The 115,343-nt window shown below is 46.7% G+C and carries 116 protein-coding genes, 1 other RNA gene, 1 pseudogene and 2 other annotated features (2 of these 120 only partly in view); of the genes and pseudogenes, 13 read left to right on the plus strand and 105 right to left on the minus strand.

Translation table 11 applies throughout. From position 1 onward, the window contains the following. The 4 genes from QMA04_RS08280 to QMA04_RS08295 form a co-directional block, all read right to left on the minus strand. Positions 1–760 carry the 5' portion of a metal ABC transporter permease gene (locus tag QMA04_RS08280; protein ID WP_191715877.1) on the minus strand. Its footprint begins 95 nt before the window's first position, so 760 of the gene's 855 nt are visible here — the first part of the coding sequence; the start codon lies at positions 758–760; its stop codon lies off the left edge, out of view. Then, positions 757–1,524 (minus strand): metal ABC transporter ATP-binding protein, encoded by a 768-nt coding sequence (locus QMA04_RS08285; RefSeq protein WP_191715878.1) that lies wholly within the window; start codon positions 1,522–1,524, stop codon positions 757–759. Before QMA04_RS08285 ends, QMA04_RS08280 begins: the two co-directional genes overlap by 4 nt. Before the next feature lie 235 nt (positions 1,525–1,759). Continuing rightward, a complete protein-coding gene (locus QMA04_RS08290; protein WP_191715879.1) occupies positions 1,760–2,653 on the minus strand; it encodes a deoxyribonuclease IV in 894 nt (297 codons plus the stop codon). A 12-nt stretch (positions 2,654–2,665) separates the two neighbouring features. Further along, on the minus strand, positions 2,666–3,961 hold the full coding sequence (locus tag QMA04_RS08295; RefSeq protein WP_191715880.1) for a DEAD/DEAH box helicase: 1,296 nt from the start codon (positions 3,959–3,961) through the stop codon (positions 2,666–2,668). A 130-nt stretch (positions 3,962–4,091) separates the two neighbouring features. Between QMA04_RS08295 and QMA04_RS08300 the strand changes: the two genes are divergently transcribed. Further along, positions 4,092–5,072 (plus strand): 4-hydroxy-3-methylbut-2-enyl diphosphate reductase, encoded by a 981-nt coding sequence (locus QMA04_RS08300; RefSeq protein WP_191715881.1) that lies wholly within the window; start codon positions 4,092–4,094, stop codon positions 5,070–5,072. Between the two features lie 173 nt (positions 5,073–5,245). Here QMA04_RS08300 and QMA04_RS08305 read toward each other — a convergent pair whose 3' ends face one another. Next, entirely contained in the window at positions 5,246–5,500 is a 255-nt protein-coding gene (locus QMA04_RS08305) for a hypothetical protein (protein WP_290185057.1), read from the minus strand. 265 nt (positions 5,501–5,765) lie between these two features. Between QMA04_RS08305 and QMA04_RS08310 the strand changes: the two genes are divergently transcribed. Next, positions 5,766–6,131 carry a hypothetical protein gene (locus QMA04_RS08310; RefSeq protein ID WP_290185058.1) on the plus strand — a complete coding sequence of 122 codons (366 nt, stop codon included), beginning with the start codon at positions 5,766–5,768 and terminating at the stop codon, positions 6,129–6,131. A gap of 94 nt (positions 6,132–6,225) precedes the next feature. On the opposite strand, the gene QMA04_RS08315 is transcribed toward QMA04_RS08310, so the two are convergent. From QMA04_RS08315 to ccpN, 8 genes are all read right to left on the minus strand, one after another. Further along, complete coding sequence (locus QMA04_RS08315; protein ID WP_290185060.1) at positions 6,226–7,338, minus strand: Nif3-like dinuclear metal center hexameric protein; 1,113 nt, start codon at positions 7,336–7,338, stop codon at positions 6,226–6,228. Further along, a complete protein-coding gene (locus tag QMA04_RS08320) occupies positions 7,325–8,038 on the minus strand; it encodes a tRNA (adenine(22)-N(1))-methyltransferase (protein ID WP_290185062.1) in 714 nt (237 codons plus the stop codon). Before QMA04_RS08320 ends, QMA04_RS08315 begins: the two co-directional genes overlap by 14 nt. 63 nt (positions 8,039–8,101) lie before the next feature. After that, positions 8,102–8,491 carry a cytochrome c550 gene (cccA, locus tag QMA04_RS08325; RefSeq protein WP_290185064.1) on the minus strand — a complete coding sequence of 130 codons (390 nt, stop codon included), beginning with the start codon at positions 8,489–8,491 and terminating at the stop codon, positions 8,102–8,104. A 263-nt stretch (positions 8,492–8,754) separates the two neighbouring features. Beyond that, complete coding sequence (locus QMA04_RS08330) at positions 8,755–9,894, minus strand: acyl-CoA dehydrogenase (RefSeq protein ID WP_290185066.1); 1,140 nt, start codon at positions 9,892–9,894, stop codon at positions 8,755–8,757. A 151-nt stretch (positions 9,895–10,045) separates the two neighbouring features. Then, complete coding sequence (rpoD, locus tag QMA04_RS08335) at positions 10,046–11,200, minus strand: RNA polymerase sigma factor RpoD (RefSeq protein WP_142827801.1); 1,155 nt, start codon at positions 11,198–11,200, stop codon at positions 10,046–10,048. 33 nt (positions 11,201–11,233) lie between these two features. Further along, on the minus strand, positions 11,234–13,033 hold the full coding sequence (gene dnaG, locus QMA04_RS08340; RefSeq protein WP_290185068.1) for a DNA primase: 1,800 nt from the start codon (positions 13,031–13,033) through the stop codon (positions 11,234–11,236). Positions 13,034–13,231: 198 nt separating this feature from the next. After that, positions 13,232–14,038, minus strand: a complete 807-nt coding sequence (locus QMA04_RS08345; protein WP_191715888.1) for a pyruvate, water dikinase regulatory protein — start codon at positions 14,036–14,038, stop codon at positions 13,232–13,234. 10 nt (positions 14,039–14,048) lie between these two features. After that, a complete protein-coding gene (gene ccpN / locus QMA04_RS08350) occupies positions 14,049–14,687 on the minus strand; it encodes a transcriptional regulator CcpN (protein ID WP_191715889.1) in 639 nt (212 codons plus the stop codon). A 322-nt stretch (positions 14,688–15,009) separates the two neighbouring features. Between ccpN and QMA04_RS08355 the strand changes: the two genes are divergently transcribed. After that, positions 15,010–16,386, plus strand: a complete 1,377-nt coding sequence (locus QMA04_RS08355) for a glycine--tRNA ligase (RefSeq protein ID WP_191715890.1) — start codon at positions 15,010–15,012, stop codon at positions 16,384–16,386. 324 nt (positions 16,387–16,710) lie between these two features. Here QMA04_RS08355 and recO read toward each other — a convergent pair whose 3' ends face one another. The 20 genes from recO to lepA form a co-directional block, all read right to left on the minus strand. Beyond that, positions 16,711–17,493: a DNA repair protein RecO gene (gene recO, locus QMA04_RS08360; protein ID WP_191715891.1), complete on the minus strand. Its 783-nt coding sequence runs from the start codon at positions 17,491–17,493 to the stop codon at positions 16,711–16,713. A gap of 12 nt (positions 17,494–17,505) precedes the next feature. Further along, positions 17,506–18,423 (minus strand): GTPase Era, encoded by a 918-nt coding sequence (era, locus tag QMA04_RS08365; protein WP_191715892.1) that lies wholly within the window; start codon positions 18,421–18,423, stop codon positions 17,506–17,508. Beyond that, positions 18,407–18,817 carry a cytidine deaminase gene (locus QMA04_RS08370; protein WP_191715893.1) on the minus strand — a complete coding sequence of 137 codons (411 nt, stop codon included), beginning with the start codon at positions 18,815–18,817 and terminating at the stop codon, positions 18,407–18,409. The genes era and QMA04_RS08370 overlap by 17 nt, the downstream gene beginning before the upstream one ends. Before the next feature lie 19 nt (positions 18,818–18,836). Beyond that, on the minus strand, positions 18,837–19,190 hold the full coding sequence (locus QMA04_RS08375; protein ID WP_290185073.1) for a diacylglycerol kinase family protein: 354 nt from the start codon (positions 19,188–19,190) through the stop codon (positions 18,837–18,839). Between the two features lies 1 nt (position 19,191). Next, positions 19,192–19,659: an rRNA maturation RNase YbeY gene (gene ybeY / locus QMA04_RS08380; protein WP_290185075.1), complete on the minus strand. Its 468-nt coding sequence runs from the start codon at positions 19,657–19,659 to the stop codon at positions 19,192–19,194. Between the two features lie 14 nt (positions 19,660–19,673). Then, a complete protein-coding gene (locus tag QMA04_RS08385; protein WP_290185078.1) occupies positions 19,674–21,797 on the minus strand; it encodes an HD family phosphohydrolase in 2,124 nt (707 codons plus the stop codon). A 185-nt stretch (positions 21,798–21,982) separates the two neighbouring features. Then, positions 21,983–22,942: a PhoH family protein gene (locus tag QMA04_RS08390; RefSeq protein ID WP_191715897.1), complete on the minus strand. Its 960-nt coding sequence runs from the start codon at positions 22,940–22,942 to the stop codon at positions 21,983–21,985. A 243-nt stretch (positions 22,943–23,185) separates the two neighbouring features. Continuing rightward, positions 23,186–23,680: a hypothetical protein gene (locus QMA04_RS08395; protein ID WP_191715898.1), complete on the minus strand. Its 495-nt coding sequence runs from the start codon at positions 23,678–23,680 to the stop codon at positions 23,186–23,188. A 30-nt stretch (positions 23,681–23,710) separates the two neighbouring features. After that, positions 23,711–24,697, minus strand: coding sequence for a flotillin-like protein FloA (floA, locus tag QMA04_RS08400; RefSeq protein WP_191715899.1), 987 nt, complete (start codon positions 24,695–24,697; stop codon positions 23,711–23,713). Between the two features lie 4 nt (positions 24,698–24,701). Continuing rightward, a complete protein-coding gene (locus QMA04_RS08405) occupies positions 24,702–26,027 on the minus strand; it encodes an NfeD family protein (RefSeq protein WP_290185079.1) in 1,326 nt (441 codons plus the stop codon). Between the two features lie 230 nt (positions 26,028–26,257). After that, positions 26,258–26,431, minus strand: coding sequence for a 30S ribosomal protein S21 (gene rpsU, locus QMA04_RS08410; RefSeq protein WP_008431605.1), 174 nt, complete (start codon positions 26,429–26,431; stop codon positions 26,258–26,260). A gap of 95 nt (positions 26,432–26,526) precedes the next feature. Then, positions 26,527–27,195: a deoxyribose-phosphate aldolase gene (gene deoC / locus QMA04_RS08415; RefSeq protein WP_290185084.1), complete on the minus strand. Its 669-nt coding sequence runs from the start codon at positions 27,193–27,195 to the stop codon at positions 26,527–26,529. 122 nt (positions 27,196–27,317) lie between these two features. Further along, positions 27,318–28,055: a 16S rRNA (uracil(1498)-N(3))-methyltransferase gene (locus QMA04_RS08420; RefSeq protein ID WP_290185086.1), complete on the minus strand. Its 738-nt coding sequence runs from the start codon at positions 28,053–28,055 to the stop codon at positions 27,318–27,320. 12 nt (positions 28,056–28,067) lie between these two features. Beyond that, complete coding sequence (gene prmA, locus QMA04_RS08425) at positions 28,068–29,009, minus strand: 50S ribosomal protein L11 methyltransferase (protein ID WP_191715903.1); 942 nt, start codon at positions 29,007–29,009, stop codon at positions 28,068–28,070. A gap of 122 nt (positions 29,010–29,131) precedes the next feature. Further along, entirely contained in the window at positions 29,132–30,253 is a 1,122-nt protein-coding gene (gene dnaJ, locus QMA04_RS08430) for a molecular chaperone DnaJ (protein WP_191715904.1), read from the minus strand. Between the two features lie 113 nt (positions 30,254–30,366). Further along, positions 30,367–32,193, minus strand: a complete 1,827-nt coding sequence (gene dnaK / locus QMA04_RS08435; RefSeq protein ID WP_290185089.1) for a molecular chaperone DnaK — start codon at positions 32,191–32,193, stop codon at positions 30,367–30,369. 22 nt (positions 32,194–32,215) lie between these two features. After that, entirely contained in the window at positions 32,216–32,821 is a 606-nt protein-coding gene (gene grpE / locus QMA04_RS08440; protein WP_225218540.1) for a nucleotide exchange factor GrpE, read from the minus strand. 17 nt (positions 32,822–32,838) lie between these two features. Next, positions 32,839–33,873: a heat-inducible transcriptional repressor HrcA gene (gene hrcA, locus QMA04_RS08445; protein ID WP_191715906.1), complete on the minus strand. Its 1,035-nt coding sequence runs from the start codon at positions 33,871–33,873 to the stop codon at positions 32,839–32,841. Between the two features lie 90 nt (positions 33,874–33,963). After that, positions 33,964–35,103 (minus strand): radical SAM family heme chaperone HemW, encoded by a 1,140-nt coding sequence (hemW, locus tag QMA04_RS08450; RefSeq protein ID WP_290185092.1) that lies wholly within the window; start codon positions 35,101–35,103, stop codon positions 33,964–33,966. Between the two features lie 60 nt (positions 35,104–35,163). After that, complete coding sequence (gene lepA / locus QMA04_RS08455) at positions 35,164–36,993, minus strand: translation elongation factor 4 (protein ID WP_203339811.1); 1,830 nt, start codon at positions 36,991–36,993, stop codon at positions 35,164–35,166. 215 nt (positions 36,994–37,208) lie between these two features. On the opposite strand from lepA, the gene rpsT reads away from it, so the two are divergent. Continuing rightward, positions 37,209–37,457 (plus strand): 30S ribosomal protein S20, encoded by a 249-nt coding sequence (rpsT, locus tag QMA04_RS08460; RefSeq protein WP_191715909.1) that lies wholly within the window; start codon positions 37,209–37,211, stop codon positions 37,455–37,457. A 53-nt stretch (positions 37,458–37,510) separates the two neighbouring features. On the opposite strand, the gene holA is transcribed toward rpsT, so the two are convergent. Beyond that, complete coding sequence (holA, locus tag QMA04_RS08465; protein ID WP_191715910.1) at positions 37,511–38,539, minus strand: DNA polymerase III subunit delta; 1,029 nt, start codon at positions 38,537–38,539, stop codon at positions 37,511–37,513. Between the two features lie 156 nt (positions 38,540–38,695). On the opposite strand from holA, the gene QMA04_RS08470 reads away from it, so the two are divergent. Next, entirely contained in the window at positions 38,696–38,830 is a 135-nt protein-coding gene (locus tag QMA04_RS08470; protein ID WP_008431587.1) for a YqzM family protein, read from the plus strand. Positions 38,831–38,893: 63 nt separating this feature from the next. Here QMA04_RS08470 and QMA04_RS08475 read toward each other — a convergent pair whose 3' ends face one another. From QMA04_RS08475 to QMA04_RS08530, 12 genes are all read right to left on the minus strand, one after another. Then, positions 38,894–41,038, minus strand: coding sequence for a DNA internalization-related competence protein ComEC/Rec2 (locus QMA04_RS08475; protein ID WP_290185094.1), 2,145 nt, complete (start codon positions 41,036–41,038; stop codon positions 38,894–38,896). A 128-nt stretch (positions 41,039–41,166) separates the two neighbouring features. Then, positions 41,167–41,739, minus strand: a complete 573-nt coding sequence (locus QMA04_RS08480) for a ComE operon protein 2 (protein ID WP_203339810.1) — start codon at positions 41,737–41,739, stop codon at positions 41,167–41,169. An 81-nt stretch (positions 41,740–41,820) separates the two neighbouring features. Further along, entirely contained in the window at positions 41,821–42,405 is a 585-nt protein-coding gene (locus tag QMA04_RS08485; RefSeq protein ID WP_290185098.1) for a helix-hairpin-helix domain-containing protein, read from the minus strand. Between the two features lie 177 nt (positions 42,406–42,582). Next, positions 42,583–43,305 carry a class I SAM-dependent DNA methyltransferase gene (locus QMA04_RS08490; protein WP_290185100.1) on the minus strand — a complete coding sequence of 241 codons (723 nt, stop codon included), beginning with the start codon at positions 43,303–43,305 and terminating at the stop codon, positions 42,583–42,585. Then, entirely contained in the window at positions 43,302–43,640 is a 339-nt protein-coding gene (gene rsfS / locus QMA04_RS08495; RefSeq protein ID WP_142827773.1) for a ribosome silencing factor, read from the minus strand. The genes QMA04_RS08490 and rsfS overlap by 4 nt, the downstream gene beginning before the upstream one ends. Beyond that, entirely contained in the window at positions 43,637–44,212 is a 576-nt protein-coding gene (yqeK, locus tag QMA04_RS08500) for a bis(5'-nucleosyl)-tetraphosphatase (symmetrical) YqeK (RefSeq protein ID WP_290185102.1), read from the minus strand. Before yqeK ends, rsfS begins: the two co-directional genes overlap by 4 nt. Beyond that, positions 44,181–44,768: a nicotinate-nucleotide adenylyltransferase gene (locus QMA04_RS08505; RefSeq protein ID WP_290185103.1), complete on the minus strand. Its 588-nt coding sequence runs from the start codon at positions 44,766–44,768 to the stop codon at positions 44,181–44,183. Before QMA04_RS08505 ends, yqeK begins: the two co-directional genes overlap by 32 nt. Further along, positions 44,765–45,064 (minus strand): ribosome assembly RNA-binding protein YhbY, encoded by a 300-nt coding sequence (gene yhbY / locus QMA04_RS08510; protein WP_191715915.1) that lies wholly within the window; start codon positions 45,062–45,064, stop codon positions 44,765–44,767. The genes QMA04_RS08505 and yhbY overlap by 4 nt, the downstream gene beginning before the upstream one ends. Beyond that, positions 45,051–45,878: a shikimate dehydrogenase gene (gene aroE / locus QMA04_RS08515; protein WP_191715916.1), complete on the minus strand. Its 828-nt coding sequence runs from the start codon at positions 45,876–45,878 to the stop codon at positions 45,051–45,053. Before aroE ends, yhbY begins: the two co-directional genes overlap by 14 nt. 11 nt (positions 45,879–45,889) lie before the next feature. Further along, complete coding sequence (gene yqeH / locus QMA04_RS08520; protein ID WP_191715917.1) at positions 45,890–46,993, minus strand: ribosome biogenesis GTPase YqeH; 1,104 nt, start codon at positions 46,991–46,993, stop codon at positions 45,890–45,892. Continuing rightward, positions 46,990–47,511, minus strand: coding sequence for a YqeG family HAD IIIA-type phosphatase (locus QMA04_RS08525; RefSeq protein WP_191715918.1), 522 nt, complete (start codon positions 47,509–47,511; stop codon positions 46,990–46,992). The genes yqeH and QMA04_RS08525 overlap by 4 nt, the downstream gene beginning before the upstream one ends. Positions 47,512–47,549: 38 nt before the next feature. Next, complete coding sequence (locus QMA04_RS08530; protein ID WP_191715919.1) at positions 47,550–48,323, minus strand: phosphatidylserine decarboxylase; 774 nt, start codon at positions 48,321–48,323, stop codon at positions 47,550–47,552. A gap of 95 nt (positions 48,324–48,418) precedes the next feature. Here QMA04_RS08530 and pssA point away from each other — a divergent pair, with 95 nt between their 5' ends. Further along, positions 48,419–48,958: a CDP-diacylglycerol--serine O-phosphatidyltransferase gene (pssA, locus tag QMA04_RS08535; protein ID WP_203339805.1), complete on the plus strand. Its 540-nt coding sequence runs from the start codon at positions 48,419–48,421 to the stop codon at positions 48,956–48,958. Positions 48,959–49,015: 57 nt separating this feature from the next. On the opposite strand, the gene mtnN is transcribed toward pssA, so the two are convergent. The 15 genes and pseudogenes from mtnN to cymR all read right to left on the minus strand — a co-directional run bounded on the left by mtnN (position 49,016) and on the right by cymR (position 63,842). Beyond that, positions 49,016–49,720, minus strand: coding sequence for a 5'-methylthioadenosine/S-adenosylhomocysteine nucleosidase (mtnN, locus tag QMA04_RS08540; protein ID WP_191715921.1), 705 nt, complete (start codon positions 49,718–49,720; stop codon positions 49,016–49,018). Between the two features lie 78 nt (positions 49,721–49,798). Continuing rightward, entirely contained in the window at positions 49,799–50,527 is a 729-nt protein-coding gene (locus tag QMA04_RS08545) for a DUF1510 family protein (RefSeq protein WP_191715922.1), read from the minus strand. Between the two features lie 132 nt (positions 50,528–50,659). Continuing rightward, positions 50,660–51,136, minus strand: a complete 477-nt coding sequence (gene greA, locus QMA04_RS08550) for a transcription elongation factor GreA (RefSeq protein WP_203339803.1) — start codon at positions 51,134–51,136, stop codon at positions 50,660–50,662. 80 nt (positions 51,137–51,216) lie between these two features. After that, a pseudogene (udk, locus tag QMA04_RS08555) lies at positions 51,217–51,861 on the minus strand (uridine kinase); the annotation flags it as partial. A gap of 16 nt (positions 51,862–51,877) precedes the next feature. Then, entirely contained in the window at positions 51,878–52,483 is a 606-nt protein-coding gene (locus tag QMA04_RS08560; protein ID WP_290185109.1) for an O-methyltransferase, read from the minus strand. Positions 52,484–52,574: 91 nt separating this feature from the next. Then, positions 52,575–53,699 carry an endolytic transglycosylase MltG gene (gene mltG, locus QMA04_RS08565; protein ID WP_203339800.1) on the minus strand — a complete coding sequence of 375 codons (1,125 nt, stop codon included), beginning with the start codon at positions 53,697–53,699 and terminating at the stop codon, positions 52,575–52,577. 125 nt (positions 53,700–53,824) lie between these two features. Further along, positions 53,825–54,133, minus strand: a complete 309-nt coding sequence (locus QMA04_RS08570; RefSeq protein WP_191715927.1) for a DUF1292 domain-containing protein — start codon at positions 54,131–54,133, stop codon at positions 53,825–53,827. 13 nt (positions 54,134–54,146) lie between these two features. After that, on the minus strand, positions 54,147–54,563 hold the full coding sequence (gene ruvX, locus QMA04_RS08575; protein WP_191715928.1) for a Holliday junction resolvase RuvX: 417 nt from the start codon (positions 54,561–54,563) through the stop codon (positions 54,147–54,149). Between the two features lie 2 nt (positions 54,564–54,565). Beyond that, positions 54,566–54,832 (minus strand): IreB family regulatory phosphoprotein, encoded by a 267-nt coding sequence (locus QMA04_RS08580; RefSeq protein WP_191715929.1) that lies wholly within the window; start codon positions 54,830–54,832, stop codon positions 54,566–54,568. Positions 54,833–54,921: 89 nt separating this feature from the next. Continuing rightward, positions 54,922–57,546 carry an alanine--tRNA ligase gene (alaS, locus tag QMA04_RS08585; RefSeq protein ID WP_290185113.1) on the minus strand — a complete coding sequence of 875 codons (2,625 nt, stop codon included), beginning with the start codon at positions 57,544–57,546 and terminating at the stop codon, positions 54,922–54,924. Positions 57,547–58,027: 481 nt separating this feature from the next. Continuing rightward, positions 58,028–60,445, minus strand: a complete 2,418-nt coding sequence (recD2, locus tag QMA04_RS08590; protein ID WP_290185115.1) for an SF1B family DNA helicase RecD2 — start codon at positions 60,443–60,445, stop codon at positions 58,028–58,030. 24 nt (positions 60,446–60,469) lie between these two features. Then, positions 60,470–61,129 carry a tetratricopeptide repeat protein gene (locus QMA04_RS08595; RefSeq protein WP_290185117.1) on the minus strand — a complete coding sequence of 220 codons (660 nt, stop codon included), beginning with the start codon at positions 61,127–61,129 and terminating at the stop codon, positions 60,470–60,472. 14 nt (positions 61,130–61,143) lie between these two features. Further along, the gene (mnmA, locus tag QMA04_RS08600) at positions 61,144–62,262 is read right to left on the minus strand and encodes a tRNA 2-thiouridine(34) synthase MnmA (RefSeq protein WP_290185119.1); all 1,119 of its coding nucleotides are present in this window, start codon (positions 62,260–62,262) and stop codon (positions 61,144–61,146) included. Positions 62,263–62,276: 14 nt separating this feature from the next. Next, positions 62,277–63,410, minus strand: a complete 1,134-nt coding sequence (locus QMA04_RS08605) for a cysteine desulfurase family protein (protein WP_290185121.1) — start codon at positions 63,408–63,410, stop codon at positions 62,277–62,279. A gap of 15 nt (positions 63,411–63,425) precedes the next feature. Then, positions 63,426–63,842 (minus strand): cysteine metabolism transcriptional regulator CymR, encoded by a 417-nt coding sequence (gene cymR / locus QMA04_RS08610; RefSeq protein ID WP_191716070.1) that lies wholly within the window; start codon positions 63,840–63,842, stop codon positions 63,426–63,428. A 274-nt stretch (positions 63,843–64,116) separates the two neighbouring features. Here cymR and QMA04_RS08615 point away from each other — a divergent pair, with 274 nt between their 5' ends. Next, positions 64,117–65,406: a replication-associated recombination protein A gene (locus tag QMA04_RS08615; protein ID WP_290185123.1), complete on the plus strand. Its 1,290-nt coding sequence runs from the start codon at positions 64,117–64,119 to the stop codon at positions 65,404–65,406. 107 nt (positions 65,407–65,513) lie between these two features. Here the strand turns inward: QMA04_RS08615 and QMA04_RS08620 are convergent, their stop codons facing one another. The 4 genes from QMA04_RS08620 to hisS form a co-directional block, all read right to left on the minus strand. Continuing rightward, positions 65,514–66,278 carry a tRNA threonylcarbamoyladenosine dehydratase gene (locus QMA04_RS08620; RefSeq protein ID WP_191715936.1) on the minus strand — a complete coding sequence of 255 codons (765 nt, stop codon included), beginning with the start codon at positions 66,276–66,278 and terminating at the stop codon, positions 65,514–65,516. Positions 66,279–66,380: 102 nt separating this feature from the next. Further along, a non-coding RNA gene (ssrS, locus tag QMA04_RS08625) (6S RNA) lies at positions 66,381–66,563 on the minus strand. A gap of 44 nt (positions 66,564–66,607) precedes the next feature. Then, positions 66,608–68,392, minus strand: a complete 1,785-nt coding sequence (gene aspS / locus QMA04_RS08630) for an aspartate--tRNA ligase (RefSeq protein ID WP_290185126.1) — start codon at positions 68,390–68,392, stop codon at positions 66,608–66,610. A gap of 2 nt (positions 68,393–68,394) precedes the next feature. Then, positions 68,395–69,678, minus strand: a complete 1,284-nt coding sequence (hisS, locus tag QMA04_RS08635; protein ID WP_290185128.1) for a histidine--tRNA ligase — start codon at positions 69,676–69,678, stop codon at positions 68,395–68,397. A gap of 52 nt (positions 69,679–69,730) precedes the next feature. Beyond that, positions 69,731–69,970, minus strand: a binding site (T-box leader). Positions 69,971–70,271: 301 nt separating this feature from the next. Here hisS and QMA04_RS08640 point away from each other — a divergent pair. Further along, entirely contained in the window at positions 70,272–71,843 is a 1,572-nt protein-coding gene (locus QMA04_RS08640) for an N-acetylmuramoyl-L-alanine amidase family protein (protein ID WP_290185130.1), read from the plus strand. A gap of 290 nt (positions 71,844–72,133) precedes the next feature. On the opposite strand, the gene dtd is transcribed toward QMA04_RS08640, so the two are convergent. The 14 genes from dtd to ruvA form a co-directional block, all read right to left on the minus strand. Then, the gene (dtd, locus tag QMA04_RS08645) at positions 72,134–72,574 is read right to left on the minus strand and encodes a D-aminoacyl-tRNA deacylase (RefSeq protein ID WP_191715940.1); all 441 of its coding nucleotides are present in this window, start codon (positions 72,572–72,574) and stop codon (positions 72,134–72,136) included. Positions 72,575–72,583: 9 nt separating this feature from the next. Next, entirely contained in the window at positions 72,584–74,776 is a 2,193-nt protein-coding gene (locus QMA04_RS08650; protein ID WP_191715941.1) for a RelA/SpoT family protein, read from the minus strand. A gap of 80 nt (positions 74,777–74,856) precedes the next feature. Beyond that, complete coding sequence (locus QMA04_RS08655; protein ID WP_290185134.1) at positions 74,857–75,381, minus strand: type 1 glutamine amidotransferase domain-containing protein; 525 nt, start codon at positions 75,379–75,381, stop codon at positions 74,857–74,859. Between the two features lie 25 nt (positions 75,382–75,406). Continuing rightward, a complete protein-coding gene (locus tag QMA04_RS08660; protein ID WP_290185136.1) occupies positions 75,407–76,960 on the minus strand; it encodes a glycosyl hydrolase family 28-related protein in 1,554 nt (517 codons plus the stop codon). A gap of 93 nt (positions 76,961–77,053) precedes the next feature. Beyond that, on the minus strand, positions 77,054–77,566 hold the full coding sequence (locus QMA04_RS08665) for an adenine phosphoribosyltransferase (protein WP_290185138.1): 513 nt from the start codon (positions 77,564–77,566) through the stop codon (positions 77,054–77,056). After that, on the minus strand, positions 77,557–79,899 hold the full coding sequence (recJ, locus tag QMA04_RS08670; protein ID WP_290185140.1) for a single-stranded-DNA-specific exonuclease RecJ: 2,343 nt from the start codon (positions 79,897–79,899) through the stop codon (positions 77,557–77,559). Before recJ ends, QMA04_RS08665 begins: the two co-directional genes overlap by 10 nt. An 84-nt stretch (positions 79,900–79,983) precedes the next feature. Next, the gene (locus QMA04_RS08675) at positions 79,984–80,337 is read right to left on the minus strand and encodes a LapA family protein (RefSeq protein WP_203339786.1); all 354 of its coding nucleotides are present in this window, start codon (positions 80,335–80,337) and stop codon (positions 79,984–79,986) included. Between the two features lie 76 nt (positions 80,338–80,413). Next, positions 80,414–82,687 (minus strand): protein translocase subunit SecDF, encoded by a 2,274-nt coding sequence (secDF, locus tag QMA04_RS08680; RefSeq protein ID WP_203339785.1) that lies wholly within the window; start codon positions 82,685–82,687, stop codon positions 80,414–80,416. Between the two features lie 150 nt (positions 82,688–82,837). Next, entirely contained in the window at positions 82,838–83,152 is a 315-nt protein-coding gene (locus QMA04_RS08685) for a post-transcriptional regulator (RefSeq protein WP_191715948.1), read from the minus strand. Between the two features lie 119 nt (positions 83,153–83,271). Beyond that, a complete protein-coding gene (gene yajC, locus QMA04_RS08690; protein WP_191715949.1) occupies positions 83,272–83,547 on the minus strand; it encodes a preprotein translocase subunit YajC in 276 nt (91 codons plus the stop codon). Between the two features lie 42 nt (positions 83,548–83,589). Then, complete coding sequence (gene tgt / locus QMA04_RS08695; RefSeq protein ID WP_191715950.1) at positions 83,590–84,732, minus strand: tRNA guanosine(34) transglycosylase Tgt; 1,143 nt, start codon at positions 84,730–84,732, stop codon at positions 83,590–83,592. Next, entirely contained in the window at positions 84,729–85,781 is a 1,053-nt protein-coding gene (gene queA, locus QMA04_RS08700) for a tRNA preQ1(34) S-adenosylmethionine ribosyltransferase-isomerase QueA (RefSeq protein ID WP_290185259.1), read from the minus strand. The genes tgt and queA overlap by 4 nt, the downstream gene beginning before the upstream one ends. 26 nt (positions 85,782–85,807) lie before the next feature. Then, complete coding sequence (ruvB, locus tag QMA04_RS08705) at positions 85,808–86,806, minus strand: Holliday junction branch migration DNA helicase RuvB (protein WP_191715951.1); 999 nt, start codon at positions 86,804–86,806, stop codon at positions 85,808–85,810. Between the two features lie 18 nt (positions 86,807–86,824). Continuing rightward, complete coding sequence (ruvA, locus tag QMA04_RS08710) at positions 86,825–87,421, minus strand: Holliday junction branch migration protein RuvA (RefSeq protein WP_290185145.1); 597 nt, start codon at positions 87,419–87,421, stop codon at positions 86,825–86,827. Between the two features lie 125 nt (positions 87,422–87,546). Between ruvA and QMA04_RS08715 the strand changes: the two genes are divergently transcribed. After that, positions 87,547–88,080 (plus strand): transcription repressor NadR, encoded by a 534-nt coding sequence (locus QMA04_RS08715; protein ID WP_290185147.1) that lies wholly within the window; start codon positions 87,547–87,549, stop codon positions 88,078–88,080. Positions 88,081–88,394: 314 nt separating this feature from the next. Here the strand turns inward: QMA04_RS08715 and pheA are convergent, their stop codons facing one another. The 15 genes from pheA to QMA04_RS08790 all read right to left on the minus strand — a co-directional run bounded on the left by pheA (position 88,395) and on the right by QMA04_RS08790 (position 99,307). Then, on the minus strand, positions 88,395–89,258 hold the full coding sequence (pheA, locus tag QMA04_RS08720) for a prephenate dehydratase (protein WP_191715954.1): 864 nt from the start codon (positions 89,256–89,258) through the stop codon (positions 88,395–88,397). Positions 89,259–89,273: 15 nt separating this feature from the next. Then, positions 89,274–89,726, minus strand: a complete 453-nt coding sequence (locus tag QMA04_RS08725) for an ACT domain-containing protein (RefSeq protein WP_225218543.1) — start codon at positions 89,724–89,726, stop codon at positions 89,274–89,276. Between the two features lie 16 nt (positions 89,727–89,742). Further along, a complete protein-coding gene (gene obgE / locus QMA04_RS08730; RefSeq protein WP_191715955.1) occupies positions 89,743–91,032 on the minus strand; it encodes a GTPase ObgE in 1,290 nt (429 codons plus the stop codon). A gap of 1 nt (position 91,033) precedes the next feature. Then, positions 91,034–91,549, minus strand: a complete 516-nt coding sequence (locus QMA04_RS08735) for a Spo0B domain-containing protein (RefSeq protein ID WP_191715956.1) — start codon at positions 91,547–91,549, stop codon at positions 91,034–91,036. Between the two features lie 143 nt (positions 91,550–91,692). After that, positions 91,693–91,983: a 50S ribosomal protein L27 gene (gene rpmA / locus QMA04_RS08740; RefSeq protein ID WP_008431505.1), complete on the minus strand. Its 291-nt coding sequence runs from the start codon at positions 91,981–91,983 to the stop codon at positions 91,693–91,695. Between the two features lie 13 nt (positions 91,984–91,996). After that, positions 91,997–92,326, minus strand: coding sequence for a ribosomal-processing cysteine protease Prp (locus QMA04_RS08745; protein ID WP_191715957.1), 330 nt, complete (start codon positions 92,324–92,326; stop codon positions 91,997–91,999). Positions 92,327–92,328: 2 nt separating this feature from the next. After that, positions 92,329–92,637, minus strand: a complete 309-nt coding sequence (gene rplU / locus QMA04_RS08750) for a 50S ribosomal protein L21 (protein ID WP_146557532.1) — start codon at positions 92,635–92,637, stop codon at positions 92,329–92,331. A 14-nt stretch (positions 92,638–92,651) separates the two neighbouring features. Then, positions 92,652–92,733 (minus strand) — a sequence feature (ribosomal protein L21 leader region). 241 nt (positions 92,734–92,974) lie between these two features. Beyond that, positions 92,975–93,913, minus strand: coding sequence for a nuclease-related domain-containing protein (locus QMA04_RS08755; RefSeq protein ID WP_290185156.1), 939 nt, complete (start codon positions 93,911–93,913; stop codon positions 92,975–92,977). Positions 93,914–93,973: 60 nt separating this feature from the next. Then, the gene (gene minD, locus QMA04_RS08760) at positions 93,974–94,774 is read right to left on the minus strand and encodes a septum site-determining protein MinD (protein ID WP_290185158.1); all 801 of its coding nucleotides are present in this window, start codon (positions 94,772–94,774) and stop codon (positions 93,974–93,976) included. A gap of 1 nt (position 94,775) precedes the next feature. Further along, positions 94,776–95,441 (minus strand): septum site-determining protein MinC, encoded by a 666-nt coding sequence (gene minC, locus QMA04_RS08765; RefSeq protein ID WP_191715960.1) that lies wholly within the window; start codon positions 95,439–95,441, stop codon positions 94,776–94,778. Between the two features lie 23 nt (positions 95,442–95,464). After that, positions 95,465–95,995 carry a rod shape-determining protein MreD gene (gene mreD, locus QMA04_RS08770; RefSeq protein WP_191715961.1) on the minus strand — a complete coding sequence of 177 codons (531 nt, stop codon included), beginning with the start codon at positions 95,993–95,995 and terminating at the stop codon, positions 95,465–95,467. Next, positions 95,992–96,876 (minus strand): rod shape-determining protein MreC, encoded by an 885-nt coding sequence (mreC, locus tag QMA04_RS08775; RefSeq protein WP_290185161.1) that lies wholly within the window; start codon positions 96,874–96,876, stop codon positions 95,992–95,994. The genes mreD and mreC overlap by 4 nt, the downstream gene beginning before the upstream one ends. A gap of 13 nt (positions 96,877–96,889) precedes the next feature. After that, positions 96,890–97,918, minus strand: coding sequence for a rod shape-determining protein (locus QMA04_RS08780; RefSeq protein ID WP_290185163.1), 1,029 nt, complete (start codon positions 97,916–97,918; stop codon positions 96,890–96,892). 94 nt (positions 97,919–98,012) lie between these two features. Then, complete coding sequence (gene radC / locus QMA04_RS08785; RefSeq protein WP_290185165.1) at positions 98,013–98,705, minus strand: RadC family protein; 693 nt, start codon at positions 98,703–98,705, stop codon at positions 98,013–98,015. Then, positions 98,699–99,307: a Maf family protein gene (locus QMA04_RS08790; RefSeq protein WP_191715964.1), complete on the minus strand. Its 609-nt coding sequence runs from the start codon at positions 99,305–99,307 to the stop codon at positions 98,699–98,701. Before QMA04_RS08790 ends, radC begins: the two co-directional genes overlap by 7 nt. Before the next feature lie 375 nt (positions 99,308–99,682). On the opposite strand from QMA04_RS08790, the gene QMA04_RS08795 reads away from it, so the two are divergent. Beyond that, positions 99,683–101,209 carry an AbgT family transporter gene (locus tag QMA04_RS08795; RefSeq protein ID WP_290185168.1) on the plus strand — a complete coding sequence of 509 codons (1,527 nt, stop codon included), beginning with the start codon at positions 99,683–99,685 and terminating at the stop codon, positions 101,207–101,209. A gap of 41 nt (positions 101,210–101,250) precedes the next feature. Here the strand turns inward: QMA04_RS08795 and QMA04_RS08800 are convergent, their stop codons facing one another. The 10 genes from QMA04_RS08800 to QMA04_RS08845 all read right to left on the minus strand — a co-directional run bounded on the left by QMA04_RS08800 (position 101,251) and on the right by QMA04_RS08845 (position 111,130). Next, a complete protein-coding gene (locus QMA04_RS08800) occupies positions 101,251–102,006 on the minus strand; it encodes a prepilin peptidase (protein ID WP_290185170.1) in 756 nt (251 codons plus the stop codon). Between the two features lie 347 nt (positions 102,007–102,353). Then, the gene (locus QMA04_RS08805; protein WP_290185172.1) at positions 102,354–103,142 is read right to left on the minus strand and encodes a pilus assembly protein PilO; all 789 of its coding nucleotides are present in this window, start codon (positions 103,140–103,142) and stop codon (positions 102,354–102,356) included. Further along, complete coding sequence (locus tag QMA04_RS08810) at positions 103,139–103,861, minus strand: PilN domain-containing protein (protein ID WP_290185173.1); 723 nt, start codon at positions 103,859–103,861, stop codon at positions 103,139–103,141. Before QMA04_RS08810 ends, QMA04_RS08805 begins: the two co-directional genes overlap by 4 nt. A gap of 2 nt (positions 103,862–103,863) precedes the next feature. Next, positions 103,864–104,790 (minus strand): type IV pilus biogenesis protein PilM, encoded by a 927-nt coding sequence (gene pilM, locus QMA04_RS08815; RefSeq protein WP_290185175.1) that lies wholly within the window; start codon positions 104,788–104,790, stop codon positions 103,864–103,866. A gap of 30 nt (positions 104,791–104,820) precedes the next feature. Further along, positions 104,821–105,261, minus strand: a complete 441-nt coding sequence (locus tag QMA04_RS08820) for a prepilin-type N-terminal cleavage/methylation domain-containing protein (protein WP_290185177.1) — start codon at positions 105,259–105,261, stop codon at positions 104,821–104,823. 123 nt (positions 105,262–105,384) lie between these two features. After that, a complete protein-coding gene (locus tag QMA04_RS08825; RefSeq protein WP_290185179.1) occupies positions 105,385–106,596 on the minus strand; it encodes a type II secretion system F family protein in 1,212 nt (403 codons plus the stop codon). 1 nt (position 106,597) lies between these two features. Beyond that, positions 106,598–107,638, minus strand: coding sequence for a type IV pilus twitching motility protein PilT (locus QMA04_RS08830; RefSeq protein WP_290185181.1), 1,041 nt, complete (start codon positions 107,636–107,638; stop codon positions 106,598–106,600). 4 nt (positions 107,639–107,642) lie between these two features. Beyond that, positions 107,643–109,301, minus strand: a complete 1,659-nt coding sequence (locus QMA04_RS08835) for a GspE/PulE family protein (protein ID WP_290185182.1) — start codon at positions 109,299–109,301, stop codon at positions 107,643–107,645. 22 nt (positions 109,302–109,323) lie between these two features. Continuing rightward, positions 109,324–110,739, minus strand: coding sequence for a VanW family protein (locus QMA04_RS08840; protein ID WP_290185183.1), 1,416 nt, complete (start codon positions 110,737–110,739; stop codon positions 109,324–109,326). Next, on the minus strand, positions 110,732–111,130 hold the full coding sequence (locus QMA04_RS08845; RefSeq protein ID WP_290185185.1) for a hypothetical protein: 399 nt from the start codon (positions 111,128–111,130) through the stop codon (positions 110,732–110,734). The genes QMA04_RS08840 and QMA04_RS08845 overlap by 8 nt, the downstream gene beginning before the upstream one ends. 300 nt (positions 111,131–111,430) lie before the next feature. Here QMA04_RS08845 and QMA04_RS08850 point away from each other — a divergent pair, with 300 nt between their 5' ends. From QMA04_RS08850 to QMA04_RS08860, 3 genes are read left to right on the plus strand one after another with little or no spacing between them, the layout of a single operon-like run. Further along, positions 111,431–111,847 (plus strand): type IV pilus modification PilV family protein, encoded by a 417-nt coding sequence (locus tag QMA04_RS08850; RefSeq protein ID WP_225218544.1) that lies wholly within the window; start codon positions 111,431–111,433, stop codon positions 111,845–111,847. Then, positions 111,840–112,403 carry a PulJ/GspJ family protein gene (locus QMA04_RS08855; protein WP_191715977.1) on the plus strand — a complete coding sequence of 188 codons (564 nt, stop codon included), beginning with the start codon at positions 111,840–111,842 and terminating at the stop codon, positions 112,401–112,403. The genes QMA04_RS08850 and QMA04_RS08855 overlap by 8 nt, the downstream gene beginning before the upstream one ends. Next, entirely contained in the window at positions 112,396–114,192 is a 1,797-nt protein-coding gene (locus QMA04_RS08860) for a hypothetical protein (RefSeq protein ID WP_191715978.1), read from the plus strand. The genes QMA04_RS08855 and QMA04_RS08860 overlap by 8 nt, the downstream gene beginning before the upstream one ends. 61 nt (positions 114,193–114,253) lie before the next feature. On the opposite strand, the gene QMA04_RS08865 is transcribed toward QMA04_RS08860, so the two are convergent. Next, positions 114,254–115,343, minus strand: partial view of a sensor domain-containing diguanylate cyclase gene (locus QMA04_RS08865; protein WP_290185189.1) — the 3' portion only. 614 nt of this gene lie beyond the right edge of the window; 1,090 of the gene's 1,704 nt are visible here — the last part of the coding sequence; its start codon lies beyond the right edge, outside the window — the gene reads right to left on this strand; it ends in the stop codon at positions 114,254–114,256.

Consider the following 115,343-nt stretch of genomic DNA (forward strand, 5'->3'; position numbering starts at 1 on the left):
CCGGCGCCAAGTCGAAATAAAAAGCGGTAACCAATCCCGTGATGACGGAAATTTCGCCAAAAACGATGGACATGATGATGGTCTGTTTAAAGCTTTTGGTGACGCGCATGGCTGTTGCGACTGGAATCGTCATCAATGACGAAACCAGGAGGATGCCGACGATGCGCATCGAACCCGCAATGACCAAAGCCGTGACGATCATGAACATAAAATGAACCCATTTCGCGGGCAGTCCTGAAGCCCGTGCGTATTCGTCATCAAAAGACAAAACAAACAATTCCTTGAAAAAGAAATAGATGAATGCCAGAACAACGACGGCAATCCCTGCCACAATCGACAGGTCTTCCCTGCTGACAGCTGATACCGATCCGAAGAGGTAACCGAACAAGTCGTTTGAGAAGCCCTGTGCCAGAGAAATAAAGATGGCACCAAAGCCGATGCCCGCAGACAAAATAATCGGAATGGCCAGTTCTTCGTAATGTTTATACAAGCTTCTCAAACGCTCAATCAGCACCGAACCGCCGACAGATGCCGCAATTCCGAGAAACAACGGATTCAACATCGCCAGTGAAGCGACACTTTGGCTTAAATACAAGCTGCCTGCAATTCCCGCAAGTGTCACATGGCTTAACGCATCCGCAATCAGCGAAAGCCTGCGGACCACGATAAAGACGCCCAGAAGCGGTGCAATAACGCCGATGATTAGCCCCGCTGCAAAAGCGTTCTGTAAAAATTCGTAAGACAATATAGCATCGATCATGCGTGGCTTCCTCCGATATGATGAATTTTCCGGACAGAATGGCCGTACCACGCTTCGCGCTGTTCATCGCTCATCGTGTGAAGCTGTTCTTTGAATCCGTGGAAATGGATGGTCTGGTTCAAGCAGGCTACATGGGTGATGCGGTCTGTCACCGTATCGACGTCATGTGTCACCAGCACTAAAGTGATGTTCTGGTCCCGGTTAAGAGAAGCCAGCATATCATAGAAAGCCTGGACATTCTGATGGTCCACACCGACAGTCGGCTCATCCAGGATCAGTACTTTCGGCTTGGCAACAAGCGCACGGGCAATGAAGACCCGCTGTTGCTGGCCGCCTGACAGTTCGCTGACGCTTCTGCCCATAAAGTCCTCCATTCCGACCGCCTTCAACGCTTCAGCCACTTGCTGATGAGACGATTTCGGCAATCGATGGAACAATCCGGTCTTTTTGGCCAATCCCCCTGCAACCACTTCTTCTACAGTCGCCGGAAATCCGGAATTGAAGGAATTCGATTTCTGCGAAACATAGCCGATCCATTCACGGTTCTTGAAATTTTTCGCATCCACACCGAACAATTCAATCTTTCCTTTGCTCGGTTTGATCAACCCCAGCATGATTTTTAATAACGTCGATTTTCCGGAACCGTTTGGGCCCAGGATGGCCAGAAAGTCGCCTTCTTCCACTTTCATGGAAATATTATCGAGCGCTTTTGTTTGTTCATATTCAAAACTGATGTCTTTAATGTCAATTAATGGCGCGACCATTGTGTCGCCTCTTTTCTAATTAATAATGATTACGATTTACCTTAAGAAAGTATAGTAGAGTTTATGGCTAATGTAAATAGATTAAGCTTAATTAACTTTATTGTGCCATTTTCTACAGGGGTTGCTTCCGCTTCTTGCCAAATGTCTTTCCTTGCTGGCATTAATGAAAAATAAGAAGCTGAAGACAAACCCTAAAATCGGGGTCATCTTCAGCTTCCGCCTTTTGCCTTCCTGCTTATAGAGGAGATTTCAAATCTTCGATGGAGCCTGGAGAAAAGATGCCTGCTTTGAACATTTCAATTTCAAAGGCATAAGGCGGCTTTTTGTTTTTGGCATCCAGTCCGACATACGGCGTCTCCAAGATTTTCGGCACGTGCATAAGGTCAGGATGATGGACAATGCCGTTTAGAGCATCAAAGCCGATTTCTCCAAAGCCGATGTTCTCGTGGCGGTCTTTGCCCGCTCCGCGAACGTTTTTGCTGTCGTTGATGTGCAGCACTTGAAGGCGGTCGATTCCGACAATGCGGTCGAATTCTTCAAGGACTCCATTGAAATCTTCTTTGATGTTATACCCCGCATCATGTGTATGGCAGGTATCGAAGCACACGGACAGGCGGTCATTATGTGTAACGCCATTGATGATCGCAGCGATTTCTTCAAAACTGCGGCCGCATTCCGTGCCTTTTCCAGCCATGGTTTCCAATGCGATATTGACCGGGTAATCCTGCGTCAAGACTTCATTTAAACCTTCAATGATTTTAGCGATCCCCGCATCCGCCCCGGCTCCGACATGGGCACCTGGATGCAAAACGATTTGTTTTGCGCCAAGAGCCGCTGTCCGTTCAATTTCCTTTTGAAGGAATTCAACACCGTGTGCGAATGTATCAGGTTTTTGGGTATTGCCTAAATTGATGATGTACGGTGCATGGACCACAATGTTCGTTAAATTATGGGCAGCCATATGGGCAAGCCCTGCATCGATATTCAGCTCTTCAATCGGTTTGCGGCGTGTATTTTGCGGCGCACCCGTATAGATCATGAATGTTGTCGCTCCGTAGGAAGCAGCTTCTTCGCTTGCTGCAAGCAGCATCTTTTTGCCGCTCATCGATACGTGAGATCCTAATAGCATGAAACTATCTCCTTACTTTTTACGATTTTTGCGTCGTTCCATTTTTTTGATTTCGTCCATTTTCCACTTCATTTTCTTCTTGTACATCGGTTTTACCGCTTTGGGTTTGTGGACCATCGTTTTCGCTTTCGCGTCCGCTTCGTTCGCCGTTCTGGTACGGGTCGTCCGGCTGTGGCGCTCTTTCAAATCGACGAATTCGCCTTTGACGATGTCTTTTTGCTGGAATGGAATGCCCATTTTTTCAATGCGCACGATTGCGTCGTCGTCTTCCGGCTTGAACAAGGTAATGGCTACGCCTTTCATTCCTGCACGGGCCGTACGGCCGACACGGTGGATGAAGAACTCCAGGTCTTCCGGCAGTTCATAGTTGATGACATGGCTGACGCCTTGGATGTCGATTCCGCGCGCTGCTAGATCTGTCGCTACGATGTATTGGTATTCAAGGTCACGGATCTGGCGCATCATTTTGACGCGTTCACGTGGAGCCAAGTCGCCATGGACACGGCCGACACGGATGCCTTCTCTTGCCAGCTGGTCAGCGACATAATCAGCATTCGTACGGGTATTGACGAAAATGATTGCCAAATACGGATTGATCACTTTCATGACATCCTGCAGGCGATCCATTTTCTTTTTGCTGCGGACTGGCACCAAGTAGAAGTCCAAGCCGTCAGCGGTCGGCAGTTTGTCGCCGATTTTCACGTGTACCGGTGATTCCATGTATTTTTTCAGGAACGGTTTTAACTTTTCAGGAATTGTTGCTGAAAAGACATACATTTCCAAGTCTTCCTGCATTTTGCCGGCTACTTGATCGATTTCTTCAATAAAGCCCATATCAAAAGCCAAATCGGCTTCATCCACAACCAGGATTTTGCCTGTGTGAACCAACAAGGCGTTTTCTTTAACCAGATCCTTTAAACGGCCCGGTGTTCCGATGACGATATGCGGCTGAGTCTTTAATTTGTTGATTGAACGTTGCTTGTCTGTTCCACCGATAAACGATTTCACTTCAATGCCTGATCCGACAACCAATTTCTGCAATTCATTGTAGATCTGCGTTCCAAGTTCACGCGTCGGTGCTGCAATTACCGCCTGCACTTCCTGTTTGCTGACGTCGATACGTTCTACGATCGGGATAATGAAACTATGCGTTTTGCCAGTCCCTGTATGGGATTGTCCAATTGCACTTGAGCCTTTCAATATATGGGGCATCATTTCCTTTTGGATCGGTGTCGGTTCTGTAAAACCGAGTTTTTCTACCGCTTCCAATAGGAAGGGTTTGAATGGATATTCGTTGAATTTTGTCATGGGATTAAATTCCCTCCTTACGCTCTAGCCATTATAGCATAAAATGGTGTCTTTACGCGATGCAACTTTTGTAAAGCTGCGCCGTCTCCGTTATAATGAATGTATGATTTTGAAAGGAGCGCGGTACTTGATGAAGGTTATGAAAATATCGCCAAGAGGATATTGCTACGGAGTGGTGGATGCCATGGTTATCGCTAAGAACGCTGCGATGGATGAAAGTTTGCCACGCCCCATTTATATACTAGGAATGATTGTCCACAACAAACACGTAACGGATGCGTTCGAAGAAGACGGCATCATTACATTGGACGGCAGCAACCGGCTTGAAATTCTGGAGAAAGTTGAAACCGGCACAGTCATTTTCACTGCGCACGGTGTTTCTCCACAAGTCCGTGAGTTAGCCAGACGGAAAGGTTTGGTGTCGATAGATGCTACGTGCCCTGACGTCACCGTGACGCACGATTTGATTCGTGAGAAGACAGCTGATGGTTACCAGATCGTCTATATCGGCAAGAGCGGACACCCGGAACCGGAAGGCGCAATCGGCGTCGCTCCGGATATGGTTCACCTGGTTGAAACCGTCGAAGACGTCAACCGCCTGGAGATCGACTCAGAGAAAATCATCGTCACCAACCAGACGACGATGAGCCAATGGGACGTTGTCGATATGATGGAACGCCTTAAAGAAAAATTCCCGCATTCAGAAGTCCATAAAGAAATCTGTCTGGCTACTCAGGTTCGGCAGGAAGCTGTTGCTCAGCAAGCAGGCGAAGCGGATCTATTGATCGTCATCGGCGACCCGATGAGCAATAACTCAAACCGTTTGGCGCAGGTATCACAGGACATCGCAGGCACTCCAGCCTACCGCATCTCTGACCTGTCTGAACTGAAATTGGAATGGCTTGAAGGTGTGGAAACTGTCGGCATTACAGCTGGAGCTTCTACACCGACACCGATCGTCAAAGAAGTCATGAAGTTCTTGGATCTTTATGACCCGGCAGACCCGAGCACACATGCACTGACACGCTCTGTACCGCTTAATAAGATTCTCCCTAAAATCAAGCACCCAAAACCTTCGGATCGCATTGAGCCGTATCCAGTAGGCGAATAAAACAGGGCTGCCCCAAAAGTCGTTTCCCGACTTTTGGGGCAGCTTTTTCTTTATATTTTATATTCATAAATTCTCCACTTTATAAATTCCTGTAGCTCTTGCGTTTTTTTCGCAGTGCTTAAACATAGGTTTACTTTTGATTGGCGAAATCTTAAATTTATACAGAAGCTCTTCTATCTAATAAGTTGTACTACTTGTTCTTTAGATGGTAAAGCAGAAATAGCCCCTTTTCCGGTAGTAGCGAGGGCTCCGCTCGCTTTTGCAAAAGCAAGGATTTCTTTATAATGCTCATTTACTATAGCTTCTAAATTGTCTTGGCTTGCATCCTTGTCCAGCAATTGGTATAAGAAACCGCCGATCATTCTCCAACTCCATGGAAATAAAAATTTTGTCTTCAGTATATACTTAAACCTTTCTAGGTTATTCATGATATCAAATTTCCTCCCACATAGCTCCCGGCTAGTATACTTTAATAATTTGCGCTATTATATCATAGGTTCTTTCATCTAATTGGCAAATAAGAAAACTAAAGACCTCGTTTATAGATGATGCATGATTTTGCGCGTTTTTTCTAATTAATAATATTAAGCTCGGTTTTTATCAAACAAATTTTTCCTTTTCATTAAAAAAGAGAAGAAACTTCATAGCCGACCATCGCCACAACCACTTCTAATCATTGAAAGGAAGTCTAGTATGACCTATTTTTATTTTATTGCTTCTGATATCGAGTTGACTGGAGAAGCTTATAAAGAATACGAACTATACTTTGAACAATCCAATGAACGAATAAAAGGCTTCGATTTTCCTGTTCAAATTGAAATTGATAATGGCATCCATACAAAAGAAGAAGCAGCGATTCTGTTGGAGTATATTTATAAAAAGGCAGAAAACCAGAAAAGGTGTACGATTCAAATTGCCAAGCTGATTAATTCGAATAGAGTGCCGTTCAAAGTTTTAGAGAAAAAACAATTATTCTTGCATAAGATAAAGTCTGCAGAAGAATTATTATTGCCGGAAGGCCACTTGCTTACGATCAAGAAAGTCCCGGTAGTTTACTAGAGAAAGTTGGAATATGCTGGACATCCCGCTTTTTCTTTCAGGCAGATCAACTTTGATGGCTAAAGCAAAAAGAAGAAGCCGGGGCTTCTTCTTTTTAAATAAACCGGAAAGGTTCTGTATTCGTTTGTGATGGCAGGAATTCACATTGCCACATCGGCTGCTGCTTTGCCATATGCTCCACGACGCCTTGAATCATCACTTTTTCCACATGATGGCCCGGATCGATGATGTTCAGCCCCATTGCCTGTGCATCCTGTGCTACATGGAAATACAGATCCCCTGTGACATAGACATCCGCTCCAGCGCGCTTGGCCTGTTGGATGTATTTATTGCCATCGCCTCCGAGCACGGCCACTTTTTTGATTGTGGCATTCGGATTCCCGACCATGCGCAGAGACGGAACATCCAACTGTTGCTTAGTCCAATCGGCAAATTCCTTTAATGTCATTGGCGTTTCCAACGATCCGACGCGCCCCAATCCCATCGCAATCTCTTTGTTCTCCAACGTAAAGACATCGTATGCGACTTCTTCGTACGGATGTGCCGCAATCATCGCTTTAATGACACGGTCTTTTTCTTGTTTGCGGACAACCACTTCCACTTTTGATTCTGCGGTCACTTCCATTTTCCCCGCTTCTCCGATATACGGATCCGCTTCTGCTGTTGGGCGGAAACGTCCTGTTCCGGACAAGGTGTAGCTGCAGTATTCATAATCGCCAATAGCGCCGGCTCCCGCTTTGCCGAACGCTTCCCGTACAGCCTCTTCATGGCTTTCCGGCACGAAGACTGCAATCTTCACCAATTCCGCTTCAAAAGTGGGCACCAGCACGCTCGTATTTTTTAATCCAAGTGCATCCGCTAATAAATCATTGACGCCTCCTTGTGCAACGTCCAGGTTGGTGTGTGCCGCGTAGACGGCAATATCGGATTTGATGAGTTTTTCCATTAGGCGCCCCTGCGGAAAATCCGTCTGCAGGTTTTTCAATGGACGGAAAATCGGCGGATGATGGGCAATGATCAACCCGGCACCTTTAGCAATCGCTTCGTCTACAACGTCGTCATTGACGTCCAAAGTTACCAGAACCTTTTCGATTTTTTTGTTTAAAGTTCCTACATGCAAACCGATCGGGTCGCCTTCCATCGCTAAATACTTGGGCGACCACTTTTCGAATTCTTCGATGATCTGCTGGCCATTAGGAATTTTCACGCTGCAGCACCTCTTCCACCAATTGTATTTTTTCAACCAATTCCTGTTTTTTCTCTATGATTTCCATAGTTTGGGCTGTTGATTCCATGGAAGCGACAATTTTTTTCCATTGATCGCTTTCACGTGTCCATTTTTCATGGAAAATCGCTGTTTTTTCCTCCAGCAATTTTGGTCCCATCAACAATTGCTGTTGCGTTAATGAAATAGGCGTCTGCTCTTTTTCAAGAACCAAAATTTCATAGATCTTTTCATTTTCTTTTAATATTTCTTCTTCGACAATAGACCAATTATTGGCGACAGCCCAGTCGCGGATGGACTTGGCATGGACGTTCGGCTGCAGAATCAACCGCTCCACTCCAGGCAGCCGGTCTTTGCCCTGTTCCAGGATCGAACAGATCAACGGACCGCCCATGCCTGCTATCGTGACAGCGGTTATGCCATCTTCAGGATGGACGGCATCAAGTCCACTGGCCAGCCGGACTTCAATCTGGCTGTTCAACCCCTCCTGCTGGACTTGTCTTTTGGCCGATTCAAAAGGGCCTCTGACCACTTCTCCCGCCACAGCTTTCCCGGCAATGCCATTCAAGACCAAGTAGCAGGGCAGGTAAGCGTGGTCACTGCCGATGTCAGCCACTACAGCGCCTTTTGGCACATGGTGGGCAACACGGGTCAGACGATGTGATAATTGTTGTGCATTCATTCAGATCCTCCTAATTTGACAGAAAAACCCTTAGCTCCAGAAGAACTAAGGGTTTTTTAGATGCTATTCGAGTGATAATACCCACTCAGCCATTGCTGCTACGTTCGCTTCTGGAACAAGCCCGCCTGGCATAGTGCCTTTACCGTTGATCAAGATATCTTCGATGTCTTCTTGAGCAAGTTCTGTACCAACTAATGATGGACCTACTCCGCCTTCATAGCTTGAACCGTGACAAGAAATACAGTTTGCTTGTGCGTGTGCTTCAGGATCGAAATCTCCAGCTGCTGCTTCTTCGCCGCCTTCAGCTGCTTCTTCACCGCCGCCTTCTTCTTCTGCTGCATGTTCTTCTGCGATTTCGGCTTCGTTGTTAACTCCTTGAATGGACATGAAGAAAATCAAACCAATACCGAACGCCATGATTAAGATATAAGGTACAATTGCATTTTTTTGCATCCGTTACCCCTCCCTCTACTAGTTCTGCTTTATGATATTATTCGTATCATTCATTATTGTACTGTATTATCCGCCAAACGAAAAGTCTTATCAGATAACTTTTCATTCTTTGTGACAAAAACGGTAATTTAATTTTTATTTCACGTGCAGACAGTGAAGTTTACCCAGATACTTTCCTGATAAAACATATTTCGCTGGCTTCTCATTACTAACGCATCGCGAACAATAAAAGCCCCGCGGGAAGCGGGACTTTTAAAAACTATTCAGCAGCCGATCTGGCGTGCAATAACCATGCGCTGAATTTCAGAAGTTCCCTCGCCGATTTCCAATAATTTCGCGTCACGCATATAGCGCTCCACTTCGTACTCTTTCATGTAGCCGTAGCCGCCGTGGATCTGAATCGCTTCATCGGCCACTTCCATGGAAATTTCAGAAGCATAAAGTTTCGCCATCGATGCCTCTTTAGTGAACGGGCGGCCTTGATCTTTCAACCAGGCTGCTTTATAGACCATATTGCGTGCCAGTTCGATCTTCATCGCCATGTCCGCCAACTTGAACTGCGTCACCTGAAACTCGGATAAAGGCTTTCCGAATTGCTTGCGTTCTTTGGAATAGGCTAGGGCTTTGTTAAATGCCGCCTGAGCGATCCCTACAGCCATTGCCGCAATGCCGATACGTCCGCCGTCGAGTGTCACCAGGAATTGTTTAAAGCCATCTCCACGCTTGCCTAACAGGTTTTCTTTAGGTACACGGACATTGTCGAGTACCAATTCTGTTGTGTTGGAGGAATGGAGACCCATCTTCTCGTAATTATCGATGATCGTAAAGCCTTCAGCGTCTGTCGGTACGATGATCGCACTGATTTCTTTCTTGCCGTCGTTCATGCCGGTGATGGCTGTAATCGCCAAATGCTTGGCATGGCTGGCATTCGTAATATAGACTTTTGATCCGTTGATGACCCAGTCATCGCCATCTTCAACAGCACGGGTTTCGGTGCCTCCTGCATCCGAACCGGCATTCGGTTCCGTCAATCCAAAAGCTCCGAACGATTCACCGGTGCAGATGGGTGTCAGGTATTTTTCTTTCTGTTCTTCCGTTCCGAACAAATTTAAAGGTGCACCGCCAAGTGAAATATGGGCAGAATACGTGATCCCAGTAGAAGCACAGGCACGGCTCAATTCTTCTGTTACAATTGCAAAACTGGTGGTATCCGCTCCAGCTCCACTGTATTTTTCGTCAAACGGCAAGCCCATCATCCCCATGTCGGACAGCTGTTTGAAGATTTCGGTCGGAAACGCCTTGGAACGATCACGGTCGATAGCCCCTGGTGCTACCACCTTATCGGCAAATTCCTTGATGGTCTTTTTGATCATCTGTTGTTCTTGTGTCAAATCGAAATCCATTTGTGTACATCCCCTTTGTCATGAATACGCTTACAACTTTCATTATATAGGGAAAATTAAGGCAAACTCAAGCTTTAACAGGAAATTAACCAGACTTCATCATAAAAAAGCCGCTTTCCGGGAAAAACGGAAGCGGCTCGAGCTATTATTCCTATTCAAGAAAATCTTTCAGTCGTTTGCTGCGGGAAGGATGGCGTAATTTGCGAAGAGCTTTTGCTTCGATTTGGCGAATCCGCTCACGCGTCACTCCAAATACCTTGCCCACTTCTTCGAGTGTCCGTGTACGGCCATCGTCTAAGCCGAAGCGAAGACGCAAGACATTTTCTTCACGGTCTGTCAACGTATCCAAAACATCTTCCAACTGCTCTTTCAACAATTCATAAGCAGCATGGTCAGATGGCGATTGTGCATCTGAATCCTCGATGAAGTCCCCCAAATGCGAATCATCTTCTTCACCGATCGGTGTTTCCAGTGAAACCGGTTCTTGTGCAATTTTAAGGATTTCACGCACTTTTTCAGGCAGCAAATCCATTTCCTCACCGATTTCTTCCGGTGAAGGCTCGCGGCCAAGATCCTGAAGCAATTGGCGTTGCACGCGGATCAGTTTATTGATGGTTTCAACCATGTGAACCGGGATACGGATTGTCCGTGCCTGGTCGGCAATGGCGCGCGTGATGGCCTGGCGAATCCACCAAGTGGCATACGTACTGAATTTAAACCCTTTCGAGTAATCGAACTTTTCAACAGCTTTGATCAAGCCCATATTCCCTTCCTGAATCAGATCCAGGAACAGCATACCGCGGCCGACATAACGTTTCGCAATACTGACAACTAAACGCAGGTTGGCTTCAGCCAGACGCTTTTTCGCTTCTTCGTCGCCTTGCTCAATCAATTTCGCCAGACGGACTTCTTCTTCTGCTTTCAGCAAATCCACACGCCCGATTTCTTTCAAGTACATGCGGACCGGGTCATTGATTTTGACGCCAGGCGGAACACTCAAATCATTCAAGTCGAATTTATCTTCGGTCGGCTTCATGAGACGGTCCAAATGCTCTTCGTCATCTGATTTGCGTTCCAATTCGATGCCGTGCCCTTCCAATTGGTCGATAAACTCTTCTACTGCATCGGATTCCATTTCGAAAACCGCTAATTTGTCGGCAATTTGCTCGTAATTGAGTTCTCCGGTTTTTTTACCTGTTTCAATCAGCTGTTTTTTCGCTTCTTCAACAGTTGCTTCCGGACCTTCAGTAGTCAATGGTACATTGCTTGCTTCAACTTCAGTTTGGCGTTCAGATTTCTCAGCCATGTGACTTCCTCCTTTAAAAAAACCGGAATTAACTTACAATGATTTCCGTAAAGCAATCACTTCTTGTGCAAGAAGCAAAGCGCGCTTTATGTCATGCTGTTTTTCCGCTTCTTTTGATTGCTGGATTTTTAGATTGATTTGCTGCTCGACCCGATGTTTTTGCAGATGCTTTAAACAATCGGAAATTTCTTCATCCGCGTGTTCCGGATCGCGTTCGGATAATGCCGTTTCCATAACCAGTTTGCGGAGCTCTGCATCTTGCAGCGTCTCCAGGAATTTATGGAAATCCGCTTTATCCCATTCCTCGTAGAAACCGAGCAATTGAACGTACAGCGCCTGGAATTCTTCACTGACAAATGGTATGCCGTTGTCTTCGAGCGCCAATTTATCCATGACTGCCGGATCTGCCAAGGCATGTGATAAGAGCATCCGTTCCGCCCGGTGCAATGAAGTGACACGTTTCGGTTCTTTTTTGACCGTCTTCACTGCCGGTGTTTCGGGGCGGTTCCGTTCGATGGTCTTGTTCTCCAATTTGCGGTAATGCTGTAGGATCGCTTCTTGTGATAATCCGGTTTCCTCTGATAATTGCTTTATATATAAATCCCGCTCTAAAGGCGAGGATCTACCGGCTAATAATTGCAGCACTTCTTGTATATATTGCAACAGGTCATTTTCGTATTGAAAATTCTTATGCCTGCGGGCGTGCATCATGGCAAAGGCAATAAATGCATGCGGCTTTCCGATAATCTGTTCCTTAAAGGCTTCTGCACCGTTTTCACGAACAAAATCATCGGGGTCCATCTTGCCTGGCAGGACTGCCACTTCCACTTTGAAATTATCTTCGTTGAGTGCGATGGCAGCTCGCTTAGCAGCTTCCCAACCCGCATCATCGCCGTCAAAGCAAATGACGACTTCCTGGGCAAAACGTTTCATCTGCCGGATGTGCTGGGAAGTGAGCGATGTACCCATGGTCGCTAAAGCATTATCAACCCCTGCTTTACCCGCTGCAATGACATCCATAAACCCTTCAAACAAAATGATTTTTCGGTTTTTGCGTATCGCTCCTCTTGCATGATGGACGTTATACAGTACTTGGCTTTTTTGGAATATCGGAGATTCCGGGCTGTTCATGTATTTGGCATCCTGCTTCGTATGCTCAAGAACCCTGCCTGAAAAGGCGATGACTTTGCCGCTTTCATTCATGATTGGAAACATGATCCGGCCGCGAAAACGATCGAAATAGCCACTGGACTGCTCGCGGGCGATCGCTAAACCGCTCGCTTCCAATTCTTCTTCGCTGAAACCCTTCCGCTTGAGTGCAGATGCCATGTAATTCCATTCAGGAAGCGACCAGCCGATTCTGTTCTTCTCGATGATTTCCCGCGTAAAGCCCCTGTCTTCCAAATAATCCAATGCCGCTTGGCCTTCTTCTGTATTGAGAAGGATATGGTGGTACATGTCCGCAGCAAACTCGTGCATCAAAATCAATTGGTGATCGCTTTTTGACTGCACCGGACCGGAATCGGCTGGAGCCTGTATATCGACCTCGATGCCTGCCCTGCTTCCAAGTCTTGACAAGGCATCCTGAAACGTTAGATTTTCAATATCCATGAGAAACGTGATGACGTTACCACCGGCTCCACAACCAAAACAATGAAAGATCTGTTTATCGGCGGTGACAGAAAAAGATGGTGTGCTTTCTCCATGGAAAGGACAAAGGCCGAACCAATTGCGGCCTCTTTTGGTTAGTTGTACGTACTCACCGACGATATCCACAATATCTGTGCTGGAACGGATTTTTTCAATCACTTCTTCAGGAACTCGACTGGACATTATTTTCACCATCTTTGTTTGCTTAACTTATTTAATTCGTGATGCAAAGACAAAATCCTTCATTTTTCGACAAAAAGATAAAGCTGACTATACTATCCATTAGTAAGCTTTAGCCACAATTCTTCATTATAAAACGTTTTTATTAAAAAATCCACACAAAAGAAAGAAAAACCGCCTGTGCAGGTGGTTTTCCTGAAATCATTTTTGAAGTTTACTTAAAATCAGGTTAGCCGTTTCTTCAACCGCCCGATTGGTAACATCAAGAATTTCACAGCCGATGCGATCCACCACATTGTGGAAATGGCCGATTTCTTCATGGATCCGGTCCAGTTTCGCGTAATTGGCGTCATCATTCAAACCCAGTGCAATCAACCGCTCTTTGCGGATGCTATTGAGTTTGTCCGGCGAGATGACCAATCCGAAGCATTTTTTAGGATCTACATGATACAACTCTTCAGGCGGATCGACTTCCGGAACCAACGGCACGTTCGCGACTTTCAAGCGTTTATGTGCCAGGTATTGTGATAATGGCGTCTTGGACGTTCTTGAAATTCCGACAAGGACGATATCGGCCATTAAAATACCGCGAGGATCCCGTCCATCGTCATACTTGACCGCAAATTCAATTGCTTCGACTTTTTTGAAATAATCATCGTCCAATTTTCGGACGAGCCCTGCTTCCTGCAGTGGCGGTGCATCCAGCTCTTTTTCCAATGCATCCAATAAAGGCCCCATCAGATCGACAGCTGTCACCGAAAATTTAGCTGTTTCAGTTTCCATGTAGTTGCGCAGTTCCTGAGAAACCAATGTATAGACGATAAAAGCCTTTTGGGCGACGGCTAGTTTGATGATTTCCTGAAGATGTTCGATGGAATCAATATAAGGAAAACGTTTCAGTACGGCATTTTGATCACTATTAAGGTATTGGCTTATAGCAGCTTTTGCGACCAGCTCCCCTGTCTCTCCGACCGAATCGGAGACGATGAACATGCGGAGTGAATTCATAGTTGGCACCTCACAGATCGTGGTTTTCCGATAACGATAAAAACGCACGAGTAATATTCGTTTTTGTCAATCTGCCGACGACTTTAAAGCCATCCGGCTGTTCTTCAACCACAGGCAAGGCATCAATTTGCTGATTGATTAGTCGATGTGCTGCCTGGATCAAAGATTCGTTTTTCGCGCAATACGTAATGTTCGGCATGCGCGTCATGATGATATGTACAGGAATACTTGTCAGGTTCTGGCTGCCGAGGCTTGCGCGCAGCAAATCTTTTCTCGACAATACGCCCGTCAGGTAGGATTGTTTGTCCACGACAAAAAGCGTACCCACGTCATCAAGAAACATCTGGCTGATGGCGTCGTAAACACTGACGTCTTCACGGACGACAACCGGAATCGATTGAAAATCCTTGACCTTCATGTTGTTCATCGTATCCGTGACATCCTGGCCCGGTTTTTTGCCCGAATAAAAATAGCCAACACGCGGACGGGCATCTAAGAAGCCTGCCATTGTCAGGATGGCTAAATCAGGTCGTAGCGTTGATCTTGTTAAGTTTAAGCGATCCGCTATCTGTTCGCCAGTAATCGGACCATTGCCTTTTACGATTTGCAATATTTCCTCTTGCCGTTTATTGAGTTCGATTGGACTCACCGCCTCAAAATATATATATGTTATACTCAATATCAATTATTATATACTAATTAACGTGATATTGCGAAGAAAACTTCGCCATGGTACAATATGAAAGAATTGAACACAGGCAATGACGGATAAATAAGTACTGTAACAAAAAGCGAGCAGGGAAAGTGAAAGCCTGCAACTACAGGAAAAGGCGATCCAGAGCTACTTTTTATTTTAAGCGGACTGCATTTTGCAGTCAATCGAGGTGGAACCGCGGGTCTTAACGTACTCGTCCTCGGACATGAAGATGTCCGAGGATGGGTGCGATTTTTTATTTTATGGAGGTTATTTTATGTCAATGGAAGAAGTAGTAGCATTAGCGAAACACAGAGGATTTGTATTCCCAGGCTCTGAAATTTATGGAGGCTTGGCGAACACATGGGATTACGGCCCACTTGGTGTTGAATTGAAAAACAACATCAAAAAAGCTTGGTGGAAAAAGTTCGTTCAGGAATCCCCGTATAACGTAGGATTGGACGCAGCCATCCTGATGAACCCGAAAACTTGGGTAGCTTCAGGGCACGTCGGCAACTTCAACGACCCGATGATCGATTGCAAAAGCTGTAAAACCCGCCACCGCGCAGATAAATTGATCGAAGACGCATTGGACGCCAAAGGCATCGAATTGATCGTCGACGGTTTGTCTTTTGACCGCATGGCCGAACTGATCCAGGAACACGAAGTGAAATGCCCGACATGCGGCAAACAAGATTTCACGGAAATCCGCCAGTTCAACCTGATGTTCAAAACGTTCCAAGGCGTTACCGAAGCTTCAACAAACGAAATCTTCCTGCGCCCGGAAACCGCACAAGGGATTTTCGTCAACTACAAGAACGTCCAGCGCTCGATGCGCAAAAAAATGCCTTTCGGGATTGCGCAGATCGGCAAGAGTTTCCGCAACGAAATCACTCCCGGCAACTTTACGTTCCGTACACGCGAGTTTGAACAGATGGAACTTGAATTCTTCTGCAAGCCTGGCGAAGATTTGGAATGGTACGCTTACTGGCGCGATTTCTGCAAAAAATGGCTTTTGGATTTGAACTTGACGGAAGAAAATATGCGTCTGCGCGAGCATGACCAGGACGAGCTTTCCCATTACTCGAATGCCACTGTCGATATCGAATACAAATTCCCATTCGGCTGGGGCGAGCTTTGGGGCATCGCAGACCGTACCGACTTTGACTTGAAGCGCCATATGGAACATTCAGGTGAAGATTTCAATTACATCGATGCCGCAACAAACGAGCGCTTCGTTCCTTATTGCATCGAGCCTTCTCTTGGTGCAGACCGTGTTACACTAGCATTCCTGGTGGACGCTTTCACTGAAGAAGAGCTTGAAAATGACGACAAACGCACTGTATTGCGCTTCCACCCGGCATTGGCTCCTTATAAAGCTGCTGTCCTGCCGTTATCGAAAAAATTGGCAGAAGGCGCAACTGGCGTATTCGCTGATTTGGCTAAGCACTTCATGGTCGATTACGACGAATCGCAATCCATCGGCAAACGCTACCGCCGCCAGGATGAAATCGGTACGCCGTTCTGCATCACTTATGATTTTGACTCTGTCGAAGACGGCCAAGTAACAGTGCGCCACCGCGATTCCATGGAACAAACACGCATGCCGATCGCTGAAGTGCAGGCTTATGTCGAGAAGCATATTCAGTTCTAATCTTTCAACATGATATTCCGCAAAACAACTCCGCTTTCCTACGGGCTTGCGCTGAACTAACTCGGGCTATTGCCCGATTGGATTTCTCTTAGGTCGCTGCGCTGTTCCCGCGGGAGTCTCCGTTGTTTTGCTCCATATCATTAAAAAAAATTGGATTATCCATTAAATCATTAGCTATCGGAATAAAATTTAATCTGATAACCTTCATGACTTTGAATAGAAAGAGCGAAAGGTAATGAAGGGCAAAATATGCTGTTTCGTTCACCTGGAAATTTTTTCTATTTCTTTTCAACTAAAAGCAAAACAAAAAGAGTTGCCGAAAGACTATTCGTCTTTTGGCAACTCTTCTTTTTTCGGTAAAAATTCAGGCGTCCGCTCCAACTGCTCGAGAAACTTCCTGGACTTTAAGCGGATTCCCGCCTTTTCTTCGTAAATGGTGCGAACGATTTGTTTGAGCAGGCTCTTGGATTCTTTTTTTAAGGTCAAGGAGCCTACCCGTTCAATCGGCACAAAATAGAAGGTACGGATCAATTTCACCAAAGCCGGGCTCAAACGGATGATGTAGCGGTCGATGTGGAAGCAGCGATGGCAGAGAAAGCCCAATTCCTGAAATGAAAATGCGAATTCCCCTTCGGTTGCCCCGCAGTTTGCACATTGATGCAGCGTCGGCGTTAAGCCGGCCTGCTGCAGCATCTTCCATTCCACAAACAATGTGATGGCTTCTGGATCATAGCCTTCATCGATGGCGTGAAGCGCCTGATAAAGCATGTCAAAAATGACAGGTTGCGGCTCGTCCTGTTCCGTCAGCCGGTCAATCAGTTCAGTCACATAGCTGGCATATGCCGTCGACATGATGTCTTCCCGTATATGCCGCAGCGATTCCAACGGATCTCCCGCCTGCAGCGTACCCATGCCTCTTCCTTTGTAGATGGAAAATGTGCCATGAGTAAAAACCTGGGTAATTGCAGCCAACCGGCTCGCCGGTTTTTTCGCACCTCTCGCCATGCAGGTGATTTTCCCCGCTTCTTTAGTAAACAAAGTGACGATTTTATTCGTTTCGCCGTAAGGCATCGTACGAATGACAATTCCCTCTACTTGACTTTGCATGGGAACGACTCCTTAGTATTCGTCTTCTCTAAAGCCGAAATCGCGTAAATGCATCGCTTTATTGCGCCAATCCTTTTGCACTTTGACCCATAGTTCCAAATACACTTTCGATCCCAGCAGGTTTTCGATATCCTGGCGGGCGCGTGTTCCGATCTGTTTCAGAAGCGCACCTTTTTTGCCGATGACAATCCCTTTTTGGGAATCGCGCTCAACCATAATCGTCGCCTGAACTCGGATCATGTCTTTATTCTCAGAATCCGGTGCAATCTTCTCGATCACCACAGCAATGGAATGCGGAATTTCTTCGCGCGTCAAATGCAGGGCTTTTTCACGGATCAATTCAGAAATGATAAAGCGTTCAGGATGGTCCGTGATTTGGTCTGCCGGGTAATATTGCGGGCCTTCCGGAAGCCGCTCGCTGATTTTAGCCAATAAGTTCTCCACGTTATTGCCTTCCAGCGCTGAAATTGGAATCGCTTCTGCAAAATCAAATTCATTGCGGTAAGATTCGATGATCTTCGGCAAATTGTCCGGGTGTACCTGGTCGATTTTATTGATGACCAAAAATACAGGCACGTCGATGCCTTTCAGCATATCAAGCACGTAGCGATCTTCTTTTCCGACACGGTCGACAGCGCTTGCTACAAATAACAGCACATCCACTTCACGGAACGTGTTTTTAGCCACTTTCAGCATAAAATCACCCAATTTATGGCGTGGTTCGTTGATTCCGGGCGTATCAATGAAAATCATTTGGCTTTCATTGGTGGTTACGACTCCCTGCACTTTATTGCGTGTTGTTTGGGGCTTGTCACTCATAATGGCAATTTTCTGGCCCACTACACGGTTAAGGAATGTCGATTTGCCTACATTCGGGCGACCGATGATTGAAATGAACCCTGATTTGAAACCGTTATTCTCTTGCTGCATATTTTAAATCCTCCGTTGAGAATGCGCCGGGAAGCAATTCACTGATTGTCGTTTCCTGGACGTCACCTTTTAAATTTGTTAAGTATACCGGCATATCCGGTGGGCAGAACTCAGCTAACACCTGTCTGCACGCTCCACAAGGCGATACAGGGCCCGGAGTGTCGGCGGACACCGCAAGTGCCGTAAATGTTTTGTTGCCTTCAGATACCGCTTTAAACACGGCTGTGCGCTCTGCGCAGTTTGTTAAAGAGTAGCCGGCATTTTCGATATTGCAGCCGGTGTATACTGTTCCGTCAGCTGCCAGCAAAGCGGCCCCGACAGGAAATTTCGAATAAGGCACATACGCCGTTCCACGTGCTTCTATCGCTTGCTTCATCAATTGTTCTTTTTCCATGTTTATCACCTCTGCGAATTTAAAACCATTTGGGTAGAAATATTAGTAATCCAATTATAGCACTTGCCACCGCAAATACCAAAACGGCACCTGCCGCCATGTCCTTGGCCTGCTTGGCAAGCGGATGAAGCTCAGATGTCGCAAGGTCCACTACACGTTCAATAGCTGAGTTGAACATCTCCAAGGCCAGCATGCCCCCGATCAGCACAATGACCACCAGCCATTCTAAAAGAGACAAACCCGTCAATAACCCTGCCGCCACCACAACAACAGCCGCCAGAATATGAAAGCGAATGTTTTGTTCATGCTTTAAGGCCGTTTTAATGCCTTCAGCCGCAAAACGGAATGAGCGGAAAAATCTGCGTGCCTTCATCTTAATCACGTGTTATGCCGAGTGATACCAGGATTTCCTCTTGGCGGGAAAACATTTTCTTTTCATCTTCCTCTGTCATATGGTCGTATCCCAGCAGATGCAGAAAACCATGGATGGCCAGAAAGCCCAGCTCCCGTTCAAATGAATGGCCGTAATCTGCTGCCTGCTCTTTTGTGCGGTCCAGCGAAATGATGATATCGCCTAACATGCGCGGTTCCTGTGAACCGATGATGGCTGTTTCCCCTTCGCCCAACTCCTCCATAGCAAATGAAATGACGTCTGTCGGCTGGTCTTTTCCGCGGTATTCACGGTTGATGTCGCGGATCATTTCATTGGTGACGAACGTCACCGATACTTCGCTGTCCCCCAAACCTTCTTCTTTCGCTGCGTGCTCCAGTATTTTTTGCACAAACTCCAGTTCCTGCTGGTTCAGGCTTTCCGTCTCGTCCATAAAATCGATTGCAATCATAGCAGTTCCTCCTGTCAATTGGTTTCTTTCGGATATTCGATGCGTGAGTGGAAAATGCCGTTCAAGGTTTCACACATCACCGCTTTTACTGTCTTCAGCTCTTTCAAGGATATATCACATTCCTCGAATTGCCCATCTTTCAGTTTATCCTCAACTATCGCATCCACCAATTTTTTTATCTTTTCTGATGTTGGTTCCTTCATCGACCGGACAGCAGCTTCCAGGCTGTCTGCAATGCAAATGATGGCAATTTCCTTGGTTTGCGGCTTCGGCCCCCGGTAGCGGAAAGGCGCTTCTTCAAGATCCGGGTTGTTTTCCTTCGCTTTATAATAGAAAAACTTCAACAAACTTGTGCCATGGTGCTGTGCTGCCACATCCACGATTTCCTGAGGCATTTTATGTTCCTTAAGCATCTGCGCCCCTTGGAAGCCATGTGCGAGAATGATATCACGGCTTTTCTCTGGCGGCAGCCGGTCATGCGGATTTTCAATGTTCACTTGGTTTTCAATGAAGAATTGAGGCTGTTTGGTTTTGCCGATATCGTGGTAATAACAGCCGACTCTGGCAAGCAGGCCGTTCGCTCCGATCGCTTCACAGGAAGCATCCGCCAGATTGGCGACCATCAAGCTGTGATGGTATGTACCAGGGGTTTCCATCAGGATTTTTTTCAATAAGGGATGATTCGGATTGGACAGCTCAATCAAGCGCATAGTCGACAATAGGCCGAAGGCTGACTCGAAGAACGGCAGCAAACCAATCGCCAAAGCACCGGAAAGCAACCCCGAAACAAGGGCAGCTGTAAAATAAAAGCCGATCTCCGACCAACTATACTGCGTTTGGCCGATCAACAGATAAATGGCGACAAACAGCATATTGACCAATGCGACTGCCAAGCTAATCTGCAGCAGACGCCCACGCCCTCCATCTTGTTCAATCAAATAAATGGCTGTCAATCCACCAAACAGGATATAAAGCGCGACATCAATTTGCAGGGAAGCCGAATAGCTGCTCTGGAGCATGATGCCTGCTGCTGCACTGATTAAAATGGTGACATAGACAGCAGCCCTTTCGCCGGCCAGCAGACGGACAATCATTCCCGCCAGCGCGGTAGGGAAGATAAATGCGATGACAAAATCAAAATTGCCGCCGACCGCATACAATAATTTCATAAGGGCCAAAGAGATGCCGATGACTGCAGTCACCACCAGCAATTCAGTGGTTTTCTTCCGTTCACTCTCGGTTTTTGAACGAGACATGACGGCTAATAGAAGGCCCATGGCGACCAGCACGAAAATAAATAGCCCCAAAAGCGGCTTATAATCCAATTGCTCCTCCGTCATTCCAGCAAGCTCCAGCTGCCGGTACACTTCCCGGTCGACAACCTGGCCTTCCTGGACCAACACCTGCCCCTGCAGAATACGAGTGGGCTCGACACTATTGCGGACCTGTTCCACTTGGCTGGCCGTCAACTCTTCATTGACCAGTTCGTTCGGTATTATTCCGAAACGGCCGATGGTAACTGCTGCTTGGACAACGTTATCCGGAAATTGCTCATTGCGCCGGATGTCCTGCTCGATTTCCGTGCGAATCCTTGCCACTTCTTCTGTCCGAACAGGTTCACTCAAATAGGTTTCCATTAATGCTTCCAATTGCTGTTGCACGGTCAACAAGCTATCATCCGGCAACGCCAATAAAGACCGGAGCATATCATCCGTCAAACGCAAGCCATTTTCGCTGGTCTCCATCAGCCGAAGGTCTTCTCTCAACTGCGAGATCATGGCATCCGGAGAACGTTGCTCTTTATCATTTTCAGGCGCAGCTTTTGCGTCCAGGATATAGCCGAACAGCGATTCGATCAACGCCACCTGATTGGCGGCAATTTCATCTATAAACTGATAGCTTGGCGCAACTTCTTCTGCCAAACGCTGTTTTTCCAATTCTGTTTTAATCGGATCTTCCACTGTTTTTTCCGAGCGAATCGTTTCCGATGACAATTGAAAAAGGTTGATGTCGTATGTATTGCCCTGAACCGATTCCACTAAAGCGGCATACAGGATTAGCCCGGTCAATAAAATGGCCACCAACATTATTTTTCGGTAGCCTAATTTATCAAAGATTTTCTGTGCCCGTTGACGCATGCCCCCACCCCGCTTTTCTACTTCCATCATAACAACTTAAGAAATAGATTTCACCGTGTATTTCTAAAAATTTGAAATTATCTCTATCCTTATGACAACAGATTGAACAGAGCTATTCGAGTCTGCGGCTATCACATAAAAAAGCACACAGGATTTTCATCCCGCGCGCCTTTATTCCACATCCGTCAGCTTGGCTGATTTTCATAAGCTTCAATTATTTTGGCCACCAGTGGGTGGCGGACAACATCCCCGCTTTCGAGGTATTGGAAATGGATGTTGCGAACCCCTTTCAAAATTGTTTCTGCCGCAATCAATCCGGATTCCGCTCCACGCGGCAAATCGATTTGAGTTTTGTCTCCGGTAATGATCATTTTCGATCCGAAACCAAGACGCGTCAAAAACATTTTCATTTGTGCTTTAGTGGTATTTTGCGCTTCGTCGAGAATAACAAAAGCTTCGTCCAGTGTCCGCCCTCTCATATACGCCAGAGGAGCGATTTCAATGGTGCCGCGTTCGATAAAGCGATTGGTTTGCTCAAGGCCGAGTACATCATGCAGGGAATCATAGAGCGGACGCAGATATGGATCCACTTTCTCTTTCAAGTCGCCGGGCAGAAAACCAAGGCTTTCTCCCGCTTCTACAGCAGGCCGTGTCAAAATGATCTTTTTCACATGGCCGTTTTTCAGTGCCTGGACAGCCATCACTACAGCTAAATAGGTCTTGCCTGTCCCAGCTGGTCCGATTCCAAATACCAGGTCCTTGCTGCGTACAGCATGGATGTAATGCCGCTGGCCGATGGTCTTCGCCCGTATCGATTTGCCGTTCGCATTGCGGGCCACTTCTTCGTCGTATAACTCCGCGAAGTATTCAATCGTTCCGTTTTTGGCCATCTCGATGGCAGAGACGATATCGCGTTGATCGATATTGATATTTTTGCGAATCACCCGCAATAATTGTTCAATCAATAATTTTCCAGTCTGCTTGCCCTCTTCGGAACCTGATAATTTAATAACGTCACCACGGGTAATAATATGGATGTCGAACGCTTCTTCGATTAAAGTTAAGTGGTTATCTGATATCCCGAGCAGCTGAACCGCTTCATTTGGGTCTTTCACATGTAATTCTAGTAGGTTGTTTTCTGTCATGTGGACGCTCCTTGGAATCGAGTATTTACTGCTATTTTTACTCTATCATTAAAGATAATCCTTTGTAAAATATTTGTATTAGATAATTCGAACTATAAGATTTTGTTTTCTCGGAATGTGTAAATTTCGCTGGATTTTGAATCGATTTTCTGTATAAACCAAAGTTTTATTCCAGCTCTTTTTGTTTACATAATAAAGTTATCAAAAACATAAAAGGTCGGCCAGTAAAAACTGGCCGACCTTTTATCTTTTGGATTTGGGCGGCATCAAAATCTCTGCCATGATGATCCCTCTTCTGACATCCTCATTAGTCAACGGCAGGAAGTCATCTGCGTCTTTTTCTTTCTGTGCAACGGATGGCTGATTTCTCACTGACCGTAAACCGCCGGTAGTGATGCGGTCTTCTATTTCATCTTGCACTTCACGGGACGACACTCGGCGTTGGACTTCCTGGCGCGCTTCCCGGAGAGGCGTTCGATTTACCACTTCTTCCACTTGTTTTTTCACTTGCTGTGTTCGTTCAGGTCGTTGGGTTTGCTGTTTCTGCAGTTCCCCGTAAATCTCTTTGGCATAATCTTCTACTCGCTTAAACGTTTTTTGACCAGAACGCCTGTCGTCAACAGTGGATGATCTTGTCGGGACGGGGCGTTTCGGAACATCGTCAGCCGAGTCTTTTTTGTTCTTATTGAAAAAAGCACTAATCGCCATGATTACAAGCCCAAATATGAGAGCTTCCATACGAAAAACCTCCCTTATGGTTATCGCCGATTATTTATCGTCGGATTTGTCCATACCGGTTTTCGAAATGGACTCTCGCATACCTGTATCTGCTTGAACATTTTTATAGTTGATATAATCCATAACACCGATATTTCCTGAACGAAGCGCTTCGGACATCGCAAGCGGCACTTCCGCTTCCGCTTCGACAACTTTCGATCTCATTTCCACAACTTTCGCTTTCATTTCCTGTTCACTTGCAACAGCCATCGCTCTGCGTTCTTCAGCTTTAGCCTGGGCAATTTTCTTATCTGCTTCAGCTTGTTCAGTCTGCAGTTCCGCGCCGATGTTTTTGCCGATATCAACGTCAGCAATATCAATCGATAGGATTTCAAAGGCCGTACCTGAGTCCAAGCCTTTTGAAAGAACAGTTTGAGAAATCAAGTCCGGGTTTTCAAGAACTTTTTTGTGGCTTGTGCTTGAACCGAGTGTTGATACGATACCTTCACCAACACGGGCAACGATCGTTTCTTCACCCGCACCACCGACTAGACGGTCGATGTTCGCACGAACCGTGATACGCGCTTTCGCTTTCACTTCGATTCCGTCCATCGCAACACCGGCGATAAATGGTGTTTCAATAACTTTCGGGTTAACCGACATTTGAACAGCTTCCAACACGTCACGCCCTGCCAAGTCAATTGCAGCTGCACGTTCAAATGGCAATTCAATGTTTGCGCGATGCGCAGCAATCAATGCGTTAACTACACGGTCAACGTTACCGCCTGCCAAGTAATGGCTTTCCAGTTGGTTGATGCTGACTGTCAAACCTGCTTTTGACGCTTTGATCAACGGATTTACAATCCGTGATGGAATAACACGGCGCAATCTCATCCCGATCAGTGTAAAGATACTGATTTTAACGCCTGCTGCCAATGCTGAAATCCATAATGTAATTGGCACAAATGTGAAGAAAATTGCCAAAACAATGATGATACCTATTATCGCTGCGCCTAAACCAATTGCTTCAATTCCCATTCTCTTATTCCTCCTCTTGTTTTTCAAGTTCGCGAACAACTATGCGCGAACCCTCTACCTTGATTATCTTAACATCTTTCCCATTGTCGATAAACCTGCCCTCCGAAACGGCGTCAATGCGCTCGTCATCCAGCTTGATTGTGCCTGAAGGGCGAAGCGCCGTTACAGTCCGGGCAATTTTGCCGACAAGTTCCGGGCGATTTGTAGTCGATACATATCCACTTTCTGTATCGGTGGCATCCGTCAAGATAATCCGTTTGAACAAATCCAGCCGCTTACCAAAGAATTTCACTACAATCACCATCCCTACTGTTGCTACTATCATTGCAATAAGTACCGCTATGGCGGTGGACTTTAAATCGCCTCCAGCCAATAAAATGCTGCCAAGAATAGCGGCGATCCCCAGGAATCCGGCAACACCGCCCGGAATAATGAACTCGGCCACCAAAAGCCCGAAGCCGATGACCAATAAAATGATGGACTCGTATCCTGCCAAGCCTGCCACCAAGTGACCGTAAAAAAACAGCAACAAGGAAGACAGCCCAATAATCCCAGGAATCCCGACTCCTGGTGTAAACAGTTCAAGCAGCAAACCTAAGCCTGCAATTGACAAAAGGATCGGTACAACGATCGGATTGGTCAGGAAACGAGCTAGACTTTCTGAAAATGTTTCATCGACTGTAACAACCGAAGCATTTTCATAGCCTTTTAGCGCCAGCAACTCGCCAAGAGAAGATACAGTCCCTTGCGAATAGCCAACCTGTTCAGCTTCCTGCGCTCCCAACGTCAGCAGCTCACCTTCTGCAACTCCCAGCTCCGGGAGAGCCATTGAAGCATCAGCCATTGCCAATGCATACTCAGGATCCCGACCGGCTGTCTGAGCTGCATTCTTCATGGAAGCGAGCCATGCGCTGTTCGCCTTATCCGCAGCCGCATTCCCCGCCTGGTCGATCACCTGAGCAGCGCCCATGCGGCCGTTTGGATGCATATAGATTTCATCGTTATGCAAGGCCAGGAAAGCACCAGCCGATAAAGCATCTTGGTTGACGAATGCCATTGTTTCCAGCTGTGTTTTATTGAGTAGCCGAGCAATGCCATCTGCCGCATCCACAAAACCGCCTGGCGTATCGATTTCAAAGATGATGGACTCTGCTCCAGCATCTTCAGCTTCTTCAATGCCCCGTTCGATAAAAGCTTGCAGTCCTCGTTCAACTTCATCTTCGATCGGAATTACATACACTGTCGAAGTGTCCGCCTGGATCGCCGGGAGCATGAGCAGAAAAGATAACAGTAAAAGTCCAAATCCTGTATAGACTTTGACTCTGCTCAATGGGATCTCTCCTTTCGCAAGTTAAATTTACTGTTTGTATATATACGGATGAAACTGGATTCGGTTTCATTTTTTTGAGCTATTCCCATTATAAATGATTGGCTGCCCAATAACGAAAGAATGCGCTTACAAATATGACAATTAGAAAAGCCGCCAACACATTTACTGTGTTGGCGGCTTAGGCTGGTCGTTCATATTTTTTAAAAGTCGATTATACTTCTTAATGTCAATTAAAATTTACGTTTACGCGCAGCTTCTGATTTTAATTTACGTTTCACGCTCGGCTTATCATAGTACTCGCGCTTTCTTACCTCTTGCATTGTTCCAGATTTAGAAACAGTGCGTTTGAAGCGGCGAAGAGCATCTTCAATCGATTCGTTTTTACGAACTGTAGTTTTTGTCATCTCTTTTTCCCTCCCTCCGAACACACGTTGAAGCGAAGAACAACAAGTGTTATATACTCAAAAATTATATCGTATTCTCAAAGAAAGGTCAATAGTTAATAATCGGAATCTGAAGTTAAGCCCTGCATAATTTTTACGCCTGAGCTTGCACCGATGCGCGTTGCTCCTGCTTCGATCATCGCTTGAACATCTTCCAGACTGCGAACGCCGCCTGAAGCTTTAACACCCAGATCAGGACCTACTGTCTCGCGCATCAATTTTACGTCCTCGACAGTCGCTCCACCAGTTGAGAAACCAGTTGAAGTTTTAACAAAGTCAGCTCCTGCTTCTTTAGACAGCTGGGAAGCCGCCGCTTTTTCTTCGTCGGTCAGCAGGCATGTTTCAAGGATCACTTTCACGATTGCTTTTCCTTTTGCCGCATTGACAACCGCTTCGATATCTTTTTTCACATGGTCCGTGTTGCCGCTTTTAAGGGCGCCTACATTCAACACCATGTCAATTTCGCCTGCACCTTTTGAAATAGCGTCAGTTGTTTCGAAAGCTTTTGTTTCCGGAGTCGATGCACCAAGCGGAAAGCCGATAACTGTACATACTTTGACTTCAGTGCCTGCCAATTCAGCTGCAGCAGTTTCAACCCAAGTCGGATTGACACATACAGAAGCGAACTTGAATTCAGCTGCTTCTTTGCAAAGCTGGATAACTTGGCTTTCGGTCGATTCCGGTTTTAGTAATGTGTGGTCGATATATGATGCAATGTTCGTCATAATAGAAAATCTCCATTCTTGTTTAAAGTCAGTTACTCATCAGGCCAGTTCCCCCAACCGGGAAATGCCGCCGATCACTGTTCTGAGCGTTTTGGATGCCTTGTACAGGCATAGCCCCATTCCTATTCAAACTCACAGGAAATAGCGGCCAGTGCGTACAAAGGCGCAGTTTCTGTCCGCAGAATCCGCGGGCCAAGCGAAGTGAAAACCGCCCCGAAGTTTTTCAAAGCAGCCACTTCAGACTCTGAAATCCCGCCTTCCGGGCCAAAGACAATCAGGACTGAATCTTTATCATACAACGCTTTTAAAATTTCAGCAAACCGCGTCCGGTTCCCGTCCCGCGCCTCTTCTTCATAAGCGACGATAATGGTGTCATAGGTTTCAGCTTGGACCATCAATTGCTTGAAACTGTGGACGGGATGGATTTCAGGGATGTGGGTTCTGTGAGATTGTTCAGCTGCCTCCTTAGCGATTTTTTGGAGCCTGCCGATTTTTTTCCCGCTTTTGGAACTGTCCCATTTGACAATCGAACGCTCTGCTGCAAATGGCAGCAGCGCGTACATTCCCAGCTCTGTTGCTTTTTGTGTAATCAAATCAAGCTTATCGCCTTTCGGCAACCCACAAGCAATGGTCACTTTTTTAGGCAATTCAACTTGCGTTTCCAATTTCTCGCCAAGCTCCACTTCCACATCGAAATCCGCCGTGACGATTTTTGAAAGGTGCGCTTCGCCTTCCATTACTGCGATCAAATAATCTCCTGCAGTTTGGCGCATAACTTTGGCGATGTGCTTAGCATCATCGCCGGTTATTGCCACTATTCGATTTTCAGGAATTTTGCCTTCTATAAAATATCGTTGCATCGTGGCACCCCGTTATTCAGGTTTTTTGGAAATGATGGTGACCCAATCTTCCATCATCATGACGTCTTCAATGACAAAGCCAGATGCTTCGAGCGCTTCTTTGACATTGTTCTTTTTCGCTGCAATGATGCCGGATGTGATGTACTGGCCACCTGGTTTCACGACCTTGAACGCATCATCTGTAAAGGACATGATGACTTCCGCCAGAATATTGGCGACGACCACGTCACCCGGTTCCTTGATTTTATCGACCAGGTTGCCTTCTTCTACGGTCACAGTGTTTTGAACTTTATTCAGCTTGACGTTGATTGTTGCTGATTTTACAGCAATGTCATCCAAATCCAGCGCATAGACTTCTTTGGCAGAAAGCAAAGCCGCTCCAATCGCCAGCACTCCTGATCCCGTACCTATATCAATGACTCGGTCTCCCGGCTTAACTGTCTTTTCAAGTGCCTGTAGGCTCATAACAGTAGTTGGATGCGTGCCTGTACCAAAAGCCATTCCAGGATCCAATTCAATGATCAATTCATCGCTTGATACCGGATTATAAGTTTCCCATGTCGGCACAATTGTGAAACGTTTGGAGATTTTGACGGGATGATAATATTTTTTCCATGAAGTCGCCCATTCCTCTTCGTTCACTTCGCTGATGGTCACTTCGTTTTTGCCCAAATTAATATCAAATGCCACCAGGTTATTGATAGCCAACTTAATGGCCTCAACCGTTTCGCCTAAAAAACTATTGACCGGCAAATAAGCTTTCAAGATCACGCCGTCCACCGGAAAATCTTCCGGATCCAACGAATAGATTTCACCAAAACGATCTTCCCGTTCTTTCGTCAAATCTTCCGAATCCTCGATGACTACTCCGCTGGCACCTGCTTCGTGCATGATATTGGAAACTGCTTCAATCGCTTCATTCGTGGTATGGATTGCTAATTCTGACCATTTCAATTCCGTCCAGCTCCTTTTTCGCTTCCACAATCAGCAAGACTCCCGCATTACGCAAGAGTCTACTGGTTGCAGAAACTGGATTAATTACTGACAGCAACTTCCCCATCAGTCCAGGTTCTCACTTATTCGCCTTTGATGGTCCGTTTGATTTTATCAAACAGCGAGCTGCTGTGTTCTTCTGGAATATCCCCGCTGATTTCCGCAAACTCACGCAGCAGCTGTTTTTGCTTCTCGCTGAGTTTTGTTTGTGTTTTGACGCGGACAATGACATGTTGATCTCCGGTTCCATAGCCATGAACGTTTTTGACGCCTTTGCCTTTCAGTCGGAAACGGGCTCCACTTTGTGTACCAGCTGGAATCTTCAACTTCACTTTACCTGAAATTGTCGGAACTTCGATTTCATCCCCCAATGCGGCCTGTGGATAGGTGATGGAAATATCCAGATAGATATCGTCCCCTTCACGCTGGAACTGTTTATGCGGTCTGACGCGGAATACAACATAGAGATCCCCTGCTGGTCCTCCGTTGATTCCCGGTCCACCTTGTCCAGTAACGCGCAATTGCTGGCCATCGTCTACACCGGCTGGAATCGTGACTTTGATTTTCTTGACTTTGCGCACTTTTCCTTCGCCGTGGCATGTCTGGCATTTTTCTTCGATGATTTGGCCAGAGCCTTCACAATGATGGCAGGCACGGCGGTTGACCATACGGCCAAATGGCGTATCCTGCGTCACATTCAGCTGGCCGGAGCCTTCACAGTATGGACATGTCTTCTTCTTGGTACCTGGCTTAGCGCCAGAACCGTCACATGTTCCACATGTTTCGTCTTTCGGCAATTCAACTTCCGATTCCTTGCCGAATACGGCATCCATGAAATCGATGGTCATGGAGTACTGAAGATCATCGCCTTTACGTGGTGCGTTCGGATCGCGGCGTCTTGAACCTCCACCGAAGAAAGTGCTGAAAATATCATCGAAACCGAATCCCTCAGCTCCGCCGAATCCGCCGCCGCCAAAGCCTTGGTTCGGATCCTGATGGCCAAACTGATCATATTGTGCACGTTTTTGCTCATCGCTTAATACTTCATATGCCTCTTTAACTTCCTGGAACTTAGCAGAAGCATCTTTATCTTTATTGATGTCCGGATGAAACTTTTTGGATAAGGTCCGGTATGCTTTTTTAATTTCTTCTTTAGAAGCGGACTTGGATACGCCCAGTACTTCATAATAATCTCGCTTATTCATAAGTCACTCTCCTTCTAGCAATCAATTGTAATTGTACACGGTTTAAATCACTGATGCAAAGACATTGAAAAAGCCAAAGCATGTTGCTTTGCTTTGACTTTTCAAGTTCTTGCTTATTTTTTATCGTCGTTAACTTCTTCAAATTCAGCATCGACTACATCGTCGTTGCCTGGAGCTGCGCCTTCTTCTTGAGCAGCTTGTTGAGCTGCTGCTGCCTGCTCGTACGCTTTCATGGAAAGGCCTTGAAGAATCTCCTGCAATTTATCTTTTTTCTCACGGATGTCTTCGATGTTGTCAGACTCCAATGCCGTTTTTAATTCGTCGCGCGCATCTTCCGCTTGTTTTTTCTCTTCTTCAGAGACAACTTCACCAAGGTCAGTGATTGTTTTGTCAGTTGTGAAGACAGCTTGGTCCGCTTCGTTGCGAAGTTCAACTTCTTCTTTTACTTTAGCATCCGCTTCAGCGTTTTCTTCTGCTTCTTTGATCATGCGTTCGATTTCATCGTCCGTCAAAGAAGTGTTGGATTGAATTGTAATTGTCTGCTCTTTTTGTGTCCCAAGATCTTTCGCTTTAACGCTGACGATACCGTTTTTATCGATATCGAAGCTTACTTCGATTTGCGGCACGCCGCGTGGAGCTGGCGGAATATCTGCCAATTGGAAACGGCCAAGCGTTTTGTTGGCTGCTGCCATCGGGCGCTCCCCTTGCAATACATGAATATCTACAGCCGGCTGGTTGTCAGCAGCAGTTGAGAATGTTTGCGATTTTGAAGTCGGGATTGTCGTGTTGCGTTCAATCAATTTAGTGAATACGCCGCCCATTGTTTCAATACCAAGAGATAATGGCGTTACGTCCAATAGGACAACGTCTTTAACGTCACCAGTCAATACGCCGCCTTGGACTGCTGCACCCATAGCTACAACTTCATCCGGGTTAACGCCTTTATGCGGGTCTTTGCCTGTTTCTTTCTTAACAGCTTCCTGTACGGCTGGAATACGAGTAGATCCACCGACAAGGATAACACGGTCAATTTCAGAAGCAGAAATGCCAGCATCTTTTAACGCCTGGCGAGTCGGCCCCATTGTGCGTTCAACTAATGAAGAAGTCAATTCATCGAACTTCGCACGGCTCAATGTAACTTCCAAGTGAAGAGGTCCAGCTTCTCCTGCTGTGATAAACGGCAGTGAAATTTGAGTTGACGATACGCCAGACAAATCTTTTTTCGCTTTTTCAGCCGCATCTTTCAAACGCTGTGTCGCCATCTTGTCTTTCGACAAGTCAACGCCGTTTTCTTTTTTGAATTCCTGCACCAAATAGTCGATGATCAATTTATCGAAGTCATCGCCACCCAGACGGTTGTCGCCGGCAGTTGATTTTACTTCAAAAACGCCGTCGCCCAGTTCAAGGATCGATACGTCGAACGTACCGCCGCCAAGGTCATAAACAAGGATTGTTTCATCTGTATCTGTTTTGTCCAAACCGTATGCAAGTGCTGCAGCAGTAGGCTCATTGATGATGCGTTCCACTTCTAAGCCTGCGATACGCCCAGCATCTTTTGTTGCCTGGCGTTCTGCATCGTTGAAATAAGCTGGAACTGTGATAACCGCTTTTGTTACTTTTTCGCCTAAGTATTCTTCAGCATAGCCTTTAAGATATTGAAGAATCATTGCAGAAACTTCTTGTGGCGTATATTCTTTGCCTTCAGCTGTTACTTTTTGCTGAGTACCCATCAAACGTTTTACGGATTGGATGGTGTTCGGGTTTGTGATCGATTGGCGTTTTGCCACTTCGCCGACTTGGCGTTCACCATTTTTGAAAGCGACAACAGAAGGTGTTGTACGGTTGCCTTCTGGGTTTGGAATGATTTTTGGCTCGCCGCCTTCTAATACTGCGACTGCTGAGTTTGTTGTACCTAAGTCAATACCGATAATTTTGCTCATTATGAATTCCTCCAATAATTTTTTATTCGTTTACTTTTACCATTGCCGGACGGAGAACCCGTCCTTTTAGGATATAGCCTTTTTGCAATTCCTGCAGGACAGTTCCCGGTTCAGCGGAATCATCTTTTTCCTGCATGACTGCCTGATGGAAGTTCGGGTCGAAAGGTTCGCCAACCGCCTTGATTTCTTCCAAGCCTTCGCGGCTGACAGCTTCAATCAAGGATTTTTGGACCATTTCGACACCCTTCATTACAGAAGCCGATTCTTCGCTGGTGGTTTGAAGCGATAATGCACGCTCGAAATTATCCAAAACTGGCAGGATATCTGACAGCAGGGATTGAGAGCGGAATTTATTGGCTAAATCTTTGTCTATTTGCGTACGCCGTTTGAAATTATCATAATCGGCAAGCAAGCGCAAATATTTGTTCTGTTCTGCTTCCAACTGTTTGCGCAGCTCTTCAGCTTCGTCAACCGTTTCTTCCTCCTGCTCAGCGGAAAGGTCGACTTCCGGAGTTTCTGTATCCGCGAATTCTGTTTCCTCTTCAGCAACAGGCGCTTTCGCTTTTTCTTCCACTTCTTCAGCCATATCTTGTTCTTCAGTTTTTAATGGTTCATTTTTTTTTGACAAGTCTATTCCTCCTTTGTTCACGTTCCTTTAAACATGCGGGTCAACTCTTTCGATAAATCACCGCTTAATAGGTCCAATATGGAAACAATACGTTTGTAATCCATTCGTTTTGGCCCGATTATAGCAATTGACCCTGTTTGTTCTTCACCGATATCGTACGACACCGTAATGACACTGCAATCTTCCATTGCCGACAGCGTATTTTCCGAGCCGATGCGGATGTGGAGGCCTTGGCTTCCCACTGGCAAGATCATCGGAATATGCTTGGCTTCTTCCATAACATCCATCAAATTTCTGATTTTCTGGAGATCGTGAAAATCAGGTTGCTTGAGGATGTTCAATTTCCCACCGTAAAAGACGTTTTCATCTTCATGCGGCAATAAAACCGCTTTTCTGAACGTATGGAATAATTCGCCATAGTGTTCAACATGCTGTTTCAAGATCATCAGCGTTTCCTGTTCCAACCGCAGATGCAGGTTGTTCAGTGAGACGCCAACCAGCCGTTCATTGAGGATATTGGCCATCTTCTCAATATCTGATGGGTTAAGGCCAGGCGGAATGGAAAACACGCGATTCTCCACATGCCCCGAATCGGTTACGATAATCGCAACCGCAGCATTTTCCGTCAACGGCACGATCGACAATTTCTTAACGATATGCATGCGCACATCAGGCCCCAAAAGAATGGATGTGTAATTGGTCAACTCCGAAAGAATCATCGCCGAGCGCTTAATGATTTCTTCAGTCTCTGTCAATTTTTCTTCAAAGATGGAACGCAATTGCACGATATCCTGTTGCGGCAATGGCCTTGGCGTCAGCAGGTGATCGACATAATAGCGGTACCCTTTTTCGGAAGGAATGCGTCCGGAAGACGTATGGGTTTTTTCCAGGAAGCCCATTCTTTCAAGCTCGGCCATCTCGTTGCGGATGGTTGCCGAACTATAGGAAATCCCAGGCTTCTTGGAGAGTTGGTTCGATCCTACCGGCTGAGCTGATTGAATATAATCATCCACTGTCACCTTTAAGATGAGCAGTTGCCGTTCTGTTAACATGATCATCACCTCTGTTAGCACTCTAAGTACCCGAGTGCTAATACTACATTAAAATTAACAAATATAACGACCCTTGTCAACGCAAGACCCCTATGCCAATAAAAATTGTTCAAATACTTCGTTGCCGACAAACCGGCCTTTTCTGGTCAAACGGACAAAGTCTCCGGCGATCTCCAAATTTTTCTTTTCGATTTCCTTTTCCAATATGCTGCCATATACATCCTGTATCGGTTTTTGGAACTTATCCTGGAAATGTAGCAGCGATACACCGTTTGTCTTCCGCAGCCCTAAAAACATTTCCTCTTCCATTTTTTCATGGACCGGCACTTCATGTGTATTGAGGATCGGACGCTGGCCTGAATCCAGCGGTTCCATGTATTTTTTCAACGGTCCGGCATTCGAATAACGGACGCCATCTACATAACCATGCGCGCCTGCTCCAACACCAATGTATTCAACATTGTCCCAATACAGGAGGTTATGCCGGGACTCATGGCCTGGGCGCGCGAAGTTGGAGATTTCATACTGTTTCAGTCCCCGGTCGTCCATTTCATTCATCAACCGTTCGTACATATCCGCTTCCAAATCTTCTGTGACAGTATTCAACTTGCCTTTTGTCATCAAGTTGTAGAAGACAGTCTTCGGTTCAATGATCAGCGAGTAGGCGGAGAAATGCGGCAAGTCGAAAGCGAATGCCTGTGCGAGCGTATCTTCCCATTGCTGCATGCTCTGGCCCGGCAGCCCGTACATCAAATCAAAACTCAAGTTTTTGAAGCCGACTTGGCGCGCTGATTCGACCGCCCGCCCAACATCGGTATTGCTGTGTGTCCGGCCAAGCCGTTTCAGCAGGTCTTCATCAAATGACTGGACGCCCATGCTCAAACGGTTGACGCCTCCGTCAAACAACACCTGCATTTTGTCGCGTGTCAGTTCATCCGGATTGGCTTCTGAAGTCCATTCCAAGTCGTCTGCCATCGGCACATAGCGGTGGATATAGGATAACAGCTTCTCCAGCTGAACAGGTGTCAGCGAAGTTGGCGTGCCGCCTCCCAGAAAAATCGTTTCAAGCGGCTGGTCAAGTGCTCCTTGTTCTTTCCATAAAGCCAGCTCCTTCCCGACAGAATCGATATAGGCATCTACGGGCTGGTCTTTGAAAAAGACTTTATTGAAATCACAGTAAAAGCAGATCTGGTGGCAGAATGGAATATGGATATACAATCCTTTAACCATTTTTATTTCCTCTTTTCTAATAAGAAAAGGAGGCTGAAATTCCCGCCCCCTTTTTTCCATTTATTTTGATTGGTCATCCATTTTCAGGATCGCCATGAATGCTTCTTGTGGAACTTCAACAGATCCAACTTGCTTCATGCGTTTTTTACCTTCTTTTTGCTTGTCCAAAAGTTTACGTTTTCGGGAGATATCCCCGCCGTAACACTTGGCAAGAACGTTTTTGCGCATGGCACTGATGGTCTGGCGTGCAACAATCTTCTGGCCGATGGCGGCTTGGATCGGCACTTCGAACTGCTGGCGCGGGATCAGGCTTCTCAACTTATCAACGATCACTTTGCCGCGTTCATAGGCAAAATCACGATGGACGATAAAGCTTAAGGCATCGACTTGTTCGGAATTCAGTAGAATATCCATCTTCACAAGTTTCGACTCTTTGTAGCCGATCAATTCATAATCGAATGAAGCGTAGCCTTTTGTTCCCGATTTCAGCTGATCAAAGAAATCATAGACGATTTCAGCAAGCGGCAGCTCATAGATGATGCTGACACGTGTGTCGTCGACATAATCCATTGTCATGAAATTGCCTCGCTTGCGCTGGCAGATTTCCATAACTGCGCCGACATAATCATTCGGGACCATGACAGTCGCTTTCACATAAGGTTCTTCAACCATTTGGATTTTCTGCGCGTCCGGCATCATGGCAGGGTTATCGATTTTCAGGATTTCCCCGTCCGTCATGTGTACGTCGTAGATTACACTTGGTGCTGTTGTGATCAAATCAATGTTGAATTCACGCTCGATGCGTTCCTGAATGATTTCCATATGCAACAAGCCGAGGAAACCACAACGGTAACCAAAGCCAAGCGCCTGGGAAGATTCCGGTTCAAACTGCAGAGCGGCATCGTTCAACTCCAATTTCTCCAGCGCATCACGCAAGTCGTTGTATTTGGATGTATCGATCGGATACAATCCGCAATAAACCATCGGATTCAAACGGCGATAACCTGGCAATGCTTCTTTTGCCGGGTTATTGGCCAATGTAATGGTATCTCCGACGGTGGAATCGCCGACATTTTTGATGGCAGCGGTCAAAAATCCGACATCGCCAACTGTCAATTCATTACGAAGCGTTGCATGAGGAGTGAAAACCCCTGCTTCAATCACTTCAAATTCTTTTCCGGAAGCCATCATCTGGATGCGGTCTCCAGGCTTCACAGTTCCTTCCACAATCCGGATATAAGCGACGACGCCACGGTATGGATCGTAAAGGGAGTCAAAGATCAATGCTTTTAACGGCGCATTCGGGTCGCCTGTTGGTGCAGGAACTTTTTCGACAATCTGTTCAAGAATATCCTCGATGCCGATTCCCGCTTTTGCTGAAGCCAATACAGCTTCAGAAGCATCCAATCCGATAACATCTTCGATTTCCTGGCGAACACGCTCCGGATCGGCAGCAGGCAAATCGATTTTATTGATAACTGGCAGGATTTCCAAGTCATTGTCCAATGCCAAGTAAACGTTCGCTAAAGTCTGGGCTTCTATGCCTTGAGCCGCATCGACAACCAGTACAGCGCCTTCACAGGCGGCCAGGCTGCGCGATACTTCGTAAGTGAAGTCGACATGGCCCGGTGTGTCGATCAAATGCATAATATAGATTTCTCCGTCTTTGGCTTTATAATTCAGCTGGACAGCATTTAATTTGATGGTAATGCCGCGTTCCCGTTCAAGATCCATGGAATCCAGTGACTGTGCTTTCATTTCACGGGAAGTCAGCGCTTCCGTCTTTTCTAAAATTCGGTCAGCAAGCGTAGACTTGCCGTGGTCAATATGCGCAATAATTGAGAAGTTGCGGATTTTGCTTTGACGGGATAATCTTTCCTCATTATTCATTCTCTTCACTCCTAAATAAACTACTATGAATTATAGCAGTACAGCACGGATTGAGCAATGAAAGCCCAAGAAATCATTTCAGTGTCAAGTGAAACTTCTTTGCACGTAACTATTGCATTCCTGTCGTTGATTTGATAAAATAACTCTTGTTGTATAGAGACATTAAAGAGTTGGGATGATTTCCCCTCTTACATATTGTCTAGGAGGTGAAAGATATGCCAAACATTAAATCTGCAATCAAACGTGTGCGCACGAACGAAACTAAAAACGCTCAAAACTCACATGTGAAATCAGCAATGCGTTCTTCTATTAAGAAAGCTGAAACAGCTTTGACTAACAAAGACGATAACGCTAGCGATTCTGTAAAAGCTGCGATTAAACAGGTGGAAAAAGCGGCTTCTAAAGGCTTGATCCATAAAAACACTGCAGCTCGTAAAAAATCGAGCTTGATGAAAAAAGCGTAAAACCTTTTAAAAAGCCGGTTCCTCCAGAGGAACCGGCTTTTTTTCTATGCATGTTAACGTTTCATTTGAGACGCGCGCTTCATCAGGAAAAATTCCAGGATGCGCTCACGGTTGCCGCTGACTGTCTTCAGCTGCAGATCGATCGCCGCCAAATCCCCCAATACTTGAAGCAGCCGCTTCTCGGAAATCTGTTGGCGCTTTTCCACCAGCAGCTTGACGCGGTACGGATGGGCTTTCAATTGTTTGGAGATCTGCTGCGCATGATAGCCTTTTTTCTGCAAGTAATAGACTTGGATCATGAAGCGAATCTGCGAAGCCAGCAAAGCCGTCAGCGCCACAGGTTCTTCTTTTTGCCTCAACAAATCATAATAGACACTGAGTGCGCCGCTGACATCGCCGTCCAAATAAGATTGCAGCATTTTGAAGGCATCCTGTTCGAGCGTCCGCGCAGTCATTCTTTCTACAAGGTCTACCGTGATATCGCCTTCCGCTGCACCAAGGTACAACGACATCTTCTCAATTTCCGAAGACAGCAGAGTCAGATTGGTGCCTGCCATTTCCATCAGCCGCTGCGCCGCTTTCAAATCGATGCCTTTTCCAAAACTTTTCGCTTCATGCATCAGCCAGCTTTCCAGATCATTTGTCTGCAAAGATTTCGCTTCCACCAGAACGGTATGCTGTTTCATCAGCTTGGTGACTTTTTTCCGCTCATCCAGCTTTTCATAAGGTGCAACAAAAATCGTCACAGAACTGCCCGGTGGATTTTCAAGCCACGCTTCCAAAGCCTTCAAGTCATGATTGATCTTTTCCTTGCCGCGTTCCGCCGCCTTCAGGAACGAAGCATTGCGAGCGATTATGAGCTTTCGGTCGCTGAAGAAAGGAATGGTATCCGCTTCATCGATGACGTGGTCAACAGGAACTTCATCCAAATCAAAAAATGTCAGTTCCAATTCCCCGCCGTCCGTTAATTTATCTTTTAATAAGTCCAATGTTTTTTCAATGAAATAGCTTTCTGTTCCCACTATGAGATAAACAGGGTCTATTTGCCCGCTGCGTATGGATTTCCACACGGATGTAATCATCGTATCAGCCTCCCTCTCTCTACTATATCGGATTTTTGCCCATTTGGGTATTTGACAGTTATGTGTCAGCGCAGAAATTCGTTTGTTAAAGTCCACTTCAATCTAGATTTTTATTCAGACTTCGCTTATAATTAGAAGGAATTAGGAGGGATTTCAATGAATGAATTTGAACAGAATGTACAGTCCAAACGTAACGATGCAATCGACGCGGGAATGGGCTTTGTCGTATCCTTTGGATTTTTCGCCCTTATCTTTATCATCGCTGGACTTGTACAGTTCGCTGCACGGTAATTAAATCAAAAAAGGTTCCGGAGTTTCATATCCGGAACCTTTTTTTGTTGCTCAATACATCAGTCAACGCATAGTCTCCAACTCCATCTGTCCATCATTATATAACAGCCGGATGGTGCCGTTTTCAGCAGTGTTCAATGTACGGAGTTCCAATTCACTAAAGCGCTCGACCACTTCCAGGCTCGGATGGCCGTAACGGTTATCAGCACCCGTTGAAAATATCGACAGTGCAGGCTTGAGGGCAGCCAGGAAGCCTTCGCTGCTGGATGTTTTGCTGCCATGATGACCGACTTTCAATACTGTCAGCCCGGCAAGATCAGGTGCGTAAGACTCCAGCAGACGCGCTTCGCCTTCCGCTTCCAGGTCTCCCGTAAACAAAATTCGGTAATCGCCCGTTTTCATCAGCAACACCAAGGAATCATTATTGCCTTCGTACTCCTCATCATCCGGCGACAGGTACGCAAAGTGCGTTTGTCCTACGGCCCAATTTGACCCCTTAGCCGGAAATGCCACTTCCGTCTGCGCCGCATCAGGAGCCAGTTCGACCATCAACGCATTCGTCGCTGAGCCTGGCGTCAAATGCAACTGATCAATAGGAAACAGCTTGAAAATCTCCTCTGCTCCTTCTGCGTGATCGGCATCCGGATGCGAAATGATGAACAGATCCAGTGAAGAGATTCCACTCCCCTTTAAATAGGGTGCTACAACCTGCCTGCCAATTTCGTAAGGCCGCTTCTTCTCCTTAAAAGCTTCGGTATCGAATCGCAGCAAGCCACCGCTGTCGATCAAATAGACCGCTTCCCGGTAAGGCAATTCAATTACTGCACTATCCCCTTGGCCAACGTCCAAAAATGTCACTTTCAAACGTGGATCCAAATAAGGCAACGCTGTGAACAGCAGGGCCGGAATAACCAAAATCAGCAATTGGCGCCAACGGAACCCCAATTCTGCCGCGCAATAAAATACATAAACACTGGCAATGAGCAAGCAGACGGCCAGAACTCCCGGCTTTCCAGGATTCCACAATTGATAAGGCAAATCTGCCAGCCACAGCATTAATTGCCCAACCAGCCCACGCAAAGGTTCGTAAAAATAAAACAGGAAATCTGCCGCCGGTCGGCACAGCAGAGTCAGAAACAACAGCAAAAAATTCATCGGCAGAATCAGCAAGGTGAACAGCGGGACAAACAGGCTATTCACCAGGAATGCAGACAGAGACAATTCATAAAAATGAAACAGCAGCAACGGATACAAGGTCACTTGAGATATGAAGGTGATGACAAATCCCGTTTTCAAAGCAGACTGGATTCCCCTCAACAATTTTAGCGAGTATATAATACCGAATGTCGCGCCATAGGACAGTTGGAATCCAATTTTGAAGAGGACATACGGATTCCATAACAGCAAAAGAATCATACTAGTTAACATAACATTTGCAATAGGCAACCGGAATCCAAGCAACTTTCCTGTTAATACAAGAGTTACCATGCTGACAGCCCGCCAAACTGAAGGGGCACCACCAGCCATGACTGCGTAAAGCGGCAGAATGATGAGCAGAATGACTGTAGCCGACTCTTTTCGGACATGCAGGCGGATAAGGATGAAATACAGCATCCCTGATGCGATTCCCACATGCAATCCCGAAATGGCAAACAGATGAGAAATTCCAAGCGTTTGATAAATGCGTTGATCTTCCGGGTCCATGTTTTCCCGCTCCCCGATCAGCAGCGCTTCCGCTTCCACTGACAAGCTTTCGGGAAAATGTTCACGGATATGGCGCTTGAGTGCATCACGCCTCCCCAACAGCCCTGTAAACCACGAATCGTTTTCGCTGATGCCTTCAATCGACTGAACAACCAGTAACTGGGAAGCTCCATTGTGGATCAGGTATTCTTCCATATTGAACGAATAACGATGGGAAGGCGGTGACGGAACCTCAAATACCCCCTTTACCAGAAAGTCCGACCGGTCCACCAGGCCTTCCAGCTGATTTTTTTGCTCTTCCGAAGCTATTCGATAACGGGCATAGACGACCGTCCCATCCGCGATTACCGCAAACCCCCTCAGGCTGTCACCATCGACAGCTGATCCCGCACGGAATGTCAGCTCACCCGAATAGGGAAGCGAGTAATCGAAATGGTCCTGGCTCCGGAAATCCTGCAAAAGGTAAATCGCGCCAGCAACTAAAAAGATACTGAGAATAAGCATTAGGCTTTCTCTTTTACAGCACATCCAACCAAAAAGCAGCGCCATGAACACGAGTTGAACCGGTGTTTCATGCGCTGCATATGTGGCAAGAGCTGTAGCAGTTGCCAGGTACAAAAATAGATTGGCTGTTACACTTCGACTTCTCCGAATAATTGGTTCACCCGTTCATTATAATGGGCCAATTCTTCCTCGCTTCCGCCTTTTTCACGTAATTTTTCCAGCAGCTCCATGTATAGAGCTGACTTTTCGACACTTAAAAAGTCGATTTTACGCTCATCGAATACCACTTGCACCACTTCCACACCAGCCTGTTCCAGTAATTCAATGGCGTATTCGTGATTTTTGTAGTCAGTTGCGTAATACAGACGGGAAATGCCTGACTGAATGATCGACTTGGTACATTGCAGACACGGGAAATGACTGACATACATGTCGGCGCCATTTACGCTGACGCCGTATTTGGCGCATTGCAACAGTGCATTCATTTCTGCATGGATGGTACGGACACAATGCCCATCGACGACATAACAGCCTTTATCGATGCAATGGTCGCCGCCTGAAATCGATCCGTTATAACCGCCGGCCATGATTCTGCGGTCGCGCACAATGGTCGCTCCGACCGACAGACGTGTACAAGTACTTCTAAGTGCCAGTAAATGGCTTTGCGCCATGAAGAATTGATCCCAAGTTATTCGCTTCATCTAATTGCCTCCTGCAAGTGTAGTTAAAATAAGTGTAGCAGAGGCAGTCGTTTCGTCAACCGTCTTTTCAAGCCGGTTCCGTTATTTAGTGGTGATCAACTCTTTTAATTGTTCGAAGGTTTTATCGCCGATGCCTGAGACTTCGGTCAATTCCTCCGGTGTTTTGAAGCTGCCGGCTTCTTCCCGGTAAGCAAGGATCGCAGCGGCTTTGGAAGGGCCGATGCCCGGCAACTCCATCAACTCGGTTTCAGTTGCCTGATTGATGTTGATCAAACTGCTGCTGCCCGCTGAAGCTGTCTGTTCCAATGCGGGCAGGACGATTTCTTCACCGGCCGCCGGTACGTATAAACTGGTTTCATCAGCAACAATCAATGCCAAATTGATGGCGCGGCTGTCGGCTTCAGACGTAAATCCACCAGCTGCGTCTATAGCATCCTGCATACGGGAGCCTGGCGCGAGCTCATAAACGCCGGGATTGGTCACTTGGCCTTTCATATCAATCATTACAGTAGATTCGATTACAGGGTCTTCGTTTTCAGGAGTTTCTGTCTGCTGAGGGGATTCAGCGTTGATCAGTTCTAGAGAAGGAACAGGAGTTTTTTCAGGGTTTCCTTGAGGAAATAAAAAATAAATCAACAGCAGCGCAATGACGGCAGCGGGGATCAACAGCCATGCGGTTTTATTCTGAAGCTGGGAAAGTTTCAGCTGGCATTCCTCGTTTCTTCAGAAGGCAATTAAATAGAAGCTGTTTGAATTATATATTAATTCCATTTCACTTGTCCATCCTTTTCGAAATAGAAAAAAGCCCCCTGCATTGTGCAGGAGGCTGAGTAGAATTTTTGTTTATTTTTTAGCATAAAAGAAAATGCGTTCACTTTCTTCATCTGGAGCCTGATCCGAAAAATCGGCTGTAATCGATTCTATGGAAAATCCGGCTTCTTCCAGCCACTTGATGTAAACATCCACCGGGAAAGTCATCTGTTCATGCGTTTCTTCGAAGCGCTCAAACAAGCCATTCTGGCGGACAAAAAAAGTCATGTCATGAATCACACTATGTTCTGTCTCTCCAGGCTCGGTATGCCAAATATAAGCGATTTCCTCTGCATCATAAACAAACGGACTGTCCATATAAACTTTATCCACTTTGAAAACGGAATGCACATCAAAGAAAAAATGGCCTCCTGAGTTCAAGGCTTCATAAGCTTCCCTGAACGTCTGCCGGACCTGTTCGCCGCTCTGCAGATAATTTAAGGAATCGATTGCAATCGTGACGATATCGAAACCGGCAAGCCCTTCCAAGTTGTCCATGGACAATTGAAGCACCGGAATAGACTGGTTTGCTTCTTGAAACCGTTGATTGGCGACCGTCAGCATGTCTTCAGACAAATCGCTTGCGGTCACTTCATAGCCCATTTCAGCAAAAAGCTGTGACAATGTGCCGGTTCCGCACGCCACGTCCAGCAATTTGCCGGACGGGACGTGGGAAGCGACCCACTCCACATACTTTTCATAAGGAATATCTTCCATCAGTCCATCATAGACTGCGGCAAATTTTCCGTATTTCATATTTCCATTTGCGGAGCTTCTCTCCACAGGCGTTCAAGGTTATAGTACGAGCGTTCGTCTTTATGGAAAACGTGGGCTACCACATCTCCAAGGTCAACAAGGATCCAGCGTGCTGAATCGAATCCTTCAACACTTTTCACTTCGTGGCCTTCTTCGTGTGCTTTGTCCATGATTTCTTTTGCAATCGATTGGACTTGGCGATCGGAGTTCCCTGTACAAATAACGAAGAAATCAGCCAAAAGCGAAATCCCCTCCATATTCAAGACAACGATGTCTTCCGCTTTTTTGTCTTCCGCAGCATTATAAGCTACTTGCAGTAAAGTTTCTTTAGTCATTCTTTCACTTTCCCTTTCTGTTGCACGAAGTAGTTGTAGCACTTCAGTGAATCCGGAAATACCGGTTGATTTTTTGATACTAAAAATTCGATGGAATGTTTAACCGAGGCTTCCATCATAACATCCAATCCCCGATCTTTTAATTGTCGCAATTCTTCAACACCGGAAAACTTTCGGTTGGGCTCGATCAAATCGGCAATATAGACGACTTTTTCCAAGTCAGACATCGCTTCGCGCCCCGTCGTATGGTAACGGATGGCATTCAGGACATCTTCATCCTCCACTCCGAATTCGGTAGTTGCCAAATAAGCGCCAACCGGTGCATGCCAAAGTTCCGCATGGTATTCAAGCAAGAGCGGGTCCATCTCTTCAGAGACAATGATGGATTTCATCCAATCACGATCCGAAAACTTCGCAACGTCGTGAAGAATGGCAGCAATTTCAGCTTTGGATTCAGAAACATTAAATTCCTTTGCCAGTTCAATCGCCGTATCCACTACCCCAAGCACATGCGTAAAACGATTGTCAGGCAGCCGTTCTTTAACATTCTCCAACATTTGGCTTGGCTCCATACAACCCCTCCTCTCGAATAAATGCTTCCACTTTGTCAGGCACCAAAAATGCCAGCGGCCGCCCAACAGCAGCACGTTCTCTCAACATGGTCGATGACAGCAGCAATTCAGGTGAATCGATCATCATGACCGGATAAGGTGTTTCTGTATTATACCCCGGGCGCTTGACTCCGATAAAGCGAACCAACTTCACCAAATCATCGATGCGATACCAGGAAGGCAAACCTTCCACCATATCTCCGCCGATGATGAAGTAAAATTCCGCATCCGGTTCTTTTTCTGTCAGCTTTGTCAATGTATCAAACGAATAGGAAACGCCGCCGCTGTTGATTTCGAATTCCTCCACCCGGAATTGCGGATGGCCGGATATCGCCAGTCGTGTCATTTCCAGCCGCTGCTCAGCACTGGCTCCCGTTACATCTTTATGAGGTGCAATAAAATTCGGCATGAAGCGCACTTCATCCAGTTTCGCTGAATGGTATGCTTCGCTGGCCATAATCAGATGGCCGAGATGAGGTGGATTGAATGTTCCGCCCAATATCCCGACTTTTTTCATCGTTTGACCGGCAGCTCGATTCGTTTGTTGTTGACCGATTGCTTGTAAAGGACCACCGTATGACCAATCAATTGGACCAATTCCGATTTGGTGCCTTTTGCAAGAGCTTTCGCCACTTCATCTTTGCCGTCTTCATTGTTTTGCAGAATGCTGATTTTTACCAATTCGCGTTTTTCTAATGCTTCTTTGATTTGTACAAGCATCGCTTCATTGACGCCGCCTTTTCCTACCTGGAAAATCGGATCAAGATGATGTGCTTCGCTTCTCAAAAAGCTTTTTTGTTTAGTTGTTAACATAAGTGCCTCCTAGTTTTTCTGTGATCAATTGAATCATTTTCTCGGTGTTCGGCTGAACGCCCGTCCATTTCTCAAATGCAATTGCACCTTGATAGACGAACATGCCGACTCCGTTTACTGTCACGCAGTTTTTTTCTTTTGCTTTTTCTAAAAAAGGGGTAACCAAAGGTGTGTAGATGATATCCGCCGCTACTGTCCCAGCCTTGATCCGTTCCAAGGAAATCGGCAACGCTTCCCCTGTCGACAAACCGACTGAAGTGGTTTGGATGACAACAGAGAATTCTGCCAGCCGCTCTTCAGATTCCAAAAGAGTCACAGCGCTGGCACCGATTTCAGCAGCCAATTCCTCGGCTCTCCGGAATGTCCGGTTGGTGATGGTAATATCGGCAAAACCTGCACGTTTTAATGCAAAAGCGATGCCTCTTGCAGCGCCACCGGCACCAATCAGCAACACTTTCGCTGTCTTATCGACCGGATGCACGAGCAATGACCGGACAAAACCATCGCCATCGGTATTTGAACCCACAAATTCTTTGCCATCAAAATGCACGGTATTGACCGTATTCATCTGCATGGCGCTTTCGTCCAGGCTGCCGAGAAACGGCACAATGGACTGCTTATGCGGCAAGGTGATATTGAAACCGCTGATACCCAAGGTTTTCATGGCTTCAAAAGATTTTTCCAAATGTTCCGGTTCCACATGGATCGGAATATAGGCCGCATCGATGCCATGCTCGTCAAACCATGTTTCATGCATAAACGGGGATAGGGAGTGGGCAATCGGATCACCGATTACCGCGTACCATTTCTTCATCCAAAAACCTCCTAGATCAGCGATGGGCGCAACATGACTTCTACACCTTTAGGGGCATGGGCAGCAATGACTGCGTTGCCGTGCTGAATCGTGATCCAGCCAAGCCCGGAAAATACGATATCTGTTTTGGCATCTTTAACACGGAATTCATGGCGCACCAATTCAGGGAATTCGTCTTTATACTCAGCTGAAGGCGGCGCCAGCATATCTCCCAGATGCTGCTCATAGAGGGCATCTGCATTTTCCAATTTCGTACGGTGTATCGGCAGGTCATTGGCAACATGGACCGTAAACGATGAACGCTCCCCCTGAATAAAGTCAAAGCGCGCCAACCCTCCCACAAACAAGGTCTGCTCGGCATTCAGCTGGAACACACGCGGCTTGATTTCTTTTTTCGGCATGATCTGCTTTAGATCTGCTGTCTTTAAATGATGAGCCAATTGGTGATGGTTGATGATTCCCGGAGTATCAAATAATGAACGTTTGTCATCCAAAGGAATTTCAATCATATCCAATGTCGTTCCAGGGAAATGTGACGTTGTGATGACATCCGATTGGCCAGTCGCCTGTTTGATGACACGGTTGATGAACGTCGATTTCCCAACGTTTGTACAGCCGACCACGTAAACGTCTTTGCCTTTGCGGTACTTTTCAATGGCTTCCATCGCTTCCGGAACTCCTGTCCCTTTATGGGCACTGACCGTCAAGACATCGATTGGGTGCAAGCCCAATTTTTTGGCTTCCTGCTTCATCCAATTGACGAGTTTCTGTTGTTTGACCGACTTCGGCAGAAGATCCGCTTTGTTGGCAACTAACAAAATATCATTATTCCCCACAAAACGGTGAAGGCCTGGAAGCCAGCTGCCGTTGAAGTCGAAAATATCGACGATTTTCACGATCAGTCCATCACGTTCGCCCAATCCATTTAAAATACGCAGGAAATCATCGTCCGTCAACGATACCGGCTGAAGTTCATTGTAATTCTTTAAACGGAAACAGCGTTGGCAAATAATTTCTTCTTTTTCCAATGAAGACGGCGGAGCATATCCTACCTCTTCTTTGTTTTCAGTTTGAATCTGTACACCGCATCCGATGCATGTTGGCATTTCACTCAATTTTCTTCCTCCCACATCAATTGTCCTTTTTCTTTCAATCTCTTCATGATTCTGCGCTCGACTCTCCGGTTAAAACGGGTGAAAAACCCATCTGATTGCGCCACCGGCAACACCAGGATCGTATGCATCTTATTTAAGTTGCCTCCGAAAATATCCGTCAGCATCTGATCCCCGATCACCACTACCTGATCGCGTTTTGCTTCCATGATCCGAAGCGCCTTGCGGAAAGCGCGGCCCATCGGTTTGCGTGCCTGGTGAATAAACGGAATACCTAAAGGATCCGCAAAAGATTTAACGCGCAATTCCTTGTTGTTGGAAACGATGACGACTTGAATACCAGCTTCCTTCATTGATTTCAACCATTCAATCAATTTTGGCGTCGCATCCGGACGGTCCCATTCCACCAGCGTATTATCCAAATCCGTAATGATTCCTTTAATATTCTTTTCAATTAATGTTTCCGGCTTAATGTCAAAAACGTCTTTTACATATTGGCTTGGTACAAAATTCTGATACACGGCAACCCACTCCTGTTTTCCTAACTTAATTCTACTGATTATACCATAATTCCTAACGGTTCTCCCACCTTGATCCGATTGCCATTCGACATATCTTCAACAAATTCAATGGAGTTCGCCTCAAAAAACAAAACAACTGTGGAACCAAAACTGAAATACCCCACTTCGTTTCCTTTTTGCCATTCGCCGCCAGTCTCGGTCAATTTGATGGAATTGACGAACATGGCGCCGACTTTGACTACCAGCATATTGCCGAAAGCGGTATCGAGTTCAGTGACCATTCGGTAATTGCCACTGATCGGCGCTTTGCCATATTGTAATCCGGCAGCATTAACCGGGTAGGATTTTTTTCCAAGTACATACTGTCTGTTGACCTTGCCGTCAGCAGGGCTGTGGATCCGGTGGTAATCGGCCGGAGACAAATAAAGCACTGCGTATTTTCCATCCTGATAGCGATCGGCTAAAGCCTTATCCCCTAAAAGGTCAGCTAACGAGTAATGCTGTCCTTTTACAAGAAAATGGACATTTTCATGCAGGTCACCGGCAATTTCAATTTTTCCATCGACAGGAGAAACTACTGGTGCCGGAGCGACTGGGCGGCTCCCCGGCGACAATTTCCGCACGAAGAAATCATGGAGAGTCGAAAAAGAGTCTAACGGTTTTTCAACATCATCCGTTAAAATCTGATAGGCTTTAATATACCCTGGAATAAATCTGCGGCTGTTTTTAGATTGGGCAAATTTGCGGATTAAATTTGAAGTATAAGCTCCATTGGTCAATTCGATGGAGCGCTGGTACAAATATTTTTTCATAGAGATGCCTCCGTTGCTAAAATAGTCTACCATTTTTTTACCTTTCACAGTATAATAGAGTGAACAAGTTTACAAAAAAGAAGGAGTGTTTTCCATTGTTAATTACAGAAAGAATGGATCACACCATAAAAAAGTTGAGGTCACAGACAGCGAACATTATTACAATCGGTAATATGCTGTTTGGTGGTGCCTCTCTTATGGCCACTTTAAATGGATCATATAGCTATAGTGTGCTATTTATATTTATCGCGGCTTTTTTGGACCGCTTTGACGGTATGGTGGCAAGAAAGTTCAATCAGGAATCCGATTTAGGCAAACAGCTCGATTCAATGAGTGACATATTATCCTTTGGTGTTGCACCCGCAATTTTAATGTACCAGCTCGTTTTATCAGATTTCGGTTTTGTCGGAATGGTTTTTACTGTTATCTACATTTCGTGCGGCGCTTTCCGTCTGGCACGCTTCAACATTTCAGATGCGACAGGTTATTTTACCGGTTTGCCGATTACTGCAGCAGGTACAGTCATCACCCTTTCATACTTTGGGGTGCCAGCTTTTTCACCGGTCGTCTTTATGTTCCTGTTCATCCTTTGTTCATTGCTGATGGTCAGCACATTCACCTTGAGAAAAGTTTAAAAAAGCTGAGCGACGTTGAGAAAACGTCCTCAGCTTTTTTGTTGTCTTTCGGGAAGCTTAAATGCGTGCTGCCAATTGGCTGATGACATTAAAGACGATTTCCGTTGAATGTTTAGCTGCCACTGGCAGGAACTCATCGAAAGATACCGATGATTCCTTTCCGGCAATGTCTGATAAAGCACGGATTACCACAAAGGCAACATCGAATTGATAGCAGACCTGTGCAACCGCAGCCGCTTCCATTTCAGCTGCTTTCATCGTCGGGAAATATTCACGCACTTTGGCAACACGTTCAGGATCGTTCATGAACGAATCGCCAGTTGCGATCAATCCGACTGCATAATCATGCTGTCCCATTTCCTTGACTGCTTTAATTGCCAGTTCAATCAATTCTTCGTTCGAAGTGAATGCAGCCGGCAATTGAGGGACTTGTCCCATTTCATAGCCGAAGACTGTAACATCCACATCGTGATGGCGAACTTCATCCGATATGACGACTGCCCCAACTTCGAGTTCTTCATCAAAACCTCCTGCAGAGCCGATATTGATGACGATATCCGGCTGGTATTGCTGAAGGAGAATCGTTGTAGACATTGCAGCATTCACCTTGCCGATGCCGCTTTTCAACAACACGATCTCCTGGCCTGCGTATGTACCTAAAGTGAATTCACATTTAGCGATTTCTTCAGTCTGCGGACTTTCCAGTCGGCTTCTCAATAATTGAACTTCTTCTTCCATCGCACCAATCACACCGATTTTCATTTTTGCATTCCTCATTCCAGCGTCGATTTATATTACCTGTTTCAATTACTCATACTAGCAAAGAAAAAGACGCCTTTATCAATAGGCGCCTTGCAGCGTTTTCAATACATCCATCTTCACCGGTTTCCAGCCTTCGCCATCCACCCATTCCAAATGGACACGGTATTTCTCAGATTCGTCTTTAGACTGTACAGTCGCAATCGATTTCTGAGGGCCTCCGCCATTTTTGATCATCATGACGTACATATTGTTTGAGTCAAGACCAGTTGCATAGGAAACAGCTTTGACTTTTTCATTCCAGTCAACAGAATCCTTCTGGTAAACGGAAACATGGTCTCCTTTTTGCTTGGTGCCAACCGGCTCCCAGCTTGTATTGATCACTGTTTCGTCTACAATCGGATCGCTCGAATCTTCACGTGTGATGGTTCCGCCTTTTGTGACAGATCCCTCTTCTTCTTTTTCTTTTTCTTCTTTAGCTTTCTTGGCTGCTTCTTCTTTAGCTTTTGCTTCTTCAGCTTTCTTGGCTGCTTCTTCTTCAGCTTTTGCTTCAGCGTCTTCATCCTCGTCACCGGCACTTGCGCTTTCACCGTCATCAGAGCCACTCGTTTGTTCTTCGGTACCAGTTGAGATTGCCACTTCTTCAGACTCGTTCGCCTGATCGTCCCCTCCGCTAAATAGCATAGAAACTCCAATAATGAGAATCAATGCAAATACCAGACCGATCATGATGTTCAAAATGGAATTTGACCGATTTTTTTCTTTCTTTTTCTTCAAACGAGAGGGATACGGTTTTTCTTCGTTCGTCATTGGATGTCCCCCTTTCTTGTAAGTTTAACATATAATCTTCATGACAAATTTGACGTTTCAACGATAATTTCGTTTCATATCGAGTAAAGTTAATGAAAAACGGCCATCCTGTATGCAGAATGGCCGCTTCCATCACGTGATAGAAAGAATTTTGATTTCCATTTCTCCGCCAGGCGTCAATACTTTCACATTTTCACCAATTGTGCGGCCGATCATGCTTTTCGCAATAGGAGAATCATTTGAAATGCGGCCTTCTAAAGGATCCGCTTCTGCTGATCCGACGATTGTATAAGATTCTTTATCGCCATCTGGAACTTCTATAAATGTCACAGTCGTCCCCAAACGAACGATATCCTTATTTGATTCGTTTTCATTTATGATAACGGCGTTACGGATCATCGATTCAAGCGTCGAAATACGGCCTTCTACAAAAGCCTGATCTTCTTTCGCAGAATCATACTCTGAGTTCTCGGACAAATCTCCGAAACTGCGGGCTACTTTAATCCGTTCCACTACTTCTTTTCTTTTTACCGTTTTTAAGAAATCCAGTTCGTCTTCCAACTTCTGCTTTCCTGCAGCTGTCATTGGAAATTGTTTTTCGTTAGCCATTCTTTCCACTCCTTCAACTGCTGACCTGGATGCATAGGTGCAACCGTCAGTCTGGTCTCATCATATTATAGTTTAACAATCTATTCAAGAATAGTTTTGATTTTTGTGACCATTAAATCAATCGCCACTTCGTTTTGCCCGCCTTCTGGAATAATTACATCTGCATAACGTTTTGTCGGCTCGATAAATTGGTTGTGCATTGGGCGGACAACCGTCAAATATTGCTCGATGACGGAATCGATGGTACGGCCGCGTTCATTGATATCGCGCAACAAACGGCGAATGATCCGCAAATCGCCATCCGTGTCGACAAACAGCTTGATGTCCATCAAATCGCGCAGGCGTGAATCTTCAAGCACTAAAATGCCTTCCAGTATGATAACATCTTTTGGGTCAATTAGCACCGTTTCTTCTGCACGGGTGTGCAAAGCGTAATTATAGACCGGCTTTTCGATTGGTCTGCGTTCAAGCAAATCATTGATGTGTTCAATCAGCAGATCTGTATCAAATGCCAATGGATGATCATAGTTTGTTTCCAGGCGTTCTTCGAAGGCCAAATGGCTTTGGTCTTTGTAATAATAGTCCTGTTCGATTACCACCACTGAGTTTTCTTTAAATACTTCATAAATGGAGTTCGTGACACTCGTTTTCCCCGAGCCCGAACCCCCTGCGATCCCAATAACGACCGGCCGATTCTTAGACATGTTGTTTAGCTCCTTGCAAACCTCGTTTTTAGTGTGTTCATTTCTTTTTGCAAATCATGATGCCATCGCCCACTGACAATAATTGCGTGTCATAAGCGGGGTGATGAAGCATATGTTCTTTAAATGCTGCAAGATTACGGATCATTGTACGTTTTCTTCTGGGAACTTCGGACAGTGGAATGTCAGAGAGTCCATGCATCGCCATGTTATCGCAATATATGATTCCGCCTGTTGCCAATAAGCTTTCGTACTTGTCGAAAAAGCGTTCATACTGGCCTTTGGCGGCATCGATGAAAATAGCGTCATACTGTGGTTTCAGTTCCGATAAGGCAAGTTCCAATGCATCTGCATGATAAATGCGGATCTGTCCCCCGAAACCTGATTGCGCAATAAATTCAACTGCTTTTTCATAGCGGGAAGCATCCCGTTCAACCGTATCCACTGTACATTCCGGCAGTGCCTCAGCCATTTTAATTGCTGAAAATCCAATGGCTGAACCGATTTCCAAAATCCGTTCGGGTTGTTGTGCTTTCAGTAAATCCACCAGTTCCCGGATTCCCTGATCTTCCATAATCGGCACATGATGTGCCGCTGCATAAGCTTGAACCGCTTTAAGCGTCGTTGATAATTGATTGTTCACCATACTGGAAAGCTCCTTTTCGGCTACGCAAAAATTACTTCAAATCTTACCATAAAAAGAGAAGGAAAGCGAGGACGCTTCCTTCTCGATGGCTTTACTTACCGATATGTTCATCCCGGTTGGCCAAATGTTCTTCATAGGTCTTGGCAAAATGATTCGTACCTGTAGAATCAGCCAAGAAATAGAAATATTCGGTTTCAGCGGGATCCAACACCGCTTCAATCGAAGAACCTCCAGCATTTGCAATCGGTCCAGGCGGCAGCCCTTTATTCTTGTAAGTACTGAATGGATGTTCAAACTCATAATCTGTATTGAAGAGACGATCCTTATGTTCGCCCATCGCATAAATGACCGTTGGATCCGTCTGCAATGGCATGTCATCGTTCAGTCGGTTATAGAATACGCTGGCGATGGTCTGGCGGTCTGATTGAGCCGTTGCCTCTTCTTCCAGTAGGGAAGCGAATGTCAGAAGCCAATGTGGGGTCTCGCCTTGTTCTTCCAACACGCTCTGGTATTGCATGACATTTGCTTGTGTCGTATCGAGCATTTGCTCAATAATCAACGTCAGCGATGGGTCTTCATCGTAGATCGGATAAGTTGCTGGGAACAAATAACCTTCCAACGCGTAGCGGATGTCTTCATTCAAAATCTCATCTGTCAGCAGATCAGGGTATTTGACCATCAGTTCTTCGATATAAGCAGGATCCTGAATTTTCTCCAAGAACTCTTCTGCCGTAAACGACGTTTTCTTCGCGATGACATTTTCAGCGATTTCTTCTACCGTCAAACCTTCCGGAACATTGATGGTGAATAACGGCTCGCGGTAGACTTTTCCGCTTTTCAGGCTTTCCGTAATTTCATCCAATGTCATGGATGGCAACAAGTCGTATGTCCCTGCCTGGAATTCGGATTCATTGTTGAATTTAACGTAATATTTGTAGATGCGGGCATCTTCAATAATGCCGTTTTCTTCAAGCAATGCTGCAATACTGTCCAGACTCGAACCGATTGGAACTTCGACAGTAACCACTTCTTCAGAATCCGGATCAACCGGTTCCAGGCCGTTCGTGATGTAATTGTAGGTTTGAAAGCCTGCGATTCCGATGATGACCAATAGGATCAGCGCGACTATTAAGACGATGCGTCGGACGACTCTCACTTCCTTCTTTTTTTCTTTCATGCGTTCAAACATGATCTCTTTTTTTGACGGTTTCTCCACGGGTTCCCCCCCCAGCTTTTCTCTTCTGCAAAAGTTGATTTAATTGCCTCAACTTCTATCAGTATACAAGAAAAGTGCACAAAAGAAAAAGACGGAATCAGCAAACAATTCCGTCCCTTCCATTTTTATAGTTCTTCGTTTTCTTCTTCTTCGTCAAGGAACGTATTCAACATCTCTTCGATCATGTCCCACTCTTCATCTGTTTCAACCGGGCGAAGTTCTCCGCCGCCAACAGTTTCATCTGATTCAGGGTTTTCCGTGAAGGAAGATGCATGAATTTCAATTTCGCCTTCTTCATCTTCTTCAGCGCCTACCGGGAAATACAAAACATATGATTTTCCGAAGTCTTCTGATTCAAATGTGAACAATACTTCAAATAATTGTTCGTTGCCGTTTTCGTCTACGACTGTAATGTGCTCTTGTCCGTGTTCCATTTGTGTCACCTCATCATTTTTTAAAATCAAGATAGCCTTGCAAAATCATGACTGCTGCCATCTTGTCGATCACTTTTTTGCGATTTTTGCGGCTGACGTCCGCGGAGATCAACATCTTTTCTGCTGCCGACGTCGTAAGCCGTTCATCCCATAGGACCACCGGTATACTATACGCTTCTTTCAGCAAAGCTGCAAATCTTTCGGAAGCTTCAGCGCGCGGCCCGATAGAGTTATTCATGTTTTTCGGGTAGCCGACGACCGCTTCGGTCACTTCATATTGCTTGATCAGCTCGCCAAGGCGGGCCATTCCGAATTCTTCGATCGCTTCATTTATTTTGACGGTTTCGATTCCTTGAGCTGTCCAGCCCATCGGGTCGCTGATTGCGACGCCGACTGTCTTCGATCCGACATCAAGTCCCATTATACGCATGATTATTCCCCGTTATTCTTTTTAATATAGAACTTTACAAGCTCTTCCAGAATTTCATCCCGTTCCAGTTTGCGAATCATATTTCGCGCATCCTGATGGCGAGGAATATAAGCCGGATCACCTGATAATAAATATCCGACAATCTGATTGATCGGGTTATAGCCTTTTTCTTCAAGTGCAGCATGGACTTGAAGCATCACTTGCTTCACATCTTGCTCCATCGACTCATCAGAAGAATCGAATTTCATAGTTCGATCAAATGAACTCACGACAAGCACCTCGCTTTCGGATTTTGAATAGGAATACTTACTCCTGCTGTCTGATTTCCATTATAACCGATAGCGTCGATTTATTAAACCTATTTCACTAAGCTATAGACCGATTCGAGCGCCGCATCCAATTTTCCAGGATCTTTGGCGCCTGCCATTGCCATATCCGGACGTCCGCCGCCTTTGCCGCCGCACAGTTCTGCCACGTGTTTGACGATTTGGCCTGCGTGATATTCCCCACCGGCTATATCTTTCGTAACACCTGCCGCCAGCATGACTTTTTCTCCATCCGTTGCCCCAAGAACGATCACCGCTTTATCGATTTTCGTTTTCAGGTCATCCATCATCTGGCGCAGCTGGTTATTATCCTTCGCTTCAACTTTAACGGACAGGACAGTAATATCGCCTACTTTTTGCGCGCTGTCTAGAATGCCGGCAGATTGGGCATTGGAAATTTTTGAAAGCAGCGATTCGTTTTCACGTTGCAGCGATTTCATTTCCGCTTGGACAGACTGGACTTTTTGGACCATGTCTTTTGGAGATGATTTCAGGAGGCCGGATGCCTGTTCCAAGATATGTTCACTGTCTTTCAAACTTTCGTAAGCGCCTTTTCCTGTAACAGCTTCAATTCTGCGGATGCCGGCGCCGATGCCGCCTTCTGAAACAATTTTGAACAAACCGATTTCCGATGTATTCGTTACATGGACACCGCCGCATAGTTCAAGTGAGTAGCCGCCAATTTCAACGACACGGACAACATCTCCGTATTTCTCGCCGAATAAAGCCATCGCACCCATTTCTTTTGCTTCCTGCAAATTATGGTAGCCGGTCTGGACGGCAATGCCTTCCCAGACTTTTTCATTGACGATTTTTTCGATCGTCTCCAATTCTTCTGTCGTCACCTGGCCGAAATGCGAGAAGTCGAAACGCAGACGGTCTGGTCCTACGTAAGATCCTGCCTGGTTAACGTGCGTGCCTAGAACATCTTTTAGTGCTTGATGCAGAAGATGCGTCGCTGTATGATTCTTTACCGTGTGGCGGCGCTCTGAAGCATCGACTTGTGCGTGGACAGTGGATTTCGTCAATTCACCGGTTTCAACTCGTACAGAATGAAGATTCTGGCCATTCGGCGCTTTTTTGACATCCAGTACAGCTGCTTGAACCAAATCGTTGCTCAATGTCCCGTGGTCTGCAATCTGCCCGCCGCTTTCCGCATAGAATGGCGTCTGGTCCAGGATAACTTGAACTTCTTCCCCTTCGTGGGCACTTTCTGCCAATTCGCCATCTTTAATGATGAACAGCACTTGTGCATCGGATACCGTTTGGCTATAGCCGATAAATTCACTGTTGTCTTTAATATTGCCCAATACTTCCGATTGCGTCTGCATTGAATTGACATTTTGACGCGCATTTCTTGCACGGTCACGCTGTGCCTGCATCGCTGCTTCGAATCCCTTATGGTCAATCGCCATGCCTTCCTCTTCCGCATATTCTTCTGTAAGCTCCACAGGGAAGCCATAAGTGTCATACAAACGGAATGCGTCTTCGCCTGGAATTTCCGTCTGGCCAGCCGCTTTTTGTTTTTCTACAACGGACGATAATATAGCCAAGCCATCATGCAGCGTTTCGTGGAAACGTTCTTCCTCAAGCTTCATGACGCGGATAATAAAGTCCTGTTTGTCGCTGACTTCCGGGTAGAAGTTTTTCATGATGTCCCCGACCACTGGAACCAGTTCAAACAAGAACGGTTTCTCGACGCCCAGCTTTTTCGCATAGCGTACAGCACGGCGCAGCAAGCGGCGCAATACATAGCCACGGCCTTCATTCGACGGAAGCGCTCCGTCCCCGATTGCAAATGCCACGGTGCGGATGTGGTCAGCGATTACTTTGAAAGCCATATCCATATCGGCATCTTGGCCATATTTCTTACCTGAAATTTCTTCGGTTTTCTGGATAATCGGAATGAACAGATCCGTGTCATAGTTTGTCGGTACGTCTTGGACAACGGAAGTGATGCGTTCCAAGCCCATTCCTGTATCGATGTTCTGTTTCGGAAGCGGTGTGTACGTATGGTCGGGATTGTGGTTGAACTGAGAGAAAACCAAATTCCAGATTTCCAAATAGCGATCATTTTCGCCCCCTGGATACAATTCAGGGTCATTCAAATCATTGCCGTAGCTTTCCCCGCGGTCGTAGAAAATTTCCGAGTTCGGGCCACTCGGGCCTTCGCCGATGTCCCAGAAGTTGCCTTCCAGGCGGATGATGCGTTCAGCAGGAACGCCGACTTCATTCAACCAAATGCCATATGCTTCTTCATCTTCCGGATGGATCGTTACGGATAATTTCTCCGGATCGAAACCAATCCATTTGTCATCAGTCAGGAATTCCCACGCCCAGTGGATCGCTTCGGTTTTAAAGTATTCACCGATGGAGAAGTTGCCGAGCATCTCAAAGAATGTATGGTGGCGTGCTGTTTTGCCGACGTTTTCGATATCGTTCGTCCGGATTGATTTTTGCGCATTGACGATCCGTGGATTCTCAGGAATGACGCGGCCGTCGAAATATTTCTTCAATGTCGCCACGCCGCTGTTGATCCACAATAGGGACGGATCTTCAAACGGCACAAGCGGTGCGCTCGGTTCCTGGTCATGGCCTTTTTCTTTAAAGAAATCAATATACATTTGTCTGATGTCTTCAGCTTTTAAGTTTTTCATCTTTTTTTCCTCCTCAACAATATAAAAAGCCCTCATCCCAAAAAAGGGACGAAGGCTTTATTTCGCGGTACCACCCTAGTTACACAAAGCCGGAAGCTTCATGTCTCTCGAACACCTTAACGCGGTTCAACGGCAGGGATTAGCTGCACTCCGGAGTAGCTTTCTAAAATCAAATCTCGTCGGGGCCTTTCAGCCTGGGGCCCTGTTTCTGTCCGGATGCGATTTTATACTGTCTCCATCATTGTGTTTGTCTATCAGTCTAATTTGAATTATAGAAAAAGCTTTGGTCGATGTCAATAGTGGGACTTTTTATTGCTTCTATGTGCAGCTTAAATGTCGCCTAGTTGTTCCGCAAAACAACTTCGCTGCCAGGTCCGCAGGAAGTGAAGGAACAAAACGGCAGAAGGCATGCCCACGGCAAGCGTACGCCTGAAGCGATTTTTTAATCCTGAAACTATATTCTTTAGTGTGTTTTGATCAATTAAGCTTCCATGAATTTCTGCGGTGTGATGCCCTCCATGCCAATCATCGGGTGGATAGCGTGGACGTTTTCCGTGGTCAGGCTGACCGGTCCGCTTTGGACGGCTTCGGCTTTTTCCATGGTTTGCTGTTCGGTTTTCGGTTCCTCCGCTGCGACCGCCAAACGGTTTTTCAAGGTAGTCATCCGCTGCATATCATCCGTCCGTTCAACACCATATCGGAAAACGCTCGGGTCTCCGCACAGGATGAGAAAATCCCTGCTGCGGGTGATGCCGGTATAAAGCAAGTTGCGTCTCAGCATCTTCATATAGCCGCGGACAACCGGCATGATGACTGTCGGGAATTCGGATCCTTGCGATTTATGGATTGAGCAGCAATAAGCAAGCGTCAGCTGGTTCAAGTCGCTGCGTTCGTAAGTCACTTCGATGCCGTCGAAAGACGCCACCAGCATGTCCTGCTTTTCGACTGTTTCTTTCGCTTTGAGAATGGCTACGACTTCGCCCATGTCGCCATTGAAGACGTTGCTTTCCGGCTGGTTGACCAGCTGCAGGATTTTGTCGCCGATGCGGTAGGTGATGTCGCCGAATACCAGTTCTTTGCGTTTGCCGTCGGCATTCGGGTTGACCATTTCCTGAATCAGCCGGTTCAAGGCATCGATTCCTGCCGGTCCTTTATACATCGGCGCCAGCACTTGGATATCCTTGATTGAATGGCCTTTCGACAAGGCACTTTTCACGACTTTTTCAACCACTGATGGAATTTGATCCGCTCCCGCTTTAATGAATGAGCGGTCTGCTGTTTTCGCGGTAATGTCTTCCGGCAATTTGCCTTTTTTCATTTGGTGCGCCAGCTCGATGATGGAAGATCCTGAAGACTGGCGGTAAATCTCGGTCAATTCCACCGTAGGAATCCGTTTTGATTCAAGCAGGTCCCGCAGCACTTGCCCCGGTCCTACCGGCGGCAATTGGTCTTGGTCCCCGACAAAAATCAATTGGGCATCTTCCGGAACGGCTTTCAGGAGCTGGTGCGCAAGCCAAGTGTCGACCATGGACATTTCGTCGATGATGATCAATTTGCCTTCGATTTCCTTTTCGGTTTCTTCGTCTTTTTCCTGTCCGTTAAAACCCAACAAGCGGTGGATGGTCATCGCCGGCAAATCGGTCGATTCGCTCAAGCGTTTGGCCGCCCGTCCTGTCGGTGCTGCCAGGATGATTGGAAATGGTTCTTTTTTCTTGGCGTACTCTTTTGGATCCAGAGATAAACCATGCAGCTCTGCGTAGATTTCAACCAATCCGCGGACTACGGTCGTCTTGCCGGTACCCGGGCCGCCCGTCAGAATCATGACCGATGAGTTGATGCTGTTTTCAATGGCATCCACCTGCGTTTCAGCGTAATTGACGCCAAGCCGCTCTTCCGCTTCTCCGAGTGCTTTGCGGACTTCTGAACTCGGGAATTTCGTGCGGGTTTCCTGCTCTGCCAGCAAGGTTTCCAGTTTGGTCGCAATGCCTACTTCCGAATAATAAAGCGATGGCAAATAAAGCCGCGTTTCTTCCCCTGCGACTTTGCCTTCTTCGTTCAATTCGATGGCTGCTTTGGAGATCGCATCAATCGGAATTTCTGCCTGCTGGCGCGATTCAAGCATTTCTTTAACCATTGGGATCAAGGTTTTAGCATCGACATAAACATGCCCATCCGACAAGGATGCCTGGTTAAGGATATGCAGGATAGATGCTTTGATGCGGTCGGGGTGGGCGCCGGTGATGCCGAGTTTCATTCCCAGTTCATCGGCACGCTGGAAACCGATGCCTTCGATTTCTTCGATCAGCTGGAAAGGGTTTTTCGTCAAAATATCGATGGTTTCTTCACGGTAAGCCTGGTAGATCCGCATCCCGATTTGCGGGCCAAATCCCCAGTCGTTGAGCTGGATCATGACGCGCTCAAGTCCGAGATTCATCTGCAGCGTCGCACGGATCGTGTCTTTTTTATCGTCTGACAGACGCGGCACTTTGTCCAATGCATCCGGATCTTCCAAAATCTTTTTAATGGCGTCTTTGCCAAGCTTTTTGACGATGGTTTCAGCCGTCTTGCGGCCGATTCCATTGAACATATCACTCGACAGATAATGGATAATGCCTTGTTCAGTTTCGGGCACTTCCTTGGTGAAGGTTTCCACCTGGAACTGGACGCCGTATCGGGGGTGGTTTTTCACCACGCCGGTAAACCGGTATTGCTCTTCCATGGTCAGCATCGGGAAATAGCCCGACACGATGATTTCTTTTTCGGTATAAGGGGTGTTGGTTTCCTGGATTTTCACTTTCGCGATGGAGAATAAATTTTGGGGATTGTGAAAAATCGAGACGACAGGACGCCCTAATACAAACTGTTTTTCTTCTTGAAATAAATCGATTTGTCCGGTCATTTCTGTCGTCTCCTTTTCACGTGGCTATTCCAGTGTTGTTGCGATCATATCGTACGCGTAGCGCGCCATTTCATTGCGGTCATCAAGTGTATATGCTTGTTTCAGGTGATGCATGGCATCTTCCGTGCGATTGGTGGAAACCGCATAAAGAACACCCAGGTTGTAATGGGCGTCCGAGTGGTTCGGATCCTGTTCAAGCACCTGCAGAAATTGCGGTTCTGCCAGCTCGAACAATTCCATTGATGCCAGAGTGATGCCATAGCTCAAGCGAGCCTGGACATCGCCTTCATCCAGCTCTACTGCACGCTGCAGATAAGGCAGCGCCAATTTAGGCTGCTCCAGCTTTTCGAAGCATTTGCCGATCATGAAATGCGCATCTGCGCCTTCCAATTCGTACTGCAGAGCTTTTTCGTATAACTTCAATGCTTCTTCGTAACGCTCTGAATTGAAATAAAGATTGGCGAGGCCGTAATAAGCCGTCGCCGAGGTTTCATCAAGCGTGATTGCTTTTTGGAAAAAACGTTCTGCACGGTCGATTTCGTCCATGGAAGTCAGCACATGGCCAAAGTTGATGTAGCCAAGCGGATTATCCGGCTGCTCTTCAATCGCTTGTGTAAAAGCTTTGATCGCTTCTTCCGTGTTGCCTTCTTGTAAAGCCTGTATGCCGATTTCGTTGTAATTCATCGCTGTCTCTCCCATTACCCTACATATTCCAAACGCGCGCCATTTTTAAAGACACGGTCGATGGTTCCGCCGCCCAGACATTCTTCGCCGTCATAAAAAACAACGGCTTGTCCTGGTGTAATGGCACGGACCGGTTCTGCAAATGTCACGATGGCTTCCTCGCCTTTAAATTCCACTGTAACGCCGACATCCTGTTGGCGGTAGCGGAATTTCGCTGTGCACTCCAAAATACCGGTCGGTGCTGTATTTGACGTGAAGCTTAAGTTTACCGCAGTCAGGCTATCCGAGAATAGAGCATCGTGATGGATATTTTGCCCAACGTATAAAACATTCTTTTTCAAATCTTTGCCGATGACAAACCAAGGGTCGCCGGCGCCGCCGATGCCAAGCCCTTGCCGTTGGCCGATCGTGTAATACATCAAACCGTCATGCGTGCCCATTTTGACGCCTTCCAACGTCTCCATCTGGCCGGGTTGAGCCGGCAGGTATTGCCCAAGGAATTCCTTGAAATTGCGTTCGCCAATGAAACAGATGCCTGTGGAATCTTTTTTCGTTGCTGTTGCAAGTTCAGCTTCCAATGCGATTTCACGGACCTTTTTCTTTTCCATATGGCCGATCGGGAACATCACTTTAGACAATTGGCTTTGATCCAATTGGTTCAGGAAATACGTCTGGTCTTTGTTGTTGTCTTTGCCGCGCAGCATTTTTGTTTCCCCGTTTGCCGACTGTTCTACCTGTGCGTAATGGCCGGTCGCCAAATAATCTGCACCCAGGCTCAAAGCATGTTCAAGGAATGCTTTAAATTTGATTTCCTTGTTGCACATGACATCAGGATTCGGTGTACGCCCTGCTTTGTACTCTTCCAGGAAATATGTGAAAACCTTATCCCAGTACTGCTTTTCAAAATTGACGGCATAATACGGAATGCCAATCTGGTTGCAGACTCGGATAACATCTTCGTAATCTTCCGTCGCTGTACAGACGCCGTTTTCATCGGTGTCATCCCAGTTCTTCATGAAGATGCCGATGACATCATAACCCTGTTCTTTCAATAAATAAGCGGCAACCGAAGAGTCGACCCCTCCGGACATGCCGACGACAACACGTGTATCTTGTGGTGCTTTTGCAGTCATTATCTCTCACCTTTTCATTTTAACGCCAAACGCTGGCTGATTTGAGCTGTCTTTGCAGCAGCTTGTTCAATATCCTCAGGCGCCAATCCGAATCCGAAACTGAATCGGATGGAATTGCGGATTTCAGCAGCTTGTTCACCGTACATGGCCACGAGCACATGGGAAGGATCAATTGACCCGGCTGTGCAGGCGGACCCGCTTGAAGCTGAAATTCCCGCTAAATCCAGATTGACCAGAAACGATTCGATCTCGATGCCCGGAATACTGAGATTTAATATATGCGGCAGTTGATTGCTGCCGTTTTCCTTGTAATCAATGCCTTGCTGATTCAATGCGGATTTGAAGATGGTTTTGTAGTGCTCATATGCCGCAGTTTTCTCTTCCATCGTCGACAATGAAATTTCTGCAGCTTTGGCAAATGCGGAAATTGCCGGTACGTTTTCTGTTCCTGCACGGCGTTTGCGTTCCTGTTCTCCGCCGTACAACAATGGACTTACCGCTATTCCTTTACGCTGGTATAGAAAACCGACGCCTTTCGGTCCATTCAGCTTGTGTGCGGATACAGACAATAAATCGACGTTCAATTTCTCAACATCAATCGGCAGCACACCATATGCCTGGACAGCATCCGTGTGGAACGTAATGCCTGTCCCTTTCAGCAGTTCACCGATTTCAGCGACCGGCTGAATGGTGCCGACTTCATTGTTGCCCAGCATCACCGACACTAGAATTGTATCGTCACGCAACGCATTTTTCACGTCTTCTGCTTGGACCTGGCCATTTTCATCAACCGCCAGATAAGTAATGTCGTAGCCTTCCCGTTCCAATTTCTCACAAGCATGCAGAACTGCATGATGTTCGATCACTGTCGTGATGATGTGTTTGCCGCTTTTTTTGGCAGCAGTGCCGAAAACCGCCAAATTGTCCGCTTCGGTTCCGCCGCTGGTGAAAATGATCTCCGTGTCATCAGCGTGGATGCTGTCAGCCAGTAATTTGCGGGCGTCGTCCAATGCCTTGCGGGCGGCTCTTCCGGTCCCGTGTATGCTCGACGGATTGCCATAGACCGTTCCAAGTGCTTCTGAAAAAGTGGACACCACTTCAGGATGCATCGGAGAAGTCGCTGCATGGTCTAAATAAATTCGATTCATGATTTGCTAACTCCTTTATATATAATACATATAACTTTCAGTTTCACCGTTATTGGCTTTGGCCAAATCTTCAATAGTCGTTGTATCGAGTACATTTTTCACTGCATCACGGATGCGCACCCATAGCTCACGCTGGGGCTGTTTCTCGTCTTCAATGCCTTCGACCGGCTGTATCGGCCCTTCCAGCACGCGAATGACATCTCCTGCAGAAATCTCCCGTGGATGGCGAGTCAACATATAACCGCCATATGCTCCGCGGACACTTTTTACAAGTCCCGAGTTGCGGAGTGGTCCGACGAGCTGTTCCAGGTAAGCTTCCGATAAATCATTTTCTGCAGCAATCTTGCGCAGCGGAAGCGGGCCTTCCCCGTATTGTTTTCCTAATTCGATCATTATGGTCAGACCGTAACGGCCTTTGGTTGATATTTTCATCATTGCACCTCTGAGTTTAATAAATTGAATTTATAATTAGCCGGTCAAGAAATGAAGCAAATCAGTTGTGCCACCAGTAATTCTGCAAAAAGCACAGCCGATTTAAAGGATGAAATTAGCAGAATAATGCTAATAATAAATAACTGATCCACGCTAAACAAACACCGATATTCTTCAAAACAGTATAGCATAAATTGGGCCGAATGGACTTGCAATGACTTTTGAAACTTCAAACGCTATACTGATAGAACGAATGTACGGAAGGAGTTTTCTTATGCACAACGAACCTTTAGCTTTCCGTATGCGCCCCCGCACCATCGACGAAGTCGTCGGACAAAAAGATGTTATCGGGCCGCATACGGCTCTTTATAAAATGATCAGCAACGGCCATGTGCCGTCTATGCTGCTATACGGTGAGCCTGGAATCGGCAAGACCTCCATCGCCCACGCGATCGCAGGCACATCCAATTTGCCGTTCATCGCCTTGAACGCCACCACTTCCGGCAAGAAAGATGTTGAAGAGGTGGTGACCGAGTCACGGATGACCGGGAAAGTCTTGCTGTTTTTGGATGAAATCCATCGTTTCAACAAACTCCAGCAAGATGCTTTGCTTCCGCATGTCGAAAGTGGATCGATCGTCCTCATCGGTGCGACGACGGAAAACCCATTCCATGATGTCAACCCCGCAATCCGCTCTCGCTGCGGTGAAATCAAACAGCTGAAGCGATTAACGCAGGAAGATATCGTTCAGCTCTTGAATGCGGCTTTGACCGACACCAAGCGCGGCCTTGGCAGTGAAGAAATCGCCATTTCTGCAAAACAAGTCGAACGCATCGCAGAAGGCACCAACGGAGATGCACGCAAAGCATTGACGATGCTAGAGTCGATCGTCATCGCTTCTGATGAACGCGATGGCAAATACATCGTGGAAGACCAGATGGTCGAACAGATGATCAAGCGCGTCGGCGTATTCGGCGACAAAAAAGGATCCCACTTCTTCAACCTGCTGTCTGCCCTCCAAAAATCCGTTCGCGGCAGCGATGTCAATGCCGCTATGTATTATTTGGCGCATCTGCTGGAAAACGGAGATTTGACGGCAGTCACACGCCGCTTATTGGTCATGGCCTACGAAGACATTGGGCTAGCCAATCCGGCAGTCGGCGGACACGTGCTGGCAGCTTGCCAGGCTGCAGACCGGCTCGGCCTTCCTGAAGCGCGCATCCCGCTCGCCCAAGCTGTAGCAGAAATGTGTTTGTCCGAAAAATCCAATTCAGCATACAAAGCAATCGATGCTGCCACTGCAGCCATCAACAAAGGCCAAGTTGGCGACATCCCGCTGCATCTGCGTGATACCCATTACGCAGGCAGTGCGGAACTTGGGCACGGCGGCTACCGCTATCCTCACGACTCTCCGATTGGTTCGTTTGGGGGCTGGGTCGATCAGGACTATTTGCCGAAAGAAGTAAAATCAGCAGAGTTCTACAAACCGGTCGTCGCCGGTGAAGAAAAGAAATTTGCCGGAATCTATGAAAAACTGAAGAGTTTCCGGAAAAATAAAAAATGATGCTCTCTTAGCAAAGCCATTTCCTTCGTTGGAAATGGCTTTTTCTCTGTCTGGAATCTTTAAAACGGCACAGAAAAGCCGGCTCAAGGTTAAGAGCCGGCGGCTGGTCAGTTCATGCGGACACGCGTGATGGGAATGGACTTTGTGATGTCGTTGACTACCCAGCTCGCTGCAATCAAGCCGACTGTCGATGGCGTGAAGGCATTTGAGGACGGCGGCATCTGCGCTTTGCGGATGGCTGCATCGGGCTTGCCGACATTTTCTACGACATCTTCGCGGACGATGATCGGGCTTTCATCCGAAAAGATAACTGGAATGCCTTTGTAGATTCCAGCTTGGCGCAGCTTCTTGCGGATGATTTTCGCAAGTGGGTCGGTATGTGTCTTGGAAATATCCGCAATTTTGAAGCGTGTTGGGTCGGTTTTATTGGCCGCTCCCATGCTTGCGATGATTTTGATGCCGCGCTTATAGCATTCTTCCATCAAGTGGACTTTGTAGATCATTGTATCGGAGGCATCAATTACATAGTCCGGATTATAGCTGAAGAATTCCTCATACGTTTCTTCGGTATAGAACATATGCAAGGAAATTACTTTGCATTCCGTGTTGATGTCCGCAATGCGGTCTTTCATGACACCTGCTTTTGACTGCCCAACAGTGGACAGATTGGCGACCAACTGGCGATTGATGTTGGTGATGTCAACATTGTCTTTATCCACTAGGATGATGGTACCGACGCCGCTGCGTGCGCATGCTTCTGCTGCAAATGAGCCTACGCCTCCGATGCCAAGAATGGCGACTGTCGCGTTTTTCAATAAATCGATTCCTTCTTTTCCTACTGCTAATTCATTTCTGGAGAATTGGTGTAACATTAAGCCACTGCCTTTCAAAGTTGATACGCATAATAGGAATTATACACAATAAAAATCCCTCCGACAATTAATTGCCGGAGGGATAAAAATGATTTTTTAATTAGGAATCCCAATCGTGCCGTCTTTGTTGGTGCGCATCGTTTGAACCCGCTGAAAGCAGGTGGGTGACCTCTTCACCACTTATAACTTCCCGTTAAGGCATGTTAGCCATGGTGAAATCCGATCTCCCGACGACATAATGTTGGGTCAAAATCGAATTGCTTAAAACGAACACATCAGGATTCTCTATAAACGTATGTTAGCACACCTTTTTTATTTAGACAAGCTTTTTACTCTGATACTTTTTTATTATTCTGAATGTTCAACGATAGGCTCAATTCATCAAGCTGTGCACCTGAAACCGGGCTCGGCGCATCCGTCAGCAAATCGCTGGCGCTAGCTGTTTTCGGGAAAGCAATGGTGTCGCGCAAGTTTGTACGCCCTGCAAGAAGCATAACAAGACGGTCGAGGCCGAATGCAATCCCGCCATGCGGAGGCGTTCCGTATTCGAAAGCTTCCATAAGGAAACCGAATTGCGCATTGGCTTCTTCTTTGCTGAAGCCCAGTACTTCAAACATCTGCTCCTGAATTTCGCGGCGGTAAATACGCGAAGATCCCCCACCCAATTCATAGCCGTTCAACACAAGATCGTAGGCTTGTGCACGGACATTTTGCGGTTCTGTCGCCAATTTGTCCAAGTCTTCTTCGAATGGCATTGTGAAAGGATGATGGGCTGCATAATAGCGGCCGTCTTTGTCATCGTATTCCAATAGCGGCCAGTCCGTAATCCAAAGGAATTTGTAGATCGAGTTGTCGATCAGGCCAAGTTCTTTGCCGAACTTCAAGCGAAGAGCGCCAAGCGCATCTGCGACAACCGTTTTCTTATCAGCTACAAACAGCAATAAATCCCCTGCTTCCGCTTCTGCACGTTCGGTCAAAGCAGTTGCTGCTTCGCCTTCGAAGAATTTTGCAATCGGCCCTTTGACGCCTTCTTCTTCAACTTTCAGCCAAGCTAATCCTTTTGCTCCGTAAACTGCAGCGAATGCACCCAGTGCATCGATGTCTTTGCGTGAATAATTGTCAGCTTGCCCTTTAACGTTGATCAGCTTCACTTGGCCGCCATTTTCAATTGCACCAGTGAAAACCTTGAATGCTGAATCTTTTACCAAATCCGATACATCGACCAATTCCAGGCCGAAGCGGACATCCGGTTTATCAGAACCAAAGCGGTCCATCGCTTCTGTGTAGCTCATGCGCTGGAAAGTCGGTTCGATGTCGATATTTTTGACGTCTTTCATCATTTGCACCATTAAACGTTCATTCATTCCGATAATGTCTTCCATCGTCTGGAAGCTCATTTCCATATCGATTTGCGTGAATTCCGGCTGGCGGTCAGCACGCAGATCTTCGTCACGGAAACAACGGGCAATCTGGTAATATTTATCGAATCCGGAAACCATCAGCATTTGCTTGAAAAGCTGCGGCGATTGCGGCAAGGCGTAGAATTCCCCATCATGGACACGGCTTGGCACCAGGTAATCACGTGCGCCTTCAGGAGTCGATTTCGTCAAAATCGGTGTTTCGACTTCAATGAAACCTTCTTCATCCAAGAAGCGGCGGATCGATTTGGTGACGTCTGAACGCATTTTGAACGTTTCGTACATCGCCGGTCGGCGCAAGTCCAAATAACGGTATTTCAAGCGCAGATCTTCATTGACATCGTTATTGTCGTCGATGGCGAACGGCGGGTTTTTCGCTGCATTGATGATGGCTGCGTGATCCACCTGCACTTCAATTTTCCCGGTCTTCATGGCTGCGTTGATCTGGCCTTGTGCCCGTGCCACGACTAAGCCGTCGATGTGGACTACGAATTCGTTCCGCAGGGATTCACCGATTGCAGCAGCTTCTGTTGAAATTTCCGGATTGAAGACCACTTGGACAATTCCTGAACGGTCACGGACGTCGACAAAGATCAAACCGCCAAGGTCCCGGCGTTTTTGTACCCATCCTTTTAATGTAACACGTTGTCCAATGACAGTTTCGTTGACTTCCCCACAATAATGCGTTCTTGACATGTCTATTCCTCCAGTGATTTCTTTTTCAATATGGTTCCAGCGATTTCTTCGAATGCCATTTCCTGTTGTTCACCCGTCGCCATTTCTTTCAATGCCACTTTTCCGCTTTCCAGCTCCGTTTCGCCGATGACAAGGACAAATCCGGCGCCTTTGCGGTCTGCAGATTTCATCTGCGCTTTCACTTTGCGGCCTGTGAAATCCATATCCGCTGAAATGCCGTTCATCCGCAGATCGCGAACGACTGAAAAAGCTTTTTTCTTCGTCGACTCGTCCATCGCCACGACGTAGACTTCCAAGTTATTGGATTGGCCGATTTCCACTTTTTCCATTTCAAGCGCCAATAATAAGCGCTCGATGCTCATCGCAAAACCGATCCCCGGAGATTCCGGTCCGCCAAGATCTTCGACAAGGCCGTTATAGCGTCCCCCGCCCGCCAAAGTCGTAATGGCGCCAAAACCTTCTGCATCGCTCATGATTTCAAAGGCGGTGTGGTTATAGTAATCAAGGCCGCGCACCAAGTTGGGATCGACTACGAAGTCGATGTCCATGCTCAACAGATACGATTGCACTTCATCGAAATAAGCCTGCGATTCTTCATTTAAATAATCAGCCAGTGACGGCGCAGTCGCCATCAACGGGTGGTTGCGGTCCACTTTGCAATCAAGGATGCGCAAAGGGTTTTTCTCAAGGCGTGTTTGGCAGTCACCGCAGAATTCATTGATGCTTGGTTCAAAGTGCTTGATCAATGCCTCTTTGTGCGCCACACGGCTTTCCGTGTCACCAAGCGAATTGATGACCAGACGCAATTGTTTCAGACCGACAGAACGGTAAAGGTCCATTGCAAGTGAAATTACTTCTGCATCGATTGCAGGATCCTTCGAACCGATCGCTTCAACGCCAAATTGCACAAATTGGCGCATGCGGCCAGCCTGCGGGCGTTCATAGCGGAACATCGGGCCGGTATAGAATAATTTCACCGGCTGGTCCGGCATGCCGAATAATTTATTTTCTACATACGACCGGACAACTGAAGCTGTGCCTTCCGGACGCAATGTCAGCGAACGGTCGCCACGGTCCTGGAATGTATACATTTCCTTTTGGACAATATCCGTCGTGTCGCCGACACCGCGCTGGAATAATTCCGTATGCTCAAAAATCGGTGTGCGGATTTCCTTGTATTGATAAAGCCTGCATAAATCATTGATCTTTTGTTCCACTTCCTGCCATTTGGCGGATTGGTCGGGCAGCACGTCGTAAGTGCCCCGTGGTGCTTGAATGTTAGCCATGTTTTCACTCCTCTGTTTTTCCATACAAAAAAGCTCCCGTCCCTTGCTTTACGCAAGGGACGAGAGCCTGTATTAGCTTCCGCGGTTCCACCCTAGTTGATGCAAAATGATGCATCCTCTCATTCCGGGTAACGGCCGGTTCCGTTTTTCCCTAATAGGCGGCATGCGCTTTTCAGAAAAAAGCCTCGAAAGTGTTTTTCATCGCAGTTGTCTGCAGGAAAGTTTACAGCCCAAGACTTTCCTTCTCTTTTCAGCCAAATCATGCAATTACTTTCTTCGTCGTCAGCAAATATATAAGTATAATTAAAGAGAAACTTCACTCAGTGAGGATTCTTTATCCCGCACTGAAGAAAAGCGGAACATAGGCTAAGAACGCCGCATCCTGCGGCAACGCCTATGTAACCGACATCCTGTCGGCCTCAATCGGACTGTTACGGGCAGTGGATCTCCATCTTTTTTAAGTGGGAGTCTTACTGCCCGTTAAAGCGGGATAAATCAATCTTAATAACTCACTGGAGGCTTGTCAACCTTTTTGACACAAGGCGTCAGTTTTTTGATACTATTGTAGAGAACTTTGTTTTAGGAGGTATTGAATGAAACACAAATGGTTAATCGTACTTATATTATTCTTTTTATTCATAGCCAGCAGCTTTCCGCTGTTGGACCAAGACCATGTATCAGCTGACAATGGCTCTGTCGAAATTACCGGAACAACTGTCAATATCCGCTCAGGCCCCGGCCTGTCTTACAGCGTAACCGGTGATTTGGAGCAGGGGCAGACCGCTTCTGTCCTTTCAAAAGAAGGTGACTGGCTGGAAGTTCAGGTTGATGGCAAAGAAGGCTGGATCGCTTCTTGGCTAACGACCGGCGAAGGCGAGGAACAGACAGCCGCCGGCCAGACAGCCGTTTCATCCGTCAATGGCTTGAATGTCCGTGCGCAGGCTGATCTCTCGGCGGCCGTATTGACGAAAATGAATGCCGGCGACGAAGCCCAGGTGATCAGCACAGCCGGTGACTGGGTTGAAATCGATTTCCGCAACACACGAGGGTTCGTGTCCAAACAGTATTTGAATGTAACCGACGAAGCAGCGAAAAAAGAGCAGCCGGCTGACGAAGAAAAGCCGGAAGAGAAAAAAGATGCGCTTTCCAAAGTCTCTTCTTTTGAAATTGCTGTCAGTGCATTAAATGTCCGCTCGAAACCCGACCTCAGCTCGAAGATTCAACAGACGGTCAATAAAGGTGAAGTTTTCCCTGTCGTTTCCATGGCAGGCAATTGGGTTGAAATCCAATTGGCCAAAGAGAAAAACGGCTGGGTCTATGCATTTCATGGCCAATTGTCCGATCAGACCGCAGAAACGGTAACGAATGACACCAATGAGTCTGTCACAATCCTAACCGACGGCACGAATCTGCGGACTGAGGCAACGACTGCATCCGAAGTTGCCAGCCGCGCGAATGCCGGTGACGAATTAGTGGTGATCGATAAACAAGGCGAATGGTACCACGTTTCATTGCCGGACGGCCAAAAAGCCTTTGTGGCTGAATGGGTTGTATCAGCAGAAGAAGCAATTGTTGAAAAAGAACAAAAAGACGTGCCTGACCGCAAAAAAGGCACGTTGAACGGCGTCACCATCGTGCTTGATCCGGGGCATGGCGGAAATGACGGCGGCACAGTCGGCGTCCGCAAAACAGAAGAAAAAGAATTGACGCTGAAAACAGCTGAAATCCTGTCCCACCATTTGAACGCGGCAGGTGCTGAAGTCGTCATGACGCGGCAATCCGATACTTACGTGGATCTCCGCAAACGTGTAGCTGGAAGCCACCAAGCTGGAGCAGATGCTTTTATCAGCATCCATTACGATTCCACTGAAGACAGCAGTATTTCTGGATTCACCTCATATTACCAGCAGGATTACCAAAAAGAATTGGCCGAATACCTGAATGCCGGTCTTGGCGGTAAATTGACTTTGCATGACCGGGGCGTCCAACGCGGCAACTACCTGGTTCTCCGTGAAAACCGGCAGCCCGCCGTTCTTGTCGAACTTGGCTTCCTGAGCAACTTCAACGAAGAACGCGTCCTGACTACCGATCAATTCAGAGAACAAGCGGCGCTAGGCCTCTACACCGGCGTCATCAATTATTTCGATGCCCAATTAGGCGAATAAAGAGAGACTTTAATTAGTGGGATTCTTCATCCTCCACTGAAGAAAAGCGGGATAAAAAAGCGCGGAGAATTTTTCTCCGCGCTTTTTTTGTGCGCATTTTTGCGTTGCGTGCGTATTTCTTGTTGAACGTGCGCAAAATCTGCTGAACGTGCGCATTTTCCTATGAACGTGCGTATTTCTTAAAAAGCGAGCGTATCCGGCCACAATCCGTGCGTATACCCCAGGATTCGCCTATATCCAAGCGAAAAAAAGAAGCACAGGCCATTTCGCCCGTACTTCTCAACATTTTTCTATTTAGACTCCACTAAAATCGTCACCGGGCCATCATTGACCAATTGGACGTCCATCATAGCGCCGAAGACGCCCGTTTCGACTACGAGACCTTGGTGGCGCAAAGCGTCGTTAAAGGCCTGCCAAAGCGGTTCAGCCGTTTCCGGTCGCGCAGCCGACGTGAAACTTGGCCGGCGTCCTTTTTTGACGTCGCCGTAGAGCGTGAACTGGGAAATCGACAGGATCTCGCCTCCATTGTCGAGGATCGAACGGTTCATTTTGCCTTCTTCGTCTTCAAACAGGCGAAGCTGCGCAATTTTGCCGGCCAGATAATCAGCGTCTTTTTCTGTATCTTCATGAGTGATGCCGACGAGCAGCACATATCCGGAACTGATGGCTCCGGTTATATCGCCATCGACTGTCACTGATGCTTTTTTGGAACGTTGCAGAACTACTCTCATAGTGCCTCCTTAATTCGTCACACGCTCGACCGAATATACATCCGGGATCGATTTGATCCGTTCAACGACACGGTTTAAGTGTGTGATATGCGGAATCATAATGGAAAGGTTGATCGTTGCAATCTTGTCTTTGTCCGCACGGCCGCTCACTGCGGTGATGGTCGTTTTCGTTTCACTGACCATGTGCATGACTTCATTGATCAAACCGGTACGGTCGTATGCCTGGACTTCAATATCGATTTGATAGGATTTGTTATCCCCTGCGCCGTCGATTTCCCATTCAACCGGAATCAGCCGATCGTTTTCATCGGCATGGATATTCGGGCAATCGGTGCGGTGTACAGATACCCCGCGGCCTTTGGTGATGAACCCGATGATATCGTCTCCTGGCACCGGGTTGCAGCATTTGGACAAGCGGATCATCATATTGTCGATGCCTCTGACGATGACACCTGATTCCGTTTGTTTTTTCGGTGTGTTGGATTTCATTTCAACGGTGATTTTCTCGATGGCTTCTTCTTGCTCACGCTTTTTGCGCATTTTTTCAGCCAATCGGTTGACGACTTGCTGGGCCGTGATGCCGTTAAAGCCGACCGCCGCGTACATATCGTCTTCGCCCGCAAAATTGAACTTCTCGCAGACGCGCTTGATGTTTTCGTTGGCCAGCACTTCTTTCACCGGGAACTCCTGCGATTTTATTTCTTTCTCGATCAAATCGCGGCCTTTTTGGACGTTGTCTTCACGCAATTGCTTTTTGAAGAATTGCTTGATCTTATTTTTGGTCTGTGTCGATTTAGCGATTTTCAGCCAATCGCGGCTAGGTCCGAAAGATTGCTTGGACGTCAAAATTTCAACGATGTCCCCTGTATGCAATTCGGTATCGAGCGGTGCCATCTTGCCGTTTATTTTGGCGCCGATGGTTTTATTGCCGATTTCCGAATGGACACGGTAAGCAAAATCGATTGGACAAGATCCAGCCGGCATTTCGATGACGTCGCCTTTTGGCGAAAAGACATAGACCATATCGGAAAATAAGTCGTATTTGAGCGATTCCATGAACTCTTCCGCGTTATCGGATTCGTTCTGGAAATCCAAAATTTCACGGAACCAGGACAGGCGCGAATCGACGGAGCTTTTCGGCTTGTCGATGGTTTTTCCTTCTTTGTAAGCCCAATGCGCCGCTACCCCGTATTCGGCAATCCGGTGCATTTCTTCTGTACGGATCTGCACTTCCAATGGATCCCCTTGAGGCCCGATGACCGTGGTATGAAGCGACTGGTACAAGTTTTGTTTCGGCATGGCGATGTAGTCCTTGAAGCGGCCCGGCATCGGCTTCCACGTGGAATGGATGATCCCAAGTACCGCATAGCAGTCCTTTATGCTTTCGACCGTAATGCGGACAGCCAATAAATCATAGATTTCATTAAATTGCTTGTTTTGCATCGCCATTTTCCGGTAAATGCTGTAAATGTGTTTCGGCCGCCCGAAAAGATCCGCTTTGATGTCGACTTCGTCGAGCTGCGTGCGAATCTCCCCCATGACGTTATTCAAATATTCTTCCCGTTCGGTCCGTTTCTTTTTCATCAAATTGACGATCCGGTAATACTGCTGGGGATTCAAGTAACGCAGCGCAGTATCTTCCAATTCCCATTTGATGGTGTTGATTCCAAGGCGGTGCGCAATCGGGGCAAAGATTTCCAGTGTCTCGTTTGCTTTGATGCGCTGCTTTTCGACAGACTGGTATTTCAATGTCCGAAGATTGTGCAGGCGGTCAGCCAATTTGATCAAAATGACACGGATGTCCTGTGCCATTGCCACAAACATTTTGCGGTGGTTTTCCGCTTGCTGTTCTTCTTTTGATAAATACTTGATTTTGCTCAGCTTGGTCACGCCGTCGACCAGCATTGCCACTTCTTCATCAAAATCACGGACGATGTCTTCACGGCTGACTTCCGTGTCTTCAACCACATCATGCAAAAAGCCCGCTGCTACGGTAGCTGGATCCATCTGCAACTCTGCCAGGATTCCAGCCACCTGCACCGGATGCACAATATAAGGTTCTCCCGATTTCCGGAACTGTCCCATGTGGGCATCGTACGCAACTTGGTACGCCTTCTTAATCGTTTTCACGTGTTCGGCATTCATATAAGACGCAACCATCTCGAATACATCTTCAGCTGTTCTCACTAGATCTTTCGCCATAATTGCCCACCTTGCTTTAAATTTTTCCAAAAGTATATCTTTCTATTATAAAAAACAAAGTGGCTAAATGTAAAGCTTTGTTAGCTGTTCTCAATCACTTTAATGAATTCGCGGAGATAATCCGGCAGATCCGGCGGCCGACGGCTTGATACCAAGTGTCCGTCGACCACAACCGGTTCATCCAGCCACTCCGCGCCAGCGTTGACCATATCGTCTTTTATGCCTGGTGTGCTGGTGACTTTTCGGCCGTTTAAAATATTGGCGGAAATAAGCACCCAACCAGCATGGCAAATTTGGCCGATGGGCTTTTGCCGGTCGTCCATATGGCAAACCATTTCCAAAACCTCAGGAAAACGTCTGATTTTATCAGGTGCCCAACCGCCGGGAACCAAAATCGCGTCGTATTGATTGGCAAGAGCTTCCCCGTATGTCATGTCGGATTTTGCGGGAACGCCATATTTGCCGATATAATTGACGCCCGCTTCTTCCCCGGCAATGTCGACATGGGCACCTTCTTCGCGGAGCCTTAAAATCGGATACCAAAGTTCCAAATCTTCAAATTCATGATGAACAAAACTAAGCACTTTCTTTCCAGCTAATCTCATGGTATTTCCTCCTTTTAGCATCGATTCACAATAAATGAGAACTGCGCTTTCTGATGCCCTCTAGTTGCACCAGTTCACTGCCTCTGCCAACAGTTACAGCCTGTTCCGCTGAAGCCAGGCTGACAAGATTCTGAACCCTGACATTTCGCGCGCTTTGTTCGCCTCCTGCAATCGATAGGTCTGCTCCAGCGGTCGTGAAGTCCCTCACGACGCCATTGGCCAGCAAAACACAGGCAGCCCGGTATTGAATAGCGGCTGCCGGCTGCCGTTTATAATCGTAATCGGGGTTTCCGACAAACAGAAAACGGTTGATGGCAACATTGCGGTAGCCTGAAACAACCAGCGAGCGGGGCGCAGACCCTTCATAAAGGGCAGTTTCGATCGGTTCGATCGACACCAGCCGCTGAGCGCGGATATTGAAAGCCGAACGCGATTCGGGATCTTCTTTTTTGTGGTGGCCGATATGACGGAAATTGAATGAACGGTTGTCATGGACCGACAGATGCCCTGAAATATGGACACCAGAAGCAGCAGAAGAATTGGCATGGGCTTTGATTTCAATTCCGCCAAAGCAACGAGTGCTGGAATTATCGGAAAGCCAGACATGTCTTGAGCCATCATCCACTTCAAAACCATTGGAGTTGGAGAATCCACGCTTATGTGCCCGTCCGCTTGGATCGCTGAAATGAGAGTTGGAAACGAAAATATAGTCGCTGTGGTGCGTCGTCAGCCCATCATCGCCGAATCCTGATCCCGTTACCCCGTCCAGCCAGACAAAGCGGCTGCCGCGTTTCCCGCGCAAGCCGTCTCCTGCATAATTATATAATGAAGCCGTAATATCGAAGCAATGAAGCCCAGGGTTTAGCGCATCGACGTCTATGACCCAACCGTATGTGACATGGGCATAGGTCAGGCAACTGGAATAGTTTCCACCAGCACTGGTCATTTCAATGTCACCGAGACGCTCGACATTCCAGTCCAAAGTCAGTTTTTCCACGGCAATATTGCGGTTGCCGGATACATAATTACGGTTGGTCAGCAACCGGGTTTTTCGGGAAGCTTTCGGATGCAGTTTTAAAACGGTACGCCCTTTTCCTGCTCCGACCAAACGGGTCCATGATGGCAAGCGCAAACCCTCCACTACAAAAACGCCTGCAGGGACTTTCACTTCCACGGCCCCGGCGCCGAAAGCTTTTTTGAATGCTTCTGTACAATCCGTTTCTCCGTCTCCTACAGCTCCGTAATCCCGAACATTGACACGGCGCTGAATCGTCGCACCAAGTTTGCGGTATTCGGCATCCAACCGATCTTTCCATTCCGGCACTGCCTGGTTTCCTTCAACTTTTGTTCCAAAATTGTGCTCATCTTCAATCGAGAACGGTTCAGCAAAAAAAGACCACAATCTTTCGGTGAACGTCATTTTTCGCCGTGCGTGTTCGCTGAGGGCAAAATCCTTTTTGATGGCTGTAAAGAATTGTTCAGTTTCGCGGGTAATTTTTTCAAGAGGTGTGCGATCGTCCAAGTATCGGCTGATCCATGCAGCATTTAATCGGGGGTCGTGATCTTTTTCCAGTTTCATTTTCCCGTCACCTCCACAATCCAGTTATTATGTATCCATACCCTTGATGCTAGAAAAAAATCCCCCCGCCCCAAAAGGCGAAGAGATTCGTTATTAATATTGCATTAAAGTCGTTACGTCATAGCCGTCCAAGTTCTTGCGGCCATCCAAATAAGTCAGTTCGATCAAAAATGCGCAGCCGACGACGATTCCGCCCAGTTTTTCAACCAGATTAATTGTCGCGCCGATTGTTCCGCCTGTAGCAAGCAAGTCATCAGTGATCAGGACGCGCTGTCCCGGTTTGATGGCGTCTTTGTGCATAGTCAACACATCAGATCCGTATTCAAGGCCATATTGTGCACGAATGACTTCGCGCGGCAATTTTCCTTCTTTGCGGACAGGGGCAAAGCCAAGCTCAAGTGCATAAGCAACTGGACATCCAATGATGAATCCACGTGCTTCCGGTCCTACAATAATTTCAGCATTTACTTTTTTTGCGTATTCAACGATCTGGTCTGTTGCATACTTATAGGCAGTTCCATTGTCCATCAACGAAGTGATGTCCTTAAACTGGATTCCTGGTTTCGGCCAATCTTCAACAATAGTGATGTACTTCTTCAAATCCATATTTCTTCCTCCTTGGCAGACACTTTCGCATCGAACCACTCTTTTAAATCTTTATAAGACGCATACAAAAGCTTCTGCTCCAGGGCAATCTGCTGTTCGCGCTTTTTGTAGATCGGCGCTTCCGACAAATCCTTTTTGCTCGGCGATTGTGCAATCTCGGTAACGCCATTGTTAAGTGTAACAAAACCGAGTTCAAAAAACACCTGCAGCATGAAAAATAATGCATCCCGCGTCCAACCTTTGTGTTTTGCCAGTTCGTCACAATGTTTATTGAAATCGAATGTACCGCGTTTTTTGATGAAAGCAAACAGCCATTTGAATTGTTCACGGGTCGGAATCTGCTCAAAATACTGAGAGTCCTTGGCATGGAAATGTGCGTAGATGCGCTTCGGCTTCAATTTTGCCAGCACTTCAGCCAATTGTTCTTCCGATTCCGGCAAGTCCAACAGCACCAAGTGATGTTTGTTGCCGGGAAGTTCATCCAATTGAGAAGCCATGCAGATCGGCTGCGGCAGGAATGACTGGAAAAGTGCCGGCGTTTCATCTTTGAAAGCCAAGTAAACCTGATTTTCCTGAGGAATCAGCTTCGACCAGCGCGACACTTGGCGGATGCCGCGGATATCAAACAATTGCCATTGATCCGTGCGGACATCCTCCACCATCAGCTGCGGCTTTTTGCGGCCGTTCCACTCATTGATCTGCAAATCACCGATCACGTCGATCTTGACATCAGGGGTCAACTCGTCACCGACCGGTCCGATACCAAAACCAACAGCGTTCAGTGAAGCGGCATGCTGCGTCAATTCCATCTTCAAGTGATTTTGCGCGGCTCCGATTTTTCGGATAGATGCCACTTTAACGCCTTCCAGATAAAACTTCGGTTTGGCAAAGCCCATGCCGTATGGCGCTAAAAGACGCATGGATTCGATGGCTGTAATATCAATTTCATCCAAACGGAGTGGAATATCGATCTCCACGACCGGCAGCAAGTCTTCTTCCGTCAGGCTGGTTTCAGCTTGTTTGTTGAGCCGTTCGCGCAATTCGTCGACATCTTTCGCTTCTAGGGTCATACCGGCTGCCATCGGGTGCCCGCCAAAATGAGGCAGGATGTCCCGGTTCTTGGCGAGCTCGTTATACAAATGAAAACCATCGATGCTGCGGGCCGAACCTTTTGCTTTGCCGGTTTCCGGATTCAGCGACAAGACAATCGACGGACGGTAGAATTTCTCTGTCAGTTTCGAAGCAACAATGCCGACAACTCCTGGATTCCAACCTTCCTGAGCCACCACGATGACACGTGGTGAACCGTTCGGATAGCGCTGCTCCACTTGCTGCATCGCTTCTTCTGAAATCTGCTTGACGATGGCTTGACGCTCTTTATTCAATACGTCCAGACCGGAAGCCAGTGAACGCGCTTCTGCTGCATCATCAGTCAGGAACATCTGCACAGCCGGATCCGCATCCTGCAGACGGCCGATGGCATTGATGCGCGGGCCGAACATGAAACCGATCGTTTCTTCCGTAATGTCCTGCTGCTTGATGCCCGCCACTTCACATAACGCGACAACCGCCGGACTCGGCGAATCAATCAATGCGGCCAAGCCTTCTTTGACGAACAACCGGTTTTCACCGTGAAGCGGAACCAGGTCGGCCACCGTACCGATCGCTGTCAGTTCAATCAAATGATCAGGAACTTCTTCATATAAGGCATGTGCCATTTTAAATGCCACGCCGACACCGGCCAACTCTCCGAACGGATAATTGCCTTCCGGATGGCGCGGATGGACTACCGCAAGCGCGTTCGGCAAAGCCTCCCCGATATCGTGGTGGTCGCTGATGATGACGTCCATTCCCAATCCATTGGCGAAATCGACTTGTTCAATGCCCGAGATGCCGTTATCGACAGTCACAATCAGTTTTGTGCCATTATCATACGCCTGTTGGAATAACTCCGTATTCGGACCGTATCCGTGCTTAAATCGGTTCGGTATCATAAAGGACACATCAGCCCCTAAATCCTGCAACACAGTCATCATGACAGTCGTGCTTGTAACGCCATCCGCATCATAGTCGCCATAGACAACAATTTTTTCCTGCTTATCGATGGCTCCACGGATCCGTTCGACTGCCACATCCATATCTTTCATCAAATATGGATTATGTATGCCGCTGACGTCCATTTCCATGAACGTACGGGCTTCTTCTGGAGTATCCAGTCCGCGCGTCACTAAAATTTTTGCCAATACGGACGATATATTCAATTCTTTCCGAATTTCCTCAACTGTCTGTTCATTGGGCGTCGTCAAACGCCATCTTTTTTTGGATTCAATCATCTGTATCACTTCCTCACCGATTCATTATACAGCAAAAATTCACAGACAAAAACCTTTCGGCAACTACACCGAAAGGTTCATTTTTCAGAATTGCTCTTTAGTCTGTTCTTCGCTGGTGACGACCTGGGCTTCCGGCACTACACCGGCTTTCTGGTACTCCCCAATTTCATTTTGCTGTGTGGCAATCAGGCTTTCTTTGACCGCCATTTCTTTTTGCAGCGCCTTTACTTTACGTTGCATCTGGTAGTTGCGGATGATCGCCAACACACCGCTGAGCAAAAATCCAAGCAATGCCGATGCCAGGATAACCAGGATCAATGGCCATTCAGCTTCACCAAATACGTAATTGACAGGCACTTCGTCAACGTTGACAACGGCGAACACCGCAATAATTACTGCAAATACAAGTCCAATTAAAATAAGCCATTGTAATTTCATTGTGGATTCTCCTCTCAAAATAAAAAAATGGAACAAGGTCATAGTAACTATACCCTGTTCCATTTCAACTCTAAACTTATACGACAGGCTCGTCAGAACCCCATTTGCTTTCCTGCTCTTTCTTCTCGATGTCGATCGGACCTTTTTTCTTCAACTCGCCTTTTTTCAGTACCAGCCATAGCTGGGCAGCGATAAAGATTGAAGAGTAAGTTCCCGCGATCAAACCGATCAATAAGGCGATTGAGAAGTTGGTGATTGATGGCGCACCAAAGATCAATAGCGCAATAACCACCAGTACCACGGTCAATACCGTATTGACTGAACGGCCAAGCGTTTGGCGAAGCGATACGTTGACCACGTTTTCCAACTGCTCGAAAGAATCGATTTTCTTCATACGTTTCATATTTTCCCGGATTCGGTCAAATGTCACAATCGTGTCATTGATGGAATACCCGACAATTGTCAGAACTGCCGCGATAAAGGTGATATCCACCTCAAGCCGCAATAGGCTAAAGACGGCAACGATGAAGAATGCATCGTGAATCAATGCCACTACCGAAGCTACACCCATGCGCCATTCAAAACGGAAGGCTACGTAGATGATGATGCCAAGAGCGGCAATCGCCAGCGCATACAATGCATTTTTAGCCAGTTCCTGGCCTACTGTAGGCGACACGGTCGAAATATTCGGTTCTGCACCGAATTCTTCTGCAGCGACCGCTTTCAGGCTATTGATTTCTTCCTGACTGAATTCCTCGTTAAACCGGGCTACGCCGATATTGGACGCATCACCCGAAATGACGATATCTTCCGTTTCATAGCCTGCGCCGTCCAGGAAAGTCTGCACTTCCTCTTTCGACAACGCCGCTTCTGATGCGATTTCCACACGTGTACCGCTGGAGAAGTCGATGCCCAAGTTCAAGCGGAACACACCGATTACGGCCATTCCTGCAATGATCAGGACAATCGAAGCCAAGAAGAATTTATTGCGGTGGCCCGCAAAATCAAAACGGTCAAAGCGTGTTGAAAGGTCTGTGATTTCCAACCCTTCTTCTCTTGCATGGATAGTCGATTTCTTCAAACCGAACAAACCGAATTTATTGTCAAGCACACCACTGTGGACCCATAGCCCAAGCAACAGGCGAGATCCCCATACAGCTGTCAGGAAGCTGACCAGAATGGAAATGATCAACAGCGTTGCAAATCCTTTCACGGAACTCGTTCCGAAATAGAACAATACAATAGCTGCCAGCAGCGTCGTGATATTGGCATCGATAATCGCGGAGAAAGAAGAGCGAGCTCCTACTTTAAACGCTTCTTGAACCGATTTTCCGACACGCATTTCTTCGCGTATCCGCTCGTAGGTGATGATGTTGGCATCAACTGCCATCCCGACACCAAGCATGATTGCCGCGATTCCCGGCAAAGTCAGAACGCCGCCGATCCATTCGAACACCAGCAAGATCAGGTACACATAGGTCGATAAGGTGACGACTGCCACCATTCCGGGCAAGCGGTAATAAACCAGCATAAACAGCAGAACCAGTGAAATACCGACTGCTGCAGCGACTATGGTCTGGTCGAGTGCCTGTTCACCGAACTGGGCTCCGACAGAAGTCGAATAGATTTCCGTCAAGCTTACCGGCAACGCACCGGCATTCAAGATTCCTGCCAGGTTCTGTGTTTCTTCCACAGTGAACGATCCCGAAATTTCAACGGATGGTGATGAAATCCGTTGCTGCACACTTGGTGCCGAGACGAATTTCGGGTCTGCTTTCATGCGTTCTTCCGCAAAGGAATCCACGCCTTCTTCAAAATCAAGCCAGATGACCAACACGTTGTCAGGGGCGGGCATCTGGGAAACTTCTTCCGTCACTTCCGCAAACTTGCCGGGATCGTTCAATTCCAGTGTGACAATCGGATTGCCGTTCTGATCGAACGTTCCGGTGGCTCCACCTTGTTTCAGGTCATTTCCGGAAAGCAGCAAATTATCTTGGGCATCACGGAAAGTCAGGTTCGCTTCAGTCGACAGCAACTCACGTGCTGAAGACTGATCCTCTACTCCCGCCAATTGGACACGGATTCGGTTATCCCCTTCAATCTGGATGACCGGTTCACTGACGCCCAATACATTGATCCGGTTCATCAACGCATCTGTTGTATCCGTCAGTACTTTTTCCGTAACTTCCTTGCCATCTAAGGTTTCCACCTCGTAGAGCACTTCAAAGCCGCCCTGCAGGTCCAGACCTAGCCGAATGTCTTTAGCGATGGGTAAACTCGTGGTGCCAATGATTCCTATCAGTACAATAACCAGTAAGAAAAAGGCGATTATGCGACCTCTTGCTTTCATATGTAAACTTCCTCCTCGGGTGTGTAAAACACAGCACTATCATTATGAAACAGCCGCTGATTGCTGTCAAATGCAACTGGACATGAGTTGAATAAAAGATCGAATCAACAAAAGCAATCTGCTTGAGCGATGAAATGTTCATCGGTTATTTTACTTCGTTTTTTTCGGGGACGGCCTCAAAAGATGTTCGATGTTCTCAAGTGTGCTGTCATCGTTCCAGCGCGCTTTTTTTAAACCCTCCACTTGGTGATAAGCCAAAAAGTCGGAAGCGGTCATGTCCATGATGTCATTGATCATTTCATAGAGATGCATGGTTTCTATATCTTTTTTTCGCCATTTTTTCTTCACACAAAATTCCCATAAGTCTTGTTCTGTAAACGTATCGTATTCAAAATGATGAAATTCACTGCGTTTGCTCTGAAGGGCCGGCAGAACGAATTCGAATTGCTCAGGGTGACTCGTCATGCGTATACTCCTTTCCGATGTACTGTATCCATTGTACCTCGCAACTGGAAAATTTAGAATAAAATATTATTTAATCATGAAAAAAACGCCTTCACAGTCGAAGGCGTTCCTTTACTTGTTTAGATTGTCGATTTCGCTGATTCCACTACTTTCGCGATTGCTTGGCGCTCGAACTGCATGCGCGTGCCATCCGCTACTGTGATGTAGACAGTTGCATCGTCAACTGCATCCACAAGTCCGTGCAATCCGCCGATTGTAACGATGCGGTCGCCGCGTCTCAATTCGGACTGCATGTTTGCCGTTGCCTTCTGACGTTTTTGGGCAGGACGGATGATGAAAAACCACATTAGCAAGAACATTAATAGTAAAGGTGATAACGCAATTAAAGTTTCCATTATTCATTTTCCCCCTTTCACTTTCTCTATTCTCGTACAAACTCAGAAATTTTTAGCGTTGGGTTTATTGAAACCGTATGCTTCAAAAAATTCTTCGCGGAAATCTCCCAGACGGTCTTCGCGAATCGCTTGACGCACCTGTTCCATTAAGTTTAACAGAAATTGCAGGTTATGATAACTAGTAAGCCTAATTCCGAATGTTTCATCTGCTCGGATCAAGTGATGGACATAGGCGCGCGAATAGTTTTTGCATGTATAGCAATCGCATTTCTCATCAATCGGTCCGAAATCACGTTTAAATGCCGCATTTTTGATGTTCAATCGGCCCGTGCTGGTCATCAATGTTCCATTACGGGCGATGCGCGTCGGCAAGACACAATCGAACATATCGATGCCGCGGATAGCGCCGTCGATCAACGAATCAGGAGATCCGACGCCCATCAGGTAACGCGGTTTGTTGGCAGGCATCAACGGCGTTGTGAACTCAAGCGCACGGTTCATGACATCTTTCGGCTCACCTACGGACAATCCGCCGATGGCATAGCCTGGAAAATCAAGTGACACCAGATCCTGAGCGCTTTGTTTGCGAAGATCTTCGTACTCGCCGCCCTGGATGATGCCGAACAAGCCTTGGTCTGCTTTGCGGGCATGCGCTTCCAGGCAGCGTTCTGCCCAGCGGGACGTGCGTTCGACACTGGCTTTCATGTATTCATGCGTCGCCGGGAACGGCGGGCATTCGTCAAAAGCCATCATGATGTCAGAACCCAGGTCATTTTGGATCTGCATCGCTTTTTCCGGACTCAGGAACAGCTTGTCGCCGTTCATGTGATTGCGGAAATGGACGCCTTCTTCTTTGATGTTGCGGAATTCGCTTAGTGAAAACACTTGAAACCCGCCGGAATCCGTCAGAATCGGACGGTCCCAGTTCATGAATTTATGCAGGCCGCCTGCTTCTTTGATGACATCATTGCCGGGACGCAGCCACAAGTGGTACGTATTGCTGAGGATAATGCCGGCGTTCATGGCTTTCAACTCTTCAGGTGACATGGTTTTGACCGTCGCTTGCGTGCCGACGGGCATGAATGCCGGGGTTTCAAACGAACCGTGCGGTGTGTGGACAATGCCCAGGCGCGCGCCGGTCTGTTTGCAGGTTTTGATGTGTTCATAGGTTACTGCTGCTGTCATTGGTGAGTCTCCTTTTTCTGTGGCTCAATGAACATGGCATCTCCGAAACTAAAGAAACGGTAGCATTCATTTACAGCTTGTTGATAAGCGTTCAAAATATGGTCACGGTTCGACAATGCGCTGACGAGCATAACGAGCGTTGATTTCGGCAAATGGAAATTGGTGATCAACCCATCGATCGCTTTGAATTCATAGCCTGGGAAAATGAAGATATCGGTCCAGCCACTGTCTTCCTGCAGCTCGCCTCCGAATTTCTGGGCAACGGATTCCAAGGTGCGCGTCGAAGTCGTACCGACCGAAATGATGCGTCCCCCTTGTGCCTTTGTTTGATTGATCAAATCAGCCGTTTCCTGTGTAATGCGATAAAATTCCGAATGCATTTCATGGTCTTCAATCGAATCTACCGATACCGGTCGGAATGTTCCAAGTCCCACGTGAAGTGTGATAAAGGCGATATTGACTCCTTTTGACCGGATTTCTTCCAATAGCTCATCGGTGAAATGAAGCCCTGCTGTCGGTGCCGCCGCACTTCCCCGCTCTTTCGCGAAAACAGTCTGGTAGCGATCCTGGTCTTCCAATTTTTCACGGATATATGGCGGCAAAGGCATTTCGCCCAATTCGTCCAGAATTTCGTAGAAAATGCCATCGTAGATCATCTTGAAATGGCGTCCGCCATGGTCCAGGATGCCGGTGCATTCAGCACGCAGCAACCCTTCTCCAAATGAAACAACGGTGCCGACTTTCACTTTTTTCGCTGGTTTGACCAACGTCTCCCATACATCGTCTTCTATCTGCTTCAACAGCAGCAATTCGATGTTGGCTCCTGTATCTTCCTTCACACCCATCAGGCGTGCAGGCAATACACGCGTATCGTTGAGGATCAGCGTATCGCCTTTATGCAGATACTCGGTGATGTCGCGGAAATGGCGGTGCTCCGTGTTGCCGGTGGTTTTATTCATGACCAGTAGCCGGCTCGATGTACGGTCCAGCAGCGGTGTTTGGGCGATCAACTCATCCGGAAGTTCAAAATCAAAATCTTGTACATTCAATGTTGTGGGTGGTGTATTTAATTTAGTCATTCAGGCATCTCCATTTTAAAGTGTTCATAGGCAAGCGGCGTTACAGTGCGGCCTCTCGGCGTACGCTGGATAAAACCGATCTGCAGCAAATACGGTTCATAGACGTCTTCAATCGTCGTCGACTCTTCCCCGATGCTGGCTGCGATGGTATCCAGTCCAACCGGGCCGCCGCGGAAACGTTCAATCATGCCCGTCAATAATTTATGGTCTATATGATCCAATCCAAGCGGATCGACCTGCAGCATTTCCAAAGCCTGTTCCGCCATGTCCATCGTGATGGACCCGGTGCCGCGCACTTGCGCATAATCACGCACGCGCTTCAGCAACCGGTTGGCGATGCGCGGAGTTCCACGGGAACGGCGGGCAATTTCGACAGCTGCGTTCGGATCGATATCCGCTTCGAACAATTTCGAGCTGCGGATGACGATATCCGTCAGTGCTTCTGTATCGTAGTATTCCAGGCGCGACAAGACGCCGAAACGGTCACGCAGCGGTGCAGACAAAGCGCCTGCGCGCGTCGTCGCCCCAATCAAAGTGAACGGCGGCAGATCCAGCCGGACAGAACGCGCCGTCGGACCTTTGCCGACGACGATATCCAAACAGAAATCCTCCATTGCCGGATACAGCACTTCTTCAATCGAACGGTTCAAGCGATGGATCTCATCAATGAACAGCACATCTCCAGGCTCCAATGACGACACGATTGCCGCCAAGTCACCCGGACGCTCGATTGCCGGTCCGCTGGTCATCTTGATGTTGACTTCCATTTCATTGGCGATGACAGCAGCGAGTGTCGTTTTCCCGAGTCCAGGAGGCCCGTACAACAGCACATGGTCCAAGCTTTCCTGGCGCATTTTCGCTGCCTCGATGAAAATTTGCAGATTGTGTTTCACTTTCTGCTGCCCGATATACTGGCCCAGCAATTGCGGACGCAAGGATTGTTCAAAACGCTCATCAAATTCCGAGATCTCGCTGTCGATAATGCGGTCTTCCATGCCGGTCGCCTCCTTTCATCAGTTTTGTTTAAGCAGCAATTGCAATGCTTTTTTCATGAAGCCTTCTGTATCCAGGTCCAGATCCCGCAGCTGCGGTTTGACTTTGGTGATTTCCCGTTCTGAATAGCCAAGAGCACCCAGTGCCAGCATCGCTTCTTCCAGTTCTGCCTGGTCGTTCGACAGCAATGTAGTTGTCTCTTCCGAATCGAAAGGATCGCCGAAAAACTCGGTCAGCTTGCCTTTCAAATCCAATATCATCTGGCGTGCCGTCTTCTTGCCGACACCCGGGAACTTCACCAAATAGGATTCATCTTCCCGTTCAATCGCTTCGATGACATGCTGCGGCTGTCCGCTGGCCAAAATCGCCAATGCGCCTTTGGGGCCGATGCCCGATACCGAAATCAGCTTGCGGAACAATTCGCGTTGTTCCAGTGTCGGAAAGCCGAACAGCAATTGCGCGTCTTCACGGACATGATGATGCAGAAAGACCTGCAATTCATCACTGCCGAAAGAATACGGATTCGGCGCGAAAATCTGCCAGCCGATCCCTTGTTGTTCTATCACTAAATATTCAGGCGTTACGCGTGTAACCTTGCCTTTTATGTAATCGTACATGGACAGTCTCTCCTTCAATTCAACTTTATAATTATAGCATATTCAGCTGCTTTAGACGAAATAAACCCGTTGTTGAGTGGCACATGATAAGATAAAGACAACGAGTCAATAAGCGAGGGAATCTAATGAAAAAATTATTCGGCGAACAGCGGCGCCAATTCCTGCTGGAAAAAATAAAAACGTCAACACAACCACTGACGGGCGGTGAGCTGGCCGCTTTAACCAGCGTGTCCCGCCAGGTCATCGTCGGCGACATGACATTATTGAAGGCAAAAGGCGAGCCCATCATCGCGACCAGCCAGGGTTATCTGTACCTGGCTGACCGGGCGACAGAAGAAGCAAGCCGGCGCATAGCCTGCCACCACCAGGCTGAAGACACCGAACGCGAACTGAAACTGCTGGTTGAGTCGGGCGTCACAGTGAAAGATGTTTCGATCGAGCATCCGGTATATGGCGAGCTGACAGCCGGCATCCACGTATCAAACGTCCAGGAAGTTGAAGCTTTCATGAAGCGCGTCCGCGAAACCGGCGCCAGCTACTTGCTGGAACTGACAGCCGGCACGCATCTCCATACCATCACTGCACCTGATAACGCGACGCTTGAAAAAGCTGTCCAAACGATGCGGGATAACGGATTTTTGCTGGAAGAAATTGAATAGTTTTATGATGAGCCCATGATCCGCAATTTGCGGAATTATGGGCTTTTTGTTTTGAATGCTTAGGTATAGCTATGGCATTTTTTTAAAAGGATAGCCCTTACACAACGCTTCGGTCGCTTAGGGCATAGCTTACGCAAGACGGCGAAGGGAAAAGACAGGCTCCTCTATCGCTTCGCAAGTCCACGTAAAGCATCCGCCTGGGGTGCAGGATTGGCTATAAAGCTAATAAACTGGCTACTTATTCTTCTAATTAATCATTTATTGCCTAAAAGCTAGAAGTCCCGCAGCGAAAAACGCTGCGGGACTTCTCTTTTTCATTTATACGTATAATACGATCCTAAGGTTTTTACTGTACAGCCAAGTGCCGCAAGCTCTTCGAACGCACCGCGCATCATGGCGTCTTTTTCGTCCGCCAGTACATCAGCGATGAAGAAATAATCGCCGAGGCCGGTTTTCAATGGGCGCGATTCGATTTTGCTCAAGTTCAATCGGCGCCATGCGAAAACGGACAAGATCTGGTGCAGGACACCTGAACGGTCATCGTCAGGCGGTGTGATCATCAACGTTGTTTTGATTTGATCGTCATGCGTCGGGTCTGTCAATTTGTGATCAGACTTCGACAACACGAAAAAGCGTGTGTGGTTAAAATGGAAATCGTGGATGTCACGCTGCAGAATGTCCAACCCGTATTTATGGGCGGAAAATTCGTTGGCGATAGCCGCAATGTTGCGCTCCGGCAATTCGGCAACCATCTTCGCTGCAGCCGCTGTCGAACTGTACTGCTCCAAAGGCGTATTCTTGTATGTATAAAACAGGAATTTATGGCATTGCGCCAATGCATGCGGATGTGAATAAATCGCTTCAAACGATTCCGCATTGCGGTTATCCGGATGTACCAGCAAATGTTGTTGAATCGACGACAATACTTCCGCCGTCACATACAATTGCGCTTCGTGGAATAGATAATCCACTGTCAATGGAACTGATCCTTCCAACGCATTTTCCAGTGGCACGACAGCGTAATCCACGCTGCCTTCTGCCACTGCTTCTATGCATTCAGGGATGGTCGTAAATGGCACCAGGGTACCTTCAGGGAAAACTTTTGTTGCCGCAAGGTGTGTAAATGACGCTTCCGGCCCTAAATATGAAATTCGTGTATCAACAGCTTGTCCAGTCATTTAAACATTCCTCCATTAAGATGATCCACTTGATACCACATCAGCCGACTCGACGAAATCGAGCTTTTTCAGCTGTTGCAAAAACACGTCCAAATCCCCGTCCATCGCCGTTACGTCCAAAGACAGCGTGACATTCGCACGCCCCTGGATCGGAATGGTCTGGTGGATGGTCAAAATATTGCAGCCGTTTTCAGCGACTGACTGCAGAAGCGTCGCGAGCGTTCCCGAGCGGTCTTCCAGTTGCAGGAAAACCGTCAGGATCCGTTCTTTGACGATCGAATGGAACGGAAATACAGCGTCCCGATATTTATAAAACGCAGAGCGTGAAAGACCTGTCTTGTTGACCGCGTCCATAATGGAAATGCGGTCGTTCTGCAGCATTTTTTTCACTTCAAGCGTTTTTTGCATCGCTTCCGTCAAAACGTCTTCACGCACTAAATAATACCGTTGTTCCGAAATATCCTTCATTCAAGCTACCTCCGCATCAATCCATAAATTCGAATTCGAATTCAAGCAGGCGAACCGTATCGCCGTTTTCTGCACCGCGCTCACGAAGTGCATCATCAATTCCCATACCGCGCATCTGGCGGGCAAATCGGCGAATCGAATCTTCACGTGAAAAGTCGGTCATCTTGAACATGCGTTCAATGGCATAACCGGACAACACGAATGCACCATCAGACTCACGCGTGATGCTGAATCCATCTGCATCGGTTTCGTGTTTGTACAAGACCGTGCTTTCTGACTCAGCTTCTTCCTCGTCGATCAATGGGAATTCAGGTGTCACTTCAATAACGTCAGCAATGGCGAACAAGAGATTGTTCAATCCTTTGCGGGATAAAGCAGAAATCGGGAAAATGCGGGCATCTTCCGGCAATTTTTCACGGAATTTCGCCAAGTTCTCTTCCGACTCCGGCATATCCATTTTGTTCGCAACGATCAATTGCGGACGTTCGGTCAAACGCATATTGTATTGCTTCAGTTCTTCATTGATTGTGACGTAATCCTCATAAGGGTCGCGTCCTTCAAGACCTGACATATCGATGACGTGGATGATGACACGCGTCCGTTCAATATGGCGAAGGAATTGATGGCCCAGGCCAACGCCTTGGTGAGCGCCTTCGATCAATCCTGGAAGATCGGCCATTACAAAGCTGCGCTGGTCTTCTGTTTCGACCATGCCCAGATTCGGGACGATGGTCGTGAAATGATATTCAGCGATTTTTGGTTTTGCAGCAGAAACAACCGACAACAACGTCGATTTTCCGACACTTGGGAATCCGACAAGCCCGGCATCCGCCAACACTTTCAGCTCCAAGATGACATTGCGTTCAAAGCCCGGTTCGCCTTTTTCAGAAAGCTCTGGCGCCGGATTTGCAGGCGTTGCGAAACGAGAGTTTCCACGGCCGCCGCGGCCGCCTTTTGCGATGACTGCTGTCTGCCCATGTTCCACCAAATCAGCAATGGTTTCACCGGTATCCACGTCTTTAACGACTGTGCCCGGCGGAACTTTGATCAATGTATCTTCAGCTTTGGCACCGTGCTGGTTCTTGCTCATGCCGTGTGTTCCGCGTTCGGCTTTAAAGATCCGTTTGTAGCGGAAATCCATCAGCGTGCGCAATCCTTCTTCAACGATAAAGACGATATTTCCGCCTTTGCCGCCATCTCCGCCGGCAGGGCCGCCGTTCGGTACATATTTTTCGCGGCGGAATGCAACCATGCCATCTCCGCCGTCGCCACCTTTAACATAAACTTTTACGTGATCGACAAACATATTATCCCTCCATCTGTGCGCGCACAACAATCAATGTGTTGTTTTCGCTGCACTCTTTTCGTGCCGTGAATCCCTGTACTTCTAAAACGTCCAAATCCAGCCAATTCCCCGGACAAGTAATTTTCATTTCAAACAGCGTGGAACTGGAAGCCAATGAAACCGTGCCATAAAACGCCTGATAAGGTTCCAGGCGCCCTTTGGCCGCTTCCACAAAACTCTCCAGAAAAAGCCGGAATGCTGCGTCCAAATGAGTCGGTGCTTTAGCAGCCGAACATTCGACATGAAAATTAAATCCCGGGAAACGCCAATTTGCAGTCAACAGCCATTCCTCTGTCAGCGGCAGCCCGATATCAGACAGCCGGCTGGCATGCATAGCCGCTTCGGCATGCGAACGAATTATTTCTTGCGCCTCTTGCAGACGGCCCAGATCCAAATTCATTTTGATCAATTGCAATTCATTTAAAAAATCATGGCGCGCATGCCGAAGCGATTGTGCCACTGTGATTGTCTTTTCCATAAGTCACGTCCCGATTCAGCTTCTTATTCCAGTATACCAAGAGTTCGCAGGAATTTCCTAAAATAATGCGTTCAGCCGACAGGACCCGCGCTTATAAATTTCAAAAGAAAAAGGACTGCGAAAGCAGCCCTTTTCGTTTTGTATTAAGCTTCTTGTGCAACTGGATATACGCTAACTTTTTTCTTATCGCGTCCGTAACGTTCAAAACGTACGACTCCGTCGATTTTAGCAAAAAGTGTATCGTCTCCGCCGCGTCCAACGTTCTCACCTGGATAAATTTTAGTCCCGCGTTGACGGTATAAAATTGAACCACCAGTAACTTCTTGGCCGTCTGCACGTTTTGCGCCAAGGCGTTTAGATTCAGAGTCACGTCCGTTTCTCGTTGAACCTACACCTTTTTTGGATGCAAAAAACTGAAGATCTAATCTTAACATTCTGTCCCACCTCCTAAGCTGTGAAGGTTATTTTAATATATTCTTCATAGTCTTGTTCAATCGTTTTCAATGAAACAATCATTGCGCGTACAAGCAGTTGAACCTGCTCGTCCGTCTTGTCATCCAGGTTCTCCGGAAAACCGACTTTTAAAAAGCCGCTGTTTGCCTGCTGAATGTCCGGTTCGATTCCCGTCAGCTCCATGATGGCGTTCACCGCTCCGAAAGAGACAGCAGACGCTCCAGCACATACGAGGTCTTGCCCGTGTTCAGCATAATCCGCATGGCCTGACATTTCAAAAGACGAAATGCGTTTTGAGGTTTCTTTTACAGTAACTTGTATCATTCTTACAGGTTGATCGCATCGACAGTCAATTTCGTGTATGGCTGACGGTGACCTTGTTTTTTATGGTAGTTCTTTTTAGCTTTATATTTGAAGACTGTGATCTTTTTCTGTTTGCCGTTTTTAACAACTTTGGCTGTAACAGTAGCTCCTTCAACAAAAGGAACACCCACTTTAGTATCGTCTCCACCTACAAATAGAACTTTGTCAAATGTGATAACATCCCCAGCTTCTCCGTTCAATTTCTCAACGTAGATCTCTTGGCCTGCTTCAACTTTGATTTGTTTTCCACCAGTTTCAATAATCGCGTACATATCCTTGCACCTCCTCTTAAAATAAGACTCGCCTATTCAGGTGACTCGCCGGAGCGAATGCTTAAGGTAACCTGATTCGAGCGGTTGCAGCATGGTACGCTACAAACATAACATTAGAATAATACCACGCCATTGCGTGTCGCGTCAATAGATAATGTGAGGTTTCGAGAAATTGGTGATGAGTGGTTAGGCAAATGGTTGTGAGGAGTGATTTTGACGGTGCGAGGTGCGCTCTTTGGTGCGTGAGGTGCGCTTGTCCGCTTGCGGGGTGCGGTCTTTGCCAGTTGAGGTGCGGTTATCCGGGCGCGAGGTGCGGTCTTTGCCAGTTGAGGTGCGGTCAGCGATAAATGCGACCAAAATACTCCCGCAGCAATTGCCGGTCTTCGACTATTTGGCGTTTTCCGCGCACATCGCCTTGAATTGCCGACCCTTGCAACAATCGGTATAAAACATATTTGTTTTCGACTCCGAGAAGCCGATAAGCCAATCCGGTGTCGATTTTATCGCCAAACAATACGGCATATTCCTGGAGCGCCACTTCATGTGCATCCTGCGAATAAAACCCGCAGACTACGCACTTCCATTTGCGCTCACGCCAATCAAGTGAACAGGTGCGGCAGCTTGGACAAGTTACACCGAGTCGCAAGGAGTCGAAGCTGATATTGTGTCGCTCGAGCCAGCGGCGGCTCGAATTGCGCACCGGCAGTCCCCGCAACTTGGAAGCCAGCGCCCGTGCATCAAAAAGATTCGAACCTTGCATCAGCTGCTCCAGGTGAAATGGCAAATAGTCGAGTGACACGACCGGATAATGTTTGGGCGCCTCCACCACTTTGCCGGACCGGCTCGCAAGTACGATTACACCATGTACGGAGACGCCGAGAAAATTGCTGACGGCACGGACCGCCCGGTGGAGCTGCGCTTCCGGATTGCGCATTCCTTCCCTGCGCCCATCGATGATCCGGTGAAACTGAAAATTGACGGAATCAAAATAAAACTCACCCACCATGTTCTTTACTTCCAGCACGCAGACCATTTGTTCATGAATCAACAGCAAATCGATTTGCGCCGTCCCATCTTTATAAGGTATGTGCACATCATTCAAAAAAATCGTTTCGCCTGGCAGATCCAATTCCCTTTTCAACAAAGTAGCCGTCCGCTGCTCACCACTGGCACCTGCCAATGAACTTTTTAATTCGAGTAAAACCGCTGCCTTGGATTCATGTGCATTCGGCAAACGTTCAGCTGCAACCATCTGTGCCAATAAAAAATCGTTCATGCCACACCTCCCGGAAGTTTTAAAAAAGCCCCCGCTTGAATAGCGGAGGCTTTGACAATCTTATTTAGTGAAAACAGCTTTGATTTTGGTGAACAGGCTTGGCGGTGCTTTTTCCATGCTCATCAACGGGACGGATTCTCCAAGCAAACGGCGCGCAATGTTGCGGTAGCCGAGTGCAGCAGCATTGGATGGATCCATGACGATCGGTTCACCTTTGTTCGAACTCGAAATGACCCGTTCGTCATCTGCGATGATGCCTAGAAGGTCAATCGACAAATGGGTAGTGATTTCATTAACATCCAACGCTTCTCCCGCCTTCATCAAATGGGGACGGATGCGGTTGATGATCAAACGCGGTGCGTCGATGTTCTCTTCCAGTTCAAGCAAACCGATGATGCGGTCAGCGTCACGGACAGCTGAAATCTCAGGCGTCGTCACGACGATTGCATGATCTGCTCCAACAACAGCGTTCTTGTAGCCTTGCTCGATACCGGCTGGGCAGTCAATGATGACGAAATCATAGTCTTTCTTCAATTCCGTCACCAATTCCTTCATCTGTTCCGGATTGACGTCATTTTTGTCTGCAGTCTGCGCAGCCGGCAACAGGTACAGCATGTCATCAAAGCGTTTGTCTTTGACAAGTGCCTGATGCACTTTGCAGCGGCCTTCCAATACGTCAATCAAATCATAGATGATGCGGTTTTCCAACCCTAAGATGACGTCGAGGTTGCGCAATCCGATGTCAGTGTCGATCAGGCATACTTTTTTCCCTTGAAGAGCCAATGCAGTGCCGAGGTTGGCGGTTGTCGTCGTTTTACCGACGCCTCCCTTGCCTGATGTAATTACGATAGCTTCTCCCACACTAGCTTCCTCCTTTAAACGTTGAAATTTGCGGACGAATAAACCGCAATTCCTGCAAACGGTCAATGATGATGGTGCCGTTTGTATGTAAATAAGCACATTCCATTTCCGGTTGTTCCGATAAGCTGGACAATTCGTCTGTCATGGTTTCCAATTCATCAGCGATTTTCAGTTGCGTCGCTTCCAGCCATGAGGCTGCAATGACTGCGTCGCGGTTGCCTTTGGTTCCGGCATGCGCCGCACCTTTCAGCCGGCCCAGCACGTAAACACTGCCGCCCGCTTCGACGCGGCCGTTCGGGTTGACGTCGCCAATGACGACCAGATCGCCGTTCGCTTTGACAACTTGTCCTGAACGCACAATGCCGACATAGGTTTCCGACTGGCGTTCAAGGATCATCTGATCGCTTTCTTCGACCGTCAGGATATCGCTCGTTGTCGCAACTACCTTCAGATGAGGATTGGTCGAAACAATGTCGCTGATTTCTTTGATCTGGCTGTCGGTGCAATAGCGTTTATTCAGATGAACCGTCACTTCAGTATCACTGTCAAGCGCAGGATCCGACACCTTCGCCTTCAACTCGGCCAATAGATCCGTGTAGGCACATTGGTCATCGAGATACAGCACGAGGCCTTTATTTTTCCCTTTAATGTTAACGAGATTTTTCAAAAAATGTGTCACCTGCGCTTTCTTTAATATAACCCTATTTTAGTGTCACGCTCCGACAGCTGCGTGACCATTACTGATTTGAACACCCAGCCGAGCATCACCAGGAAGATTGAATTAGCGACCATCGTCGGCCAGAGCCGAGTCGCCAAAAATGTACCGAGCGGCATTCCTGTCAATGAAATCAGCAGGAAGAACTGGTAAAGCAAAAATTCGAATACGCCCAGCAAAACGAGCGTCAGAAGTGTCGCCGTCACCAAGTTCTGCGGAATTCGCTTGAAAGCAAAAGCAGCTGCCAAACAAGTGGCTGGATACAAAAAAGAATATAATCCAATAATATCAATGTAAAAGACATCATACAAGAGCCCGAAAAATAATCCATAGAACATCGCATGCTTTAAATCATAGTACAAAGTCAGGAAAATCAGGAACATAATCAGGAAGCGCGGCACAATATAATTTAATTCGCCGCCAATATTAAGCGGTGAAAAAAGGCCGAAAACCGGTTCCATGAAAAACAGGACGAGGCAGATCAACGGGATAAGGAAACGGATCATGATTCATCGTCTCCAGTCACGCCGTTGTCTTCACCGTCCACTTCCGGCATGATACGGTCAGCGATGACGACGTGGTCCAATAACGAAAAGTCGGCTGCCGGTTTCACATAAGCCAGTTTAGTCAATCCGAATTCATCGATGGTGATTTCGGTGATGGTGCCGACCAAAATGCCTTTCGGGAAAATGCCGCCGAGTCCGCTGGATATGACCTGGTCGCCTTCCTTCAATTCGACATTGGCATCAATCCGCTTGAGCAGCAATTCACGGCGCTCCGCGTCATAGCCTTCGATCAAACCGAAAACATCTTTCTTCCCGCCAACGACCATCGCCGATACGCGGTAGTTCGGATTGAGTGTGGAAATCAATTCGACCGTAGAAGTTGTCGGAGTCGTCAATGTCACTTTGCCGATCAGGCCTGACGCAGTCATGACCGCCATATTCTCTGCCACTCCTTGGTTGGAGCCGCGGTTGAGGATGATTTTCTCTTCCCATTGATCCGGGTTCCGTGCAATAACGGTGGCCTGGATCGGGTTGTAATCGCGCAGGTCTTCTTCTTTCCCTACGAGTTGTTTCAATTCTGCGTTTTCAGAACGCAAGTCTTTGACTTCAGCCTGCACGCCCGCAAATTCTTCTAAGCGCGTTTTCAGATGCTGGTTTTCCTCAAATGTATTCAATAGTGAATCGACATTGTCAAAAATTCCAGTGACAAAATGAGCAGGGCGTGAAAATACCGACTGCCCGGCTCCTACAGCATCTTTTATGATTTGTTCCGGCAGCGACACATTGCCGCGGTCACGGAGCGAAAAAGAAATCAGTGCAACGAGCAGGATGACACCCAACAGCAGCAAAATCAGCCGCTTGTTCGTTAAAAGCTGTGGCATATTGCCATCCTCCTTATTTGATTGATAGTTGGCGGCGGAATTGGTCCATGTTCTCCAACGCTTTGCCGGTGCCAAGTGCGACACAGTCCAATGGATTTTCGGCAATAAAGACCGGCATGGACGTTTCATCTGAAATGACCCGGTCGAGGTTCTTAAGCAACGCTCCTCCACCTGTCAAGACGATGCCGTTTTCCATGACGTCCGCACTTAATTCAGGCGGCGTCTTTTCAAGCGTCGATTTGATGCCTGAGACAATCGCAGCAATCGATTCACTGAGGGCTTCCACAATTTCACCCGACGTGATCTGCAGCGTTTTCGGGAAACCGCTCAACAAATCGCGCCCGCGGATTTCCATGGAAAGGTCTTTTTCAGCCTCTTCCATAATACGGGCGGATCCGATACCCATTTTCAGTGCTTCAGCTGTCCGTTCACCGATCAGGACGTTATACGTCTTGCGGATATACTGGATGATTTCAGTGTCCAGTGCATCTCCGGCTACACGAATCGAGTCGCTTGAAACGACGCCGCCAAGTGAAATGACCGCTACTTCAGTCGTTCCGCCTCCAATATCGACGACCATACTGCCCATAGGTTCCCAAACTGGCAAATCCGCTCCAATCGCCGCTGCGAAAGGCTCTTCAATGGTATAGGCTTCACGCGCGCCGGCTGAACGGGCTGCGTTCAAAACCGCCCGCCGTTCAACGGAGGTAATCCCATAGGGAACACAGATCATAACGTTGCCGCTTTTCCATTTGCCGCCTGCCGCTTTCGCTGCTTCGACAAGATTATGCTTGATCATCGCCAAGGTCATATCGTAATCCGCAATGACGCCGTCACGCATCGGACGGATGGCGACAATCGACTCGGCTGTACGGCCCATCATGTTTTTTGCCTGGGTTCCGACAGCGACGATTTCTCCGGTATTTTTATTTTTAACGACAACGGAAGGTTCGCGAAGAACAATTCCCTTGCCTTTGATGTACACCAATGTATTTGCAGTACCTAAGTCAATTCCAACATCTTTTGAACCAAATCCAAGCACAGGTTTTCTTCCTTTCTGTAACAAGCCGGTATTTCGGCAATTGCGTTGACACAATACCACTCATTATAGACGAAAAGAAAAAAAATAAACAGTGCTACATGAACCCCTTTTCTTTCAGGGAAATGAATTGGTGGTCACCGATGATGACATGGTCCAGCAGTTCGATGCCGATGATGCTGCCGGCTTCGACGAGGCGCTTCGTGACATCGATGTCTTCAGGTGATGGCGCAGGATTGCCGGAAGGATGGTTATGGGCACAGACGATCGAAGCTGAAGAACGGCGGACCGCTTCACGGAAAATTTCACGGGGATGGACAATGGAGGCGTTCAGGCTGCCGACAAAAATGGTTTGGCGGTGCATGACCTGATTTTTGATGTTGAGGAACAAGACAACAAAATGCTCCTGTTTCAACGAAGTCATATCGGCCATTAAATAGGAAGCCGCATCTTTCGGGGAACGGATGGTGAATTTCGTATCGGTCTGCTTGGATGACAGCCGCCGGCCAAGTTCTACAGCCGCAAGCAGCTGGACAGCCTTTGCCCGGCCAATGCCATGGATCGCCACCATCTCTTCGATGGTGGCGTTTTTCATTTCCTGGATCTGTTCGAAATGGGTCAGCACCCGATTGGCCAAATGCAGCACCGACTCCTGCTTGCTGCCGGTGCGCAGCAGGATGGCAATCAGCTCTTGATTGGACAATGCCGATGCCCCTTGGTTGACCAGGCGTTCTCGGGGACGGTCCGCAATGTGGACGTCACGGATCATCAACGGCGCGTCGTTCAGCATCGGACACCGCTCCCTTCTAGCGAAATAAACCCAGCAGCTGCGAGTTTCTGCGTCAGTTCCGCAACCGGCAAGCCGACAACAGCGTTGTAATCTCCTTGAATGCCTTTGACGAACAAACCGGATACCGTTTGGATGCCATAAGCACCTGCTTTGTCGTAAGGGTCTTCGGTTTCAATATAGGCGTTGATCCAGGCTTCCGGCAATTCGAAGAACGTCACGTTGACGGCTTCATGGAAGGACTGCTCGCTATTACCTTTTACGACCGTCACCGCCGTAATGACTTCATGTGTGCGGCCGGATAATTTCTGAAGATAGCTCTTGGCCTGTTCTTTACTTTTCGGCTTCAATAGGATTTCACCATCCAGGACGACAATAGTATCAGAGCCGATGACCACAGCTTCTTGATGGGCACTTGCCACTTCCTGCGCTTTTTGAGCAGCACATGCCAATACGTAGCCAAGCGGCGTTTGGAAGTCCTGCGGATCGGGTTCGTCCTGGAGACTCGGGATAACTTGAAAATGAACGCCAAGCATACTAAGCAGTTCCTGGCGGCGCGGTGATTGTGAAGCTAGAATGACGGGGAAATCTGATTTGAATTTCATGGGGAAATCTCTCCTTTTTTCAAGAATCATACCATCCCTGACAGCACTCAACAAACCATCAAAAATGATTTTTGCCCTTCAGCAGGCGTTCAAAAATCATTTTTCAGTTAGTTTTTTCTTGAAAGCGCTGTATGCTGCCATCTAAAATTCACATTTGCTTTGTTCACGAACATCCGACAAAAGCTGTCGCAACAAGGTTTTTATGTCAAGCACAAAAATCTTTTAACATTATTCAAAATTAGCATTATTGGCACTTTTGTATAGCGATTCACTTCATTAAAAAGAGCTATTATAATGAAATTTGGCTTTTAATTTCTGAAAATTATTATTATGAAATAATTTTCACCAATTCTTTTAGCAAAGGAGCTGTCTTTTTTGAAGACAAAGCGCAAAGGTTTATTTCAGAAATCGCTGGATCGCATCGAGCTGATCGGCAACAAGCTGCCTCATCCGGTGACCTTGTTCGCCCTGCTCGCACTTGCCGTCCTTGTGATTTCCTCTATCATCTCGGCAATTGGCATTACCGTCGAACATCCGGGCCAGGAAGGCGAAATCATTGAAGTCAAGAACCTTCTGAATGCAGAAGGCATTCAATACATATTTGCCAGCATGGTCGATAATTTCATCGGATTCGCTCCGCTAGGCGTTGTCCTGGTCACCATGTTGGGTATCGGAATTGCGGAACGCACAGGACTCATCAGTGCTGTACTACGGGCTTTCGTCCTATCCGTTCCGAAATTCTTGATCACAGGAGGACTGGTATTCGCCGGAATCATGTCCAGTGTTGCTTCTGACGCCGGGTATGTGGTCCTTCCCCCACTTGGTGCTGTCATTTTCGCGGCGCTCGGACGCCATCCATTGGCCGGTCTTGCCGCAGCATTTGCCGGTGTATCCGCCGGATTCTCGGCAAACCTGCTGCTGTCTGCCACTGATGCCATGCTCGGTGAAATGACAATCGCGGCAGCAGCGATCATCGATCCGACTTATGCAGAAGGCATGAACATTGCCATGAACTATTACTTCATCATCGCTTCGGTCTTCCTGTTGACTATCGTCGGTGCAATTGTTACGGAAAAAGTGGTTGAACCGCGCCTTGGTGAATACAAAGGGCAATACCGTGAAGACTTGAACGGCTTGACAGCTGAAGAAAAGAAAGGCCTTTTATGGGCTGGGATTTCCGTATTGGTCGGAATTATCCTGACTGCCTTGTTGATCGTCCCAGAAAACGGCGTCTTGCGCGCTGAAGACGGCGGCATCGTCCAGTCACCATTTATGAGTTCATTGGTGCCGATCATTACGATCCTGTTCTTCATCCCTGGATTGTTCTACGGTATCGCCACCAAGAATATCCGCAGCGATAAAGACATCGCTGCGCATTTGACGGATACGATGGCTGCCATGGGCATGTTCATCGTCCTGGCTTTCACCGCCGGACAGTTCGTCGCCTATTTCACAGAATCAAATATTGGAATGGTGCTTGGCGTCTACGGGGCTGAAGCACTCGAAGCCGCTAATTTGACGGGCATCCCGTTGATCATTGGGTTTATCGTGGTCACTGGAATCATCAACCTGTTCATCGGTTCAGCTTCTGCGAAGTGGGCCATGATGGCGCCGGTCTTCGTTCCGATCATGATGCAGCTCGGCTACTCGCCTGAACTGACGCAGATGGCTTACCGCATCGCGGATTCATCGACGAACATCATCACGCCATTGATGACGTATTTCGCCATCATCATCGCTTTTGCCCAGAAATACGATAAGAAAATGGGCATCGGTACATTGATTTCGGTCATGTTCCCGTACTCCATCTTCTTCATGATCTTCTGGTCATTGATGCTGATCGTCTGGATGCTGTTCGGCCTTGATCTGGGTCCTGCATCACCAATTCTTTATTCAAAATAAAATAACAAAAAGCTCAAGGGAACATGTCCCTTGAGCTTTTTTTATAGCCAAAAATTCCAGTACCAAGCAAGCATGGCATCGCCCCAGAAATAGACGATGACTGCGGCCGCTGCAATCGAGGGGCCGAACGGAATCGGTGTCTTGCGCCCTTTATTCGTCACGCGCAGTTGAATAATGCCGACGATCGCACCGATGAACGATGCAAAGAACAAGGTCATCAAGGTGCCGGCTGTTCCGAGCACCAATCCGATAACGAAGAACAGCTTGATGTCCCCGCCCCCCATGCCGCCTTTGGAGACAACAGCGATCAGGAACAGCAATGAAAATCCAATGGCAGCGCCGAGCAGGCTATCCCACCACGGATCGAGCGGAATGGCAAAACGCAAGCCCAGCAGCACCACCGCAAACGGCAACAACACTTTATCCGGAATAAGCATATAAGCGATGTCCGACACGGTGATGATCACCAGCATTGAAACGAACAAGAGCGCTACGATCAGTTCCGGCGTAAACCCGAACACCAAGTACGACGCCACGAATAAAACAGCCGTAACCGCCTCCATCAGCGGATAGACCCAATGGATTTTCGAGCCGCACGTCCGGCATTGGCCTTTCAGAAACAGATACGAGAACACCGGCACCAGGTCGGGCGCGGTCAAACGGCGCTGGCAATTGGTGCAATGCGAAGGCGGGTACGCAATCGATTCCTTTTTCGGTACACGCAAGCCCACCACATTGAAAAACGACCCAAAGACGAGCCCGAACAGTGAAATGAAAACAGAATAAGTCAGTACCATAGAAACCCTCTTTGCTTTAGTTTATTTTTGGTGATATTTCATAAACAACTCCACTTTTCGGCAGGAGGCTTCGGTGTTTTGTTCTATTTCTTGCTAAAAAAACGGATGATGGATGCTTTTCGCGGGCGAAAAGCGAATGGAAGAGCGTTTGTTTGCGGAATACGGGTTTTATTTGCGGAATACGCCTGGTTGTTTGCGGAATGCTGAATTTGTTTGCAGAATAATACCGGTTGTTTGCAGAATCCGTCCCTTTGTTTGCAGAACGGTCTATACCTTCTGTAAAACGAAGCTTTTAACCCCAATTTATCAAAAAGAGAGAAATCACGATGATTTCCCTCTTGCCTGCATTACTGGTCTGACGCTTTTTCCTGTTCTTCTACATTCACTTCCACATTCACTTCATTTTGTGAACCGTCTGATGAAATTTGCGTTTCCACTTCTTCGTCGGTTGTTTTGTCGGGTATGACTAGGCTGGTGCCGTCATTTTGAGGCAGCGGATTTACTTTTTTCGCAGGTGCAGGGGAATCGACTTTCAATTGCGTCTCCGCAAGTTCAATGAGATCCGGACGGTAAAAGGCTGAGAATCCAACGGAAACGGTTAACGGTTCCCCTTCCTGCTCCGCTTTTGTCACTTCCGGTGTTGAAGTGAAATCAATTCCACCGACGACCATGATGCGCTCCATCGCTTCAATTTCCTTGATGAAAGTGATAATGCTCTTATAATCTGTGGCATTGAATTCCACTGTTGTGATGACTTCCTGAACATTTTCCATTCCTTCGACCGGCTGCAATAACGTTAATGGTGCTTCAGCGAAATTGACGGAAGTGACGAGTGTTTCGGACAGCAGCTCGGCTTGTTCAACCTGCAAGAGAATCAAATCCGTTAAAGGTTCAATGGTGACTTTATGCTGCAATTCACGTGTACTGATTTTTTCAGCTGGTGGTGCAGCTTCTTGCTGCGCCTGCAAAGACATCAGCACTTCGTTTTCCGAGGTCAGCAATTGTTCAGATTGCAAGCGAGCGTCTCTAGTTGGAACGTAGAGGGAAAAATAGGAATAAGCTGCACTCCCTATCAATAACAGTACCGCCAAGACCAGCATAGCTATTTCTTTCTGCCGCTTTGATAAACTGCTCATTGAACGTCACCCTCCCCTTCGGCAGGAACGGTTTCCGCTTCTTCTGCTGGAACTTCTTCGGCAGATGCATCTTCAATAGCCGGCACTTCCGTAACGGTTCCATCAGCATTGATAATTTCTTCTACTGCCGGCAAACGTTCATCTACATAAACCAAACTGTAAGTTGCCAAATAGCGTGGATTTTCAATAATTTTTTCTTCTGCTACTTCAGTGCCTTCTTCTGTTGTTTCCACCAATTCCAATTCTTGATTCGTCACCGAATCCAGCTTTGCGGAATCCAGCAACTCGGAAGCTTTTAATTGTGACAAGTAATATGCCGCTTCACGGGCTGTATCAAATTGAATCGTCAACGTAGCCAAGTTCGGCTTCACGAAGGAAAAGGAATCAAAGAATCCGCGCTCCGGCAATCTGGATACCAAATCACTAAGCAACGGCACCGTATCGAATTGGTAGCCTTCTGCCCAATCGACCGTCGCCTTTAATTGCTGCTCTTCGTTCAGTCCGACTGAAGCCGCGAGTTGCGTGCGGATCGCTTCGCTTTGAGCGGCGACTTGTGTATATTCAGCATCGATTGCTGCTTGTTGATTAGCCTGCGACTGTGCCAAAAAGAAAAAGGTCGCCCAGATGAAAACAGCCACCAATAAAATTCCAAACACCGCAAAAAGAAAAACAGGACGTTCCCTTTCCTTTTGCGGCAATAAATTAATATCAACTAACATGTTCACACCTCTTTCAGGGCTAAACCGATGGCACGGTTAAAACGTTCAGGAACGCTGTCGTTTAATTCGGTAGGAATGGGTTTCATAACAATCGGATAGACCGGAACGGAAAGCCGGCTTTCAAGCCGCGACTGAAGTTCCGGCCAATCGCCGAGGCCATTACAGACCACTTTCGTGATAGTGGCTTCACCCGCGTTCATGCTGTAGCGGTAAAAATTGATGAGCTTCTCGATTTCCGCTTCAATCTCTTCTATAAAAATATCCGGATTGAGTAATTCTTCTTCCGTGAGATTCAATTCGACCGGCCGCATGAACAAAGGGTAATGCTCGTGGAAAATGGACACCGTCATTTTTTTTGATTGCAGATCGATCATCATGATGTGCTCGTCTTCAATGAAATCATGCTGCACATGCGCCAGACGATATAAAGCGAGCGGCGTGATGTCTGCCACTGCGGCTTTCAGTTTCGCCTGATCCAGAACTTGTTCATAGGTATTGACGACAGATTCCTTGGAAGCGATGATGAGCACTTCTTTGTTACCGTTGTAAGGCACAACGTCAAAGACGGGATCTTCGAAGGGAAGATAAAGGGTCGAACCGATTTCGATAAAGAAATGGCCTTTCAGCTCATCGGTTTTGACGCCTTGGGGAAATGCCACTTTGCGGATGATAACGAATTCGTCAGGGGCGAGGAATCGGACTGACTTCTTAGAGAGACCCCACTGATTGACAGCCTCACCGAGTATCGATCCAAGCGCTTTTACGTCGACAATTTCGCCATCTCTGATAACGCCGGCAGGAAGAACCATCTCTTCCGCCAGGCTTATGTGAAGCGGTTCTGTGGATTTCAATTCCACGTACCGGATGGCATCTTCTTCTATAGTAATTGTCACGACGCGTGCTTTTTTCGATAAAAACGGTAAGGCCATTTTTTCAGCTCCTAGGGATTAGTAAAGAATTTAATTTGCTATAGCATTTATCGTATCATTACTACCTTTTTGTGTATCAGCATTAATGCCAGCAACTGTAGCACCTTTAAATTCAATTTCTTTACCGCCAGAAAATTCAAATGGACCTGCTGTTAAAGTCAAGGCCCCCGTCGTAGGTTTAGCTACATTACCGGAAGTAAGTTTACCTGATGTTTCTAAAAAGCCATCTTTTTTTAAATCTTCAATTGTAACTGAGGGTTCTTGTGCATTTTCAGTAAAATAGATTTGAGCAGCTGCAATAACATTCAACCCATCCGACTTAACCGCACTATAACGGCTATTCTCAATAATATTCCCAATCGCTGGAATAGCAATTGCAGCAATAATAGCGATGATTACGATAACGGCCAATAGCTCGATTAAGGTCATCCCTTTTTGTTCTTTTAACTTTCTTTGAACGAAATTTTTCATTCTTGTTCCCCCTGTTTTTGCTAAATTTTTAGTACTTCCTTCTTACTGCTTTATTATATCAAGTGGCTCTAATTATGCAATAGAGAAATATATAATTTTTAACATTTATTTGTATAGTTACTACTACATCGTGTCTACGTTATTAAACATTTCGAACATCGGAAGCATGATAGAAAGGACTATAGTCCCGACTAGAGCGGCAAGCAAGATAATCATCAATGGTTCAATCAATGCTTTTAACCGATCCGTCTCTGCATCCACTTCTTTTTCATAAAACTCCGCTACTTTAAGCAGCATGTGGTCGAGAGATCCTGTCTGTTCGCCGATGGAAATCATATGGGGAATCAATGGCGGAAATGCCCAATGGTCGCGCATCGGTTCGGTCAGTGAACCGCCCCTCTCCAAAGAGTCCCTGGACGCCAGTACCACTTTCGACATCACTTCATTGCCCACCACTTTTTCGACCATGGTCAACGCCTGAAGAATGGGTACAGAACTGGTGAATAACGAGCTCAAAGTACGCGTTAACCGTGCCAACGCCGATTTCTTAAAGATTTTTCCGAATATCGGCATGCGCAAAAGCATGGTGTCCAGGACGAGGCGCCCTTGCAGGCTTCGCTTCATCAGCCAATATGCACCGATAAGTGATAGAACAGCCAGCACGATCAAGTACCAATAGCTGATGGTCAAATCACTTAACTGCATGACGATTTGTGTCAACAACGGAAGTTCCCCTCCGAACCCCGCAAACATGTCCACGAACATTGGCACGATGGTCGCCAACAGAAAAATGACTACGCCGATTGCCAATACGCCGACGATTGCGGGATAAGACATGGCGGAAACCACTTTCTGGCGGGTTTGGTATGCTTTATCGTAATGATTGGCCAAGCGTTCCAGTGATTCGTCAATATTTCCGGACATCTCTCCCGCTTTGATCAAGTTGATAGTCAGCGGTTCGAAGATTTTCGGGTGCTTGGCCAGGCTGTCGGATAAGGTATTGCCTTTGCGCAATTCGTCTTCGACCATCGCCAAGGTCTTGGCCAACGCTTTTGATTCGACTTGTTGGGACAGAATTCGGATGGTATCGACGATTGTCACACCGGCGCGCATCAATGTGGAAAACTGGCGCAGGAACATGATGAACTGGTCCCGCTTCACCGGATTCCCGATGGTGATATCTTTTTGCAGCGCAGTGGTTTCAATTTCCCTCATATCGATGACTTTAATGCCGTCATCTCGAAGCTTGATGATGGCTTCCCTGCGGTTTCCGGCAGTGACGATGCCGGTTCTTATTTGTTTCGTATCGCGTCCTTCGTATTTAAAGCGCGCCATATTATCCTTCCCCTTTCAGATAAGGGTGGGCGATATGGCGGGCGATTTTCCCATTCGCCAAAAGCTCCTGGATAGATGAAGACATCATATGCATCCCCGCTGCGCGGTTCGTCAAAATGACGTTGGGGATTTGATGCACTTTTTCCGTACGGATTAAATTCGAAATCGCGGTATTGTTGATCATTATTTCTGTAGCAGACACCCGCCCTTTGCCGTCAGCTGTCGGCAGCAAGCGCTGTGAAACGACCGCTTTTAAGACTCCTGCTAATTGGGTGCGGATTTGGGATTGCTGGCCGGCCGGAAACACATCTATGATGCGCTCGATTGTCGAAGCGGCACTTGAGGTATGCAATGTCGCCATAACCAAATGGCCGGTTTCCGCTGCGGTGATGGCAGTTGTAATGGTTTCCAGATCCCGCATTTCCCCGACTAAAATAACATCGGGATCTTGCCGCAAAGCTGCGCGCAATCCATTTGCGAAGGAATGTGTGTCAGATCCGATTTCGCGTTGGTTGATGATGGAATTTCCGTGCCTATGCAAGTATTCAATCGGGTCTTCCAAGGTGATGATGTGTTTCGACATGTTGTCGTTGATGTGGCGGATCATGGATGCAAGCGTTGTCGATTTGCCGGATCCGGTTGGGCCAGTAACCAATATCAGGCCTTGTTGAGATTCTGAAAGCATCTTCAAAATATCCGGCATTTTGAGTTGATCGATTGTCGGAACACCTGTCGTAATCGTTCGGAAAGCATGGGAATCGGAGCCACGCTGATGGAACGTGTTGACCCGGAAACGGGCTACTCCCGGCAATGAATAGGAATAGTCCATTTCTCCTTTTTCCAGAAATTTATCAAAAGACCTTTCCGGAATCAGAAGTTTGCTGATTTCCCTTGTTTGCTCATAGCTGACGTTGTCTTTTCCGTAACGGCGCAATTCCCCGTTTAAACGGAAAACAGGAGGAATTCCAACGGTCAAATGAATATCAGAAGCATCTAAATTGATTGCGGCTGTTAAAATTTCATCTATATAAGTTGTCGGCATAGGCTTAGTCCATCATGGCAACGCGCAGAACTTCTTCTGTTGTCGTCATGCCCTCCTTCACTTTTAATAGGCCATCATCAATCAGGAAAATCGTCTTGTTTCTGATGGCGACTTCACGAATTTCGCCCGCTGTGCCGTTGCGGTTGATGATGTCCTTGATTTCTTCGTTAACGACCAGCACTTCATGGATGGCCATACGTCCCCGGTAGCCTGTCATATTGCATTGCGAGCAACCTTTGCCACGGGCGATCGTACCGATCGACAAGCCTCTTTTTTCAAAGATGTGTTTTTCGCGTTCGGTTGCTTGGTGGATTTCCCGGCAATCCCGGCAAACTTTCCGGATCAAGCGCTGAGCGACCACGGCGTTCAGTGAAGCAGTGACGAGAAAGGGTTCGATTCCCATGTCCATCAAGCGGGTGATTGAAGCGATTGAGTCGTTGGTGTGAATCGTGCTCAATACCAAATGTCCGGTAAGCGACGCACGGATGGAAATATCGGCCGTTTCTTTGTCGCGAATTTCTCCGACCATGACGATATCCGGATCTTGACGGAGAATCGAGCGAAGCCCTGCCGCAAACGTCAAGCCCACATTGGTATTCACTTGAATCTGGTTGATGCCTTCAAGCTGGTACTCTACCGGATCTTCAACAGTGATGATGTTGACTTCTTCGCTATTTAATTTATTCAAGGCTGCATACAGCGTCGAAGATTTCCCCGATCCCGTCGGACCTGATATTAAAATGATGCCATTCGGTTTATCGATTTCGCGCATAAAACGTTCCATGTTCAAGTCATTAAAGCCAAGCTTCGAAATATCGGTCAAGTTGGCACTCAGATCTAATATACGCATCACGATTTTTTCGCCGTAAACGGTCGGCAATGACGAAACACGCAAATCGATGGGGCGCATATCGACATTGGTCTTGATCCGTCCGTCCTGTGGAATTCGGCTTTCGGTGATATCGAGGTTCGCCAAAATTTTAATTCGTGCCGTGATCATCCCTTGCATGGCTTTCGGCAAAATGCGTTCAGTCCGCAGTGAACCGTCAATCCGATAACGAATCAAGACGCGGTTTTCCTGAGGATCCATATGAACATCACTGGCTTTCAGTGAAACGGCATTCGACAGGATTTGGCTGACCAGGCGGACGATGGGGGCATCCAAGTCGCCCATATCCTCCTGTTGGTCCTGTTTGGTTTCAGGCAATTCGCCGATCAGATCATCGAATGATTCTTCATCGTAGTATTTGGATATTGCTTTTAAAACATCTTCTTTTGAAGCGATTGCCGGCTGGATCTGAAATCCTGTCATTAAACGGAGATCATCGATGACGATGTAATCCATCGGATTGGTCATCGCCAGAAATAATTTATCGCCTTCAATTTTCAACGGAACCAGCTGATTCCGTTTTGCCATTTCTTTCGGCACCATATTGAACAAGTTTTTATCGAAAGGATAGCGGAATAGGGAAACGTGCGGAATGCCCAACTGCACTTCAAGCGTCTCGATCAATTGCTGTTCAGTGATCAAGCCTCGCTGCAAGAGAGCATCCCCAATTCGCTGTTCCGCTGTTTTCGTCTGTAAAGCTTCATTTAAATCATCTTGCGTTAATAAGCCATGTTCGACCAGGATATCCCCCAGTCGCTTCCGTATTTTAGCCACTCTTTTTCCTCCTTAAAACCGATTAAGGGTTAACCAAATTCCCGCCCTTGTCGTATACAGGTTCACTCGACTTGGCATCCCCATCTGTTCCAGGGTTCTCGGTATTTTTTTCGTTGCCTTTAGGATCCTGATTGTTTTCGGAATTGCCAGTTGAACTGCCATCTTCAGCTGCTTGACCATCAGCGCTTTCACCGGATGAATTTGCCGACACTTGCCCGCCTTCCGTAAGCCCTTCTTCCGTTTCACCGCCTGGAGTTTCACTTCCGTCCGTGCCTGGCACACTTTCTACTGGAATTGGTTCGGTTTCCAACGGATAAATTTCCACACGGTTGACTGGAGGATAAAAATCTGTTGAAATCGACTCGATTTCCAACTCATTTCCGTCCGAAAGTACGGAGCGATTGACGCGAATCCGCATTCCTTCACTGCCTTTTTCATCTACCGCTTTTCCTGCAGTCACAAAAGCACTGTATTGCTTAATCAAACGGGGTTCAACAGTTTCTTTGCCGCTGGTCTGAAGCGCATAGTCATAGACCAACGGAAACCCACTCAATGAAGCAATTAACGAATCTCCCGCAAGCTCTGTGTTTAATGTAAATGAACTGGCATTTGGATTTGTGAAGACCAAATCTACTCCAAGAGACTGGTTAATGGTTGCTTCTTGTCCGGCCGGAATATTTTTGGGAATTGAAGTTCCAATACTGCGTTCATCAACCGTGAAGTTTGTTTCAAGCACAGCTGCATAGATGGCTGATGCTATTTTTGTCAGTTCTTTATCAGTGGCTCTCGTCGTCGGAAGCTGACTTAAGAACTCCAAGAATGAAAATTTCGCGCCAGGAGCAATTTGAATTTCATCAATTGCTGAAATTACAGCCGCCGCCCCTTCGCCAGTCGAACCTTGTGGAAACGCAACTTCAGAAACTGTTTCACGATCTACAGCGAGTGAATCGTCACTGATTGTCACATGCGTTTGTGCAAGCCCTGATTCAAGTGCCTGCTCCAGCTTCATGGTGATGCGTTCCACTTCTATATTGGAAAATTCAGCCGCATGGAAGTTGGCAACTAAAAACTTTTTTGTCGTTTGTTCTTGAAGATCAAACACAAAAGTATTTTGAACACCCGTTTGAGCGCGGGCAGCTGTTTCTTCTAATAAAATATTGGCATTATTGAGTGGATACTTCGCTGTTGCATCCTGGTAAGTCACCAATAATTCAGAGGAAGCACGAAAAGATTCAGCTGTGTCCGAAAATTGAGCCATGGCACTGGCAACATCCATATTTGAAACATTCGTCGTTCCGATATACGTATGGTCTCCAAATTTATCGGCCGGAAAAATCCATTTATCCACCACGGCCGCTCCTGCATTGGCGACTCCAAAAAACAGTAGTGCAGATCCCATAATTGCTGCAAAGGTCATTCCAAAAACTTTATTATTCAACTTTCTGTTCCTCCCTAACGACTGGTATCGGCTTCATGCCATATGTTTTATCGGCTGCAGGTTCCTGGAACCGTTTATTCGTCAACACGGTTGAGCTTGGCTGCACGCGGCTTTTGCTGTTTCTCCGCTCTTCAAGCAATTGCTGATTTTTGATTTGTTCTTTCTCGAGCACTTTCATATAGATTATTGTTGCAATTAAGGCCACCGCCATCATTCCTAATAAGGACTGGTATAACGGAAATGTCGTCTGCATGAATACACCAACTGCCGCAGCCAAGATGCCGCTTCCAAGAAGAATCATGAACTTCTTTTTGCTACTGCTCTTTCCTATGAAGTAAACAAGCGCCATAGCAATAGCAGCTACCATAATGAAGATAAGTATACGGATCATTTAAACTCCTCCTGTAAAATTATGCGCTGATAAGAATATTTTATTTGCCATTCCCTTGAAATTGTAAATTTAAGTAATAGAAACAGTTAAAGTATCCCATCTGATATAGCTATAATACAAGATAAATGGTATAAATAATAGCGAATAATAAAAATAAATTTCATTACTAATATACTATTTTAGATATAAAAATTTCCATTAATAATCTAGTCAGTTCAAAAAGAAAATGGTATATATAACAGTACAGTTAATTTTTATTAAATGTATCTATAACTTTAGACATAAGCGGGTGATTTTTTTATGTGGTATTTGACGAAGAACGAAAGAGGTTTCACATTGGTAGAGGTGTTGGCTTCACTGGTCATACTTTCGATTGTATTAATGAGTTTTATGGCGGTATTTGCGAATACAAATCGTTTAGCGGTAAGCAATAGTGAAAAGTTGGTTGTCATTAATTTAGCAGATGCTTATCTAGAAAGGGTTAAGGCCAACCCTTCTGAATTTATTTCCCCTTTTCCCCCTACCAAAGTAAATGAAAGCAAAGGAAAAGCATTAAATTCATTTGAAATGAATAATAAGAAATACAAAGTAACTATTAAAGTAACTCAAACAGCGGATGAATATAATAAGTTTACACTCTTAAACATCGTGGTCACAGTAAACTCCGAAAGTTCAAAACATAAAAGTTCTGTGGAAGGATACATTCCATATGAATAAGGGCTTAAAAATTATTAAAGATCACAAAGGAGTTACCTTGGTAGAATTGCTTGCTACCATAATCATCGTAGGTATTGTTGGAGCCCTCGCGTTCTCCGTTCTTTTTCAAGGCTATTCAAATTATCAAAGAATAAAAGTCGAATCAGAACTTAGAGATGAAGCGGATTTAATCATGGCAAGTATGGTAAAAGATCTCTTTGTGTTAAAAAAATCTCAAATAAGCTTAAAAAACCAATGTACTTCCGGAGTTAACAATTCTTTTATTGAAGTAAAAAAACCAGGAGCTGTGGCAGGAACTACAGAAATATACAAAACTGGATTTGAAAACGGCAAAGTCATAGTAAAGGATAAGGAAGTCAGTTTTTATAATAATATTAAACTTCTAAAAAATGATTGTACTGCCCTCTCTCCAACAGTAATTAAGAAGAAAGAGGATACAAATGCCTATACTATCATTTTTACGCTTGAGACAATGAAAGACAAAACGATGCATTCAATGAAATTTGAAAATACGATAACTATAATTGATGATTCCAGGGAGGTTCGAGATGAATAAACTAATTGTTAATGAAAAAGGATATTCCCTGCTGCTTACATTAATGTTAGTTCTATTGTTTAGCATTCTCGGAGCCAGTTTAATGGCAATGACCTTTAATGGTGCTCAAAAAAATGTAACAAGAGAGCATATAGTTCAGTCTGAAGATTTGGCTACTAAGGGAATAGAAAGAATCGAAAAAGAAGTCTCAGCCAAATTAAAAATATTTCCAGCTAGCTATACAAACGGAATGACAAACTCTCAATTTGAAAGCCACTTCAATAATGTAATACTCGGCTTCAGATGCTCTACCGGCAAAGAAATAACATTGGCTGATGAAACAGGTGATGGCAAATTCAGAACTTGTATTGATCAAGTAAAAGAAATATCAGATGGAAGCGGTAGTAAGACTAGGAAAGAGTTAGTTTTTAAAAGCACCGGCTATAAGGGCAAACAAGAATCCACTGTATATGAAACACTAGAAATGGGTGCTGATGATATACAAAAAGTGCTTAATTATACTGTATCTACATTGAAACGCGGTGAAGATGGAGGAAACCTTTTACTTAATGGTGGCTCTGAAATTACAGGTGATATGAATATTGCAGGGAATATTTTCTCCACTAACAATGGACATGGGGATGGAGGATGGCTTCAAAGTGTTTTGCCACGCTCACTTAAAACTATGGACAGTGAAAATAATTTAGTGAACAGCAAGCTTAATTTGGGTGGAAAAGCTTATAATTTTAAAGACTATTTCGACAGAACCTATGCACAGCATATCACTGGAGATTTTTCTAACAGAAACTATGATGAATTGAGTAGAGAGAATACTAAAAATATATTTGCTACTAACTATGCCCCTTCCATCCAATATGAATCCGAAAAAATAAAACCTGTAAACTTTACCGAAGAATTTAATATTGATAGAAGCTCCTATTCCAGAATATCCGCAAGCATAGCCTATACTTCAGATCAGAATATTAAAAGTTCGACCAGTTATAATGAAAATTTAACCATTAGAGGAAACAACACTGATATAAAATTTGATAAGAATATTTATGTGAATAAAAATTTTACGATTGGAAATTCTTCTAATACTACCTTTGAAAATGTTTCAATTGATGGAAAAAGAATTTATGTAAATGGCGACGTAAATATTAACAAAGTGAATCTTCAAGCAAATTTCACTATGTTTGTAAAAGGAAAAGTATCTATTCAATATGTAACAGTGTCTGGCATAAAAGAAAATACCAGTACCAATCCTCGAGGTTCCTTAATAGTATTTGCAGATGGAAACTTTATTTTATCCAACTTATCTGAATTTCAAGATACTCCAAGCACTGTTAACGGGTTCTTTTATTCTACCGGTACTATGGAAATGTATGGTTTTGGCTCCAATACGAAAATTATCGGAGGAGTAGCTGCAAATAATATCGTTTTGAATGCAATGCGTGGAAAATCAAAAGCCAACCTTTCTGAGTGGGAAAAAACAGCTCAAACGGGCACCAAAGAAGAATGTCGTTTTGGTTTTAGATCGCCCGGAAATGAGTGGCGTTATGAAAGCTTCTTATACTGGTGCAGAGATGTTCCCGATATAACAACAATTGTAAAACCATATCAAAAAATAAATAATCATTATTATGAAACAAGAGAAAACCAAGAAAATGCCGCTTCGCGTCTTCAAATAATTTACGATCATGAGTTATTGGATACCTTTAGAAACACAATTGATTACACAAGCAGTGTCATCATGCCGCAAAATATAATCGATCCAATAAAAAAAGGTCGAAGTCTTGGTCCGGATTAACATTAAATTCTTTATTATTACAGAAAAAAGACGGAAGTTTATCCCGTCTTTTTTCTGTGCTCTATTTCACATACGCCGCAACCTTATTCCGTCCCGCCTGTTTCGCTCCAATATACAACGCCCTATCGGCATTCCGGATCAGCGACATGCCTTCATCGCTGTCGTCCGGTGCAGTGGATACGCCGATGCTTAAAGTGATGTGGACGATTTGTTGGCTACGGTCTTCCCCCAAGTCGTTTTCAATTACGAAGTCGTGCTTTTCGATGCGTTTGCGGAGGTTTTCTGCCAGCAGCACCGCTACATCTTTGCTGTAATTCGACAACAGGATGACAAATTCTTCGCCGCCGTAACGGGCGATGGTTCCTTCATCGCCGAATTCTTCTCTCAAAATATCAGCCAGCTGAATGAGGATGTCATTGCCGCTTTGGTGTCCGTAACGGTCGTTGATGCTCTTGAAATGATCGATGTCCATCATCACTAATGACAATTGCTCGAGACGGCCTTCATTCATTTCCTTAATGCAACTTTCCAGACTTTCGTCCAGATAGCGATAATTATATAACTTGGTCAATCCGCAGCGTTCACTTTTGGCAATGACTTTTTGCATATACCCTGCTTTTTCCACCGATACGGCGAAATAAGTACTGAGGATTTCCAAAATTTGAAGCTGGTGCTTGGCAAAAGCGTATTTCTTTTTAGAAGCTAAAATCAGTACACCCTCGGTTTTATTGTTTCGGGCAATCGGCGTGGCCATCAAACTCTCTGTATCTTCTGGCAGGTTGCCGGTGACATAATCCGCCCATTGGCTTTTTTCATCAAAGATGAACGAGTCGTTGGTGACGATGACATGTCCAGCAACTCCCCGATTATAAGGAAGTGACTCAATTTCACGGGGCTGCAATTGATTATTTTCATAAAGCCGCAACATTTGCTGTTGGCCATCACGGTAATCGACGATATAGGCATATTCAACTTTGAACATCTTGGCAACCTCTACAACAAATTGGTCAAGCACTTCATTCGCTTCCAGACGATCTGCAAGCTGATGGCCAATATCTCCAGCCCGTTTCAAGTCAATATTGACTTGTTCTGAGCTGGTGAACTTTTTCATGACCGCTGCCATAATGAAAAACGGCACACCCAGCAATACA

It is taken from the genome of Planococcus sp. APC 3900 (genome assembly GCF_030407735.1).
GTDB classification, from domain to species: Bacteria; Bacillota; Bacilli; order Bacillales_A; family Planococcaceae; genus Planococcus; species Planococcus notacanthi.

Bases quoted from the DNA above. Each gene is read 5' to 3' on its own strand.
- holA (WP_191715910.1), bottom strand. From the start codon at position 38,539: ATGATTACATCCGTGTGGAAATCCATACGCAGCGGGCAAATAGACCCT.
- QMA04_RS08735 (WP_191715956.1), bottom strand. From the start codon at position 91,549: ATGGAAAAGACAATCACAGTGGCACAATCGCTTCGGCATGCGCGCCAT.
- alaS (WP_290185113.1), bottom strand. From the start codon at position 57,546: ATGAAAAACTTAAAAGCTGAAGACATCAGACAAATGTATATTGATTTC.
- ruvA (WP_290185145.1), bottom strand. From the start codon at position 87,421: ATGTACGATTACATAAAAGGCAAGGTTACACGCGTAACGCCTGAATAT.
- QMA04_RS08640 (WP_290185130.1), top strand. From the start codon at position 70,272: ATGAAACACAAATGGTTAATCGTACTTATATTATTCTTTTTATTCATA.
- QMA04_RS08805 (WP_290185172.1), bottom strand. From the start codon at position 103,142: ATGAGCAGTTTATCAAAGCGGCAGAAAGAAATAGCTATGCTGGTCTTG.
- hisS (WP_290185128.1), bottom strand. From the start codon at position 69,678: ATGGCTAACATTCAAGCACCACGGGGCACTTACGACGTGCTGCCCGAC.
- QMA04_RS08800 (WP_290185170.1), bottom strand. From the start codon at position 102,006: ATGGTACTGACTTATTCTGTTTTCATTTCACTGTTCGGGCTCGTCTTT.
- QMA04_RS08390 (WP_191715897.1), bottom strand. From the start codon at position 22,942: ATGACAGAAAACAACCTACTAGAATTACATGTGAAAGACCCAAATGAA.
- radC (WP_290185165.1), bottom strand. From the start codon at position 98,705: ATGCTGAACGACGCGCCGTTGATGATCCGTGACGTCCACATTGCGGAC.
- secDF (WP_203339785.1), bottom strand. From the start codon at position 82,687: ATGAAAGCAAGAGGTCGCATAATCGCCTTTTTCTTACTGGTTATTGTA.
- yajC (WP_191715949.1), bottom strand. From the start codon at position 83,547: ATGGAAACTTTAATTGCGTTATCACCTTTACTATTAATGTTCTTGCTA.
- yhbY (WP_191715915.1), bottom strand. From the start codon at position 45,064: ATGTTAACAACTAAACAAAAAAGCTTTTTGAGAAGCGAAGCACATCAT.
- ybeY (WP_290185075.1), bottom strand. From the start codon at position 19,659: ATGATTGCAATCGATTTTATGGACGAGACGGAAAGCCTGAACCAGCAG.
- cccA (WP_290185064.1), bottom strand. From the start codon at position 8,491: ATGCAAAAAAATGCAATTGTACCTTATATCTTAATCATGGCGTTCGGT.
- lepA (WP_203339811.1), bottom strand. From the start codon at position 36,993: ATGAATAATGAGGAAAGATTATCCCGTCAAAGCAAAATCCGCAACTTC.
- mreD (WP_191715961.1), bottom strand. From the start codon at position 95,995: ATGATCCGTTTCCTTATCCCGTTGATCTGCCTCGTCCTGTTTTTCATG.
- ruvB (WP_191715951.1), bottom strand. From the start codon at position 86,806: ATGGAAGACCGCATTATCGACAGCGAGATCTCGGAATTTGATGAGCGT.
- obgE (WP_191715955.1), bottom strand. From the start codon at position 91,032: ATGTTTGTCGATCACGTAAAAGTTTATGTTAAAGGTGGCGACGGCGGA.
- pilM (WP_290185175.1), bottom strand. From the start codon at position 104,790: ATGGCCTTACCGTTTTTATCGAAAAAAGCACGCGTCGTGACAATTACT.
- QMA04_RS08545 (WP_191715922.1), bottom strand. From the start codon at position 50,527: ATGACGAACGAAGAAAAACCGTATCCCTCTCGTTTGAAGAAAAAGAAA.
- QMA04_RS08420 (WP_290185086.1), bottom strand. From the start codon at position 28,055: ATGCAACGATATTTTATAGAAGGCAAAATTCCTGAAAATCGAATAGTG.
- QMA04_RS08530 (WP_191715919.1), bottom strand. From the start codon at position 48,323: ATGAAAAAATATTTGTACCAGCGCTCCATCGAATTGACCAATGGAGCT.
- mnmA (WP_290185119.1), bottom strand. From the start codon at position 62,262: ATGACTGCAAAAGCACCACAAGATACACGTGTTGTCGTCGGCATGTCC.
- tgt (WP_191715950.1), bottom strand. From the start codon at position 84,732: ATGACAGCAGCAGTAACCTATGAACACATCAAAACCTGCAAACAGACC.
- pheA (WP_191715954.1), bottom strand. From the start codon at position 89,258: ATGACTGGACAAGCTGTTGATACACGAATTTCATATTTAGGGCCGGAA.
- QMA04_RS08490 (WP_290185100.1), bottom strand. From the start codon at position 43,305: ATGAAATACGGAAAATTTGCCGCAGTCTATGATGGACTGATGGAAGAT.
- QMA04_RS08570 (WP_191715927.1), bottom strand. From the start codon at position 54,133: ATGGAACACGGACAAGAGCACATTACAGTCGTAGACGAAAACGGCAAC.
- era (WP_191715892.1), bottom strand. From the start codon at position 18,423: ATGCAGCAAGAGAATAACGGTTTCAAATCAGGGTTCATTTCAATCATC.
- QMA04_RS08845 (WP_290185185.1), bottom strand. From the start codon at position 111,130: ATGATCCGTATACTTATCTTCATTATGGTAGCTGCTATTGCTATGGCG.
- QMA04_RS08595 (WP_290185117.1), bottom strand. From the start codon at position 61,129: ATGAATTACAACGAAATCGGCATACAGGCTTTACAAGAAGGCAACACG.
- QMA04_RS08855 (WP_191715977.1), top strand. From the start codon at position 111,840: ATGAATAAGGGCTTAAAAATTATTAAAGATCACAAAGGAGTTACCTTG.
- greA (WP_203339803.1), bottom strand. From the start codon at position 51,136: ATGGCTAACGAAAAACAATTTCCAATGACAGCTGCAGGAAAGCAGAAG.
- recJ (WP_290185140.1), bottom strand. From the start codon at position 79,899: ATGATTGAATCCAAAAAAAGATGGCGTTTGACGACGCCCAATGAACAG.
- QMA04_RS08320 (WP_290185062.1), bottom strand. From the start codon at position 8,038: ATGAATGCACAACAATTATCACATCGTCTGACCCGTGTTGCCCACCAT.
- QMA04_RS08790 (WP_191715964.1), bottom strand. From the start codon at position 99,307: ATGAAATTCAAATCAGATTTCCCCGTCATTCTAGCTTCACAATCACCG.
- QMA04_RS08505 (WP_290185103.1), bottom strand. From the start codon at position 44,768: ATGAAAAAAGTCGGGATATTGGGCGGAACATTCAATCCACCTCATCTC.
- floA (WP_191715899.1), bottom strand. From the start codon at position 24,697: ATGGGAATTGAAGCAATTGGTTTAGGCGCAGCGATAATAGGTATCATC.
- QMA04_RS08745 (WP_191715957.1), bottom strand. From the start codon at position 92,326: ATGATACAAGTTACTGTAAAAGAAACCTCAAAACGCATTTCGTCTTTT.
- aspS (WP_290185126.1), bottom strand. From the start codon at position 68,392: ATGTCAAGAACGCATTATTGTGGGGAAGTCAACGAAACTGTCATTGGA.
- cymR (WP_191716070.1), bottom strand. From the start codon at position 63,842: ATGAAAATATCAACCAAAGGCCGTTACGGTCTGACCATAATGATCGAA.
- QMA04_RS08385 (WP_290185078.1), bottom strand. From the start codon at position 21,797: ATGCGTCAACGGGCACAGAAAATCTTTGATAAATTAGGCTACCGAAAA.
- QMA04_RS08295 (WP_191715880.1), bottom strand. From the start codon at position 3,961: ATGACAAAATTCAACGAATATCCATTCAAACCCTTCCTATTGGAAGCG.
- hrcA (WP_191715906.1), bottom strand. From the start codon at position 33,873: ATGTTAACAGAACGGCAACTGCTCATCTTAAAGGTGACAGTGGATGAT.
- QMA04_RS08475 (WP_290185094.1), bottom strand. From the start codon at position 41,038: ATGCTTATTCTCAGTATCTTTTTAGTTGCTGGCGCGATTTACCTTTTG.
- QMA04_RS08305 (WP_290185057.1), bottom strand. From the start codon at position 5,500: ATGAATAACCTAGAAAGGTTTAAGTATATACTGAAGACAAAATTTTTA.
- recO (WP_191715891.1), bottom strand. From the start codon at position 17,493: ATGCAAAGTCAAGTAGAGGGAATTGTCATTCGTACGATGCCTTACGGC.
- QMA04_RS08300 (WP_191715881.1), top strand. From the start codon at position 4,092: ATGAAGGTTATGAAAATATCGCCAAGAGGATATTGCTACGGAGTGGTG.
- mreC (WP_290185161.1), bottom strand. From the start codon at position 96,876: ATGCCACAGCTTTTAACGAACAAGCGGCTGATTTTGCTGCTGTTGGGT.
- mtnN (WP_191715921.1), bottom strand. From the start codon at position 49,720: ATGAAAATCGGTGTGATTGGTGCGATGGAAGAAGAAGTTCAATTATTG.
- dnaG (WP_290185068.1), bottom strand. From the start codon at position 13,033: ATGTCCAGTCGAGTTCCTGAAGAAGTGATTGAAAAAATCCGTTCCAGC.
- QMA04_RS08470 (WP_008431587.1), top strand. From the start codon at position 38,696: ATGAATGAATTTGAACAGAATGTACAGTCCAAACGTAACGATGCAATC.
- QMA04_RS08615 (WP_290185123.1), top strand. From the start codon at position 64,117: ATGCACAACGAACCTTTAGCTTTCCGTATGCGCCCCCGCACCATCGAC.
- QMA04_RS08685 (WP_191715948.1), bottom strand. From the start codon at position 83,152: ATGACGAGTCACCCTGAGCAATTCGAATTCGTTCTGCCGGCCCTTCAG.
- rplU (WP_146557532.1), bottom strand. From the start codon at position 92,637: ATGTACGCGATTATTGAAACTGGTGGAAAACAAATCAAAGTTGAAGCA.
- QMA04_RS08850 (WP_225218544.1), top strand. From the start codon at position 111,431: ATGTGGTATTTGACGAAGAACGAAAGAGGTTTCACATTGGTAGAGGTG.
- QMA04_RS08395 (WP_191715898.1), bottom strand. From the start codon at position 23,680: ATGGAAGCTCTCATATTTGGGCTTGTAATCATGGCGATTAGTGCTTTT.
- QMA04_RS08650 (WP_191715941.1), bottom strand. From the start codon at position 74,776: ATGGCGAAAGATCTAGTGAGAACAGCTGAAGATGTATTCGAGATGGTT.
- QMA04_RS08755 (WP_290185156.1), bottom strand. From the start codon at position 93,913: ATGAACGATTTTTTATTGGCACAGATGGTTGCAGCTGAACGTTTGCCG.
- dnaJ (WP_191715904.1), bottom strand. From the start codon at position 30,253: ATGAATAAGCGAGATTATTATGAAGTACTGGGCGTATCCAAGTCCGCT.
- QMA04_RS08310 (WP_290185058.1), top strand. From the start codon at position 5,766: ATGACCTATTTTTATTTTATTGCTTCTGATATCGAGTTGACTGGAGAA.
- QMA04_RS08820 (WP_290185177.1), bottom strand. From the start codon at position 105,261: ATGAAAAATTTCGTTCAAAGAAAGTTAAAAGAACAAAAAGGGATGACC.
- QMA04_RS08665 (WP_290185138.1), bottom strand. From the start codon at position 77,566: ATGGATTTGAAGAAGTACATCACTATTGTTGAAGATTGGCCGAAACCA.
- QMA04_RS08620 (WP_191715936.1), bottom strand. From the start codon at position 66,278: ATGTTACACCAATTCTCCAGAAATGAATTAGCAGTAGGAAAAGAAGGA.
- QMA04_RS08375 (WP_290185073.1), bottom strand. From the start codon at position 19,190: ATGAAGGCACGCAGATTTTTCCGCTCATTCCGTTTTGCGGCTGAAGGC.
- recD2 (WP_290185115.1), bottom strand. From the start codon at position 60,445: ATGACCGGACAAATCGATTTATTTCAAGAAGAAAAACAGTTTGTATTA.
- aroE (WP_191715916.1), bottom strand. From the start codon at position 45,878: ATGAAGAAATGGTACGCGGTAATCGGTGATCCGATTGCCCACTCCCTA.
- QMA04_RS08725 (WP_225218543.1), bottom strand. From the start codon at position 89,726: ATGAAGGATATTTCGGAACAACGGTATTATTTAGTGCGTGAAGACGTT.
- QMA04_RS08715 (WP_290185147.1), top strand. From the start codon at position 87,547: ATGAAAAAATTATTCGGCGAACAGCGGCGCCAATTCCTGCTGGAAAAA.
- rpmA (WP_008431505.1), bottom strand. From the start codon at position 91,983: ATGTTAAGATTAGATCTTCAGTTTTTTGCATCCAAAAAAGGTGTAGGT.
- rsfS (WP_142827773.1), bottom strand. From the start codon at position 43,640: ATGACTAAAGAAACTTTACTGCAAGTAGCTTATAATGCTGCGGAAGAC.
- ruvX (WP_191715928.1), bottom strand. From the start codon at position 54,563: ATGCGTATAATGGGACTTGATGTCGGATCGAAGACAGTCGGCGTCGCA.
- QMA04_RS08285 (WP_191715878.1), bottom strand. From the start codon at position 1,524: ATGGTCGCGCCATTAATTGACATTAAAGACATCAGTTTTGAATATGAA.
- QMA04_RS08825 (WP_290185179.1), bottom strand. From the start codon at position 106,596: ATGGCGCGCTTTAAATACGAAGGACGCGATACGAAACAAATAAGAACC.
- rpsT (WP_191715909.1), top strand. From the start codon at position 37,209: ATGCCAAACATTAAATCTGCAATCAAACGTGTGCGCACGAACGAAACT.
- QMA04_RS08605 (WP_290185121.1), bottom strand. From the start codon at position 63,410: ATGAATCGAATTTATTTAGACCATGCAGCGACTTCTCCGATGCATCCT.
- rpoD (WP_142827801.1), bottom strand. From the start codon at position 11,200: ATGGCTGAGAAATCTGAACGCCAAACTGAAGTTGAAGCAAGCAATGTA.
- QMA04_RS08830 (WP_290185181.1), bottom strand. From the start codon at position 107,638: ATGCCGACAACTTATATAGATGAAATTTTAACAGCCGCAATCAATTTA.
- QMA04_RS08370 (WP_191715893.1), bottom strand. From the start codon at position 18,817: ATGGAAAAAGAACAATTGATGAAGCAAGCGATAGAAGCACGTGGAACG.
- QMA04_RS08560 (WP_290185109.1), bottom strand. From the start codon at position 52,483: ATGGTGAACAATCAATTATCAACGACGCTTAAAGCGGTTCAAGCTTAT.
- QMA04_RS08860 (WP_191715978.1), top strand. From the start codon at position 112,396: ATGAATAAACTAATTGTTAATGAAAAAGGATATTCCCTGCTGCTTACA.
- QMA04_RS08660 (WP_290185136.1), bottom strand. From the start codon at position 76,960: ATGAAACTGGAAAAAGATCACGACCCCCGATTAAATGCTGCATGGATC.
- yqeK (WP_290185102.1), bottom strand. From the start codon at position 44,212: ATGGAGCCAAGCCAAATGTTGGAGAATGTTAAAGAACGGCTGCCTGAC.
- QMA04_RS08675 (WP_203339786.1), bottom strand. From the start codon at position 80,337: ATGAAATTACAATGGCTTATTTTAATTGGACTTGTATTTGCAGTAATT.
- QMA04_RS08330 (WP_290185066.1), bottom strand. From the start codon at position 9,894: ATGGATTTCGATTTGACACAAGAACAACAGATGATCAAAAAGACCATC.
- QMA04_RS08345 (WP_191715888.1), bottom strand. From the start codon at position 14,038: ATGAATTCACTCCGCATGTTCATCGTCTCCGATTCGGTCGGAGAGACA.
- rpsU (WP_008431605.1), bottom strand. From the start codon at position 26,431: ATGACAAAAACTACAGTTCGTAAAAACGAATCGATTGAAGATGCTCTT.
- QMA04_RS08810 (WP_290185173.1), bottom strand. From the start codon at position 103,861: ATGTTAGTTGATATTAATTTATTGCCGCAAAAGGAAAGGGAACGTCCT.
- dnaK (WP_290185089.1), bottom strand. From the start codon at position 32,193: ATGAGCAAAATTATCGGTATTGACTTAGGTACAACAAACTCAGCAGTC.
- QMA04_RS08290 (WP_191715879.1), bottom strand. From the start codon at position 2,653: ATGCTATTAGGATCTCACGTATCGATGAGCGGCAAAAAGATGCTGCTT.
- QMA04_RS08655 (WP_290185134.1), bottom strand. From the start codon at position 75,381: ATGAGATTAGCTGGAAAGAAAGTGCTTAGTTTTGTTCATCATGAATTT.
- QMA04_RS08355 (WP_191715890.1), top strand. From the start codon at position 15,010: ATGTCAATGGAAGAAGTAGTAGCATTAGCGAAACACAGAGGATTTGTA.
- dtd (WP_191715940.1), bottom strand. From the start codon at position 72,574: ATGAGAGTAGTTCTGCAACGTTCCAAAAAAGCATCAGTGACAGTCGAT.
- deoC (WP_290185084.1), bottom strand. From the start codon at position 27,195: ATGACGAACATTGCATCATATATCGACCACACATTACTAAAACCGGAA.
- hemW (WP_290185092.1), bottom strand. From the start codon at position 35,103: ATGGTTAAAGGATTGTATATCCATATTCCATTCTGCCACCAGATCTGC.
- QMA04_RS08480 (WP_203339810.1), bottom strand. From the start codon at position 41,739: ATGAAGCGAATAACTTGGGATCAATTCTTCATGGCGCAAAGCCATTTA.